Source organism: Chryseobacterium sp. Leaf405 (genome assembly GCF_001425355.1).
Taxonomy (GTDB): domain Bacteria; phylum Bacteroidota; class Bacteroidia; order Flavobacteriales; family Weeksellaceae; genus Chryseobacterium.
Genome location: NZ_LMQN01000019.1, coordinates 57,436 through 144,360 on the forward strand (window position 1 = coordinate 57,436; position 86,925 = coordinate 144,360).

The following is an 86,925-nucleotide window of genomic DNA, read 5'->3' on the forward strand; positions in this document are numbered from 1 at the left end:
TGTAGTATGATCCAGTTTCAAAAGATAAATTCCCTGTTCAAGATTTTTAATTTTGATGGAATTTCTACTATTTTTAAAAGGTTGATCGATCGTGTGCATCACCTTTCCCTGAAGATTATAGATTTCAGCTTTCTTAATATTTTGAGTTTCTCCTTTCACAAAAATTTCATTATTTGAAATAGGATTTGGTGAAATCTTCAATGTATTTTGATCTGAATTTAATTCAGAAGAAAGATTCTGTGCCTGTCTTGCAGTTCCTGAATAACATGTCCAACTTAAATTATCAATCGCAACTCTGTTGCTGGATGAAGTATTTTCTAACGTCACCGCAACATTTCCTGAAATATTAATATTGTTAATGGTTGTCGTGGTTGCATTCGTATTATAAGGAATTGTTCCGACTGTTGTACCATTCACTTTTACATTGAAAGTTCCGTTTGATCCTGTGAATTTTAATTGAGTTGTAACAGTCAATGAACCAATTCCATTGGCTGAACCGCTTGAAGTTAATGAACCGTCTCTTACCGTAATGGCTTTTGTCGAAATCGTCTGATCTGTTCTTGCATCGGTTGCCGTCCAAGAAATTCCACTATTAGTCCATGTTCTTGTTGTATAAGAAGCGGTACTTGCTGTCGGAATATTTTCAAAAGTTTCATTAACGCAACCTGTCGTAGATGGAGGAGTGGTTGTTCCGCCACCGCCCGTAGAACCTGATCCCCAAATTGAATTCACATAATTTGGATTGTCAATAAACGGATTTCTGTTCCCCTGATACGTGTAAGAAGCATTATTTCTGTTGATTTCCGCCTGAGAAACGGGATCCTGATTATGCCAAGCCAACAAAACATTCAATTCCCATGTCTGCAATCCCGGAAATGTGGAACTTCCCAACATATTTCCCGAAGAAAAAGTGGAAAGTTTGCTTTGATAGCGGGTTACAAAATAGAAAATCATCCTTGCAACATCACCTTTAAATTCATCAATTGGTTCAAAAACTGTCCCTGCATATCCTGAAGAGGTAGAATTGCCAAGTTTCGAACCGTTTTTGGAAGTAAAAGTTGCTGTTCCTACTTTCCCAAAAGGATAATTTGAACGCATTCCATTTACTTTTCCGTCGGTCGCTCTGATGAAATGAATATCGGAAACCATGGGTGAAGATTCATTAAATAAGCTTTGAGGAACGATATGTTCTCTGTTGTAGCAATTTCCTTCCACAGAATATGTTCCGCATTGGTTGGTTACCGGAGTATATTTGTAAGGATCTGCTCCGATTGGTTTTTCAGAATAAATATCTAAAATAGAACCGTCATTTTCATAATTTTTGTCGATGTCGGTGGTTTTGTAACCTGTCCAAAGTCCGCCATATCCTTTGTCCTGATGACCGTTGGTGATAATGGTGCTTAAAGCTGTTTTCAGATTGGCTCCCGACAGTCCGTTCGCCGAATTATAATATCCCGACGGAGCTTGTGCATTGGCTAAAATAGAAGCAAATGCAATAATTAATAATGGTTTTTTCATGTCAATATTTAGGTTTGGTAAGATTAATATAAATTTATGAATAAAAAATTACGGAATTGTTAATTTTCAATATTTGTTGAATTAAAGTAAAATGATATTGCTTCATAATGAAGTATTAATAGTTATAATGGATATTTTTAGTTTAAATAAGTAAATAGACTGTATTAACTTTTTATTAATTGATATATGTCATGAAAATTTAGAATACTCTCAATAATAAAATAATTTATTTTTGTGCTTATATTTATTTAGAATGATTAAAAATTTATCTTTTAAAATTGGTTTTCCTTTATTAGGAATTTTGGGTGGAGTTTCTTTGAATGCTCAATGTACTGCTGTAAGCAGTTTTTCTGAAAATTTCGATGCATATTCATGCTGCAGTATGGGAGTTGTACCCACTTGTTGGGATAGTGTTTTACTCAATGGAGCGAGCCAGATTATTTCTTCAACATCTCCAGCTTCAGGTACGAGTCAGATTTATCAAACCGGTTACGGAACGGGAAAAATTTCAATTGTGGTAATGCCTCCGATTACCAATATCAGTGCGGGAACTCACAGGTTTCGTGTAAAGATGAAAGCCAATTCTGCGGGCTACCTAGAATTTGGATATATTAAAGATAATCTTCCTGACACTTTTGTGATGCTTGAGGCAATCAACATCAATAATACCAGCTATAACGATGTTGCTTCAGAAAGAATTTTTACGGTTCCGACTTCTGTTCCAGACGGAATGAGATTAGCGATCCGTAATCCCGGGACTTCTTTTGCCGGGCATTATTGGGATGATGCAGTTTGGGAACCGATTCCGAATTTGGCGACAAATGAAATTAGTATTGCCTCGGGAGTAAATGTTTATCCAAATCCTTTTAATGATACTTTAAAAATTTCCGATATCAAAGATGTGAAATCGATTACAATTGCTGATGCCGTCGGACGGGTGATAAGAACTATTGAAAAACCATCAACCATATTAGAATTAAATGACCTTCAAAAAGGGATGTATTTTGTAAATCTACATTTCAAAGATGGAACGGTAAAGTCGTTCAAATCACTGAAAAACTAATGTTAAGCTTAATCCTAAAAAAGGCTGTTAATCACGATTAGCAGCCTTTTTTATTTAATTACTTATTGATTTTATTTCGCTTTTGTATTTAAAGCAGTGTCTGCAATTTGGTTTAATAATTTATCGCAATTTTTTTCTTCTTTTAAAGTCGCCATAAAATTCTTCAAACATTGCTTTTCTTTCAACACTTTTGCAAAGGCTGCAAGAGTTCCGTAAGTAGCGATTTCGTAGTGCTCAACTTTTTGCGACGCTGCAATAATTCCTGCATCACGCACAGCACCAACCTGAGTTTCCTCCATAATGCTTTTTCCTTCATCCAATAATCCCTGCATAGCATCACATTTTTTGGCTTCAGCTTTCACACCGATAGATTTGAAACATTCTTCAAGTCTCATTACATGCACTTTAGTTTCTTCAAGGTGGCTTGCAATTGCTTTTTTAAGATCCGGATGAGTGGCATTTTTTTCCATTTTCGGCAATGCTTTTGTCAACGCTTTTTCTGCCCAGTAAATATCTTTTAATGCATCTTCAAATAAATCCTGAAGATCTTTTGCAGCATCTTTTTTAGCCGGAATTTTCGAAGAAGATTTTGCCGGAGTTTTTTTTGCTGATGTTTTTGGAGTTGCTTTTTTTGTTGAAGGTGATTTAGTTGCCATAATATTTATATTTAGTGATTTTTATGGCTTACTATATCCAATTATAAGACCAAAAATCATGATTGATACCACAAGACCGACGATTTTTAAAAATTAATTACAAAATAAAAAAAGTCAACACAAAATTTGTATTGACTTTACTATATCTGATTTTAAAAATCTTACTTTCTCATTGGAGGGTAATTTTTCATAATTTCCGCCATGATTTCCGGGATTTGTTTTTGCTTAGCTTTAGGTCTGTCTACAGAAATTCCGCTTCCGATTCCCTGCCAAACCAATTTATTTGATTTCGCATCTACCATGTCTACAATAATTGCCCCTTCATTGTAATTACTGGTCCAAGTTCTGTTCATTCCGATTCCCCAACCGAAAGATCCGCCCCATCCCCACATTCCGCCGTAAGGATTGGTTGTGTTGATATCGGTTACTTTCTTATGATTTGCTTTTACATTAATGATCAGATCCGGATTTTCTCCTGATTGAAGACCTTTGCTTTGAAGCTGTCTTGACAATTCATTCAAAACCCTGTCTTTATCAATATCATTCAGTTTCAGATCATCAACTCTTAACTTATACGTTTTATATGATGTGAAATTTGCCGTGTCAGCATAATCAGAACGCACGTTGAAAGGACTACAAGATGTTAAACCCATAGTAGCCGCAGCTAACAAAATAAAAATATATTTTTTCATTTTATTTATTTTTTTTATCGTTTTTAATGAATGTATCGGTCTTTTTATCGTATCCGTAAGGACAATGTCTACAGCCACTTTTACAGCAATGCCCTCTTTTCAGATGGAATTTTTCTGTAAAAACCTTGTACCCCTGCTCATTGTAGTAAAAGTCTTCACCTTCTTTGATGTCAAAAAGTGCCATAAGTTAAATCGCTAAGTCAAAAAACTTTATATTTGTTATCATGATAATTATATGCCAAAAGCCCTTAAAAATATTAAAAATTAATGGCATTGCTCTTTTCCCTTTTATCTTCATTAGGAATCCCGAAGATAAGAAAAATAACATATTGATCAATCACGAAAAAATCCATTTAAGACAACAGCTGGAAATGTTGATTATTTTCTTTTATCTGTTCTATATCATTGAATATTATTATTGGCTTTTTAAGTTAAAAGACGGTTTTCAGGCTTATAAAAGAATTTCATTCGAAAGAGAGGCTTATGCAAATGAGCACGATCTTAATTATCTCCAAAAAAGAAAATTCTGGAATTTTAAAAAGTATCTATAATTTTAGGAATTAGTTTGTAAATGAAGCACTCAAATTCCCCTCTTTTGGAGGGGTGGCGAAAATTCAAAGAATTTTGACGGGGTGGTTTGTGTAGGTAAAGTATTCACAATCATCTTTGAAACCCATGAAATCTGTGGGAAAAATCTTCCAATATCATTACAGATTTTTACCTCAATTTCGTTCATTCAGAATGACAAATATCATACAATTACAAAACAAAAACAGTAATTTTGTAGAATATGATTTTGAAGTAAAATGCTATTAGAACTTCCGATACAAAAAATTCCAATTCAGGAAATTAAAATCAAAAAAAAAGTAAGGCTTTTCATTAAAAGAGAAGATCTCATTCATCCTCAGATTTCGGGAAATAAATACTGGAAGCTATTTTTTAATATTAATAATTATTTAACTGAAAATCCTGAAAAACCTTTTATCATAACTTTTGGAGGAGCTTTTTCAAATCATATTTCAGCGGTTTCGGCAGTAGGAAATTTAGCTGGAATTCCAACTCTTGGGATTATAAGAGGAGAAGAATTGAAAGATAAGTGGCGTGATAATCCTACGTTACTTTTCGCCAAAAGAAATGGGATGAATCTGAAATTTGTTACCCGTGAAGAATATCGTCACAAAGAAAAATTAACCGAATTTCTACAAAAAGAGTTTTCTGGCGCATTAATTGTTCCGGAAGGTGGAACCAATGAGGATGCGGTAAAGGGCGTAAAAATGATGCTCAATAATGAAACAAAAGATTTTGATTATCTTTGCACAGCAGTCGGAACGGGAGGAACGGTTGCCGGGATTTCAAAATATTGCGAAGACAATCAGAAAGTTATAGGTTTTAAGGCGGTTGACGATGATTCTCTTGAAAATAGAATATCTGAATTAACCTCGAAGAAAAATTTCAATCTAATTGATTCAAGTTTCGGTGGTTATGGTAAGATAAAAGATGAAAACATCCGTTTTATCAATGATTTTAAAGAAAAATATGAAATTCCGTTGGAACCGATCTATACAGGAAAAATGATGCAGAGAATTTTCGAATTAATAGACGAAAATTATTTTCCTGAGAACAGCAGAATTTTGTGCTTTCATACCGGCGGTTTGCAGGGCATTGAAGGGGCAAATTTGCTTTTAGAAAAACAGAACAGAAGTTTAATTATATAAAGTAAAATTGAAAACATGAAACACTAAGTGTTCCATCTTTCATTTTAAAACAATAAAAATTATAAGATGAAAAGACTTTTCTTACTCGTAAGCCTTTTAGTTTTATCAAAATTCTCAGCTCAGACCTGGGCAACTGAAGACCAATACATCCAAAAATTTGCAAAGTATGCGGTAGAGGAAATGGAAAAATACAAAATTCCCGCTTCTATCACACTGGCGCAGGGACTTTTGGAAACCGGAGGCGGACAAAGCCGATTGGCTCGGGAAGGCAAAAATCATTTTGGAATTAAATGTAAAGAAGATTGGACAGGGAAAACCATGAAGCATACCGATGACGCTCCTAATGAGTGCTTCCGTGTGTATGACGATCCGAGGCAGTCTTACGAAGATCACTCCATATTTTTGGCCACAAGAAAATATTATACAGGACTTTTCAATCTTGATATGAAGGACTATAAGGCTTGGGCAAACGGTTTGAAAAAAGCAGGTTATGCGACAAATCCAAGATATGCCTCCATATTAATTGGAAAAATTGAACGGTATAAATTATATGAATTTGACAATACGAATTCAAAAGAAGCTTTATATGCAGTGCTAAAATTGTATCCAAATTTGAAAGATGACAGAACTTTCATGGCGCAATTGGAACCTGAAAAATATACTAAAAAAGCAAAAGACCCTGTAACTGTTGTAGTTCCTTACAAGCAAACCACCTACGCTCAGCAACAGAAAAGAGTAGAAAGAATTAAGACAAAAGCAGAAATTCTTAATACAATTTTAATTAAAAGTCATCCAAACGATGGTTTAAAATACATCATTATTCCCGAAGATACCGACGTTCAGTATATCGCTAAGAAATTTAAAATAAGCGAAAGCAGATTGATAAAATGGAATGAGCTGGAGAGTGATGTTCTTCAAAAAAATGAGATCGTTTTCTTAGAATCTAAAAATTCTGACGGAAATACTCCAACTTACAAAGCCGAATCGGGGGAAGATATGCATGATATCGCCCAGAAATTCGGAATAAAATTAAATAAATTATATGCAAAAAACAGAATGGATGAAGGACAACAACCTTCTGCCGGACAATTGATTTATTTGATTGATAAAAAACCCAGAAACTAATTTTTGTTGATAGTTGATAGATGTTGGTTGATTGTTAAACTGACAACTATTAACTGCCAACCAACAACTACATATGAAATACCAAAGAAGTTCAGCTTTATTCGAAGAAGCTTACCAATACATTCCCGGCGGGGTAAATTCTCCGGTTCGTGCATTCAAATCGGTGGGAGGAGTTCCTGTTTTTATGAAATCTGCAAAAGGGGCTTACCTTACAGATGCCGATGACAACACCTATATCGATTACATTAATTCCTGGGGACCTGCTATTTTAGGGCACACCCATCCCGAAGTGTTGGAAGAATTAAAAATTCAGGCAGAGAAAGGTTTTTCTTTCGGAGCTCCGACAGAACTGGAAACTGAAATTGCCAAATTCATCACAGAAAATGTTCCGAATATAGACCAGATCAGAATGGTTTCTTCAGGAACCGAAGCTTGTATGAGTGCGATTAGACTGGCAAGAGGTTTTACGGGAAGAGATAAATTTATAAAGTTTGAAGGCTGTTATCACGGTCACTCAGATTCGTTTTTGATTAAAGCGGGAAGTGGTGCGGCAACGTTTGGAAATCCGAATTCTCCGGGTGTAACGGCAGGAACAGCTAAGGATACATTGTTGGCAAGATATAATGATATTGAGCAGGTTGAAGATTTATTCAGACATAATCAGGGAGAAATTGCTGCTATTATCGTCGAGCCTGTTGCAGGAAATATGGGTTGCGTTCTTCCTGAAAATGAATTCCTTCAAAAATTAAGAAAAATCTGCGATGAAAACGGAACATTGTTGATTTTTGATGAAGTAATGACAGGTTTCAGATTAGCTTTTGGAGGTGCGCAAGAATTGTATAATGTGAAAGCTGATTTGGTGACTTATGGAAAGGTAATCGGAGGCGGACTTCCGGTAGGTGCTTTTGCCGGCAGAAATGAAATTATGGATCATTTGGCACCAAAAGGAGCGGTTTATCAAGCCGGAACATTGAGCGGAAATCCTTTGGCAATGAGAGCCGGATTGAAAACTTTGCAGATTATTAAAAATGATTCTGAATTTTTTAACAGGTTGGCAAAAACAACAGAAACTTTGGATTTTGAAATTGGAAAAATTTTAAATGAAAAAGGAATTGCACATAAAATTAACAGAAAAGGTTCGATGATGTCTGTATTTTTCCATATCAACAGAGTTTCTAATTTTGACGAAGCTCAGGATGCAAATCATTCATTATTTAATAATTTCTTTCATCAAATGCTTAAAAACGGAATATATCTTCCGCCAAGTGGATATGAAACGTATTTCATCAGTGATGCAATTAAAGAAAAGGAAATTGATATGACACTGGAAGCTGTAAGAAAGTTTGATTTTTCTTAAATTCAATCAGAAAAAAAATTAAAGGATGAGGTTTTTGCTTCATCCTTTTCTATTTCGATTTAAACTGAATCTGAACGAATAAATGAAAAAGTTAATACGAATGACAATCTCAATTTTCCGGAATGAAATATATTTGACTCAACTCAAATTACTCTGAAAGATGCAAAAAATTATAAAAAAAGGAGAATGGAAATATTCCGGGAGCACTTATCTGCCAATACTTTTGGTTGAGCAGAATTGGGATCATTTTTACGAAGAAGGGTACAGTCGATTTTCATCCCAAATTAAAAGGGGAGAATTGATTTATTATCTTCATTTCGGAAAATATTGTATTAACGAATATGGAAATATTGCTTCAGACAGCAGTTCACAACCGTTTTTATCTGTAAAAGAAGCGATGGATTATGTAGAAAGAAATATAGAAAAACTGAATTGGACTTCTGAAGATATTCAATAAAAAAGCATCAGAAAATTTTCCGATGCCGTTTATTTTTTATAAAACTGAAATTTATGTTATTGCAAACCAGACCAGCCTGTCGCCCAGGTCGGAGTTAGCTTTCCGTTTCCTGCACCTGTTGCGTCTGCTTTTTCTGTAAATGTAGTATCTACAATCGGAACATTCGTACCCGCTGTGGATTTTAATGAAACTTTGGTTGTTGTATCCTCAAATAAAGCATTTGTAATTTTTTTCTTACCGTTAAAGTACGTTACAGATGAATCACTTTCAATATTAATACCAGCTGCCCACTCAGAAGTAACGATATTATCGATTGTGGCATACGTTCCTGAATACATCGTAACGGCATGAGATTCTCCACTTGTACCTCCGATAAATGTTACATTTTTAATAATAGGGTTTGATCTCGGAGAAGCGTTGGGAGAGGCAACATTGTTAATTCCTTTTATTCCTGTATTTCCTGTTCCGTCTGTTTTTCTTTTGGTATAAATATTAGATCCTGTTCCTATCCATCCGTCTGTCCAGACAAAAGCATCATCTTCATTGCCGATAGAAACTATATTGGAAACATTCACTGTTCCTCCATATAGCTGAATTCCGTCTTCTGCATTGTTTAGTAAAGCAATATTTTCAACTACGGTATCACTTCCAACCCCGAAAAGAGAAAGTCCGTTGAATTTTTTGCCGGTTGCAAAATCTGCTCCGGCATATTCTATTCTTACATACATTAAAGAACCTGAATTATCTGTGGCGGCAGTTCCGCCGTAAGTTGTATTTCCGATCTCGGAAGAACCAGTAGTTCCTGTATTAATCGGAGCTTTTCCGCAGATTACGATTCCTCCCCAGCTTCCACCCGTTGTTTGGGAAGAGGTGAACAATACCGGGGAAGCGGCTGTTCCGTTGGCGTATAATTGTCCGCCCTGTTCAACAATGATATAAGATGCCGCTGCTGCAGTTGCTACGATTCTTGTTCCGGCAGGAATAATTAATTTCCCACCGTCTTTTACTCGTATACTTCCGTTAAGAACATACACTTTGGTAGCATCAAGCGTAACTACCTGTCCGTTTGTAATATCACCTTTAAAATTATTCGGATCCTGAGCTATTCCGACAGGAACGATACGTGCAATTTCATCATCATCTTTACTACAGGAGTATATGGCTAATGATGAGCTGATAACAAGAGCCGCAAGGAATAATTTCAAGTGATTTTTTTTCATAATAATTTTATATTTTACTTTCAAATACGTCTGCTTAGAAGAGGTTTTTATTTGAAAAGACCAAATTACTGTTTTTATATTTATTTTCCCAGAACAATATTGGATATGAACTCAATTCAGTAATAAATTACCATAAACAAACGATCCTCGGAAAAATATTTCCGAGGATCGTTTTCAATTTGATATGAAGAAACTAATTACTATTTTGTAATAGCGACTTAAAGTCACTAAGTTTATTATAAATTAAAGTTTGTCCAACCTGCGTACCAAGTATCTGTAGCATCTTTAACAGCGCCTCTGTACGTTACCGGAGTAAACCAGCTTGTTAATTTTGCGTGAGTGAATACACCACCTGTTAATAAAGCTGATCCGGAAGCAGGAGAGAAGTTTGGAGTTGTTCCTGCAGGAGCCCATGCATTTGTAAATTTAGCATCAGCTGTATACGTTAGTGTAGAATTTCCGTTTGCAGCATACCAGTTTGTAAGATCTGTTAATGTAAATGCTGTAGGAGTAGATGTAGATGCTCCGAATTTTAAAGGAGTTACATTTCCTGCCAAGATATTATTCTGGAATACTAAACTTGAGTTACCGATATTGTTGTCTGTAGGAGTACCTTTTGTAGCGTCGATAAATAAACCAACCGGGAATCCTGTGAATACAGAGTTGAATACAGAGATTGCAGAATTTCTTCTGATCTGTAAAGCATTCTGGAATAATGAATTGATTGTTCCTGCGTTAGTAGCAGTACTTGAAGAGTTAATTGGCCCAATGATCGTCATATTTGAGAACGTAGCTCCTGTCTGTGGTGTTAGAGAAGAACCGTTAGCATCATTATCAGACTCAAAAGCATTAGAACCAGAAACGTCAGCAATCTGAGAATCTCTTACCCCAATACCGAACTGAACTTTTCCTGAAAAACCGTTGTCTGTATCAAAATCATCATCAAGACCTTTGTAAGAAATAAGGTGAGAGCAGTTTACCGTTCCTCCGAACCACTCAAAACTATCGTCGTTTGCGTAAGCAACTTCTACATAATCTACCGTAGTACCGTTACCAACACCTCCAAAAGTAATTCCGTTGATTTCCTTGTCTGGTAAGAATGCATATCCTGCGTATTCTACTCTTACATATTTTAAAATACCACTGTTGTCAGCAGCATTTGTTCCTCCATAAAGACCTAAACCTTCAGTGTTGTTGATACCCCCTTCAATTTCTCCGATTCCCGGCTGTCCGTTGAAAGAAGCATTCGTAGGAGCAGCTCCCAAGATTACTAAACCTGCCCAGTCACCTCTTTTAGGGCTTGGTTTTTCTGAAGTGAAGATAATAGGGTTCGCAGCAGTACCTTCTGCCATGATCTTACTTCCTCTTGTAATAATTAAAGATCCGTTTTTATCTGCCTCACCAACGATTTTGGTTCCTGGCTCGATTGTTAACGTAGCTCCGTTTGTTACATATACTAATCCTCTTAACTTATAGGTATTGTTAGCTTTAAGGGTAAGATTAGATGTGATTTTTCCTGAAAGAATAAGGTTTTCAGTCGTTCCGTTTCCTGAACCTCCGTTTTGAATGATCGTTTCCCCATCTTCTTCTATATTTCTACATGCAGTAACGGTTGTTGCTAATGTACCAAGTACTAAAGAGTATAATACAAATTTTTTCATGTTATAAAGACTTATTTTTTATTAGATATTCGTTTAATTAATTTTTAAAAGCTGTAGCCAAGTGTTAAACTGATGTTAGTTCCTGTTACTCTGTCTATAGCAAGTGCATCTGCACTGTCGTATTTTTTGTTATTGTTCAGATCATGATAGAATCTCGCATGACGGTTTAAGATGTCTGAAACGTTAAGTTTGATTTCTCCTTTATTCTGCCAGATTTTTTTAGCAACCTGAAAATCAAGAAGTGGTCTTGGAGCTTCCCAGATTGGTGGGATTTGGTCATTTCCTACATAAAGAATTCTTCTTCCGATCATGTTGAAAAGTACAGTTGAAGTCCAGCCTGTTTTTTCAGTGTCATACTGAAGACTCAGGTTTACCGTGTAAGGAGATTGCCCCTGCATTGGTCGGTCTGTCTTCGTAGCCTCGTCGGTTACCTTGTTTTTAATTAAAGCGAAGTTACCGCCCAATGTGAAGTTTTTAAGAGCACTGAAGAAATCCAGTTTTTTTCTGAATTCCAATTCAGCTCCGTAAGCATCGGCTTTATCTACATTCAAATAGTTGAAAGTGTTACTTGTACCAACACCAGACTGGTTGAAATATAATTCGATCGGATTTTTAAAGTTTTTATAGAAACCTGCGAAAGAAAGGATTTCTCCATTTCTTGGGTACCATTCCCAACGGACGTCTGCATTAGTGATTTTAGTTCTCTGGATGTTTTTATTACCCACAACTGTAGCTCCCAAATCGAAATCGTAATAGGCCAGCGGAGAAACTTCTCTAAATTCTGGTCTTACAACAGTCTGCGAACCTGCAACACGTAGATTCATGTTATTGGCTAACTTGAATGTCATGTTTAAAGCAGGTAAAAAGTCGGTAACACGTGTGTTTACAAAACGGTCGTCGCTTCTTTTTGTACTTCCTACCAATTGGTCGAAGTTTTCAACTCTTAATCCCCAAACAGCTCTGAACCATGATGTGAAGTTATTGTCCATTTGTAAATAACCTGCGTTAAGAATCGTATTGGCAATATATCTGTACTGGTTTCCGGCGATTTCGTCGAATGTAAATTTGCTTCCGTCTGTTCCGAAGTTTTCAGCATTGAAAATGGTTTCGAAAGGCTGAGAAAGTAATCCTTGATTGTAACCTTCTAACCTTACTGAGAAAGGTCTTGAGTTATATATTCTGTCTTTTACCTGGAATAAATATCCTCCTTTTAAGGTTTGTTTTTGTCCGAATAGTTCGAAATTTTTAGATACATCACCACCTGCATTATATAAATAATCGCTAAGTGTAGAGTAGAATACACTTCCTGATTTTTGTGAAAGTCCGTTTGAAATTAATGCTAAATAAGGACTTCCGTTAATATCAGGATACTGGTTGTACTGAAGACGTTGTAATAATGGAATATACTGATCCAAAATACCGAAACTTCCGTACCAGTTGAAAGTAAGACCGCCCAAAGCATCTATTTTATGAGTACCGTTTAAAGTTGAATTATAGAAAGTAGTTTCTTTAAATCCAATCTCTCTTGCGATAATGTTGGTTCCGTTGATAGGATCAAATTCAAAATCTTTTCCCGTTCTGAAAGACATATGATTTACCGTGTTATTGGTAATGATATTCTTCAGGGAAATTTTGTTGTTGCTGTTCAGCTTTAAAGTAAGGTTTAATAAACCTCCTAAAATAACATCGTTTTGATATTTTTCAGTGTCATAATTAAAGTTGGTGTCAGCCAGCTGATCGTTGATCGTGAAGAAACTGTTCTTAGTTTCAGTTCTTCTTTTATTGTTACTGTAATTTAGAACGGCAATTACTCCTAAATCTTTTCCAAAAAGTTTTGTGTTGAAACCTCCGTCTAACTGTAAGTTTACGTTTTCAGGAAATCCGATAGAATTATATCCTAAATTTTTTACATAGGGTTGACCGATTGCTGTTTTACCGGCATCATCCAAAATCGTGAAAGAGTTTTTCGCCGGCATATTTGCGGGAAGCTTTCTGTAGCCATCATCAATTCCTAAGAAATCCCATTTTCCGCCTTTCTGCATTTTAAATTCCTGTCCCATCGTGATAGAGTTTCCTCCGACACCAACTTGTAGGTTAAAGAAATTTTTATTAGGAATATCTTTAGTGTTTACCTGGATCAATCCACCTGCCCATTCACCGCTGTATTCCGGAATAAACGTTTTGTTGATAACCAATGTTTCAATAACGTTTGCAGGGAAAAGGTCGAAAGAGAACGTCTTTCTGTCCGGCTCTGTACTTGATAACTGAATACCATTCAACATTGCCTGATTGTAACGGTCTGATAAACCTCTTACAACAATGTATTTTCCGTCGAATAAACTTACTCCCGAAACTCTTTTCAGAACTTCTCCTGTATTTCTGTCCGGGCTTCTTTTAATAGCTTCAACACCGATTACCTGAGAAACTACTCCAGAATTTCTTTGCAAACCAATAGTAGATGCAATTGTTTCTTTTCTTGCGTTGGATTTTATGACAACACCTTCAATTTGTTTTTCTTTGGTAGAGGGTTTATCCAAAACAATATCAAGATGGGTACTTGCATCATTCTTTACAATTACCTCACTTATTTCTTTTCTATTGTATCCGTTGGAAGTTACCGTTATAATGTAGTTGGTTCCTGGGGGAAGATTGAAAGAGTAGTTTCCGGAAATGTCAGTCGTCACTTCCTGATCATTTACCTTTACTTTTACTCCTTCTATGGGAGTATTATCTTTCTCATCCAATATCCTACCTTCTAATACATGGCTTTGTGCAAAAGCAAAGCCTGCGGAAAACAAGGCAAGCAGCATAATGCTCTTGTGGAATTGTTTTTTCATTTTACTTTATCTTACTATATTCTTTCGGTGCAAAGGAATAAAGAATTGACGGGGTAAATGGTTTAGCGAAATTTAATTTTTTCTTAACTAAACATTAACAAAACGATATTATTGTTAACTTTATATGAACGATCCCCCTTTTGTTAAACTGTCATTAAAATATTATTAACTTTGAGCCGTAAAAATTGAAAATGAACCAAAAGAAAATCCTCTTAATAGACGATGAACTGGATATTTTAGAGATTCTGTCTTACAACTTAGAAAAAGAAGGCTACGACATTCACACCGCTACAAATGGTAACGAAGGTATTGATAAAGCCAAAGAAATTGTTCCGGATCTTATCCTTTTAGATGTCATGATGCCGGAAAAAGACGGTATCGAAACTTGTCAGGAACTTCGTAAAGTAAAAGAACTTCAAAAGACATTAATTGTTTTCCTTTCTGCAAGAAGCGAAGAGTTTTCACAATTGGCAGGTTTCCAGGCTGGTGCAAACGACTACATTGTAAAATTGATCAAACCGAAAATCCTTATCTCTAAAGTAAATGCATTATTACAGTTAACTTCTCAGGTTTCTGATAATGCTAAATTAATTGAAATCGGAGATTTGGTGATCGATAAAGACAACTTCAGAGTTTCCAAAGCGGGGCAGCAGTTTTTGCTTCCGAAAAAAGAATTCGATCTTTTGTATTTATTGGCTTCAAACACAGAAAAAGTTTTCAAAAGAGAAGAAATTCTTGAGAGAGTTTGGGGAAATGATGTAATCGTGGGAGAAAGAACCATCGACGTTCATATCAGAAGACTGAGAGAAAAATTAGGAATCAACACGATTCAGACATTAAAAGGAATTGGGTATAAACTTATCGTTTAATACTCAATTTCAATTAATTATCTTTACTTAACCATTAAAATGTTGTAAAATTGAAATTTTACAGACTTACACTCGTCGCCTCTTGTCTTCTGACATTGGTGATGTTTCTTTTAGTAATCATTTTCGATTCGCTAAAGGATCTTTATGACCAGACCCCTTTCTTCAAAATAGGATTGTTGGTCTGTCTCGTCGCTATTTTTATCATTAATTATCTAGTTCTCCAGCTACTTTTTGCCTATTACGGTAAAAAACAGATTCGTGGGCTTTCGCAGATTTTGCCGCAGGAAATTGTACATGCGAATGATGAAAATATTACCATTAAAGAATTAGGCGAAAGATTTTCAGACTTAAATCAGCAGAAAGTTACCGAACTGGATACGATGAAGGAAATGGAAAGCTACCGTAAAGAATACATCGGAAATGTTTCTCATGAACTTAAAACACCATTGTTTTCTATTCAGGGTTATGTGGAAACACTCAGAGACGGCGGGGTAGATAATCTTACCATCCGTGATAAATATCTTGAAAGAATTGATATTTCTGTAGAAAGATTAATTGCTATTGTTAAAGATCTTGATATGATCAACAGGCTTGAAGCTGGCGAGATTAATCTTACCGTTTCAAGATTCGACGTGAATGTTTTGATCAAAGAGATTTTTGATTTATTAGATCTGGAAGCGGAAAAGCACAATACAACATTACAGATTCAGACGCTTCTTCCGCAGATTTTTGTGGATGCTGATAAACAGAAAGTTTCGCAGGTTTTTATTAATTTAATTTCAAACGCCATTCACTACGCCAATCGGCAGGAAGCTAAAGTTGTGGTAAAGACTAGCGTTCTTAAAAATAAAGTCCTGATAGAAGTGATCGACAACGGAATGGGAATAAAACCCGAAAGTTTACCAAGAATTTTCGAAAGATTCTATCGTGTGGAAACCAGCAGAAGCAGAAGAGAAGGCGGATCCGGACTGGGATTGGCAATTGTAAAACACATTCTGGAAGCCCATGACGAAAACATTACCGTAGAAAGTGTATACCTTGAAGGAACCAAATTCAGTTTTATGCTCGAAAAAAGTAAATAATTTCGCAAAATGTAAGGAAAAAAAATATTTTAAAAAATCCTGAAATATTTTTTTGTCACCTCTCATTTATTTTATATTTGCAAGAGAGATTTATCATAACAAAGGCAAAAAGTAATTTAAAAACTGATGGTTTATAAAATCCGCGTAATATTAGATGCGAAAGAAGATATCTTCCGAGATGTCGAAGTTAAAGGAAAACAGACGCTATGGAACTTGCATTTAGGAATTAAAAGTGCATTCAGCTTACAGGGAGAAGAGCTTTCTACATTCAATCTGCTTGAAGAAGACGGAACGATTGTAAAAAGTGTTCCGCTGGAAGATATGAGTGATGACGGCGATGGAGAGATTATGTCGGATGTATACATCGATGAGGCTTTCGAAAATGTAGGAGATAAAGCACAGTTCCAGTACGGACTTCTTGACCTTTGGGAATTTTTCTGTGAATTGGTAGAGGTTATCGACGAAACAAAAGGAGTTAATTATCCTATCACGGTTTACAGATTTGGAAATGTTCCGTTGAAGGCGCCAAGCAAAAGCGGTAACGGAGGATCTAAAAAGAAATCGGCAATGCCTTTAATGGATGATGATTTCGGTTTTGATGATGATTTGGTGGTAAGTGGTAACTTTGAAGATGAAGATGACGACAATTTTGATGATGAGGAAGAAGAAGACTACAACGATGATGTTTTCGATGACGAAGATGACAACGATGAAAGATAATTAAAGTATAAAAATATATGCCCTGAATGAAAATTCGGGGCTTTTTTGTGTGATAACTTTATGATAGATTTTTTCTTCACTTTATTAAAAAAAATACTCGACTTGACGAATTTAATATCAAAAATTTTCAAAATGTACAATCGGTTACTCATTTAAATTTCAAACAACTTTAATCCTCAAATAATCATTCTTTTCAGCCACAATCCCTATTTTTGTTGAAAGAGAATTAATAAAAATATTAATTTTATAAGTCACCATTGGTTTGGGAATTGTTTCCTTTACCATTCAAAAATGAAAGAAAAGCATGACAGATTTACCTAAAAACTGGAAACATACTACAAATATCTACGAAGTTAACGTAAGACAATATACAAAAGAAGGAACTTTCAAAGCATTTGAAAAAGAAATGCCAAGATTGAAATCGATGGGTGTGAAAACACTTTGGTTTATGCCTATTACACCGATTGCTCAAGAAAACAAAAAAGGAAGCTTGGGAAGTCCTTATGCAGCATCAGATTATACTTCTGTCAATCACGAATTCGGAACTTTAGATGATTTCAAACATCTGGTGAACGAAGCGCACCGATTAGGATTTAAAGTTATTATTGACTGGGTAGCAAATCACACGGGTTGGGATCATATCTGGACAAAAACTCATCCCGAATTTTACCTGAAAGATCCCGATGGCAGTTTTCACCGTGCTTCAGGGATGGATGATATTATCGAACTGGATTATACAAATCAGGAAATGCGTCAGGAAATGATCGATGCCATGAAATTTTGGATCAGAGAAACTGATATCGACGGTTTCCGTTGCGATTTAGCTTCTTGGGTAGAGGTTGATTTCTGGCAGCAGGCTCGCCCTGAAGTTGAAAAAATCAAACCGCTTTTCTGGTTAGGTGAATTTGATGAATTAGAAAGTCCGGAACACGGAAAAGTTTTCGATGCAAGTTATTCTTGGAAATGGATGCATAAATCAGCCGATTATTATAAACAAAATGAACCTCTTTTGGAGTTAACAGATCTATTAAGAAAATATTCCGCAATTGGAGACGGTTCTATGAGAGCTTGGTTTACCACAAACCACGACGAAAATTCATGGAACGGGACAGAATACGAAAAATATGAAGTAATTACAAAACCAATGGCTGTATTTTCAGCAACATGGAATGGTATTCCGCTGTTGTATTCCGGACAGGAACTTCCCAATATGAAGCGTTTAGAGTTTTTTGAAAAAGATGCAATCGAATGGACAAACAATTATGAAATGGCAGGTTTTTATAAAACTTTATTAGATTTAAAATCATCAAATCCGGCTTTAAGAGGCGGAGATCCTGATTTAACAACCTATCTTTTAAATACAACTGCTAATGATAAAATTTTAGCTTACATAAGAAAGAATGGCAATGACGAAGTTCTGGTAGTTTTAAATATGTCAAAAGAAGCTGTTAATTTCTCCATCGAAGATGATCATTTATCAGGACCTTTCAAAAATGTTTTTGATAAAACGAAAAGAAATTTTGATGATGAAAAATATTTTGATTTCAATATTTCAGATTATTCAGTTTTTGAGAAATAAATTCTACATTTTTATTTTTAGATAAAATTAAAAACGCAGATTGAAACTGCGTTTTTTTATGGAGTAATTTCAGGATTATAGAAAATTTATTTAATACATTTGAAAACTTAATGTAGATTTTATACATGGAAAAATCAAAAATTTTAGAACTCATCAAAAATAAAATCACCGAAAAAATTCGAAATCTGGAAAATCTCATTGCCGAAACCAGAGCTTCAAGCAATGATATGAAAAGTTCGATGGGTGATAAATATGAAACGGGTCGTGAAATGTTACAACAGGAGATTAATAACCTTCAGCGTCAACTGAACGAAATGTTAAATCAGCAATCATACATTCAGAAAATTAATGGAGAACCCTCACTGAAGGTACAAAACGGAGCTTTGGTAAAAACCAATAAAGGACTTTTTTATATTTCTGCCTCGTTGGGGGAGATCGTTTTTGAAAATCAGAAAATCATGACAGTTTCTGCAGAATCGCCTTTGGTAAAAGCTATGGCAGGATTAAGTAAAGGACAGGATTTTTCTATAAATAATGTCAATCAGACCGTTGAAGAAATTTGGTAAATTTATTTTAAAGATCAAATTTTGTATTAAATAAATATATTTTTAAAATAATTAATATTTCATCCAAAAATTTAAGAAAACTTTATTGCTTACTTTGGAAGCAATTGCTATTTTTAATCGTAAATTAGATAAAAGTTAATGTAATAAAAATCATATTAAAATTTTATCAATATGGGAATTTTAGACAATAAAGTAGCACTTGTGACAGGCGCAGGATCAGGAATCGGATTAGCAATTGCAGAATTGTATGCGAAAGAAGGGGCAAAAGTAATTGTTTCGGACATCAATGAGGAACATGGAAATGGAGCGGTAGAAAAGATTAAATCACAGGGTGGCGAAGCATCATTCATAAAAGCAGATACGTCAAATGCAGAACAGGTGGAAGATTTAGTTAAATCGACTGTAGAAATTTACGGAAAATTGGATATCGCCTGCAATAATGCAGGAATTGGCGGCGAACAGGAATTAACGGGAAATTATACTTTAGACGGCTGGAGAAAAGTGTTGAGTATAAATTTAGACGGTGTTTTCTACGGCTGCAAATATGAGCTGGAACAAATGGAGAAAAACGGAGGAGGAGTGATTGTGAATATGGCCTCTATACACGGAACGGTTGCAGCACCGCTTTCATCGGCTTATACGTCGGCAAAACACGCTGTTGTGGGGCTTACAAAAAATATTGGTGCAGAATATGGGCAGAAAAATATCCGTTGCAACGCTGTCGGTCCGGCTTATATTGAAACACCTCTTTTAGAAGCTATCAGTGGAGATATGAAGGCAGCTTTAATCGCAAAACATCCGATGGGAAGATTGGGGAAACCCGAAGAAGTCGCAGAATTGGTATTATTCCTAAGTTCTGAAAAATCTTCATTTATGACAGGAGGCTATTATCTTGTTGATGGAGGTTATACCACAGTTTAATTAGATAATTTTCACAAATATAACATACAAAACGGGTTTTTATAGAGCCCGTTTTTTTATTTAAAAACTTTTCCCGCCAATATATTCCATCAAAGAATCTTTGTAATTCGGGGCAATGGTAATCTGCTGTTTGCCAATCACGATATGATTTCTTTCAATCGCTTCAATTTTATTTAGCGCAACAATGTATGAACGGTGAATTCTCATGAAGTTTTCAGACGGAAGTTCTTCTTCCAGTTTCTTTAAACTCATTAACGTTAAAATAGGTTTTGGCTGATCTTTTAGGAAAATTTTCACATAATCTTTCAATCCTTCAATAAAAAGAATTTCAGAAAAGTTGATTTTAATTTGTTTGTATTCAGATTTTATGAAGAAAAATTCCTGTTTTTTTTCTGTTTTTTCTAACGAAGGTTGAAGACTCTCAAAATAATTTCTGGCTTTCGTTGCGGCATTTAGAAATTCCGTATAATCGAATGGTTTCAACAAATAATCTAAAGCATTCACTTTATATCCGTCAATCGCATATTGATCAAACGCTGTTGTGAAAATGACTTTGCTTTTTTGTGGAAGCAATTTTGAAAATTCCAAGCCTGTAAGATCCGGCATTTGAATATCAAGGAAAAAAAGATCGATTTCTTTTTCGTCTTCGAGTTTCTGCATGGCTTCAATGGCACTACTGCATTTGGCTTTCAGTTCCAGAAAAGGAGTTTTCAGGACATAACTTTCAATTAAGTTTAATGCCATTGGTTCGTCATCGGCAATTAAGCAGGTTAGTTTTTTCATATCAATTGGTTATAATTTTCACTTCCGCAATATACATTTCATTGTTGAGGTGAGAATGAAATTCATGCTTTTCAGGATACAGCAAATTAAGTCTTTTTTTAAGATTTTCGACACCGATTCCTGACCCGCTTTTGTCGGCATCCGTTTTCGGAAAATTGGAATTGGAAGCCGTAAAATGAATTTCGGTTTCTATAATTTCCATTTTAAAATGAATATCAGAATGTTGAGTTGCGGAAATTCCGTGTTTAAAAGCGTTTTCAACGATTGAAATAAAAAGCAGCGGGGCAATTTTCATCTCAGGAATCGTTTTAGGAAAATTAGTATAAACCTTTGTATTATCGGTAAGTCTCAGCGACATCAATTCAATATATTTATTTAAAAATTCTACTTCTTCGGAAAGACTTATTGTTGGAACATCAGTTTTGTACAACAGATGTCGCATCAGTTTGCTCAAACTGTGAATGCTCTGTTTCGCTTTGTCGGGCGCAAAATCTATCAAAGAATAAATATTATTTAATGAATTAAAGAAAAAATGCGGTTGAAGCTGATATTTAAGGTGTTGAAGTTCAGACTGAAGTTTGATATTGTCGGCTTCAATTTTCATTTCCTCGGCTTTCTGAATTTTTTTTCCGGCGTTAATGGCAATCGAAAATGCTACCGGAATCATGTAAATCAGCGTATCCATAAAATAAAAAAGTGAAGCCGGAGGTCTTTTTCTGTCCGAAGGATTTCGACGATGAGGTTCCAGAATGTCAAAAATTTGATTTTTGAAAAATATTAATGCTAAAATCAAAGAAAGATTAACCACAAAAAACCATACTTTTTTATCGTCGTAAATATATTTTACGAGATATAAATAGTTGGCATAAAATACCACAGCAAGGAATATTAACTGCAGCCAAAAATGACGGAACAGGTCTTTCCAATCTGCATCCGAACCCACAGAAAAAGCTGCAGGAAGAAAGAATAAAACCAGCCAGATCAAAAAATGCAGGCTGATTTCAACGTTTTTATTTTTTAAATTGACCATTTTTTACAGTCTTTCATTTTAAAATTTATATTTCTTTAATCCTTCAAAAAATCTTGATTGATGAAACTTTTCAAGAAGTGAATTTAAAATTTTTTCTACCATTTCTTCTACATTTTTATTGAACAATTTTTCTAAATTCTTTTCGATTTCAAACAATTAAAATTATTTATTCATATCTCAACGCATTAATTGGATCAGATTGTGCTGCTTTTCTCGCAGGATACCATCCGAAAAATACTCCTGTTATCGTACAGACCGCAAATGAAATAACGATTGAAATCATCGTAATAGTAACGGGCCAGCCTGCAAAATATTTAATGCTGAAAGTGGCGATAATCCCGATTACAACCCCTAAAATGCCTCCGGTAATGCTTATGAGAACAGATTCTATCAAAAACTGCATCAGAATATCTCTGTCTTTTGCTCCGATTGCCACTCTCAGACCGATTTCCTTGGTTCTTTCTTTTACCGAAACATACATGATATTCATAATTCCGATTCCTCCGACAAGTAATGAAATACTTGCGATAGCAACCAGTAAAATTGTCAGCATTTCGCTGGTTGAGCTGAACATAGAGATAATTTCCTGTTGAGACGAAACGTTGAAATCATTATCCTGATCAGGTTTTACTTTGTGCTGTTTTTCCATGACGGATTTAATCTCATTTACTGCAGCTTCAGAATCTTCTTCACTTGAAGATGAAGCAACAATTGACTGAAGATAAGTCTGTGCCAAAATTCTTTTCTGAACCGCAGTGTAAGGCGCAATGATAATGTCGTCCTGATCCTGTCCGAAGGTATTTTCACCTTTTTCCTTTAATACTCCAATGACTTTGAACGGGATATTTTTAAAACGAATCATCTTCCCGATCGGATCTTCATTGGGGAAAAGATTTTCCTGAACGGTTTTTCCAATAACCGCAACTTTTCCGAAAGATTCAACATCATCATCGGTAAACATTGAGCCTTTATCAACGCCCCAATCACGGATCTTCAGATATTCCGGTGAAGTTCCGTACATGGAAGTCGGCCAGTTTTTTGAACCTGCAATACTTTGTCCGCTTCCGTTCACTAATGGTGAAATGTCTTTGATTAATTTTACCTGAGCTTTCAACGCTTGATAATCTGCTAAAGTCAAAGTTTGCATCGCGGAAGGATCCGAACGTACACCGCCTGTCATACCTGCACCGGGACGAATGGTAATGAGATTGGCTCCCATACTTGAAATATTTTTCTTGATACTTTCCTTTGAACCTTCACCAATTGCCAACATTGCAATCACGGAAGCTACCCCGATGATAATTCCGAGCATCGTAAGCATGGCTCTGGTTTTATTAAGGATAATGGCTTTCCAGGCTATTTTTAATAAGTTTGAGAAATTCATAACTTTAATTTTTGGTTTAAAAAATCTTCTGCAAATCTGCCTTCTATTATTAACACTCTAAAAACAACTTCGCTTTTCAAAAAAATCTCCTTCATGTCAGATTTGCAAAAGATAACAACATTACATCCTCTTCATTGTAGCTAATTAATATAAATTGATGGACTTATTCTGTGCCTACTTTTTCTTTAAAAACCTTTTGCAAATCTTTCAATCTAAACATTTAAAAAACCACTTCTAATCCTACTTCATGTCAGATTTGCAAAAGAAAAACAGCATTATTTCGTCTTCATTGTAATAAGCTAACTAATATAATATCCAATTTTATTCTGTTTTGGGTAACTTTTCAAGTTCTGCTTTGGCAATGAGCCTGTCGGTTACCAGTTTATCTTCTTTTATCATTCCGTCCCGAAGAATCACGGTTCGTTTACTGAATTTCGCAATGTCTTCTTCATGGGTCACAAATCCGATTGTAATTCCTTCATCATTAAGTTCCTGAAAAAGATTCATGACTTCGTAAGACGTTCTTGTATCAAGGTTTCCTGTCGCTTCATCGGCCAATAAAATAACAGGATGATTGACCAAAGCTCTCGCAATTGCAACCCTCTGTTGCTGACCTCCCGAAAGTTGGCTTGGAACGTGTCCCATTCTGCTTTCAAGACCGACTTGCTGTAAAGCTTTTACAGCTCTTTCTCTTCTTTCTTCCGACGAAATCGTTGAATTATAAAGTAAGGGCAATTCAACATTTTCCAAAGCACTTGTTCTTGCTAATAAATTATAGGATTGAAAGATGAAACCGATTTTGGTATTTCTGATTTCGGCAAGTTGGTTTTTGTTTAGATCTTTCACTAATACGCCGTCCAGTTCATACGTTCCGGAAGTTGGTTGGTCGAGACACCCCAAAGTATTTAAAAACGTAGATTTTCCTGAACCGCTGGTTCCCATAATGGTCACAAATTCTCCTTTGTTAATGATTAAATCGATTCCTTTCAAGGCATGAACAATTTCGTCACCCATTCGGAATTCACGTTTTAGGTTTTCTATTTTGATGATGGGTTTCATTGTTTCTATTGTTTTTGGTTGTTACAATTAAGTTTGAAAATACAAAACACTAAATATCAAATACTACATTAATTTAGTTCTAAAGAGGTGGACTTTATGTCGAATCTTATTTTTTATTGTTATTTCCCGGTCTTTTCGGCATAAATGGGCTGCTCCCTTCTGAACCGGATTTTGCGACAGCTTCAGTTTGTTCGTCTAATGAAGTCACGATCTGTTCATTTCCGGTTAATCCGCTTTTTACTTCTACATTAATTCCGTCGTTGATTCCGATGGTAATTTGTTTTTGAGAAATACTTCCGTCATTATTTTTAATCCAGATATATTTTTCTTTGCCTTTTCCGGTTTTCACTTCAGGAGTTTTAGCATTGATTTTATTTTTCTGATAATATTTTTGCAATGTTTCCGTATCCGGACTAAAACTTATTGCCGATGCCGGAACTGTATTTGTTCCTTTTAATTCTTTCGTGAAAATTGTAACTGTCGCCGTTAATCCGGGTTTTAATTTCTGTTCAGAATTATCAGCATCAATTAAAACCGTGTACGTCACAACATTTGATGAGGTTTTCGGACTCAAACGCATTTCTCTTACAGATCCATTGAATTCCGTTTCTGGATAAGCATCCACCGTGAAAGTCACACGTTGACCAACCTGAACATTTCCAATATCTGCTTCATCTACATTCGCCTGAACCTGCATTTTCGTAATATCTTTTGCAATCGTGAAAAGGGTAGGAGTTGTCATACTTGCCACAACGGTTTGTCCTTCCTGAACTTCTTTGCTCAAAATAATTCCGTCAATCGGAGCGTAAATATTAGCATAACTTAGATTGGTTCTCGACTGCGCTAAAGTGGTTTTCTTTTGATTCACCGCTTGTTGTGCGTTTTTCACCTGATAAGATGCCTGCTCATAATCTGCTCTGCTTATCACACCTGATTTGAACATATTATTCTGACGCTGGAAATTCTGTTGCTGATAATTAAGTTCATTCAAAGCTGAATTATACTGAGCCTGAGCATCATTTACCGATTCCTGAAGGTTGGTTTTATCGATTTCAGCTAAAAGCTGTCCCTTTTTTACCTGAGAGTTATAATCAACATAAATATTTCTGATCAATCCTGAAACCTGAGTTCCGACCTGTACTGTGTCGACAGGTTCTACGGTTCCCGTCGCCGTAACAGAAGTGGTAACATCCTGTTTGCTGAGTTTTACAGTCTGAATAGTGATCTGCGCTTCTTTATCCTTTGAGAAATACTGATACGTTAAAACGATCACAACGGCTGACACCAGAAATATAATAGAATTTCTGAAGATCTTTTTATATTTTGGATTCATAATTATATATTTTTCTGTTGCTATTAATTGGTTGTTAATATTTTATCCTGATAAAAATTCAGGAGTTGGGTGTATAAAACTGCCATATATTTTGACTGTAAGTACGTCTGTTCGTTGGTCAGATAGGTGTTTCTGCTTACTGAAAGTTCTGTTGTCGTCAATCCTCCGAATTCAAATTTTTTGTTGGACAGGTCGTAAGAAAGTTTAGCATTGTCTCTCGCTACTTTTGAAGATTTTTGCTGAGCCTGATTGGCGATTGCATTCTGCCAGGCGGTTTCAATGCTTGAATACAGTGTTTTTCCCGCGCTTATTTTATCCAATTGATTTTGCTTAATATCAATTTTAGCCAATTCGACATTCGTATTGTTCTGTTTTTTCGAGAAAATCGGAACGTTAAGCGAAAGCCCGACAGATTTATTAAAGTTATTCTTAAGCTGATTAAAATATGAAAAATCCTGAGTGCTTGTGAAACCTGTATTCAGACCTGCTGTTGCGGAAAGTGTTGGCTTGTAACCCGCTTTTGTAATCTCTAAGGCTTTGTTTAAAATTTCATTCTGAGCATCATAAATTTTAAGATCAGGAAGATTTTCTGTTGCCTGTGCAAAAACCTGCTGTTTGTCAGGAATCGTTTCTTCAATATCAGGAAGTGATGTTTTTTCAATTTCAAAATCTACATTGGGATCAAGCTCCAATAATTGTTTTAATTTTAAAACCTGTTGATTGTAAAGATTCTGACTGCTTACTACCGTATATTGGTTCTGTGCATTTTGTGTTTCTACGTCTGCGAGATCCAGTTTTGAGATCGCTCCGTTTTTATATTTAGTCTGCGTAAGTTTTAATTCCTGAGCGGAAGAATTTGCGGTGTAGTTTGCAATTTCGATTCCTTCATAATAATATAAAGACTGTAAATATGCTTCTAAAACATTCAGAACGATGTTGTTTTCCGCCTGCTTTTGATATAAAGAAGATTGATCTAAAATCATTTTATTCTGCTCAATCTGTAGGTTCAGTTTGTTTCCCTGATAAATTGCAACGTTTCCGCTTATTCCAAAACTGTTTGACAAAATATTCTGATTCACGAAACTGCTTGTAATGGGGTCAATACTTGAACCGTTAGTTAATCCCAGCGAAGAAGAACCGTAAATCGTCGGAAGTTTATTGTTTTTCTGCTGTTGATAATTCAATTGGGCAGTGGTTTTGTCGAGAGCGGTCTTTTTTACCGTAATGTTATTTGCTACCGCATAATCCAGACAATCTTGAAGCGACCACACTTTTTGAGCCGGAGCAAGGATTCCGATGAAGAGCGCTATGATTAGGTATTTTCTCATTGTCTTTCTGATTTACAGTGACAAAATTCCTTCATCCATGAAAGAAAGTCAAAACTATTAGACAAACACAGCGATTTTATAGAAGTATTGCTTTTTTCTATCGTTACAGATTTTTATTTTCCAATTGTAAAAGAACTTTTTTAATTAAAAAATCCTTTATTTTGCAAAAAATCAACGGCGGTTTTTACCAATAAAAATTTCAGAGAAATGCAAAATTACTTAGACCTTTTACAACATATTTTAGATAGCGGAACAGAAAAAACTGACAGAACGGGAACAGGAACAAAGAGTGTTTTCGGCTATCAGCTGAGGTATGATTTATCGAAAGGTTTTCCTTTAGTTACGACTAAAAAAGTGCATTTGAAATCTATTATTTATGAATTGCTCTGGTTTTTAAAAGGAGATACCAATATCAAATATTTAAAAGATAACGGAGTTTCAATCTGGGATGAATGGGCAGATGAAAACGGAGATTTAGGTCCTGTTTACGGAGCGCAATGGAGAAGTTGGAACGGTGCAGATGGAAAAGTTGTGGATCAGATTACAGAAGTAATCGATCAGATTAAAAAAAATCCGGATTCCAGAAGATTGATCGTCTCTGCCTGGAACGTTGCTGAAATCCCGAATATGGCTCTAGCACCTTGTCATGCATTATTCCAGTTTTATGTAGCTGATGGGAAACTATCGCTTCAATTGTATCAGAGAAGTGCCGATGTTTTCTTAGGAGTTCCTTTTAATATTGCAAGTTATGCTTTATTATTGATGATGGTGGCGCAGGTTTGCGATTTAGAAGTGGGAGATTATGTTCACAGTTTTGGTGATGTTCATATTTATAATAATCATTTTGAACAGGTGAATAAGCAATTATCAAGAGAAACAAGACCACTTCCTACCATGAAATTAAATCCTGAGGTTAAAGATATTTTTGGTTTCGATTTTGAAGATTTTACATTGGAAAATTACGATCCGCACCCGGGAATTAAGGCGCCTGTAGCGATTTAGAATTAAAGTAAAATATCTTATATTCATTCAGTTTGCCGTTCCGTAGGAATCTAAGCTAAGTTTTAAATATTGTTGTCGAAATTCCTACGGAATGACAAACCTTGAAAATATTAACTAAATAATATTAAAATAAACCTAAAAGTGAAGTCTAAAACTTCACTTTTTTTGTAACATCTCCTGAAATTTTTCAACTTATTGAGCAAACTTAAAAAGTATGTTTAAAAAGTTACTTTTTCTTTCAGCGCTTGGTATTTCAACTGCCGTTTTTTCTCAACAAAATGTAAAAGAAAAATTGGGAAGCTACTTTGATTCTCTGTTTGTGCATCATAAAGTGATGGGAAGTTTTGCGTTTGCAGAAAATGATCGACCGACTTTTGTGAAAGTAATCGGATTTGCAGATGTTGAAAAAAAGCAGAAAGCTAATATAAATACGCAATATAGAATTGGTTCCATTAGCAAAACGTTCACGGCAGTTTTGGTCATGAAAGCAGTTGAAGATAAAAAGATTTCTTTAGACAAAAAACTTTCAGATTTCTATCCTGAAATTCCTAATGCAGACAAAATTACCATCGAAAATTTATTGCAGCACAGAACGGGAATTCACAATCTGACGGATGAAGCCGAGTTTGCACAATATTATACTAAGCCTCAAACTGGGAATGACTTGGTTGCTATCATTAAAAAATATAAAAGTGATTTTGAGCCGGGTTCAAAGCATGAATATAGCAATTCAAATTTCATTTTATTAGGACTAATTCTTGAAAAAGTATATAAAAAATCCTATACTGAATTAATTAAGACTAAAATTGCAAAACCTTTAAAATTAATCTCAACGGGAGTCGGAGGAAAAATTGATACTTCAAAAGATCAGGCAAAATCTTATCAGTATTTCAACGGAATTTATCTTGCTGCTCCGGAAACAGATATGAGTGTCCCGATCGGAGCAGGAAATATTGTTTCAACGCCAAGAGAACTTTTGATATTCATTTTAGGATTGGAAAACGGGAAATTAATCAAAAGAGAAAACGTTGATAAAATGAAAAATTTTATTGATGATTATGGCTATGGTCTGGTGAAATTTCCGTTTGAAAAATATTCGGGATTTGGTCATAATGGAGCGATTGATGGTTTCAGATCAGAATTGGTTTATTTTCCGGAGTTGAAAACGGCAGTGAGCTTCATAACCAATCAGGAAGATATGGATTCTGACGACATTTTCGATAAAATGATGGCTGCAGCCACAGGTAAAGATTTTAAAATGCCGGATTTTAAAGGTATTGTAGTTTCCGCAGATATTTTAAAAAAATATGAAGGGAATTATAAAACCAAGGATTTCCCTTTAGATATCAAAATCTTTATAGAAAATGGAGTGTTAAAAGGTCAGGCAACGGGTCAGGACGCTTTTCCTTTGGAAGCTGTTTCTGAAAATGAATTTAAATTTGACATCGCAGGAATTAAAGTTAAATTTAATGCAGAAAACGGAACGATGGATTTTGCTCAGGGAGCTAATCAATTTACCTTTAAAAAAGAATAAATGAAATATCTAAAAATCAATACCGAAGAAACTGCTAATCTTGAAGCATTGAAAAATGCAATTCTTCAGATGAAAGGCGTAGATTCTATAGAAATCATCGACGATGAAAACACTGAAAGTGAGCTGAAAAAAGCTTTTCATAAAACAAAAGAACAGTTTAAAAAAGGAGATTACGAAACGGTAGTCAATGATATTTTCGACATTTTAACAAAAAATAATTCTAAAAAATAATAATGAAAAAAGCTATTTTATCGATTGCTCTTTTGGGTGGGATCTTCTTTTCCGCAAATGTAGCAGCACAAACCGAAACTTCAGGCAGAGAAAAGGTCTACAGAGCCACTCACACGAAAGTAACGGAACTTAAACATACTAAGCTTAAAGTAAATTTCGACTATCAGAAGGAACAGATGAACGGAGAAGAATGGCTGACTGCCGCTCCTTTTTTCTATCCTACCAACGAACTGACACTTGATGCAAAGGGAATGTTGATTCATGAAGTAGCTTTGGATATCAATGGTAAAAAATCTCCTTTAAAATACGATTACAAGGATGATGTGTTGAAAATTACTTTAGATAAAACATATCAGAAAAACCAAGATTACACGGTTTACATTAAATATACTTCCCGTCCGAACGAAGTGAAACAGGAGGGAAGTGCAGCAATTAATGATGCAAAAGGATTGTATTTTATTAATGCTCAGGGAAAAGATCCTGACAAGCCGACGCAGATCTGGACGCAGGGAGAAACAGAATCTTCTTCTGCATGGTTTCCTACCATCGATAAATCTAACCAGAAAACCACTCAGGAAATCTACATGACTGTTCCTGATAAATATGTCACTCTTTCTAACGGATTGTTGAAAGATTCTCAGAAAGAAGCCAATGGATTAAGAACAGATCATTGGGTAATGGATAAGAGACATTCTACCTATCTTTTCTTTATGGGAATTGGTGAGTATGCGATTGTGAAAGACAAATGGAGAAATATTGCGGTAGATTATTACATCGAAAAAGAGTACGAACCGTACGCAAAGCAGATCTATGGAAACACTCCGGAAATGATTGAGTTTTTCTCTAAAAAGCTGGGTTACGATTATCCGTGGGCAAAATATGCACAGATTTCTGGAAGAGATTATGTGAGTGGTGCAATGGAAAATACAACAGCAACACTCCACGGAAGCGATATTTTGCAAAAACCGGGACAGTTAATCGACGAAAATACATGGGAAGATACCATTGCTCACGAACTATTCCACCAGTGGTTTGGCGATTTGGTGACTGCGGAAAGCTGGAGTAATCTTACGGTAAATGAATCTTTTGCGAACTATTCAGAATATCTTTGGAACGAATATAAGTATGGAAAAGATCAGGCAGATTATCATCAAATGAAGGATGTGAATAATTACATTCATAATCCTGGAGATTTTAAGAAGGATTTGGTACGATTCGATTACGATTCCAGAGAAGATGTTTTCGATCTGGTAACCTATCAGAAAGGAGGCGGAATTCTTCATATGTTGAGAAATTATTTAGGTGATGATGCTTTCTTTGCCGGAATGAATGATTATCTGAAAACAAACGAATATCAGAATGGAGAGGCGCATCAGTTAAGATTATCATTCGAAAAAGTTTCAGGAAAAGATCTTAATTGGTTCTTCAATCAATGGTATTTCGGAAGCGGACACCCGAAAATCAAATATTCTTATACTTTCGAACCTGTTAAAAAACAAGTTGCCGTAGTTATTGAGCAAATTCAGGAGCAACCGTTTGAGTTTCCTTTGGCAATCGATGTTTACGATAATGGAAAACCGAAAAGATATAATGTCTGGGTAAATGCAGAAGGGAAAAGTACTTTCAATTTTGATGTTTCTAAGAATGCAGACTTAGTAAATATCAACGCAGATGGTATTTTAGTGGCAGATATTACCGATACAAAAACGCCTGAGCAATATTTAATGCAGTTTACAGTTTCTAAGGAATTCAAAAGCAGATACAATGCATTAAACGGAATTAAAGATCAGGTTGGCAAAAATCCGGCCGCAACAAAATTATTGGCAACAGCGTTGAAAGATCCTTATTTCAGAACTAAAATAAAAGCGTTGCAGTTGATGGATTTATCAAATCCAGAACAATTCAAAGCGTTGGGTTCTGATGTTGAAAAACTTGCTTCAAATGATCCTAAGACATTGGTTCAGGCAGCAGCCATTTCAGCATTAGCGAAAACGAAGGATGAAAAATATATGCCGATCTTCGAAAAAGGAGTGAATGCAGTTTCAAATTCCGTGAAAGGAAATTCGATCAGTGCGATTGTTACGGTAGATCCTGCGAGAGGAAATGCTTTAGCAGAGAAAGTAGATCTGGAAGGTGCTTCGGAGACTTTATTAGGACAAATGTTACCAATTGTTGTAAAAAACAAAGTGACTTCTCAGATGTCGAATATTGCTCCGCTTGTGGCATTTTATCCTTTTATTAAATTCCAGAATCCTGAATTGGGGAAATCTGCGGAAGAAGGTTATAACTGGATTATGTCTTCAGATAATCTGAAAGCGACAGAAAGTGTTACAAAAATTATAAATCAGGCTAAAGGACAGATGGGAAATAATCCACAGGTTAAAATGATGATAACCCAGATGTTGAAAGATGGTCTTGCCAAGAAAATGGAACTTCTGAAACAGAATCCTCAAAGTGCGGCAAGCATCAACAAACAAATTGATGTAATGAATAAAGCCATTGAAGATTTTAAATAATTTTCGGATAAGATTCACTAATATTTTATGATAACCGCTATTTTAATAGCGGTTATTTTTATTGCTTAAACGATTTTTGTTATTATTAATTCAAAATATTTTAATTTAATATGATTATTTTGTTTTATATTGTTAAATTTGTTGTCTAATTAATATTTTTAAATTTATATATATGAAAACAACTTTATTTTCTATGAATGTAGGAAATCGCTATTTTTTACCGGCTTTATTGGCTTTTTTATCAATAAGTTCCAGAGCCCAAGTCTCTACATTTCCTTGGACGGAAACTTTTGAAGATAGTTCGCCGACGAGATCAAGCTGGACGCAGATTTACGAAACCAATACCATGAGCTGGACTTTTGCATCTTCGGCAACATTAGGAAGTAATGGGGTCACGGCTTTTGCAGGAACAAAATTTGCCAATTTTCCTGCTAATTCTTCTACTGCAGATAAAACAAAACTTGTAAGTCCGCCATTAAATACAGCAGGAATTAGTGATCCCAGATTGAATTTTTATGTCATCAATCCGCAGCAGGGAGCCAATGCCAATTGGATTAGAATTTATTATCGTCTTTCACCTACAGATTCCTGGAATATGATGATGGGTTTTCAGCCGCCCTTTAGTTCTTGGTACTTATTCGGTAATATTGGGATACCTACAAACGTTTACCAGATCGCTATTGAATGTGAAAATGCACAGGGATATTCTACTTTAATAGATAATTTTAGCATTAGCAGTGGTGTTCTTGCAGTTAAAGATGTTATGAATCCTTTAAAATCATCGATCAGATATTATCCAAATCCTGTAAAGAATACATTGAATTATACAGGTAGGGAAAAGATTAATGAAATTACTATTTACGATGAAACAGGAAGAAAAATTAAGACTGAAAAGGCAAATTCAACAGACGGAAATATCGATATCTCTAATTTGAACAACGGAATGTATATCATTTCAGGAAAAACCGACGGCGGAACTGAGACTTTTAAAATAATTAAAAACTAAAAACGCAAAATAATAAGCAAAAAATTTTATTTAATTAATAATTTACACCAAGGCATCTTTTTATGAGGTGCCTTTTGTTATTGATTTTAATTTAAACATTTCTTAAAATTTGGAAAGAATCATGTATGATTAAACGTTTACATTTTCTAAATTCGTATTAAAATTAAAGTAATATGACTTTTGGAATTGAGGCAGCAAGCTTTTACGCACCGTCTTTATATTTAGAAATTAAAGAGTTAGCAGAAAAAAGAGGAATAGAACCCGCAAAATTGGAAAAAGGTTTGGGGTTGCATAAAATGGGATTTCCCGATGTACATGAAGATGCAGCAACTTTTGCAGCAGAGGCGTTGTTGAAACTCATCAAAGATTATAATCTTAATCCAAAAGAAATATCAAGAATTTATCTGGGAACGGAAAGTGCCTTAGATGCAGCAAAACCAACCGCTTCTTATGCCATGCAGATGGTTGAAAAAGTCTTGGAAAATGAATTTGGCGAGAGATGTTTTAAAAACTGTGACGTTGTGGATCTTACATTTGCTTGTATCGGAGCCGTTGATGCTCTTCATAATTCATTGGATTTTGTGAGGGTAAATCCTGACAAAAAAGCGGTTGTCATTGCCAGCGATTATGCAAAATATGAGTTGGCATCTTCCGGTGAATATACGCAAGGCGGTGGTGCCGTTGCTGTTTTGGTATCTTCAAAATCTGAATTAATTGAAATTGAAAATAATTGGGGAGTCGCTACAGAAAGTGTTTTTGATTTTTTCAAGCCGAGACGTCATTTCAACAAGGAAGATTTAAAAAATGTACCAGAAAATTTTCCTGAAAAAATTGAAGTTTTTACGGATGAACCTGTTTTCGACGGACAATATTCCAATCAATGTTATCAGGATAGAATCAAAGAAGCATATAATCATTACAAAGAAATTACAGGGAAAGATAAGCCTTATGAAAGTTGGAAATATTTGATTTTCCATCTTCCGTATGCTTTTCATGGGAAAAGGGTTTTCACAGAAATTTACAGTTTGGAAAACTGTTTGTCTTACGAAATTCCTGAAGAGCAAAAAGCAGTGGCAAAATCTGAGGATTACATTCAGTTTATCAATGATAAAATTGAAAAATCTCAACGAGCTTCTTCGGAAATTGGAAATATGTATACAGCTTCGATTTTTATGGCTTTACTTTCTGCGCTGCAAACTTCTTTCAATGAAAATGAAGAATTAGCAGGACAGGAAATCGGATTTTTAGGATACGGAAGCGGTTCAAAATCAAAAGTTTTCGCTGGAAAAGTCTCAGAAAACTGGAAAACAGTTGTCACAAAATGGGATTTATTTGAAGAATTAAAAAACAGAACAGCAATTGATTTTGAAACTTATGAAAAACTCCACAGAAAACAATTGGAAAATTCTGTTAATTCTGATTATAAAGGATTTGGTTTGAAATCGGTCGAATTAGAAAATCCAGTTTTGAAGGGAGCAAGATATTATGATTATCAAGATTAAAATTATAAATTATAGCATCTCATTTTTGGGATGCTTTGTTTTTAAATTAAAGAATTATGCGAAATTTAGTTTTTCTGATTACCATTTTTAGCTTTTTGTCTTGTTCAAAGAAAAATAATGATTATTCGATTATGAATACTTTTTTTGATGAGCATAAAATAAGATTAAAGAATCTTTCATCAGAGCCATTTTATCTAAGAGAAGGACTCAAATATTGGGAAGAAAAAGAGTTTAAAGATTTGAATTTTGAAATTGTAAAAAATGAAAAATATACAATTGATACTTCTTTGGTAAAAAATAAATTTATTGATTCAAAAGTTTATTGCACATCAAGAATATCAAAACCCTTATTTTCAAAGGATAGGAAAAGACTGCTTTTGGCCGTGGAAGAAGATTGCAAATCTGATAAAAGTGTAACGATATATCTACTTAAAGAAATTGCCGGCAAATACATTTATGAAACTGACATTAGTTCAATAAGAACTTCTGTTGATTAGAATTAAATATTAAACATAATTTCGTTCTGATAAATTTTTGGTGTCACTCCAACCAATTGTTTAAAAACTCTCGTAAAATAATTAGTATCAGAAAAACCGGTCTGGAAAGCAGTTTCTTTAATGCTGTTCTGACTTGCCAGAAGTTCTTTAGCTCTGCGGATTCTTTCCCGTAAAATAAAATCATTGGGGGAAGTTCCCAGTTCATCTTTAAACATTTTAAAGAAATTGGATTTGCTTACATACGTCAGTTTGGCAATGCTGTCGATTGATAATTTCTGATGAAGATTTTTCTTGATATAATCTACTGCAAAACCTATCCTCGACCTACTTTTAGCAATGTTTTTTTCTACCATACTTCTTGCCTGGGTCTGCATTAGTCTGATTAATAGTTCTTTCAACGCAAAATCTGCCATAATATCTTTCTGCGAATTATCATCCATGGCAATTCTCATGATATTGTTGGTTGCTGATGCTAAAGATTTATTGTTAAAAATAAAATATTCATCCAATTCGATATTCCATTGGGAAGATTCATCCACTTTGGGAAAATGATAATTCAAATGATTTAAGGAGTTTTCGATAAATTCGGGGTTCAGGCTTAAAGAAATACATTGCGATGGGGTTTCATCGGCTTCAGGAAAATTAATAACCATTGTCTCGCCAGGCGAAACCAATACACTTTCTCCCGGGAAATAATCGAAATAACCTGTCTTATTATCAATTTTCATGTGTTTTTTCCCACGAAGCATAGCGGTAAATGCAATGGTTTCAAAATGCAGTTTTACGTCAAAAGCAGCTTTATGAGTCTCATATATGCTGAATTCACAATTATTTAGATTGAACTTTGTTTCATTCTCAACTAAGTGATTTAGCTGATTTTCTCCCTTTAATTCAGGTGTATTCAATAAAGTCTTGTGATTATTCATTTCCAAATATTTTGTTTTTGCGTGCTACTCAAATATAGAAAATTATCAACGGATAGAAATGTTAACAAAAATATAAAATTCGTGGTATGCACAATTTTGATATTTTTTTGTACGATTTTGCTATGCGAATGTCACAGGTAAATGTAATTTGGTTGTAGATAAAAATTAAAATTATATCAATATGAGCACTACAACACAACAACAATCAGAGACATTATTACAATGGCCTGAAATTAAAAACAGATATGATAATTATATTGACGGAAAATTTACAGCACCCGTAAACGGGAAATATTTTGACGTCGTTTCTCCAATTGATGGGAAAAACTTCACACAAGCGGCTCATTCGTCTAAAGAAGATTTGGAACTGGCAGTTAATGCGGCTGAAAAAGCATTCCAGACATGGAAAGACACTTCTTCTACGGAAAGAAGTATTATTTTAAATAAAATTGCCGACAGAATCGAGCAGAATTTAGAATATATCGCAACTGTTGAAACGATCGACAACGGTAAAGCGGTAAGAGAAACATTGGCAGCAGATATTCCTTTGGCAGTAGATCATTTCAGATATTTTGCTTCGGTTATTCGGGCTGAAGAAGGTTCTCACAACGAGCTTGATAAAGATACGGTTTCATTAATCGTTCACGAACCGCTTGGCGTAATTGCACAAATCATTCCGTGGAATTTCCCGATCTTAATGGCAGTATGGAAATTAGCCCCGGCTTTGGCAGCAGGAAACTGTGTTGTCTTAAAACCGGCAGAAAGTACCCCGATTTCTATCATGGTTTTAATGGAATTGATTGGTGACCTTCTGCCGCCGGGAGTTGTAAATATCGTCAACGGTTTCGGTGCAGAATTGGGAAGAGCTTTAGTGACGAATCCAAAAGTGAACAAAGCTGCATTTACAGGTTCTACGGCAACAGGTCGTCTGGTGATGCAGTATGCAACGGAAAATATCATTCCTGTAACATTGGAACTAGGTGGAAAATCGCCGAATGTTTTCTTCAGTTCGGTGATGGATGCAGACGATGCATTTTTAGATAAAGCAATTGAAGGAGCTGTTCTTTTTGCTTTAAATCAAGGGGAAATCTGTACCTGCCCGTCAAGATTATTGATTCAGGAAGATATTGCAGATGCTTTCATCGCAAAGGTAATTGAAAGAGTAAAAGCAATTAAAGTCGGAAATCCGTTGGATAAAACGGTGATGATGGGTGCGCAGGCTTCTCAGATTCAAAAAGATAAAATCCTTTCTTACATCAAATTAGGAAAAGAGGAAGGAGCAGAAGTGCTTGTTGGAGGTGATGTCAATAATGTTGGTGAGGGCTTGGAAAACGGATATTATATACAGCCAACAATTTTTAAAGGAAACAACAGAATGAGAATTTTTCAGGAAGAAATTTTCGGACCGGTTTTGGCATTTACAACTTTTAAAGATGAAGAAGAAGGTATTAAAATTGCCAACGATACCATTTACGGACTTGGAGCCGGAGTTTGGACCAGAGATGCGCACCAGTTGTACAATGTTCCACGTCAGATTCAGGCAGGCAGAGTTTGGGTAAACCAATATCATTCTTATCCTGCGGGGGCTCCGTTTGGAGGATACAAACAATCGGGAATCGGTAGAGAAAATCACAAAATGATGTTGGATCACTATCGACAAACTAAAAATATGTTGATTTCTTATAACAAAAACAAATTAGGTTTCTTTTAATCTTTAAATATTAGGGCGTGCCCGTTTGCCTCAGCTTACGCCGAGGTAAAACGGTCAGGCTATCCAGGGCTCTACTTCGTTTCGGTGCTTCGCACCGGCTCGTTTCTCGCCGCCCTTCCTATCCTTCACGCAAAATACAGCGTGTCAATTGTATGTTGGAAAAAAAAGAATTGAAAAGCAGAATTAAATCATATACTGCTTGTGCAGATTAAACAATGTTGAGTTTTTATAGTCCGGCAGAGAATTATTTGTCGGACTTTTTTAACTTTAATAAACGAAGTTATTGTGATGAAGCAACTTCATTAAAAATAAACATCCAGTTTGTCATTCCCTAAGGACCAAGCAAGGATTGTTAAAATAATTTAATAAGTGAATCTGGATTCCTATGGAATGAAAATGTTCTGTTAAAATCTTTATTAAAAGAAATCAAAATGGAAACAAAAATATCGAGAGTATCAGTTACGGAAAAAGCTTTAGAAGTAATCTGGGAGCTCGAAAAAAAATATGGTGAACTCATGTTTTACCAAGCCGGAGGCTGTTGTGAGGGAACGCAGCCACAATGTTTTGAAAAAGGCGGGTTTTACCCAAGGATGAACGATGCCATGATCGGAACCATTAACGAACATGAATTCTGGATCGATCGCGATTTATTCGAATACTGGAAATATTCACACTTTACGTTAGATGTTACAGACGGCTTCGGACCGGGTGGGTTTTCTCTGGAAACGCCTTTAGGAAAAACATTTAAAGTTCATTACAAACTTTTTACAAAAGAAGAATATGAAAATTTAGAACCTGTAAAACGTAGCGAATAATTTATTTAAAGTTTTTAAATTGATTATTCTTTTGAGCAATAAAATTTAACTCCCTTTCAAAATCGTACTTATCTCTTTTAATACTTCTTTTCAGTCCGAAATATTGAACCATTGTTAAGATTGCCGGAAGAGCAATGACAAAATAATTAGTACTTTCCTGCATGATTTGGATAGTAATAAATAGGCTAATAACAGGTATAAATACGAGAGCGAGAAAATGAGAAATAAGTGGCGTAAATTCTATTATAATTGATGTTTTATTATTTTCTTCTGAAATATTTCCTTTGATAATAGAATGCAGAATGTTAAAATCGAAAAAATGACGTCTTCTTTTAATGGTAAAATCATCCTTATTTATAATTCCAAGATATTCAAATCTTGTAGGAATTCCGTTATCGGGAATTAGTGAAATGAAAGTCGTATTTGTTTTATAGGTAATTTTCTTCAGACTTTCTTCAAATTCAGATTTACTCATATCAATATCAAAATTGAGACTATCATAAAGTCCGATATTTTTATAAAAAGAATTCATATAAATTTCAATAAAATTTAAAATAATCTGAGAAAATTAGTGCAATTAGTTTTAAGAAAAAATCAAACTTTCACAAACCGGCTCACAAACATCGAAGCGACCAATTGTCCTACAGCATTTAAAACTGTTGCTAAAGGATCAACCAATGTTCCGATAATCATTACCGCCGGAATCGCTTCCTGTGGTAATTGGTAAACCGAAATCATCAGCATTTCTCCGATATATCCACCGTTGGGAATTCCGCCAGCCACGATGCTCACAAAAACGGTGATTCCTAAGGCCAACAATAAATTCATCGGATCAAAAAAATTTCTTCCGATAATTAAAAATGCTACATAAATTTTAATAATTGAAGACATCGACGAACCGTTTTTATGCAGCGTTGTCCCAATCGGAACGACAATATTAGAAATCTGGCTTGGAATTCCAATTTTCGATGCAGCCTGTAAATTGGCAGGCATTGTTGCAAAACTGCTGCATGTACTTAAAGCGGTTAAAGTTGGATAAATAGCATTCGTCCAGAAACTTTTGACTCCATTTTGTCCTTTCGCCATAAAAGCATATAACGAAAAAAACACGAAGAAATACACGATTCCTGCAATATAGTACAGTCCTAAAGGTTTAGCATAAAATCCAAAAAGCTGAGGTCCCAACGTTGCAACCTGATACGCAAAGTATGCTCCCAAACCAATGGGTGCGACTTTCATGATTAATAAAAGCAATTCTTTCATCACTTCATATCCTGAAGCAATAAATGATCTGAAAGCCTGTCCTTTTTCTCCTGCCTTTCTCGCCGAAAAGCCGGTCATAAAAGAAAAAATTAACAAAGCCAGCATATTTTGTCTTGAAAAAAGCTGAGTAAATTCTCCTACCGTAAAGAAACCAACGATTCTGTTTCCCCAACTGTCATTATTGGCAGCTTCTTCTACCATTTCCTTACTTCCTGAAACGCTAGAAACCGGAAATAAATACACCGCACAAATCGTAAAAACAGCAGCGGTTAAGATGAAAAATAGAAAAGTAAAAGCCATCGTTACCATGATTTTTCCAAACTTTGATTGCTGTTCTAATGATGCAATGGAGTTGGAAACGGCAAAAAATACCAAAGGCACGACACTCACAAAGAGTAAATTCAGGAAAATGTCTCCTAAAGGTTTTAGATAATCAACAATATCCGGGGCAACAATTCCGATGATGCTTCCAACCGTGATTCCTAAAAGTAAAAGTAAAATTCCTGAATAGTTTTTCAACACTTCTTTCATGCGTGCTTTTTACTCAAAGATAACTTAATTTTTAACATTCCGTTATATATTAATCAGTCATAAAATTCTTAAATTTGAGTAAACATCGATTCTATGGCTTATATAGATTACTATAAAATTTTAGGCGTAGACAAAAACGCAACACAGGACGACATCAAAAAAGCATATCGGAAATTGGCGAGAAAGTCGCATCCCGATCTTAATCCGGACGATAAAGAAGCTGAGAAGAGATTTAAGGAGCTGAACGAAGCCAATGAAGTTCTCAGTAATGTGGAAAACCGTGCAAAGTATGACAAATACGGTGAAAACTGGAAACATGGTGAAGAATACGAAAAAGCTCAGCAACAGCAACGACAATATCAAAGTCAGAGTGGAAATTTCGGAGGCGGATTTTCCGGTGCTGATTTTGGAGAAGGTGAAGATTTTTCAGATTTTTTCCAAAGTATGTTCGGCGGAGCGGGAGGAGGTTTTGGCAGAAGTTCAAGAGGAAGCGCTTCCGGGAAGTTTAAAGGACAGGATGTTCATGCAGAATTGAATTTAAGTTTAAAAGAAGCAGCAACAACGCATCAGCAGACTTTTGACATCAATGGTAAAAAAGTCAGAATTACAATTCCTGCAGGAGTGTATGATGGGCAGCAGATTAAGTTAAAAGGTCACGGATATCCGGGAGTCAACAATGGACCGAACGGAGATTTGTATGTCACTTTTAATATTTCTTCCGATCTGAATTTTGAGAGAATCGGGGATGATTTGAAAACAAAAGTGACGATCGATCTGTACACTGCAGTTTTGGGAGGAGATGTAAAAGTGAATACATTGGATGGAAATGTTAATCTGAAAGTAAAACCCGAAACACAAAACGGAACGACTGTACGATTGAGAGGAAAAGGTTTTCCGGTCTACAAAAAAGAAGGCGAATTTGGAGATCTGTTTGTGACTTACGACGTAAAATTACCAACCAATCTTACGGAAAATCAGAAAGAACTTTTTGAACAACTTAAAAATTCCTAAGTCATGAGTGAAAGAATATCGCGAGAAGAACTCGTAAAAATATACAAAATTGAAGTTACTTTTTTTGATGAATTGGTGAATTCAGGATTATTAAATATTCAAACTGAAAATGAAATCCGTTATTTGATGTACGAAGATTTACCTAATTTTGAAAGATTTACAAACTGGCATTACGACTTGGAGATCAATCTTCCCGGCTTAGAAGTTATTCATGAAATGTTACAAAAAATGAATGATTTGCGCCAAAAAAACCGTGAACTGATGAATAAGCTCTCAGCAATCAATGATACATATGAAGAGGGATAATGTATTATAGTTAATAGCGAATTTATTCAGGATAGAATGAAAAAACTATCTTTGCGGACAGAAATTAATAATTATGAGTGAAGAAAAGGTTATTGTTTTACAACCTAAAAGAAAGGATTTCGAGGAAATATATTTCAGTGGAAAACAGGGAAGTTTGTTTTTTTCATCAACAACCAAAGGGAAAATGATCACAACAATTGTTGTTGGATTAATTTTACTGATTATGTTTTTCTTTAAAGATGATTTCACAAAAGAAAAATCCGGAATTTTATATTTTGTCAGTTTCCTGTTTTTGCTGTGTGCCGTTTTTCTTTCTGTGAGCATTAATAAAGTTTCGAGATGGAAAAAGCAGGTTAATCATTATTTGAATAAGCTAGAAAACTGTAAAATCTATGAAATAAGATTTGATGATAATTTTTTCACTGTAAATATCGACAACGAAAAAGAAACCAGCGAATGGAAAGATTTTAACTATTATGACAGTAATAACGAATTTATTTCTGTTGAAGGAAAATACAGTTATATGCTTCCGAGAAAATCAATGAGCGAGAAAGATTACAGCTATTTAAAACAGGTTTTAAAGAAAAATATCACAGAATAACATAAAAAACTCAGAGCAAACACTCTGAGTTTTATTTTTTATCATGAAAAATTGATTAATCTAACCAACCCATTTCTTTCATCCACTCGTCGTTGTAGATTTTCCCAACGTATCTTGAACCGTGATCGTGTAGCAAAACCACAATCACATCGTCTTTCGTGAACTGATCTTTCATCTGAACCAAAGCTGCCATCGCACTTCCCGCAGAATATCCACAGAAAATTCCTTCTTCTTTAGCTAATTTTCTTGCGTAAATGGCACCGTCTTTATCCGTAACTTTTTCAAAATGATCGATGACAGACATATCATAGTTTTCAGGAAGAATATCTTCACCAATTCCTTCTGTGATATACGTGTAAGCATTTTCTAACTTGATTTCTCCCGTTTCGTGAATCTCCTTTAAGATAGATCCATACGTATCAACACCAATAATTTTGATATTTGGATTTTTTTCCTTGAAAAAAATTCCACAACCTGTAATGGTTCCTCCGGTTCCGGCTCCAACTAAAAAATTTGTTAGTTTTCCTTCCGTTTGCTCCCAGATTTCAGGAGCAGTTGACTCGTAATGAGCTGCTCTGTTCGATAAATTATCATATTGATTCACATACCAACCGTTTTCCGTTTCCTTAGCCAGTCTTTTTGAAACTGAATAATAAGAACGCGGATCTGTAGGTTTAACGTCTGTCGGACAAACGATTACCTCAGCCCCTACGGCACGAAGAATATCACATTTTTCTTTTGACTGTTTAGAGTTGGTTACAAAAATACATTTGTATCCTTTGATGATCGCTGCAAGAGCCAGTCCCATCCCTGTATTTCCTGAAGTACCTTCGATAATGGTCCCTCCGGGTTTTAATCTTCCATCTTTTTCTGCGTCTTCAATCATTTTCAGAGCCATTCTGTCCTTCACAGAATTCCCAGGATTGAAAGTTTCCACCTTTGCCAAAACCAATGCCGGAAAATCTTCGCCCAAAACTTTATTTAGTTTTACTAATGGCGTATTTCCGATTGTTTCAAGGATGTTGTTTGCGTATTTCATAAATGTTTTTTAAAAAAAGCATTGCAAAGATACATCTTTAAAATCATTGTCAGAATTAAGATTCAGGTAAAGAATTGATACTTAAAGTATAAACAATGAACAGGAAAAGAGAATTTGTAAAAGAAGAAATAGTCATTCGTAATTTACATTTCAGAGTTCATAAAATTGTATTCGATATTTTTTAGGAGCTATTTCCCGCTCTCCGCACTCGCTATTTTTAGGTTTAGGCTGCGGCGGCTTCGCCGCAGCCTAAACTTAAAAATGAGCTCAAACAATTGCTGCGATCGGGGCTAGGACTTTAGACCGTAAAATAAAATTACAATGAATTTCTAAAGATTCACGAGCGAAGCAAATTCACCCTTAATAATTCGCTAATTATACTTAATCGCCTTTACCGGAGAAATCTTACTGATCAGATAACTAGGAATAATCAAAGCCAATCCGGAAATAAATAAAATTCCTACAGAAATTGAGATGATAGCAATCGGGTTCAGATCTACAGGAACGGTGCTTACGTAGTAATTTTCAGGATTCAATTTGATAACACCAAAGAATTTCTGAATTAAAATCAATCCAAGACCAATCGCATTTCCATACAAAAGTCCGGGAATCATAATAATCAAAGTATAATTGATAAAAGTCGCTCTAATTTGAGAATTACTCGCTCCCAGCGTTTTTAATAAACCGATAGAATTTGTTCTTTCAATAATCAAAATCAAAAGAACCATGATAATGTTAATTACCACAACAATTAGCATGATGATGATGATCAAAGCAATATTGGTATCAAAAATACTGATCCAATCGGTAATCTGTGGGAATTTTTCGGTTGCTTTTTCGGCATAATTTTTATAACCGATCAGTTTTTCAATAGTAGGGAAGTCTTTATCGATGTCGTTTACATTTTCAAGGAAAATATCGATTCCGCCCACTTCATCAGGTTTCATATCCTGAATTTTTCTGACGTGGTTAATATCTCCGATCACAAACTGATCATCAATCATTTTAATATCAGTTTTATAAATTCCGACCACTTCAAATTTTCTATAAATAGGTTTTTGATCTGCTTTCGAAAAAACTGTAACAATACTGTCTTTTACCTTTAAATGAAGATCATTTGCAATTTTTTTTGAAATGGTAACGCCATTATAATATCCTTTTTCAACAATTTGAGGAGCTCTTCCCGCAATCAGAAATTTTTTAAATCGTAAGCTGTCAAAATCTGCTCCGACTCCTTTGAATATAATTCCGGCAAAATTATGCTCATTACGCATGATTCCTGTTACGGCAGCATATTTCTGAACGGTTTCAACATCAGGAAGCTCCTTTATTTTAGGAATATTTAAGCCCTGATTATCAAGAACAGAAGTGTTATAAGATGAATTAGATCTCGTTGATCTCACAGTAATATGTCCGCTGAAATCTGCCAGTCGTTCTTTAATCGCCTTCTTTGAACCGAAACCTGTGGCAACGGTAATGAGAGAAACGATAATCCCCAATGCCACAGAAAGTCTGCCGATGAAGATGATAACCCTCGAAAGGTTATTTTTGTTATCTTTGGAAAACGCTATTTTTCTGGAGAAATATAAAGGAAACTTCAAACTTATGAATTTAGATTTCAAAATTAAAAATTTACTTCTTATTTGCCTAATTTTTTTAGGAGTATTCAATCAATATTATTCTCAGACTCAATATAAAGCTGATTTTAAAACCGGGGCCGATCAACCGGAGCTGTATTTATCTTTATTAAAAGGAAAAACAATCGGAGTTGTTACGAATCAGACTGGGTTGATGAGTAACAGAACTCATGTTGTAGATTTTCTGGTAAAAAACGGAATTAAGATAAAATCAATTTTCGCTCCTGAACACGGTTTTCGTGGTGAAGCCGATGCTGGTGAAAAAGTAAAAAACGGAGTAGATATAAAAACCGGAATTCCGATTGTTTCTTTATACGGAAATAACAAAAAGCCCAAGCCGGAACAGTTGAAAGGAATTGATATTGTTGTTTTTGATATTCAGGATGTTGGAGTCAGATTTTATACATATATCTCAACGTTAACCTATTTAATGGAAGCCGGAGCCGAAAATAATGTTGAGGTAATGGTTTTAGACCGACCAAACCCGCATGACGGCTATACAGACGGACCTGTTTTAAAGAAAAAATTTACAAGCTTTGTCGGAATGCATGAAGTTCCTGTGGTTTATGGTTTAACAATTGGAGAATATGGCAAAATGGTCAACGGCGAAAAATGGCTCAAAAATGGAGTTCAGGCAAAATATACTGTAATTCCAATGAAAAATTATCATAAAAAGCAGCGATATGCAATTTTAGATAAACCTTCGCCGAATTTGCCAAATGATAAATCAATTAATTTATATCCAAGTTTGTGTTTTTTTGAAGGAACACAGGTTTCTGTGGGAAGAGGAACCGATTTGCCTTTCCAGATTTACGGATCGCCGTGGACGAAAAATTTACCGTATCAATTTACACCCAAACCGACTTCGGGAGCAAAAGATCCTTTTTTGAACGGAAAATTGTGTTATGGTGAGAATCTTTCCGATTACTCGAAAGATTTAAGAGAATTGAATTTGGAATGGGTAATCAATGCTTATAAAAATTATAAAAACCCTGATTTGAATTTCTTTCTTCAGAATGCTAAAGGAAATCTTTGGTTTGATACATTATCAGGAACCGATGAGTTGAGAAAGCAGATCGTTGCTGGAAAATCAATTTCTGAAATTAAATCATCCTGGAAATCAGATTTAGATAAATTTGAAAATATCAGAAAAAAGTATATTGTTTATGAAAACTGATATGGAAGTGAATTGTCAATAGTTAACTTAGCTTCGCTTGTGAATTTTAAAAATTGACTGTATAACTAAATTGACGATTAACAATTCAACCTATAAATTAATCAAAATTTTGCGGCGGATTTTTATCATTCTTACCTTTATTCAAAATGAATAATCCAATTGACAAGCCTATAACTCCGGCTCCGGCGGTCATTAAAGCTCGTTCTAATTTATCTGCCTGATCATTTCCAATATAATTCATTAAAAAAAGAATAGCAAAAGTAATAACGCAAATGATGATGTGATTTCTTCCGAATAGCTTCATAATATTATTTTAATTTATAAGAAATCATTACACCTCCTCTGTACGGCATAATTTCGCCGCTTTTATTATAGCTTGAAGATGTTTTATCGTAACGTTCTCCCGTCGTACGGTCATATCCTTTATAAAAATCCTGAGAACTTCCGATGCTAGCATAGATATCAATATTCCACTTGTCTGAAACCTGAAACTGATATCCTCCCGTTACACCAAATATAACAGAATATCCTTTCTGATAAAGATTTGAATTAACATAGCTGATTCCGGTACTTTCATTGATGGAAATATCATCATTCCAATAATTCCACTTTTGGGCAATAAAACGGGAACCTGCAATATTAGCTCCGACATACCAATGTTTAAAAGCTTCATTGAAATAATATCTTCCTTCTACCGAAATAGAATAATACTGCAACTCATGTCCTCCAAAAGATTTCCACGGAGAAATAAGTGCATCTGTCTGAACTGTAATTTTTTTACTTAATTGATGTTCCAGCCCTACATTTACCACTCCGATTGGGATTAACAACGCATTTCCTTTTATATAAACACTTGTTTCTTTATTCTCTTGCTGTTCCTGAGCATTTAGATTTCCTAACAAAAATAAAGTAAGAAATCCGGTAATATATTTAATTTTCAACATTTGCTATTTGATTTGTTTTAATAACTCATCTGCCAAAGTAGAATCTTTTTGAGCCTGAGCTGCTATATTTTTAGACATTTCGGCGTAGGTTTTTGCCATGTCTTTGTTTCCAGTTAAGAAATAAAGTTTTGCTAAAATAAAAGTATTCTCCGATGTTTCGCCTCTCATCACAGATTTTTCTGCCCATTCCGCTGCCTTTTTTAGTGAAGAAGGAGTTTTGATATTCTCGGAAAAAATCCAGGCTGATTTTAATAATTCGTTAGGTTCAAAAGCTTCAGAATTTCTGTAATAAGCCAAAGCTGCTTTTTCGTATTCAGGGAAATTGGCGTTTTGTTCGTAGTAACTTAATTTGGTTTGATTCAATTTCACCTCTGCGTCATGCTTTCCCACCAACGGTTCAGCATTTGTCATGAAATATTCATCGTTGATTTTTTTGTTTTGCTGATCGATAGACTGCTCTACAATTTTCCCTAATTTTATTTGATTATCAAATTCCTTGTAAGTCTCTTCCGGTAAAAATTTAATAATTTCTGATTTTCTTTCTGCGAAAACTTTGTAATTTTTATCTTCAGTAGATTTTAGAAAAAACAATAAAAACCCGACATCTTCTTTTGTAAATTCTCCTGTTTTCTTCTTATTTTCAAAATATCTTTCAGAAGCTTGTTTGGCAAATGCAAAATCTGATGAAGAGTTCAATTTCATGATATTAATCAAAAACTCAGGATCTTTTTCACCTTTTGCAAAACGTTCTTTTAAAGAACCTTTTTTATTATTGGAAGAATTAACATCCTGCGCCATGGTAACAAACATTCCTCCTTCCATATAGCCGAAATTCTGAGAAACGAGTTCGCCGTCTCCGTTTAAGAAAAGATAAGTAGGGTAGGAACGAACACCAAATTTTGTGGCTATTTCTTTTCCTTCACCTTTTTCCATATCGAATCTTGAATTGATGAAATTGTCATTAAAATAATCTCCGACAGTTTTTTGAGTAAATGTATTTCTTTCCATCATTTTGCAGGGACCGCACCATGAGGTATAGGCATCAATGAAAAGCAATTTGTTTTCTTTCTTCGCTTTAGCTACAAGATCTTTAAAAGGCAGATCCTGGAACTGAATGGCTTCCTGTGCAAAAGCAACAGCGGCAGAAAATAGAAATAAACCAGAGATAATCTTCTTCATTTTTCAAATAAAATTAAAAAAGCGAATATACTTATTTTCAACGTAAAATAGAGTGTGATTATTTTGGTATTAACTAGGATTTAACAGTAAATGTTAAGTAAGAATTATAAAAAAACAAAAAAGTCACCTCAATTGAGATGACTTTAAGTGGTTTCTCCAGGAATCGAACCAGGGACACATGGATTTTCAATCCATTGCTCTACCAACTGAGCTAAGAAACCATTTGGTTTGTACTTCGTTTTGAAGTGGTGCAAAAGTAATAATAATTATTAGATCCTGCAATTTTATTTTAAAACAATTTTGAAGAAAAAACCACCATTTTACTGGTGGTTTTTTGTGGTTTCTCCAGGAATCGAACCAGGGACACATGGATTTTCAATCCATTGCTCTACCAACTGAGCTAAGAAACCATTCTTATTACTTCGTTGTTTTAAAGTGATGCAAAAGTAGTAAGTTTTGATATATGAAGCAAGTATTAATAGTACTTTTTTAAACAAAACTTAAAACCTACTGATTTTCAGCTTGATTATTTTCCTGCTCCTTTCTTATCTGGTCGCTCATTTCCTCTAATACAGGTTTAATCGTACTTTCGGGAAGGTCACTAATTCTGATATACATCAGCCCGTCGATTGCATCATTGAAATTAGGATCAACATTAAAGGCAATCACTTTTGCATTTTGCTTGATGTATTTTTTAATTAAAACAGGTAATCTTAGTTCAGGTTCAAGATCGTCAATGATTTTATCTAATTTATTTAAATCAGATTCCATTTCATCAAAAAACAGATTTTTATCTCTGTCACGAAGTTTAACCTTATATTCATTTCTTGGTGTAATGTATTGAGCAACAGCGGAATCGTAATAATTTGAACGCATAAACTCAATCATCAATGATTTCGAAAACTCCGAAAATTTATTGGAAATACTTACACCACCCATCAAAAATTTATGATCAGGATTTCTTAAACAGACGTGTACAATTCCTCTCCATAAAAGAAATAGTGGAAGTGGTTTCTGCTGATATTCCTGACAAATGTAAGCGCGCCCCATTTCAATCACTTTTTTAAAGAAAGGATGGATATCCTGTTCAAATTCAAATAAAGAACTTGTGTAGAAGCCTTTAATTCCTGATTTTTTCATGACTTCTTTACCTAAAGCCATTCTGTAAGCTCCAACCAGTTTTTCTTCGGCATTATCCCAAAGGAACAAGTGGTGGTAATGTTTATCATATTCATCTAAATCGAAAGGAAGATTGCTTCCTTCGCCAACCGCCCGGAATGTTAATTCTCTCTGGCGACCGATCTCCCTCATAATAGAAGGAATTTCTTCATAAGATGTAAAGTAAACTTCATAATTTCCATTACTGAAAAACATTTTGTCGGTGCCCTTCAGTTTACTGATATCTTTAAGAATGTCTTCTTTTGGAGTTTCGTCGATGATATTCTGAACAATATTTTCTTCTTTTAATAAAGGAAATTTTACCGATAAATTCTTAAGATTAATGCTCTGGGCAAGTGACTTCCTCTTCTCGTAGTAAGATTTCATCATATACACCTTACGTTTCAGAAATTCGCCTAATTCTTCGATAGTTTCCATCTCGTCCATTGCTTTTACGGCAATCTGACGTCCAATTCTGATTCTGATAGGTTTTTCCCTGTCATTCATCATCTCTGCAGGAAGCATGATGGTTTGTAAATTCGGATGGATTTTTGCAACCTGATAAAACATTCTGCTGTTCTTCGCATGGAAATACATAGGAACCACCGGCACTTTTGCCATTCTTATAAGCTTCAATGCCGGTTTTTCCCATTCTCTATCTAAAATTTCACCGTAAGGATTGTTCTTATTAGAAACTTCTCCTGCCGGGAAAATACCTACGCAACCTCCGTTTTGCAAATGCTTTAATGTTTCGCGCATTCCTGAAGAGCTGCTGTGGACTTGTTTTCTATTTTCAAAAGGGTTTACAGAAATTACGTACGGTTCCATCGGTTTGATTTTTTCCAGAAGGAAATTACCCATTACCTTGAAATCCGGACGAACTTCCGATAAGATTTTGCACATTAAAATCCCATCAATCGCACCAAGTGGATGATTGGAAACCAAAATAAATGGTCCCGTTTTTGGAATTTTTGCCAAATCTTCTTCAAAAGCTACGTAGCTTAGGTTTCGTTCTCTCACAAATGAGTCGAAAAAATCTTTACCTTCCTTATCTTTCAGTTTATCGTACAGTCTGTTTACCTGGTTTATTTTAGCAACGCTCATCACAGCAGATGCTACAGGATTCTTTAAAAATCCTATTTTACTTAAGCCGGAAGCTTGAATCAGATCGTTTTTCGAAATTAAACTCATGTGTGTTTAGTCGCAATTAGTTTTTAATTTGTTACCATTTGAAGCGTATTCTTAGAAATTTGTTCCAATAATACACTTTTTTCCTGGTAAAATTTATCAATGTTCTCCATCTTCGCATTTCTTACTGTAAATAAAGATACATTTTTTACTACTTCTGTTTTAAAAACTTTTTGTAGTTCTTCATTAAGCTCATCAATTGTACTGAATTTATCCTCCAGACATAAAGCTAAAGAAATTGCGGAATTCTGCATCAGAGAAACTTTAATTTTGTTTTTTGATAAAAATCCGAAAACTAAACTCATATGATCTTCAGCAATGAAAGAAAAGTCTCTTGTTGAGATTTTCAGCAATGTTTGATTTTCCTTTAAAATATAAGATTCTTCACTTTGATTTTTGTCTGAAGCACCCACTTTTGTTCCTGCTTTGGTAGGATCTACGAAAGATTTTACATAAAAAGGAATATTTTTCTGTTGAAGTGGCTGCAGGGTTTTCGGGTGAATGATACTTGCTCCGTAATACGCCATCTCAATCGCTTCTTCGTAAGAAATATTGGAAAGAAGAGTAACATCTTTGAATTTTCTCGGGTCTCCTGTCATTACGCCTGGAACATCTTTCCAGATCGTCATAGCATCTGCATTTAAGCAATATGCAAAAATTGCAGCAGAATAATCTGAACCTTCTCTTCCCAGTGTTACCGTAAAATTATTATCATCGGAACCGATGAAACCTTGAGTGACATAGCAGATTTCTTTATTTAAATTAGAAATAAATTCTTCAGTTTTTGTCCAGTCTACATTACCTTCTCTGTAAGAATTATCTGTTTTCACATAATCTCTTGCATCCAGCCATTGATTGGTAAATTGAATTTCATTTAAATATTCACTTACAATTTTAGTAGAAATCATTTCCCCACAACTTACAACCTGATCGTAAACAAAACTGTAATTAGGTGATTTGTTTCTTCTTAAAAAAGAGTCAATATCATCGAAAAATAAATTAATCTCAGCAAAAACAGCATGATTTTCAGGAAATAAACCTTCCGAAATTTCAATGTGTTTTCGTTTTATCTTCTCAATCTCAGTTTGATAGTTATCTTTCTTGAAATAAAGCTCTACCACTTTTTCCAATTCATTAGTCGTTTTGCCCATTGCCGAAATTACCAGCAGGCATTTCGTAAATCCTTGGCTTTCCAGAACCATAGACACATTTTTTACACTTTCAGCATCTTTTACTGATGCTCCACCAAACTTGAAAATCTTCATTAATTTGTTAATAATAAAATTGTTAGATAAAAATTTATGAGAGTTTTTTACGGGTGTCAAAATTATAAATTTACAACGAGATATGAAATAGGGTAATTACGGGTTGGGCTTAAGATTTTATTAAAATTAAAAATAAGTACGAAATTTTAAGATTGATGCAAAATTTTGGGGAATATTTTATGATAAGATAATCAACTGCGATTAGAAATAAATTTTGTATTTTGTTGATTAACAGTTCGTAAAGTCTTTTATTAATAAAGCTTTTATATTGTAATAAATTTTACGAAATTTGGGGAAAACATAATAAGTAAATATGTCAGATCAACCATTACAGACTTTAGGAGAATTTCTTATTGATAAACAGGAAGATTTTCAGTACTCTACAGGTGAATTTTCTCGTCTTTTAAGCGCAATAAGATTAGCTTCGAAAGTAGTAAACAGGGAAGTAAACAAAGCAGGAATTGTAGACATCACAGGTGCTGCCGGAAACCAAAATGTTCAGGGGGAAGAACAGCAAAAACTTGATGTAATTGCCAATGAGATTTTTATTACAGCCTTATCACAGAGAGAAGTTGTCTGCGGGATTGCTTCAGAAGAAAATGATGATTTTATTGATATTAAATGTGGTGAAAACGGTCATTTAAGTAAATATGTTGTCTTAATTGATCCTCTTGACGGTTCCTCAAATATCGACGTAAACGTTTCTGTGGGAACTATTTTCTCAATTTACAGAAGAGTTACCGAGCCCGGAACTCCGGTTCAGTTAGAAGATTTCTTGCAAAAAGGGATTAACCAAATTGCAGCGGGATATGTTATTTACGGTTCATCTACAATGATTGTCTATACGACAGGGAACGGTGTAAACGGATTTACATTAGATCCGTCTTTGGGAACGTATTATCTTTCTCACCCAAATATGCAGTTTCCGAAAACGGGTAAAATTTACTCTATCAATGAAGGAAACTATATTAAATTCCCTCAAGGTGTAAAAAATTATCTTAAATATTGCCAGATGGAAGAAGGTGACAGACCATACACTTCAAGATATATTGGGTCGTTAGTTGCTGATTTTCATAGAAATATGCTGAAAGGAGGAATTTATATTTATCCATCATACGGGCAGGCTCCAAACGGAAAATTGAGATTGTTGTACGAATGTAATCCGATGGCATTTTTAGCTGAACAGGCTGGTGGAAAAGCCACAGATGGTTTCAGAAGAATTTTGGAAGTTGAACCTACAGAACTTCACCAAAGAATTCCATTTTTCTGCGGAAGCGTAGATATGGTCGAAAAAGCAGAAGAATTTATGCGAATTGACAGCGTAAAATAAATGAAAGCAAAATATTCCAGATATTTATTACAATTCAAGCGCCCGAGTGGAACATCTCGCGGCGTTTTGCATGAAAAAGAAACTTTTTTCCTTGAAATTTCAGAAAATGGAAAAAAAGGAATAGGAGAGTGTGCGGTTTTCAGAGGATTAAGCTTTGATGACAGACCTGATTATGAAGAAAAGCTGCAATGGCTGTGTGAAAATATTCAAAAAGATTATGAATTTTTAAAACAAGCATTGAAAGAATTTCCATCGATTTGGTTTGGATACGAGCAGGCTGTTTTAAATTTAAAGAATGGCGGAAATCTTTATTTCCCAAGTGAATTTACAGACGGTAAAAGTCCAATTGTGATTAACGGATTAATTTGGATGGGTGATGTTAATTATATGGAAGAACAAATTCAGGATAAACTTGAAAATGGTTTTCACTGTATTAAACTAAAAATCGGTGTCGATTGGAAAGCCGAACATGAAGTACTTGAAAAATTAAGGCAAAAGTTTTCCAAAGAAACTTTGGAACTTCGGGTTGATGCTAACGGAGGTTTTACCAAAGAAGAATCAAAAATTGTTTTGCAGCAATTGGCAGATTTGCATATTCATTCCATCGAGCAGCCATTAAAAGCCGGAAATTGGAATGATATGGCAGAATTATGCGCCGAAACTCCAACTCCGATTGCTCTGGATGAGGAATTAATAGGAATTATTGATTTTAAACAAAAGAAAAAATTGCTGGAAACAATAAATCCCCAATATATTATTTTAAAACCCGCATTGGTTGGCGGTTTTATGGGCTGTGATGAATGGATTTCTCTTTCCGAAGAACAAAATATCGGCTGGTGGATTACTTCTGCGTTGGAAAGCAATATCGGGCTTAATGCCATTGCACAATACACTTTTATCAAAAAAAATCCGATGCCGCAAGGTTTGGGCACCGGATCATTATTTGTCAATAATTTCGAATCAAATCTAGATTTGAAAGGCGAATTATTGTATTTTAAAGCATATTAAGATGTAGGGCACGTTGGGTTAGACTCATGTTCAGAATCCCAGACTCTGCAACATCTTGCAAGCGGATTCCAATTGTTACATCCTAATGGTACAGCTCCTCCTTTGATTGTTTTTAACTCGCTGTTTTTAAGTTTTTTCAGATTTTTCATAACGAATATTTTAATTTGATTGTAATGTAAATATCAAATTCTTTTTCGTTATACACAATATATTTAACTTAAATTAACACACTTTTCAGGGAATTATTTAATAAGCAGATAACTCCCAAAGTTAAAAAAAACTTTGAAGATTACTGTATACATCATTAAGGAGAAGTAGTAGTTGTTCTATTTGTTAAATGGTAAACTTATTTTTAAATCACATCCTCCACAAATATTGCCTTCTTAAGATACTTTAATAGACTTGAAAATTTTTTTTTAACTGTTTTCATTACTGTTTATTTTAGTATTTAAATGATTTAATTTTCATTTGCAACCTTCATGCCATCCTTTTAAAGTACATGAAAAAAATCTGTTTATAAAAAATTTACATAGGATTCTAGTTTTCATAAACCCCAGAAATTTCCTAAATTTGCAAATTGTCGGATAATGCGACAATCTAAAGCGAATTTTAATGGAAGAAGAAAAAAAATCACTCAATTTTATTGAGCAAATTATCGAAGATGATTTGGCAAACGGACTGAAAAACGATCAGATCCGTTTCCGTTTTCCGCCTGAACCAAACGGTTATCTGCATGTAGGTCATACAAAAGCGATCTGCATCAACTTCGGTTTGGGTGAAAAATACAATGCTCCCGTAAACCTTCGTTTCGACGATACGAATCCTGAAAAAGAAGAACAGGAATTCGTAGATTCTATTATGAAAGACGTTGAATGGTTAGGTTTTAAGTGGGATAAAGTGTTGTACGCATCCGATTACTTCCAGCAGCTTTACGATTGGGCAGTGCAGTTGATTAAAGAAGGAAAAGCTTACGTTGATGAGCAACCGTCTGAATTAATTACCGAGCAAAGAAAAAATCCTGCAGAACCGGGAGTTGAATCTCCATTCAGAAACCGTCCTGTTGAAGAGTCTTTAGATTTATTCGAAAGGATGAAAAATGGTGAATTTGAGGAAGGAGCAATGTCTCTTCGTGCAAAAATCGACATGATTTCGCCCAATATGAATATGCGTGATCCTGTAATGTATAGAATCTTAAAAAGACCGCACCACAGAACGGGAACGACCTGGAAAATTTATCCAATGTACGACTGGGCACATGGTGAATCTGATTATTTAGAGCAAGTTTCGCATTCATTGTGTTCTTTGGAATTTGAAAATCACAGACCACTTTACAATTGGTATTTGGAGCAGGTTTATGATGAATCTAAAGTAGCACCAAAGCAGAGAGAATTTGCAAGGATGAATGTTTCTTATATGATTACTTCCAAAAGAAAACTACAAAGGCTAATCGCCGAAAATGTAGTAAATGGTTGGGATGATCCGAGAATGCCTACGATTTCCGGAATGAGAAGAAAAGGTTTTACTGCTAATGCTATCAGGAATTTTATTGATAAAGTAGGCGTTGCGAAAAGAGAAAATTTAATTGAAATTCAATTATTAGACTTCTGCGTTCGTGAAGATTTGAATAAAGTGGCAAAACGTGTAATGGCGATCGTAGACCCTATCAAATTAGTTATTGAAAACTATCCTGAAGGACAGGAAGAATGGCTAACCACGGAAAATAATAACGAACAAGAAGATGCGGGAACAAGAGAAATTCCGTTTTCGAGAGAATTATATATTGAGCGTGAAGATTTCAAGGAAGAAGCTGGTAACAAATTCTTTAGATTGAGATTAGGAGGTGAAGTGCGTTTAAAATCTGCTTATATCATTAAAGGTGAAAGAGTAGAGAAGGACGAGAATGGAGAAATTACAACAATCTACGCATCATATGACGAAAAATCTAAGTCAGGAAGCGGAACTGAAGAAAGTTTAAGAAAAGTAAAAGGTACCATTCACTGGGTTTCTGCAAAACATGCCATTCCTGTGGAAGTGAGAAATTACGAGAAATTATTCACGGTAGAACAGCCTGATGCTGAGAAAGATGTAGATTTCTTGAATTTCATTAATCCTGAATCAGTCAATGTCATTCAAGGATTTGGTGAGCCTAGCTTAAAAGATGTGGCAGTTGGAGAACCTCTTCAATTCCAGAGAATTGGCTATTTCACGAAAGATCAGGATTCTACGGATACAAACTTTGTATTCAACAGAACGGTAACATTAAAAGACTCCTATAAGCCGGAGTAAAAATTTATTTATATCAATAAATGAAACAGGGCTTAATTTTTTAAGTCCTGTTTTTTTTCGTCAATTCGAGTGTTTTTCGAACTGAAATGGAGAAAAATACACCGAGAATTGGTAATATAAAACTAATTGGGATAAAATTCAACAACTTCTCGATATGGTTTTCAAACCTCTCTAAGTGACGATATTAATTATTAAATAGTAAAAATTGTGAAACTTATACATTCATATACCAACTCATTCAAAGGACTTTCGAAAGAAAGTTGGATGCTTGCGTTGGTAATGCTCATCAATCGAGCTGGATCGATGGTACTTCCGTTTTTGGGAGTTTACATGACCGATCATTTGAAATTCAGCATAGAAAATACAGGAATTGTTCTCAGCTTTTTTGGAATCGGTTCCGTGATTGGTTCTTGGCTGGGAGGATTTATTACAGACAAAATTGGGGAATACAAAGTACAATATCTCAGTTTATTATTGAGTGTTCCATTATTTTGTTTAATTCCACTTTTTAAAACTGAAGTGGGTGTTGCGGCTATTATTTTACTGCAAAGTATTGTCAGTGATGCATTTCGTCCTGCCAATTCTGTGGCAATTACCAAATATGCAAAACCTGAAAAAATTACGAGAGCATTTTCATTAAACCGAATGGCTGTCAATTTAGGATTTTCCATTGGTCCTGCGTTAGGTGGGATTTTATCGGCAATCTCTTACGAATTTCTATTTTTTAGTAATGCGTTGGCAGCTTTATCAGCAGGAATTTTATACATTATATTTTTCAGAAAGCGTAATAAATTATCAAAGCTAAAAGCAAGAAAGGTTAAAGAAGTTATTGAAATTAAAAAAGAAAATTCACCTTATAAAGATGGTAAATTCCTGATTTACTGTTTCCTTTGTATGTTATTTTCAATCTGTTTCTTTCAGTTATTCAGTACGTTGACTATTTTCTATAAAGACACGGCACATTTAAGCCAACAGAATATCGGTTACATTTTGGGATACAGCGGATTTTTGGTGGTTCTGCTCGAAATGGGATTAGTTCAAGTTGCCGAAAAGTATTTTAGTTTAGCACGGACGATGTTTTTAGGGACATTAATTTGCGGACTTTCGTATGCCATGCTTGGTTTCGATTACAGTATTTTAACCCTGATTATTTCGATGAGCCTGCTTTGTGTCGGGGAAATTTGGGCTTTACCGTTTATGTCAACAATTACAGCCCTGCGATCAGGAACAAACAATAAAGGAGCTTATATGGGATTGAATGGGATTTCTTTTTCCATTGCATTCATCGTAACGCCGTATGTAGGAACTTTAATTGCTGATAAATTAGGATTCACCATTTTATGGATCGGAACCGGAGTTGTGGCTGCAATTATTGCCATCGCATTTTACTTTATCGTTCCTTGGATGGTGAAAGATAAAAAGTCTGAAGAACTAGAAATTAATTAATTTTTTTATATGAAAGTTATGAGATGTCTCATAACTTTCTTTTTTTATTGCTTAGAAATAATATCCCTGACAATCATTTCTGCATGAATTCTTGAGTTTTCTATAAACCAAAGATGCGTATCTTTTCCACCACAAACCACTCCTGCTAAATAGAGATTTTTAACATTGGTTTCCATTGTTTCCGGATGATAGAGGGGGTTAAGACAATCGCCCTGTAAATCAATTCCTGAATTCTTTAGAAAATCAAAATCGGGAAGATAGCCTGTCATAGCGAGAACAAAATCATTTTCAATTTCATTAACTTCCCCATTTTCATCTTTAAAAATGATGGAATTTTTTTTAATTTCAATGATTTCAGAATTAAAATGGGCTGTAATGCTTCCTTCTTCAATTCTGTTTTCGATATCAGGTTTTACCCAATATTTTACATTTTTTGAAATTTCGGAATGTCGGATAATCATAGTCACTTCGGCTCCTTTTCTATAAGTTTCTAAAGCTGCATCCACCGACGAATTACTGGAACCTACAACAACAATTTTCTGTTTTGCGTAAGGATAAGGCTCAGTATAATAATGTTTTACTTTTTCTAAATTTTCTCCCGGAGTATTCATTAAATTCGGAATGTCATAGAACCCCGTTGAAATAATTACGTTTTTGGCGAAATATTTTCCCTTTGAAGTTTCAATTTCAAAAATATTTTTTTCTTTGGAAATTTTTTCAACTTTTTCATATACATTAATGTTGATATTTCTCTGTCTTGTAATTCCCTGATAATATTCCAATGCTTCCTGTCTTCCAGGTTTTGGAGCGGTTGAAATAAAAGGAATTCCCGCAATTTCTAATTTTTCGGCAGTAGAAAAAAATCTCATATACAAAGGATAATGGTAGATCGAATTAACAATCGTTCCCTTTTCAATAATTAAATAAGAAAGATTATTTTCCTGAGCTTCCAGTGCACAATTCAGCCCGATTGGTCCGCCTCCGATAATTAAAACATCCAAAATTTCCATTGAACAAATTTACTTAAAAACCTTTAGAAAAATGTTGAACGAAGCAAAAGAACTTGTCTATCATCAGCATTTTTTGTGGCATCGGTTTTGGTTGTTTCTATCTATTTTAATACCTGAATATGAAAAAAATAATTATTTTATTCCTTGGTTTAACGATCATCGCCTGTAAGAAAAATCCCGACACATTTGTCAATAATAAAACAGATTCAACACAAAATATAAAATCGGACAGCTTAAGTACTGATCAGAATAGTACTGATAAAGAAAATACTTTAAAGCAAATTAATGAAGAAGTTGTACAGAGTTTAAAAGATAAAAATTACAGTAAGTTCTCAAATTTTATTCATCCTGAAAAAGGGGTAAGATTTTCGATGTACGCTTTTATAAATCCCAAAGAAGACAAAACATTTTCCAAAGCAGATTTTGTAAAATATCAACCCACCAAAACAATTTTTACTTGGGGAGCGATGGATGGTTCCGGTGATTTATATAAAGAAACAATCAATAATTATCTTACAAAATGGGTCTACCCAAAAGATTTTTCAAAAGCGCAGGTTTCTGTCAATGAATTTCAGGGAAAAGGAAATTCACTTAACAATTTGAAGAAAACTTATCCCAAAGCAGATTTCACAGAAAACTTCATCAACGGTTCAGGAGCCAATGCAGAGATGGATTGGAAGTGTCTCCGTTTGGTATTTGAAGAATTTCATGGAAAATATTACTTGATTGGAGTGATTAATGATCAATGGACAATCTGATCCAGTGTTTCAACTAATTTTTTTGTCAGATTTTTTCTCGAAAATTGCTCAATATTTTGAATATTTTCAGAAAGGTCTCCATTTTTCCACAATTCAAATTTTTCTAAAATAAAACTTTTAATCGTTTGATAATCATTATAGCTAAAATGTTTTCCGGCTTTTGTTTCATCAAGAATTTTAGCAACATCAGCTTGATCAGGACCAAATGAGATGATTTGTTTTCCGGTTGATAAATATTCGAAAATTTTTCCCGGAATAATGCCCTTTGAAGATTCTTTCGGAAAATTGGTTATCAGTAAAATATCAGAATTTTGCATTTCATCAATCGCCTTGTCATGAGAAAGATAGCCCAAATTCAAAATCGTATTTTTTAAGCTTGAATTTTCAATTTCGGTCAAAATTTTATCATCTATTCTTCCGGCGAATTTCAGATTAAAATTTTCAGCAAAATCTGAATTAGTTTTAACTAAATTATCTAATGCTTTCCAAAGGTTTTCAGGATTTCTCAATTGCTCCAGAACACCGATGTAGCTCAATGTAAATTTACGCTCGAGGGTTTGATAATCTGAATTTTTTTGATTTTGAGAAGCATCAGTTTCATCAAATCCATTGGTAATACAAACTGCATTTGCTCCGTTTATACGGAAGTTTACAGCGTCTGTATAACTTGTGGCTAAGGTAATGTCTGCATTTTCAAAGACATTACTCTCCAATTGACGGTGTTTTCGGTCTGAATTTTTAGTAAGTTTTAAATGTTTGTAGTAAGAAATTTCAGTCCACGGATCACGAAAATCTGCAATCCATTTTACATTGGGAAGTTTCTTTTTTAAATTTAAACCGATCAAATGCAGAGAATGCGGCGGACCTGAAGTTACGACCACATCGATTTTATTTTCTTTTAAATAGTGTTCAAGAAATTTCACAGAAGGTTTTACCCACAAAACTCGGGCATCAGGAATGAAGAAATTTCCTCGTACCCAAATCGAAAGTTTAGATTTCCAACTCTGATTTTTTCCGACATCAAACTGCCCGGCTTTGAATTTTTTATTGCTTTTGTTGAGTTTTTCTGCTAACTGATAAGGCTCCCAGATTTTGGTTTTTATGATTTCTAAATTTTCAGGAACATCTTTTATTAAGCTTTCATCCAACAAAGGATAACTTGGATTTTCAGGAGTAAAAATGATAGGTTTCCATCCGAATTCAGGTAAATATTTTGCAAATTTCAGCCACCTTTGAACACCAGGACCTCCCGCAGGAGGCCAGTAATAGGTGATGATTAATATTTTTTTTTGTTCCATTAGTAATGTAAACTATGCATTTTTATCTTTCCGTAGGAATCTAAGTTAAGTTTTTAAAATGATTTTAGCTGTTATTTATTTTGATATTGAATTCGTCACTTCGAGTAGATTTTGAAAAAAATCGTATTGAGAAGTCTGTATTTGAAGATAAATATATTCTCGATACATTTTTTCTCCACTTTGTTACGAAAAAACACTCGAATTGACGAATTCAATATAAAATTTTCAAAATATAAAACGGATTATTTTAATAATAATTTAGATTTTAAACGACAATTAAGTTTAAACTTTTTCTATTACGATATCTTTCTTCTTATTTTTAGTCATCCAGAAAATTCCGAAACCGCTTAATAATATAAATAATGCGAATGAAATAAGGGAGATCCATTTACCGGTTTCAATGACTTGTGGTTCAAAAACCATTCTTACATTATGATTTCCGGCAGGTACATGAACGGCACGAAGCAAATAATCAGCTTTTATATGTGGTACTTCTTTTCCATCAATAAAAAACTTCCAGCCGTGAGGGTAATAGATCTCAGAAAATACTGCCAATTGAGGGGTTTTAGACTGAGATTTAAACTCTAATTCGTTAGGCTGATATTTCGTTAAATTAATAAATGCAGTTGAGTCTGCTTGAACAGGTTTTCCGTCAAAATAGTTTTTATCAGAAGTCGCAACAACAGCCGTTTTTTTGCTGTTGATTACTCCGATTAATTTAATTTCCTGATTAGGAGAATCTACAAATTTTAAGTCACTCACGAACCAGGCATTTCCGTTTGCTCTTGGGTTCGGAATTGCTTGAGGTTGCTCCGGACCACCTAAAACAAGATATTTTGCATTTAAAAGATTCAGAATATTAGGAACTTTTACGGAATCCATTACCTGAAAATATTCATTAATAACATCGTCATATCTTCTCAATTTCACCGCATGATAACCACCGATGGAAGATTTGAAATAAGAAGTATTGGTCTCGCTGAATGTTCCTAAAATATTGTTGAAAATTCTATAATGAGTTTTATCTTTTTCAGCGATTGTTTCAAGAGTCTTATTTACATGAACACTTGATAAAATAGATGCCAGATTAGGATTTTCTTCAACTTTTTCTTCTAAAAGAGCTGAACTTTCTGTCTGAAACGGATTTTCTGCAATGGTTTTATCGACATAGTTTTCATCGTTCAGATATCTTTTATTTACTGACCAAAGATCAAAAATACTTACAACTCCAATAATAACCAAAGCGATATTCTGATTTAATTTCTGTTTTAAAACCATGAATAAAGCTGCTGCTGCAATGGCAACATATAAAAATGCTTTAATGGCATCAATTTTAAACATTTTAAATCTTTCATCCACCAGATAATCTAATAAGAAAGGAGGAAGATATAGTTTTTCGTTTTCTGTATAGAAACCTAGTAAAGATTTTCCTGCAACCAAAAGAATTAAAATACATCCTAATGTTCCACCGCCTACATATAGAAGAATTTTCTTTTTGTACTCTTCCGTTAAAGTTGAATCTGTAAAGAATCTGTACAACCCGATAATCGCAATTAAAGGGAATAATAATTCTACGACAACCAAGATAGAAGATGGAGCTCTGAATTTGTTATAAAAAGGAACAAAATCGATAAAGAAATCGGAGAAAAACATAAAATTGCTTCCCCAAGCTAAAAAAACTGTCAAAATAGAAGCTCCTAAAATCCAGTAACGATATTTTTTCCATGCAAAAAAGAATCCTAAAACGGCTAAGAAACAAACAATGGCTCCCTGATAAGCGGGTCCCGAAGTTCCCGGTTGGTCGCCCCAATAGGTTAGACTTCCAAATCCTTTTGAAATCCTGTCATATTCAGCTTGAGAACTTACATTCTGCTGAACCAATTCCTGAATTTTCGCCATCATTTCTTTTCCTTCCGGCTCCTGACTTCCGCCACCCATTAATCTTGGAATGAAAAGGTTTAGTGTTTCCAGTTTTCCGTAACTCCACATCAGCATACTTTCTTTATCCATTCCTGAATTTCCTTCAGTATGACTATCATTGGTTAAGATCTGTTTCCCACGAACGGTTTCTTTTATATACTCAGAATTCGCCATGATTCTTTGGGAATTCATTCCAACTCCGATTAAACAGGCAGCAGCAATAATTCCCGAAGAAATAAGGAAATGCTTCATTGGTGTTTTTTTCTGAATAGTACGAATCAATTCAGATAAGAATAAAAATCCTAATGCGAGGAAAAGATAATACGTCATCTGTGGGTGGTTCGCTGCGATCTGAAGCCCCATAAATAAGGTAGTGACAATAAATCCCCAGATGTAACTTTTTCTAATATAAACCAATAAAATTCCGGCTAATAGTGGCGCAAAATATTCAATGGTATTTATTTTTCCGTTGTGTCCTGCGGCAATAGCAATATAAAAATAGGTGGAAAGCCCGAAAAAAGTGGCTCCTAAAAGTGCATATTTCCAGTTTCTGACAACCACCATTCCCAAAAGGAAAAATCCGGCAAATAGTAGAAATAAATAATTGACAGGTCTTGGTAAAAAGTTCAGATTGCTGTCAATTTTTTTAATAATATCCCCTTTAAACTGACTTCCCATCTGATACGTCGGCATTCCTCCAAACATGGAATCGCTCCAATACGTTTCTTTATCGGTATCGGCTCTGTAATCAAGAAGTTCCTTTGCACCGCCACGATATTGCACAATGTCGTGCTGGAAAAGCTGTTTGCCTGTAAAAACAGGGGTGGAGTATAAAAATGCTAAAACTATAAATACAACTAACGAAATTGCAATATAAATTAAGTTTTTATTTTTAGCCATGTTGATGGTTATTATCTTTTGTTTTTAGGAATGATTACCTTTTGTCTTTACTTTCTTTTACTTCCTCGTAGTCCACCGTCTCTGCGTCCCACTTGATGTTTGGGTTATTCTTATTTGAGTTTTGTATGTCTGGCTTGTTATTATTTTGATTGTTGTTATTAAATCTGTAGCTGTAGAATGTCTTAAAGAAAATTCTCTTCAGAATATTCCACACAAAAAAAATAATAATAGCGGTGAGTACGAGCTCAAGAATATACTTCATAATAGATTGTATTTAAGATTTTGGGCTTTACAGTTAAGAGTTTTTCAATGATTAATTAAAAATCTTTCAACTTTCAAGCCCTAAAGCTTTTTAATTATTTTCCGGTAGGATTTACCATTACAGAAGAATTTGAAACACTTGTCATAGACTGCGATTCTTTTCCGTTTGAAATCGTTTCAATTTGTGTAGTTTTCACAGAAATATTCTGATTGGTGATCCAACCGGTATTCTGGTCAAACTTAATGGTTCCGTTTTGTGACAATTCGCTGCTCAAGCTGTGTGTAACTTCTCCCTGATTTTGTTTTTCAGTTTTCTTTGGAATTCCTCCGGTTACAGAAATTTCAGCAATACCATTTCCTACACTTCTCAAAATATAGTTAGATGTTACTTTAATTTTTCCCTGTGCATCGGCATTTTCGCTGTTTGTCCATTTCTCTCCGATTTTCGCTCCTTTTTTAGGAATAATCGTCAGATTTTTCATGAACTGATCTTTTAAGACTTTTTCATTAAAAGATTCTTTAAGACTTGCTACTACGCTTTCTTTCTGATTTTTATCTTTTATAATAGAACCCACAGAATTCGCAACTTTCGTGTAAACAGCATCAAAGCCTGTAATTGAAATTACATTTCCTCTGGTGTCCATTTTCATTGCTAATTTATTTCCTGTCAATGCTCTGTTGATATTCCAGATCATTTTCAGATCCTCTTCTTTAGGAATTGGCAATTTGGTATCTACCACAATCGTTTTTCCCTGTGAAGTCTGAGAATTTCTTTTGGCAATAAGATTTAAAGTAATATCATAAATATCTCCTTTAAGATCATTTACAGTGAAAGACATTTCGTCCGTAGACTCACTTGTTCCGTTCATGGTTTGACCTTTAGGATCAGTCATTGTTTTCGTATCTCTCTGATACGTTGTCAAAGGATAAGTTTTTCCTTTTTCTAATTTAAAAGATTGTTTGAAAATCCCTGCAGAATCTTTTATTGCCGGGTTTTCTTCCACCTTAGCCACAGAATCAGCCGGAACTTCTACAGTGATTGTTTTTCCTGTTTTAGGATCGAATTTTGTGATTTTTGCTGTTTCTTTTTTATTACAAGAAACGATGGCTATAGTTGAAATTAGTGCTAATGCAGCTATGTTTTTCATTTTTAAGATTTTAAGTGTTGATGGAATTAATTTCCTTTAGTAAATTTCTGTCTTACCGCTTCATATAAAATCGCTCCGCAGGCTACAGAAACATTCAGAGATTGAGTTTTTCCTTCGATCGGAAGCTTGATTTTTTCGTCGGCGTGATGAAGAACTTCTTTAGAAATTCCTGTTTCTTCATTACCCATTACAATGGCGCAAGGTTCTGTGAAATTGACATCATAAATTAATTTTTGAGCCTTCTCACTTGCTGCAAATACAGAAATTCCGCTTTGTTGAAGATAATCTACAACGTGAGCCAGGTTCGGTTCTTTACAGATTTTGATATTATAAAGTGCTCCTGCTGAAGTTTTAATAGCATCAGAATTAATGGGTGCACCACCTTTTTCAGGAATAATAACGGCATCAACTCCTACACATTCTGCCGTTCTACAGATTGCTCCGAAATTTCTCACATCTGTCAAACGATCCAAAATCAATAAAAACGGAGTTTTCCCTTCTTCAAATAATTGAGGAACAATATCTTCCACTCTGTGAAAAGGAACATCCGAAATAAAAGCTACAACACCCTGGTGGTTTTTTCTTGTAAAACGGTTCAGTTTTTCAACCGGAACGTAATTGGGACGAATTTTATTTTTAGCTAAAACGGCTTTTAATTCCGCATAAATTTCTCCCTGTAATGCATTCTGTACGAAAATTTTGTCAATCGTTTTTCCTGCTTCAATTGCTTCTATTACAGGACGCAGCCCGAAAATAAAGTCGTCTTTTTTATCTGTCATTTTATTATTTTAAATATTGAATAGGTATTCACTCTTATATCAATTTGGTGAAAAATCACATTCCACCATTAGATTTCGTAGTAAAGTTGACTATTTAACTATCTTCCTTTTTCTCCTAAAATTGCTCTTTTTTGAGACAAAATGTATCCATAATGCAAGCCCTCATGCATATTGTTGAAAATTATGGCATCCTGAATGCTTTTCAAATCCATCCCGAAACTTGTAGTATAAGGCGTGTAGTCTGAAAAGAAATCGCTGTCATAATCTTTCATCAGAATTTTTGAAGTTTCAGTTAATAAAAATTCTAAATCTTCCACTTCTGATTTCTGAACATTCAAGTTCGGTAAAGTTCCTTTTTTATAGGTTTCAATCCAATAATTATCAATTCTGAAAGGATTTCCGCTTAGGTAATAATGCAAAAGCTGCTGAGTAGCAACTGTATGGGCAATATTCCAGTAAAGATTATTGTTAAAACCATCCGGGATCAACAAAAGATCTTCGTGAGAAGTGTTCTGTAGTATATCTAAAAGGTTCTTTCTGACTTGTCTGTGAGCTTGAAAATGATAATTCATTTTGCAAAAATTTTAATCACCAAAAATAGTTTAATAAACTGAAAATGACAATTTTTAAAGGTTAGATTAAAGCAAAATTTATATATTTTTATGAAAAAACAGATTAATGTTATTGAGTTTTAAGGTTTCATCTATTGTGAACCTCGCATTGATGCTGGAATATTTAACAAACTTTAACTCAAATATGGCATTAATTGTGTTGATTAATGCAAGTATTTATTGGAAATTTACCCATTATTTTAAATTAAGCTATGTCAGAGATAAATCAAGCTGAAGATATTCGTCAATTGACGGAAAAAGTGAAAGAAGCAAATTACTTTTTTTCTCTTCTGAGACAGGAAATCAACAAGGTTATTATTGGGCAGGAATATATGATAGACCGCCTTTTGGTAGGTCTTTTAGGTAATGGACACGTTCTTCTGGAAGGAGTGCCGGGATTGGCTAAAACCTTGGCAATAAAAACTCTGGCAGAAGCTGTTCATGGTGAATTTTCGAGAATTCAGTTTACACCGGATTTACTTCCTGCGGATGTTGTAGGAACTATGATTTTCAATATTAAAGACAACGATTTTTCGATAAAAAGAGGTCCTGTTTTTGCCAATTTCGTGTTGGCAGATGAGATCAACCGTGCGCCTGCAAAAGTGCAGTCTGCTTTGTTGGAAGTTATGCAGGAAAAACAGGTGACAATCGGTGATGAAACCATGAAGTTACCAAAACCGTTTTTGGTGTTGGCAACGCAGAATCCAATCGACCAGGAAGGTACTTATCTTTTACCGGAGGCGCAAAGTGACCGTTTTATGCTGAAATGTACGATCGATTATCCAAAATTTGAGGACGAAAGAACAGTGATGAGAATGGTTTCAACTTCACATCAGCCAACTGTAAAACCTGTAATCTCTCTTGAGCATATTGTTGAAGCAAAAGAAATAATCAATCAGATTTATCTTGACGAAAAAATCGAAAAATATATTCTGGATATGGTTTTTGCAACCCGTTTCCCGGAAAATTACGGTCTTGCTGAATTAAAAAATTACATCAGTTTCGGAGCTTCTCCAAGAGCATCAATCAACTTGGCAATTGCTTCCAGAGCATATGCATTTTTGAAAGGACGAGCGTTTGTGATTCCTGAAGATGTGAAAGAATTGGCGAAAGATGTATTAAGACACAGAATTGGATTAACTTTTGAGGCAGAAGCGGAAGAAATTACATCTGAAGAAATTGTCAACAGAATTTTAGCGAAAATTCAGGCTCCGTAATGGGTGAAGTAATTATCAGAAAAGCAGTTGAGCAAGATTGTGCTCCGATGTTGGAGTTAATCAAAGAATTGGCTGATTATGAAAAGGCGCTGCATGAAGTTACATTAACGTTGGAACAATTTGTTGAAGACGGGTTTGGAAAGTCACCGGTTTGGGGAGCTTTTGTAGCAGAATTCGATGGAGAAATTGTAGGAATTTCACTGTATTACGACAGATATTCAACGTGGAAAGGGAGAAGATTATATCTGGAAGATTTAGTAGTGACGGAAAAATTGCGAGGTAAACAAATCGGAAAGGATTTGTTTGAAGCAACCATAGAGTACGGGAAATCAAATGAATATAGCGGAATGGTTTTTCAGGTGTTGAATTGGAATGAACCTGCCATTAATTTCTACAAAAAGTACAGTTCGAAATTTGACAATGAATGGTATAATGTTTCGATTGAATTTAAATAATGTAAAGATAGAAATGTGTAAGTTTTAGAAATGTAAAATCGTAAACTCACACATTTAAACACATAATATGCAGATAAAAGATATTGTAAAAAAAGTCAAGCAGATAGAAATCCGAACTCGAAAGAAGACGGAAGCTTCTCTGATGGGACAATATCACAGTGCTTTTAAAGGTCAGGGAATGACTTTTTCGGAAGTGCGTCCGTATCAGTTTGGCGATGAAATCCGTAGAATCGATTGGAATAAAACAGCCCGTTTCCGTGAACCCTTCGTAAAAGTGATGGAGGAGGAGCGAGAGTTGACTATGATGATTTTAGTTGATATTTCCGCTTCTATGGATTATGGAACTAAAGCTCAGTTAAAAAGAGAATATGTTGCAGAAATTGCAGCAAGTTTAGGCTTTTCTGCAGCAGGAAATAATGATAAAGTGGGGTTAATTTTATTTGCCGATAAAGTGTATAAAGTAATTCCTCCACAAAAAGGTAGAAAACATATTCTTTCGATTATCAGTAATATTCTAACGGCAGATTATATTCCTGCAGTTTCAAAATTGGATAAGGCAATGGAATATATGATGGGGATTTTCAAAAGAAAATCGTTGGTTTTTCTTCTTTCAGATTTTGAAGATGAATATGATTCTAAAATGTTGAGAGTGGTTTCAAAAAAGCATCAGTTGTTAGGTATGAGAATTTTTGATGAAAAAGACAATGAAATTCCTGATGTAGGATATACCTTATTATACGATGCGGAAACAGGACAGCAAGTTTGGGCAAATACATCCAGCGCAAGATGGAGATATACTTTTGCCGAAGCTCAAAAACAAAAATTAAGAACTTTAGAAGAAGATTTTGCCAATAGTTCTGCAAGTTTTCTGAATGTAAGTACGGGTTCAGATTATTCGAAATTATTGTATAATTATTTTCAGAAGAAATAACATCAATTGAAATGGGCTTTAGCACATTTTAAAATTAAAGATAAACATTCGGCTTTAGCCAAAATTTATAATTTAAATTGAAAAAACTATTATTTATATTTTGTTTTATCATCTGTGCAAATGCTTTTTCGCAGATACTTTCTTCCAGCATTGAGAAGAAAACTATTGCTTTGGGAGAAGTCAATCACATTGTGATAACCATTAATAATCTTAAAAACGAAAAGGTTTCTGCAGCTCCGGAAAATGAATTGTTGCCGTTTCATTTTGAAGAGGTGAAAGACAGTATTTCGCAAACGCAGGATATTTATTACCGAAGAATTGAATTTGCTGTTTTTGATGAAGGAAAATTTACTATTCCTGAGCTTGAATTTAAAGTGAATGGTAAAGTTTTAAAAACAATTCCTTATGAGATTGATGTGATCAATACGGCTCAGAAAGCAGATCAGATTAATGATATCATGAATAATAAGGAGGTAAAGCTTGAAGTAAAAGATTACTGGGAGCTTTATAAATTCTATATTTTGGCAGCAATTGCTCTTATTTGTCTGATTATTGCGGTTGTGATGTTTATTAAATATGGCAGAAAGTCGAAAAATTCTCCGGTTGTTGCAACCAATCAGACTTTGAAAGAATTAGATTCCCTGCAAAAGAAAAAATATGTGGAAAATGGAAATTATCGTTCATTTTATGTTGAATTGATTGATATTTCACGAAAATTTATCGCAAAACAATACCGTTTACCAGCAGATGTTTTGTTGACGGATGATTTGATTGATTTAATGAAGAAAAATAATACGATTTCTCAGGAAAATGAAAAAGTTGTGGAAGATGTATTTTTAAGAGGTGACCTTGTGAAATTTGCTAAAACTTTTCCTGACCAACAGGCGATGGAGAAAGATTTGGCAGACATCAGAGATTTTGTGAAAAGATCATCAAAAGATTTGGAATTTGAAAACCTGAGAAAAGATGTTTAATTTTGAGTTTTACAGTCCATGGTTTTTGGCACTTTTCTTTTTGTTTATTCCGCTTTTATTCAGAGATGTAAGTAAGAAGAAAAAGAAAGGAATAAAAGTTCCGACGGTCAAAAATATGGGCGATAGTGGCGGAATTCATATCGTTATGTTCTTCCTGAAAGTCTCAAAATACATCATGCTTTCTGCGTTGATTATTGCCATGGCAAGACCGAGAACTTTCACAATTTCTCAGGATAGAGACGATACAAAAGGGATTGATATCATGCTATCTGTTGATGTTTCTCTAAGTATGTTGGCGAAAGATTTAACACCTGATCGTCTGACGGCTTTAAAAGATATTGCCATTAAATTCGTTAATAAAAGACCCAATGACAGGATTGGTTTGGTTGCATATTCCGGCGAAGCATTTACAAAAGTTCCTGTAACTTCAGATCATCAGGTCGTTATTGATGAACTACAAAACTTAAATCCATTAGAGCTTCAGCCCGGAACGGCAATGGGCGAAGGACTTTCGGTTGCAGTAAATCACTTGAAAAACAGCAAAGCAAAAAGTAAAATCATCATCTTAATGACAGATGGTGTTAATACAATTGAAAATGCTATGCCGCCCGCAATTGCAACAGAATTGGCTAAAAATAACGGAATTAAAGTGTATTCTATTGGAATCGGTACAAACGGATATGCGTTGATGCCAACACAAACAGATATTTTCGGTGATCTTGTTTTCACGGAGACAGAAGTTAAAATTGATGAACCTGTTTTAAAGGAGGTTGCTCAAATGACTGGAGGTAAATATTTCAGAGCGACATCCAATAGCAGCTTAGAGGAAGTATATGATGAAATTAACCAATTGGAGAAATCTGATGTAAAAGTTTCTAAATTGTTCAATTATCAGGAATATTTTAAGATTTTCCTTTGGATTGCATTGGGAATGCTGTTTTTAGATGCGTTAATGAGATGGGTTTTATATAAAATTTTAAGCTAATGAGTTGGTATTTAGGAAATTATTGGTATTTATTACTGCTGTTGCTTTTACCGCTGTTAGCTTTCTTTTTGATCCGCTTTTTGAGATGGAAAAAAAAGAAAAGAGAAATTTTTGCAGACAGCAGATTTCATGATAATTTATTTGAAAAAAAATCTGGTTTTACGAAATTTTTTCCTGCTTTATATTTATTGGCAACATTATTTTTAATTTTTTCCATTATTGATTTACTGAGCGGTTCAGAAGAAATCAAAACTAATCAGAAACTGAATAATGTGATTTTCATGCTCGATGTTTCCAATTCGATGAATGCGGAGGATATTAATCCGAGTCGTTTGACAGAAGCCAAAAATCTCATGATTCAAACGATGCAGAAAATGAAAAGTGATAAAGTAGGAATTGTAATTTTTGCAGGACAGGCAACATCAATTATGCCTTTGACGACAGATTACAGTTCAGCTGAAACCTACATCAACGGAATTGAAACAAACTCAATGCAGATTCAGGGAACAGATTTTTTAAACGGAATGAAAATCGCTGTTGAGAAATTTAAAAATGTGAGCAAAGGTGCAAGAAAGGTAGTTTTGTTGAGTGATGGGGAAGATAATGAAGGTAACGATAGTGAGGCTGTAAAATTAGCGAACAGAGAAGGTATAACGGTGACTTCAGTGGGAATAGGTTCAGATGAAGGAGCGCCTGTTCCGGAATATACTTTCGGACAGTTAATGGGATATAAAACAGATGTAAACGGGCAGACGGTTATCTCAAAAAGACAGACAGAAGCACTGAAAAAAATGGCTCAGTCTACAGGAGGAGAATATATAGACGGAAATAATATCAATGAAGCTCCGGATAGAATTAATGATGCTTTAAGTAAAAAATCCGGATCATCGGAGACGTTGGTTAAATCACAGAATGCCAATCATTATTATCAATATTTTCTGGGTGTTTCGATATTTTTCTTTTTCATCATTTTTATTTTTAATCCAAAAAGAGATTTTAATGTATAATTTTCAGATTCTTAGTTTTAGAAGAAGATCATTACTTTAACCCAACTTTAACAAATAAAACCCTGTTTATTAACATATAAAGGAATAATTTTGTACAAGATGAATACTAAAATCTTTTTTTTATCGTTTATATTTGCTTTCATGTTTTCGGATTTTCTGTTTGGGCAGAAAAACTACAGAACGCTGGTATATGAGGGTAACGAAAAGTTTAATGGTAAAGATTATGATGGAGCGTCTTCTAAGTATATGGAAGCTATTAAAATCAATCAGAAAGATTTTACGGCACACTACAATTTAGGGAATGCTTTGTATAAGAATAAAAAATATGAAGAGGCAAAGGCTGAGTTTGAAAAAGCACAGAAACTTTCTCAGACAGTTCCGGATAAAGCGGCAGCTCTTCATAATTTAGGAAACACTTATATGCAGATGAATCAGGCAGAGAAGGCTGCAGATTATTATAAGCAATCCTTGAAACAAAATCCTTACAGCGAGGCAACAAGAAAAAACTTTGAAATTGCCAAACTGAAAGAAAAGGAAAACCAACAGAAGAAAAACCAGCAGAATAAATCAGGTAAAGGCGGAGGCGGTAAAGATAAACAGCAAAATGATGATCAAAAGGGAGATTCTAAACAGGATCAGGGACAAGGTAAACAAAACCAGGGAAAGAGTCCGCAAGGAAACGATCCTGAACAAAGTCCCAACAATGAAGGTAAAATCCCAAAAGACCTTGAAAATCAAATACTCGATAAAGTAAGCGAAAAAGAAAAAGAAACTGCCAAAAGAATTTTAAATAAAAATTCTTATTCGATGCCTGAGAGCAACGAGAAAGATTGGTGATGAAACACAGATTGACCTACATATTGTTCCTTTTGGTATCCGTAATTTCTTACGGACAGGTGAATCTTACTTTAGAGACCGACAAAGATGATTATAAAGGTAAAGAGATCGTAAATCTCACTGTTGTTCTGGAATTAAATGGGAGCGATCTCGTTCAGCAGACGGGCTTTCAGCTTCCTGATTTATCTAAATTCAATATAATTGGCAGTGGATCTGTCACCAATACATTTGTAGATCCCGAAACCAACACGGTTGTTATTCAAAAAGTATCGAGAATTGCGCTTGAACCTAAGCAGAAAGGAAAAATAAAGATAGGTTCTGTTTTAGTAACGGTTAGCAATAAAATTTATAAAACAGAGCCTTTCAATATTAATATAAAAGATATTGAGAAAAAACCTATTGCTGCCGCCACTGCTTCGAAAGATGTTTATTTAAATATGGAAATTGAAGATCGTGATGTATATCAGGATCAGCCTACCATCGCTGTTTTGAAGGTATATTCTAAGAATATGGATAACTTAAGAAGAGTAAAAAATATTCATCTTCCTGAGCAGGATAATTTAAATGTGTATCCTGTAAGTTTTTCGAAATCGGAAATTGATCCTGCAGATAACGGGAATATGTCGTCGCAGATTCTTGCGGTATTTATGGTTTTTCCAAATGAAGCGGGATATGTTGAGGTTCCGGGAGTTTCGGCTTCTGTGAATTCTTATTCTCATAAAAATAAAATCGTCTCCAATAAAGTAAAAATCAACGTTAAAAAGCTTCCTGAGGGTTCTCCTGAATATTTTAGAAATGCAGTTGGGAATTTTAAAGTAAGTGTTGCAAATACTTCAAAGGAAAAAGCTGAAGTCAAAAAACCGATTAACGTTTTAGTGAAAGTTAGTGGTGACGGTAATCTTAAAAATATGGAGTTGCCTAAAATTGCTGCATCTCCTGATTATGAAGTGTTTCCTCCGAAAATTACTTCAAAAGTTACTGTTGGAACGGGAGGAATGAAAGGCGAAATGCTGGCAAATTATATTATTATTCCTAAAAAGGCGGGTGAAATTACTATTAAAACAGAACAGTTTGCATTTTTTGATCCTTCAAGTAAAGAATATGTAGATCTTGGGCAGGAAAAATTAGTTGTGAATGCATTTTCACATGAGCAGATTCTGGAAGCCCGTACTACTGTTGAAAAAGTAAATGAATATACGAATACATTTTTAGAAACTGTTAATACACCGGTGTTAAAAACAACTTCATTCAAAGTAAAAGAAAAAAGTAAATTTCACTGGAATGTACTTCTAATCAATATTGCGATTTTATTAGGATTATTTATAGCATTCATTTTATTTAAGACTTGGCAAAAAAAACGTGGTTTGGTTAAAGAAAATACACCACCGAAACCTTTAGGATCTGTGGCAGAAACTGAAACTGAAATCAGAGAAAACCTTAAAACTGATATTAACGATTATTTCAGCTATCTTGAAAATCTGAAAGATAATGGTGATTATCAAACATTTTTCCAAACATTAGATGAACTGGATTCTGAAATAAGAAATCAATATTCTCAAAGCTCAGCAGAAGATTTCAAGAAACTTTTAGAAAATTCTAAAGGAAGTTTTATTGCTAAAGAGTATGAGAAAACGATTCAAACAATACAGATGGAAAAGTACGCTCCTGTAAAATCTTCAGAAGGTATTGATGAACTTTTAAAGACTGTTGTTAAATTGTATTCACAAATTAGCAAATAATCAATTTATTTTCATATTTTTGCGAAATTATTAAAAATTGAAAAAATGGAAGTTTTTGATCATTTTTCTATTAAAGAGATTGTTACCTGTTTTATGGTACTTTTCGCAGTTATTGATATAATCGGCTCGATTCCTATTATTGTAAGTTTAAAACAAAAATTTGGAGAGATTGAAGCAAAAAGAGCTTCTTTAACTGCAGGTGGAATTATGTTGGTCTTTCTTTTTGTAGGAAATAAAATTCTAAAATTTATTGGAGTTGATGTAAATTCTTTCGCTATTGCTGGAGCATTTGTGATTTTTATTATCGCTTTGGAAATGATTTTAGGGATTGAGATCAATAAAAATTCGGAGGCAAAATCAGCATCCATCGTTCCTATTGCTTTTCCGCTAGTTGCAGGAGCAGGAACATTAACAACGACCTTGTCGCTGAAAGCTGAATTCCATGATATTAATATTATTTTTGGAATCATTCTCAATACAATTTTCGTATATTTGGTGCTGAAATCTGCGACATGGCTGGAGAAGAAAATGGGAGATGCTACATTGTCTATTTTACAGAAAGTTTTCGGAATTATCCTGTTGGCGATTTCAATTAAATTATTCACCGCAAATTTTGCCCAATTAGTGCAGAATTATATTAATTTTTAAGAGTTATGCAGAAGTTTTATAAAGTATTTTTAGTACTGTTTATCGTTTTCATCGCAATTAATCTTTATGCGCTTGATTGGAGATCTGATATTTTATCTGAGGATAATCTAAAGTTTGTATTTTCAATTGCTTCAGCCGTAATCGGCCTTATTATTTTATTCGTTATGGATACCTGGAGCAGAATCGGAGTGAAGAAATAAGTTTAAAATTACACTATTTTTATATAAAACCTCTTTCGGAATGAAAGAGGTTTTTTTTAATTTATGCACACGCAATTCCACATTCAAGTGAGCAGAGTAATACGCCTGTTTCTGTAGGTTTACTATAGCATCCATTTGTACGATGACAATTTGTTACGCATTGAGTTGTTGTTATAGGATCAACAGAAGCAGCCAATCTTCCCGTTGGACCGGACAGAAGTTTTTTAAGATTCTTAACGGTTGAATCAGAAAGTTGTTGACGACCCTCGTCTGAATAATAGGTTGCTATTGGCTTTTCGTTTTTATCCAATATTACTTTAAAATAAAAGCCTTGACCTAGTGAATTTTCTTTATAAATTACATAAAATGACTCACCTGTATTTTCGGAAATTTTAGTAAGTATATTAAACGTTTTATTCTTTGGTTCTTCATTTTTTCTAAAAGATTTAAAATACTGTTTGTCGTCTCTGTCTGTGTACTGGTTGTTAGCCTTACTTGTAGCAAAGGCAAATAATAAAAGTGCGAATGCTAATAAAAAGTTATTTTTCATATTATTTGTTTTTTAAAGTTCAATTCTGTTTTCTTTTTTATATTCTTCAATCATTTTTTTCTGTGTTTCATTGAGCAGTTTTCTTACGTCAACGATATTACCGTTCGCATCTTTTTTTTCATAGATTTGAGTATTATTCATCAATTCAAACATTCTTTTCATTGGTTCTTCAATATGACTTTTTCTCATCTTTACAAATTTTGATTTTGAGGTTTCGATATACTTTCTTTTTGAAATACGATCATCAATCGTAATTTTCTTTTCTTTTGAAATACCAACCGCTAAAAAGTGGTGATCTTTTTTTTCATCATATATCTCAAGAATTAAACCTGGCAATCCAAAAAATTTATACGGTCCATCCTGAATAGGAATTTCTGGTGTAAAATACGCTTCATAATTTCTTCCTGCATACTCTGTAGTTGCCAAATACGCCTTGAATCCTAATATTTCTTTGCTCTCTTTGCTTATTTTCCATATGAATTTTGGTTCTTCAATATATTTGTATTCATGTTCATCAAATTCATCAGAATAATAAATAACTTCTTTAGATGAGAGCTTTTTTCGAATATAACAGCCGAGTAAATCAGCGGGTAATGCTTTAAAATTAATCTTTTTACCAAGCTTCTCGTCTGATGTCATAATAGAATCAGCTAAATAGGGTGCCTCACTAAAAAATGTAGAATAATTTTCTTCAATATTCAAAAAAGTATTTTGTGAAACTATTCTTGTGCTGTCTTTCATAACATGCTTAGAATAATCATATTGTATGACAAATGATTGTGCTATTGTAGGACTTGAAAAGCAAATGAAAATTATAAAAAGTATAATAGTATTTTTCATTTCTATGCGCCTGCACATTCTAATACACAATCTAAAGCACAAAGCGCAGTTCCTGTTTGTGTAGGTTGGTCATAACATTGCCAAGTTTTTGTGCAGTTAGAAACGCAATTTCCCACAGTAAGCACTGGACCTATTGCGCTTCGTTGCAAAGAATTTGAATTTGTGATAATTTCTAAGAGATTTGACTTTATTTTTTCTCTATTATTTACTATTAAGTTTTTAAACTCGCTACCGTTATCCAAAACTTCAATAGAAAAAGAGGTGACTTTACCTAAGAATCCCTCTCCGACAGAAATTTTCAAATCATAGATTTTATCATTATATTTTTTATGAATAATAACTGTATGGGTTTTAACCTCTTTCAAATCATTTTTGTAAATAAGAACATTATTATTGGAATAATGAAAGCTGAAAATTAATAACGTTAGAAATAAAAATAATTTTTTCATAATTGTTTAATTTTTAAATGTTTTTTAATTAATTTTTTACAAGTTTATGTTTTCGCGAGAACATATTACAAAACTAAAAAACAAATCCCTAAGTATACTCATCAAAATTGATAAAAGATTATTCAATTTTGAACAATTTTCATCCACTTTTGAAAGTTTTTTATTTTGTACATTTAAGAAACTTTAGATACCTTTGTTTAAATACAAAATTGCATGAAAATAGGTCAAAAACTGAAAGGAATGAGAATTGAAAAAGGATTTTCCACTATAGAAATTGCTGAAAAATTAGATATTTCAGAATCTACTTATAGAAGATATGAAGCTGACAAAAGTTTTCCAGATGTGTTTATTTTGGATAAAATTGCAAAAATATACGATAAAACTTTAAATGATATATTGCCAGAAGGACTGACCGTCATAAACAATAATAATGGAGAGTATTCTAATAATGCAGGTTATATAGTAAATCAATATCTTTCAGAAAAACTTATCGAGCAGTATGAAGAAAGATTGAAAGAAAAAGATGAACAAATTGCTTTACTAAAAAGCCTTTTAGATAAAAAATAGTATCAATTATTTAATATAAAACCTCTTTCAGACTGAAGGAGGTTTTTTTTGTCAATAAAGATGAAATTTCTAAGAGATTACCAGATTTTTCAAAACTGCTTCTGATTTCAATTCCGTTTCAATCCATTCTTTTTCAGGGTTGCTTTGGGCTGTAATTCCTCCTCCTACAAATAAATGTACTGAATCTTTGTAAAGTTTAGAACAACGAAGATTCACAAAGTACTGAACAGTTTCTTCAGTTTCAATTTTAATATAACCTGCGTACAATTCACGAGGAAATTTTTCAATTTTTTCAATTTTTTCCTTACAAAACTCTTTCGGAATTCCACAAACTGCCGGAGTAGGATGTAATTCCTGAATAATTTTATCTAAATTTTCTGCTTTTATATGGGCTTTAAAATCTGTTCTAAGGTGTTTTATATTTCCCGAAATATGATCATACGTTTCCGATTCTTCTAGATTTTCAGAATAATTATGCAAAATATTTCTGATATAATTAGAGACAGGTTTTTGTTCTTCAATTTCTTTTTCCGACCAATTTTCTGAAACAGGAAGTGTTCCGGCCAGACTCATCGTTTCAAATTCATAAGTCTTTTTATTGAATTTCCCTAAAACTTCTGAGAAGGCACCCATCCATGAATTCTCACCATCATTAAAGATATATCTGAAAGCATTAGGATAAGATCGGCAAAGATTTTTAAAGCTTTTATTTAAATCAATTTCATTAAAATCTGTGAAAATTTTTCTTCTTGAATAGACCATTTTGGGAAGTTGATTTTCATTGATAACTGAAATGACTTTATTCAGATTTTGTAAGTATTCTTCCTTCGTTTCTACTAAAAATTGATTTTTATCTTCTGTTAAAGATTTGCTTGAAATTATTGTTTTATCAAATATTTCCGGATTTATTTCGACAATATTTCCATTAAAATCAATTTGACTTAAACCATCAAAAGAATAAAAATTAATATGATTTTCAGTTGAATTTTTGTCTGTTGAATATAATTTTTCGTCGAATGGAAGTTTGAAATAAATCATTGAATATTTTTTTTTAAAATCAAAGTTTAGAAATAATATATGAAATTCCTACATTGATTTTCCTTTCTGCAAAGGTATTATTAGTCTTAAAAATGTCAAAATCGAAATCACTGTTTTTTAATGAAAAATTCTTTATCTTGTACTGTTGATATTCCATCGAAATAAGGAAACGTTTTAAAATTCTGTATTGAACACCCATAGAAAATCCAAAATTGGTGTTATTGCTTTTGAAATCATCCAATTTATTCAAAACCCCATTATCAGGAACTAGAAATTGCATCTTGTAAGAATTTCTATTAATTAAAAATCCTGCGAACGGACGAATATTTTTCCACTCATAAAATAATTTTAGCTGCAATACGTATTCGAAATTTTTATTATTAAATCGCTGAAAAAGTAGTGGTTGGGCATCTTTGGAAAAATAAAATCCGTCAAGATAGGTTTCTTCTTTATTGGCATCCAAATCAAATGTCGAGTTCCAACGATAAATATTTGCCGAAAGCATCAATGAAAGTTGAGGTTTAATAATACTTTTTGAAATCCACATCCCAATATTTTCACCGAGTTGAGATTTATTTGCTATATCTTTTGCCAAAGAGCTATTTTTTAAACCGATTCCTGCTTCAATTCCGTATTCAAAAATTCTTCTCTTTGTTATTTCTTTGCCAGGTTCGGAGAGAAAAGATTTATTTTTAATTTCAATCTCATTGATTTTGGGTTGAGAAATTGTAATATCTTTTAAACTGAGCTTTATAGGTTTTTCCAAATAAACAGTATCGTAAACAATTACTTTTTCATACACGTAAACGGTATCAACTTTTTTTCTCTTTTGTGCAAAAGAAAGATGTACTAAAATAATGGAAAAAAGAAGAATTATTTTTCTTAAAAACATGGTTGTTTATTTTATCTTTCTATGAATACAGTATCTCTTTTAATGATTTTTTTCACAATGATAACCTTTTCGGGAACGTCATTGATGGAGTCCTTAAGAATAATTTTCCGTGTATTTTTTCTTGTTTTTATGCTTTTTTCTTCTTCTATATTTGGTTTTTGAGAAATCATTTTTGCATTATTATTTGTTTGATCTGAATGGAAATCAGAAGAAATATTTTGTAAGTCTGAATCTGATGTTTCTTTATTTTCATGAGTCTGATTTCCTGATATTCTATCTTCATTATTTTCAATTGATTCCGTAGAAATTTTTGAGGGATTTATTGTTGAAAAAGAGTTTTTAGGGTTTACTAAAAAAACAGATAGTACAATAATGATTAAAAAAGTAATGCCAACAATTGCATTTTTTTTCCAGACTGGATTTGAGGTAGAAAAAGATGGATTACCAACCTTAATATCTGATGGGATTTCTAAATTTTTGCTTGGAGTAATGCTGAAATCTGAAAACTTACTTTGGAAAGTCTGTGCCCAAAGTAATCCGCCAAACCCGAAAATAACAAGAAGCTGTGCTGCTTTCTTTTTGGGTGTGTTTTGGTTGATAATATTGCTTAATAAATAATTCTGAATCGCTTTTTTGGCTCTCAAAAGATGAGATTTGGAAGTATTCACCGTTATTCCCAGTAAATTTGAAATTTCGGCGTGTGAATGATTTTCAATAAAATACAAATTGAAAACAGATTTATGATGGGGAGGAAGGCTGTCTATAGACGACAACAATTCTTCATTCGTAAAATCGTAAATGAAGACATTTTTTTCTTCGAAAGTTTGATGTTCCATTTCTGAAAAAGTATCTGGAATTTCGGATGATTCTGTAGTAACAAAAATATCTTTGCTATTGCTTCGAATATGCTGTAAGGCATTATTCACAACAATTTTCTTGAGCCATGCAAAAAGTGCTTTTTCATCATTCAGCTGATGATTTTTCTGTATTGCCGTTATGAAACTGTCCTGAACAATATCCTCTGCTGTATAAATATCCTGTATATATCTACGGCAAATCCCCAAGAGTTTTGGGGAGTAATTGCTGTAGACTTTTTGCCAGTCTATTTTATTAGTGTTTTGCATCATGTTTTAAATTCAAAGACTGGATTTAAAGTAAGTCTATTTGTCTTTTCTGTTTTTGATTTTACCATGATCCTGCAATAAAGCAGAAAGAGAGCAAATTTAATGAAAAGGATAAACGAAATAATTTTTTTAAGTTTTTGTTGTTTTTATATATATAAGATGAAAAGATTCAAAAAGGTTGCAGTTAATTTGAAAATTAATGCTGTGTCACATAAATTGAATTAAATGCATTCCCAAATAAGTTAGTAGTATTAGTAATACTTTGGGTTTCTATATTATTAATATATACTTTGCTTGCAAATGAAGAGGTGGGTTGTTGCTTAATTATATAAATATTATTATCAAGTACAAACATATCCTGAATTGTAGAATAGTTCGGATCTAAAGGAACAGTTGTCTGAATATTGTTTTTATAGTAATAATTATTCAAATAAGGAGATCCTATTACATATAAATCGCTGGAATTTGCTTCACTTACAATTTTACCATAAGCAAGATTAGGGCTGACATTACTATCTACAAGAACCTCTGTATTAGTAGATAATTGTCTGTAGTAATAATTCTGATTTTTAATATAAAGAAAATTAATACCGTTTGTATTTTCACTGAAATTTGCAACCCAGCTGATGTCCGGAACTGAATGGAATGTGGAATTTACATAATATCCGGATTGGAAACTTGCACCATCATATATAATTGCAGAAATATAAGGCTGATGATTGAAAATATTAAGTTTTGAAGTTGTATAAATAATGTCGCCGTAGGTATTAAGAACAGTCTTTACACCGTTTTTCCAAATACAAAAAGCGTATCTTTGATTAGCTATTGGAGAAGAGGTGTCATAATATCCAATAAAATAATTGTCATTATTATCGATAGCCATATCAAGTATTTGGTACTGTGCAAATGAAGGTATTCCTAAATATTGCCCGAGATCTTCTCTTACATTGTTTTTCCAGTGATAATAGCTTCCGTTGAAATTATTACGATTTTTTCCCAAAACGTGAACATCATTATTTTCAACAATGATCTTGTTAGCGGTAGTACTGTCGGGAGAAAAAAGATTTGTCTTCACATTATTTTTCCAGTAACAGGCTTTGTAATTTTCCATCCCGGCAACATATACGTCATAAGAATTTGTTTTCTTTTCCAGAGCTTCCATGTCATCCGTTTTACAGGAAATCACAAACGTCAATAAAAATAAGAAAGGTAAAATAAGAGTTTTCATTGTTATTATTTTCTTATAAGATGTAAAAAAAGAAAAAGGTTGCAGTCATAAAATAAAAAAAAGCTCAATTTTTTTGAGCTTTGTATTTTTGGTGAAAATTAAAATCTTATCGATTAATAATATTATTGGTCATTGTGGTATGATTGATCAACTGACCTTTTTCATCACGGATCTCAATTTCAGAAACATGCATTGTTTTTCCTTTTCTGATAAATCTTGCAACTGCGGTTACGATACCGTCTTTTTTGCTTCGTAAATGATTAGAGTTAATGTTAGTTCCTACACCAAAATACTTTTCGCCATCAATAAAAATATTGGACAGGCTAGAACCCATTGTTTCTGCTAAGACACAGCTTGCACCGCCGTGCATAATTCCGAAAGGCTGGTGGATTTTTGGTGAAACAGACATTGTTGCGGTTAAGGTTTCATTTTCGAGATCGATGTCTGTGAATTTTATATCAAGAGTTTTCGCAAATGTTTCTTCACCCCAATTGTTGATGAATTCTAATATCTGTTCTTTGGTTTTATCTTTTGTATACATAATTATATAAGTGATGAGGGATAGGTAATAAGTAATCTGAGTTATTTTTAATTTTTAACTTCTGAATCTGTTCCCATAATATTCGGGTTCCAGTTGGCAGGAATTTTAGGAGTAATATCATTTTTAATATAATAATCCTGAATTTCTTCCATGATTTCTGAAAAAGGAACTGAAGCAATTCTTTCGTAAGGAATAGTATATCCTAAATAAACGATATTTCTTTTGAAGTCTCCTGCTGCCAAAACGATAGGAACTTTTGCCGCCAACGCCATGTGATAGAATCCTTTTCTCCATTTCGGAACCCAGGCTCTTGTACCTTCCGGGGTGATTACCAAACTGAAATCGTCTTTTTCAAATTGTTTTGCCACAAAATTTACAAGATCATTTTTCTGACTTCTATCAATTCCTATTCCGCCCAAACCTCTCACGACGCTTCCGTACCAGGCTTTAGTATGAGCATCTTTAATGATGATTTTTAACGGTTTTTGTAATGACCAATAGGCAAGATTTCCCAGAATATATTCCATATTGTGAGTATGGGGTGCCACAACCAGAATACATCTGTTCAGGGTGTTTACATCGCCTTGTAAGACGACCTTCCAACCCAGTAATTTCAATAATAATTTGCCAATCAGTTTTCTCATAAAATTTGAATTAAAAACAAAAAAGTATAACCAAAGTGGTTATACTCTACAAATATATTGAAATATTATCGCTCTTAAAATAAACTGCTGATTAAATCAACAATCTTCATTACAATTTCTAATGCTAACTGTACCATAATTGTTTATTATTTATTGAGTGTTTGGTTATAATTTTTAGTTACACAAATATAAAGTTTTTTATTGATATGCAAGCTAAATATTTACGTTTTTTTTGATTCTCTGAGAGAAGAAGAGTGTGAATTTCAAACGGTTGGGTTATCCATTCACACCTTCAGCCACTCTCTGAAGTTAATTATTTAGTTTGTATAGAAATTGAGTTTTTATCTTCATCAACTTTAATGTCCAGTTTGCCGCCTTTCATTTTTTTGATGTTGTTTTTCATCGAATCAATTACTTTGTCTGCCTGATTGCTCGGTACTTTTTTACCGTTTACAATAATGCTGTCGCTGTCTTCATCGTCTGAATTATATTCAATGGTAGAACCGTTTACCGTGATTTTGTTTTTCTCAATTTTAATGTTTCCGTACTCATCTCTTTCCTGATCATTATCATCGACACCGTCTGCATTAAGATCTCCGTTAAAACTAATCTGATCTTGTTTCGCAGGAATTACAACTGTTTTAGTTGGAACTACCAATTCATAATTAACATTATAATTTCTGAAACGCTGATCGTAAGGATATTTTACGAAATTCGGAAGAATAATTCTGTTGTTTACAATTTCTACCGGAACATTCATATTCAATGGAAGATTATATCCTTTTGCTTCTTTTTTAATGATTAGATAAGGCGTTTTAACATTGGCTTTTCTCGTTACTTCTACATAAGGTCTGTCTTCTTTGTATACAGAAACTTTATCTGAGTAAAGATCATTGTCGTATGCTGTATAGTTTTGAGGAATGCTCACCTGTTTCATATCAACATAAATGCTGTCTGACTGTGTGTTGATCGCAACTTCTTCCGTATCTTCTTTGTGACCTTTCAGGAACGCTTCTCTTTTAGCCATACTCACTCCAAAATAAGAACCCAATCCAATTAAAATCAAGAATAAAGCTCCGATTACCCAACCAATATTTCTCAATTTAGTTTTTGGAGAGAAAATTTTAATACTCAGCAAACTGAAGATAATAGCCGGAATTAATGATCCTATAATCATGATTGCCGTTAAGATTTTATCTAAACCATTATCATCAAAGTAAAATTTAATTTCATTAGCTCCTGCAAAATCAGAATCCATTCCGAAAAGTCCGAACAATACGAATATTCCTACAATACTTCCAACTGCCATCATAACGAAAATTCCGCCGATGATATACTTAAAAACATTCCACACTCCGCTTCCTGCGTTGTTGATGTAAGGTTTGTTCTCAGTGTAAATTTCTCCGACTCTCTGAGTAGATTCGTTGGCAAACTGTACCAATTTATTAGACTCACTTTTAAGATTGTCGAAGTTCATAGGCTTTCCCTTCATTTTCAGGAAATCTGCTGCTGTTTCTGCTTTTGGTAAAACAATCCATAAGATAGCATACAGCAAGATAATTACCCATGCACTTCCTGCTGCAGGAATCATTATCAAGAAAAGAATTACCCAGATGGCTCTCATTGCTGTAATATCCATTCCTATGTAATGGGCTAAACCTGCGCAAACACCTGCAACTTTTTGTCTTTCAGGATCACGGAACAATTGTTTCTTGTCTGTATAATCAGTTCCTGAAAAAGTAGACTTTTTAGTGTTTTTTTCAGAATAATACGCTTCTTCCTGTTCTTCGATTTTTTCCGGAGATCCGATCTGTGCGATCACTTTTTCTACATCAGTATCGTTGATCACTTCACGTTTTGCCATGGTATCTCTGAAGATTTCTACCATTCTGATTTCTATGTCGTGCATTACCTCATCAGCTTCCGAAGCATCCAATGAGCTTCTCAGTGCATTCAGATAATCGCTGAGCTTTATATATGCGTGTTCTTCTATTGTAAAAGAAAAACCTGCGAGTCCTATTGAGAGTGTCTTGTTCATAGCTTTGTTTTTTAATTTTTTTGAGTAATTTGGTTGACTGAATCTGTCAGTTCTTTCCAGGTATTTTGCAGTTCGGATAAAAAAGTTTTGCCTTTTTCTGTGATCTGGTAATATTTTCTGGGAGGTCCTCCGGTAGATTCTTCCCATCTGTAAGAAAGGAATTCCCCGTTTTTTAATCTTGTTAAAAGAGGGTAGAGTGTTCCTTCTACTACATCCAGTTTCCCTTTTTTCAGTTCATCTATTAAATCGGAAACATACATTTCACGATGGTTGATGAGACTTAAAATACAGAATTCCAGAATTCCTTTTCGCATTTGCGCTTTGGTATTTTCGGTATTCATCTTTAATAAGTTTTGTTAATTAGTTATATAATTCTCGAATTTCGGAACCTAGCTAGATGTACCTATTTCGATTTTACATTACAAAGATATGTAATTAAAATGGTAATATGCAATACAAAGTAGTGAAATTATTTTATTTGTATGTTTAAAGTATTGATTATCAATTAAATAAATTTTATTTAAAATGTAAAACCATTTTTATTTTAATTAAAAACAGGATAAAAATTTTAAAATTTCTTACTTTTATATCGGATTTGGTAGGGTAATTTTCATGAAATTTCTTATGATTCATGAAATATTCGATGCTACATCTGTTAAATATTAAGAATAGCAATGAAGATACAGAACGAGATTAATTTTATTTTGGCAGTTGATGCCTTAAAAAATGTACAAAGAAGAAACTATAATGCAGATGATTCCAGACGAGAAAACACAGCGGAACATTCGTGGCAGATTATTATTTTAGCCCAGATTCTTTTCCCATATGCTAAAAACAGAGCAGATATTGATTTGTTAAGAGTGATCAGAATGCTTTCGATTCATGATTTAGTTGAAATTGAAGCCGGTGATACTTTTTTATTTGATGAAGCGGCAATGGTTGGAAAATTTGAAAGAGAAAAAATTTCTGCACAAAAAATATTCGGAATTTTAGATGAACCTTTACGCTCCGAGTTCTTTAATCTTTGGCTTGAATTTGAAGAAGAAGAGACTCCTGACGCAATTTTTGCCTGTGCTATCGACCGAATTATGCCTTTTATTCTCAATTCCCATACCTCAGGAAAAAGTTGGACGGAAGCCGGCGTTACAGAAAAACAAATCAGAAATATGCTTGAGAATGCTATTGTAAGAGCTTCGGATGAAATGGGAGAGGCTTTTCAAATGTTGTTGATTAAGAATCTCGAAACTGAAAAGGTTTTGAAATAATTTTTGA

84 protein-coding genes and 2 tRNA genes (1 of these 86 only partly in view) are annotated in these 86,925 nt (G+C 34.0%); 42 read left to right on the forward strand and 44 right to left on the reverse strand.

Going from position 1 to position 86,925, the window contains the following annotated elements:
• Positions 1-1,518: the 5' portion of an endonuclease gene (locus tag ASG22_RS18990; protein WP_055988037.1), read on the reverse strand. 21 nt of this gene lie to the left of the window's left edge; the window shows 1,518 of its 1,539 coding nt (coding positions 1-1,518); its start codon is at positions 1,516-1,518; the stop codon falls past the left edge of the window.
• 253 nt (positions 1,519-1,771) lie between these two features.
• Here ASG22_RS18990 and ASG22_RS18995 point away from each other — a divergent pair, with 253 nt between their 5' ends.
• Positions 1,772-2,581, forward strand: coding sequence for a T9SS type A sorting domain-containing protein (locus ASG22_RS18995; protein WP_055988039.1), 810 nt, complete (start codon positions 1,772-1,774; stop codon positions 2,579-2,581).
• A 71-nt stretch (positions 2,582-2,652) separates the two neighbouring features.
• Here the strand turns inward: ASG22_RS18995 and ASG22_RS19000 are convergent, their stop codons facing one another.
• The 3 genes from ASG22_RS19000 to ASG22_RS19010 all read right to left on the reverse strand — a co-directional run bounded on the left by ASG22_RS19000 (position 2,653) and on the right by ASG22_RS19010 (position 4,113).
• On the reverse strand, positions 2,653-3,237 hold the full coding sequence (locus ASG22_RS19000; RefSeq protein ID WP_055988041.1) for a ferritin-like domain-containing protein: 585 nt from the start codon (positions 3,235-3,237) through the stop codon (positions 2,653-2,655).
• A gap of 161 nt (positions 3,238-3,398) precedes the next feature.
• Positions 3,399-3,929 (reverse strand): DUF4136 domain-containing protein, encoded by a 531-nt coding sequence (locus tag ASG22_RS19005; RefSeq protein WP_055988044.1) that lies wholly within the window; start codon positions 3,927-3,929, stop codon positions 3,399-3,401.
• Between the two features lies 1 nt (position 3,930).
• Positions 3,931-4,113: a DUF5522 domain-containing protein gene (locus ASG22_RS19010; RefSeq protein WP_029294953.1), complete on the reverse strand. Its 183-nt coding sequence runs from the start codon at positions 4,111-4,113 to the stop codon at positions 3,931-3,933.
• A 40-nt stretch (positions 4,114-4,153) separates the two neighbouring features.
• On the opposite strand from ASG22_RS19010, the gene ASG22_RS19015 reads away from it, so the two are divergent.
• The 5 genes from ASG22_RS19015 (at position 4,154) to ASG22_RS19035 (ending at position 8,583) form a co-directional block, all read left to right on the forward strand.
• Entirely contained in the window at positions 4,154-4,480 is a 327-nt protein-coding gene (locus ASG22_RS19015; protein ID WP_055988045.1) for a hypothetical protein, read from the forward strand.
• A gap of 255 nt (positions 4,481-4,735) precedes the next feature.
• The gene (locus ASG22_RS19020; protein ID WP_055988047.1) at positions 4,736-5,644 is read left to right on the forward strand and encodes a 1-aminocyclopropane-1-carboxylate deaminase/D-cysteine desulfhydrase; all 909 of its coding nucleotides are present in this window, start codon (positions 4,736-4,738) and stop codon (positions 5,642-5,644) included.
• 66 nt (positions 5,645-5,710) lie between these two features.
• Complete coding sequence (locus ASG22_RS19025; RefSeq protein WP_055988049.1) at positions 5,711-6,769, forward strand: glucosaminidase domain-containing protein; 1,059 nt, start codon at positions 5,711-5,713, stop codon at positions 6,767-6,769.
• A gap of 73 nt (positions 6,770-6,842) precedes the next feature.
• A complete protein-coding gene (gene hemL, locus ASG22_RS19030; protein ID WP_055988050.1) occupies positions 6,843-8,126 on the forward strand; it encodes a glutamate-1-semialdehyde 2,1-aminomutase in 1,284 nt (427 codons plus the stop codon).
• A gap of 160 nt (positions 8,127-8,286) precedes the next feature.
• Positions 8,287-8,583 (forward strand): hypothetical protein, encoded by a 297-nt coding sequence (locus tag ASG22_RS19035; RefSeq protein ID WP_055988052.1) that lies wholly within the window; start codon positions 8,287-8,289, stop codon positions 8,581-8,583.
• A gap of 56 nt (positions 8,584-8,639) precedes the next feature.
• Here ASG22_RS19035 and ASG22_RS19040 read toward each other — a convergent pair whose 3' ends face one another.
• The 3 genes from ASG22_RS19040 to ASG22_RS19050 all read right to left on the reverse strand — a co-directional run bounded on the left by ASG22_RS19040 (position 8,640) and on the right by ASG22_RS19050 (position 14,301).
• Positions 8,640-9,803: a hypothetical protein gene (locus ASG22_RS19040; RefSeq protein ID WP_055988054.1), complete on the reverse strand. Its 1,164-nt coding sequence runs from the start codon at positions 9,801-9,803 to the stop codon at positions 8,640-8,642.
• A 236-nt stretch (positions 9,804-10,039) separates the two neighbouring features.
• Positions 10,040-11,464 carry a hypothetical protein gene (locus tag ASG22_RS19045; RefSeq protein WP_055988056.1) on the reverse strand — a complete coding sequence of 475 codons (1,425 nt, stop codon included), beginning with the start codon at positions 11,462-11,464 and terminating at the stop codon, positions 10,040-10,042.
• A 44-nt stretch (positions 11,465-11,508) separates the two neighbouring features.
• Positions 11,509-14,301, reverse strand: a complete 2,793-nt coding sequence (locus ASG22_RS19050) for a TonB-dependent receptor domain-containing protein (protein ID WP_055988058.1) — start codon at positions 14,299-14,301, stop codon at positions 11,509-11,511.
• A 191-nt stretch (positions 14,302-14,492) separates the two neighbouring features.
• Here ASG22_RS19050 and ASG22_RS19055 point away from each other — a divergent pair, with 191 nt between their 5' ends.
• From ASG22_RS19055 to ASG22_RS19085, 6 genes are all read left to right on the forward strand, one after another.
• Positions 14,493-15,170, forward strand: coding sequence for a response regulator transcription factor (locus ASG22_RS19055; RefSeq protein WP_055988059.1), 678 nt, complete (start codon positions 14,493-14,495; stop codon positions 15,168-15,170).
• A 50-nt stretch (positions 15,171-15,220) separates the two neighbouring features.
• Positions 15,221-16,252 (forward strand): sensor histidine kinase, encoded by a 1,032-nt coding sequence (locus ASG22_RS19060; RefSeq protein ID WP_055988061.1) that lies wholly within the window; start codon positions 15,221-15,223, stop codon positions 16,250-16,252.
• A gap of 126 nt (positions 16,253-16,378) precedes the next feature.
• Positions 16,379-16,972 carry an IS1096 element passenger TnpR family protein gene (locus ASG22_RS19065; RefSeq protein ID WP_055988062.1) on the forward strand — a complete coding sequence of 198 codons (594 nt, stop codon included), beginning with the start codon at positions 16,379-16,381 and terminating at the stop codon, positions 16,970-16,972.
• Positions 16,973-17,276: 304 nt separating this feature from the next.
• A complete protein-coding gene (locus tag ASG22_RS19070) occupies positions 17,277-18,551 on the forward strand; it encodes an alpha-amylase family glycosyl hydrolase (RefSeq protein ID WP_055988064.1) in 1,275 nt (424 codons plus the stop codon).
• A gap of 125 nt (positions 18,552-18,676) precedes the next feature.
• Positions 18,677-19,117, forward strand: coding sequence for a hypothetical protein (locus ASG22_RS19080; RefSeq protein WP_055988067.1), 441 nt, complete (start codon positions 18,677-18,679; stop codon positions 19,115-19,117).
• A gap of 171 nt (positions 19,118-19,288) precedes the next feature.
• On the forward strand, positions 19,289-20,038 hold the full coding sequence (locus ASG22_RS19085; protein WP_055988072.1) for an SDR family NAD(P)-dependent oxidoreductase: 750 nt from the start codon (positions 19,289-19,291) through the stop codon (positions 20,036-20,038).
• A 60-nt stretch (positions 20,039-20,098) separates the two neighbouring features.
• Here ASG22_RS19085 and ASG22_RS19090 read toward each other — a convergent pair whose 3' ends face one another.
• The 6 genes from ASG22_RS19090 to ASG22_RS19115 form a co-directional block, all read right to left on the reverse strand.
• Complete coding sequence (locus ASG22_RS19090) at positions 20,099-20,821, reverse strand: LytR/AlgR family response regulator transcription factor (RefSeq protein ID WP_055988074.1); 723 nt, start codon at positions 20,819-20,821, stop codon at positions 20,099-20,101.
• 1 nt (position 20,822) lies between these two features.
• Positions 20,823-21,851 (reverse strand): sensor histidine kinase, encoded by a 1,029-nt coding sequence (locus ASG22_RS19095; RefSeq protein WP_055988076.1) that lies wholly within the window; start codon positions 21,849-21,851, stop codon positions 20,823-20,825.
• Between the two features lie 166 nt (positions 21,852-22,017).
• Positions 22,018-23,235, reverse strand: a complete 1,218-nt coding sequence (locus ASG22_RS19100) for an ABC transporter permease (RefSeq protein ID WP_055988078.1) — start codon at positions 23,233-23,235, stop codon at positions 22,018-22,020.
• A 321-nt stretch (positions 23,236-23,556) separates the two neighbouring features.
• Positions 23,557-24,294, reverse strand: coding sequence for an ABC transporter ATP-binding protein (locus tag ASG22_RS19105; protein ID WP_055988080.1), 738 nt, complete (start codon positions 24,292-24,294; stop codon positions 23,557-23,559).
• 106 nt (positions 24,295-24,400) lie between these two features.
• Positions 24,401-25,627, reverse strand: coding sequence for an efflux RND transporter periplasmic adaptor subunit (locus tag ASG22_RS19110; protein WP_055988082.1), 1,227 nt, complete (start codon positions 25,625-25,627; stop codon positions 24,401-24,403).
• 23 nt (positions 25,628-25,650) lie between these two features.
• A complete protein-coding gene (locus ASG22_RS19115) occupies positions 25,651-26,955 on the reverse strand; it encodes a TolC family protein (protein WP_117590810.1) in 1,305 nt (434 codons plus the stop codon).
• A 207-nt stretch (positions 26,956-27,162) separates the two neighbouring features.
• Here ASG22_RS19115 and ASG22_RS19120 point away from each other — a divergent pair, with 207 nt between their 5' ends.
• The 7 genes from ASG22_RS19120 to ASG22_RS19150 all read left to right on the forward strand — a co-directional run bounded on the left by ASG22_RS19120 (position 27,163) and on the right by ASG22_RS19150 (position 35,243).
• Positions 27,163-27,957 carry a thymidylate synthase gene (locus ASG22_RS19120; protein WP_055988087.1) on the forward strand — a complete coding sequence of 265 codons (795 nt, stop codon included), beginning with the start codon at positions 27,163-27,165 and terminating at the stop codon, positions 27,955-27,957.
• 214 nt (positions 27,958-28,171) lie between these two features.
• Positions 28,172-29,491, forward strand: a complete 1,320-nt coding sequence (locus tag ASG22_RS19125; protein ID WP_055988088.1) for a serine hydrolase domain-containing protein — start codon at positions 28,172-28,174, stop codon at positions 29,489-29,491.
• On the forward strand, positions 29,492-29,722 hold the full coding sequence (locus ASG22_RS19130; protein ID WP_055988090.1) for a hypothetical protein: 231 nt from the start codon (positions 29,492-29,494) through the stop codon (positions 29,720-29,722).
• A 2-nt stretch (positions 29,723-29,724) separates the two neighbouring features.
• Entirely contained in the window at positions 29,725-32,238 is a 2,514-nt protein-coding gene (locus tag ASG22_RS19135; protein ID WP_055988092.1) for a M1 family metallopeptidase, read from the forward strand.
• 172 nt (positions 32,239-32,410) lie between these two features.
• The gene (locus tag ASG22_RS19140) at positions 32,411-33,244 is read left to right on the forward strand and encodes a T9SS type A sorting domain-containing protein (RefSeq protein ID WP_055988094.1); all 834 of its coding nucleotides are present in this window, start codon (positions 32,411-32,413) and stop codon (positions 33,242-33,244) included.
• A gap of 173 nt (positions 33,245-33,417) precedes the next feature.
• Complete coding sequence (locus ASG22_RS19145; RefSeq protein ID WP_055988096.1) at positions 33,418-34,746, forward strand: hydroxymethylglutaryl-CoA synthase family protein; 1,329 nt, start codon at positions 33,418-33,420, stop codon at positions 34,744-34,746.
• 131 nt (positions 34,747-34,877) lie between these two features.
• Positions 34,878-35,243: a hypothetical protein gene (locus ASG22_RS19150; protein ID WP_131726218.1), complete on the forward strand. Its 366-nt coding sequence runs from the start codon at positions 34,878-34,880 to the stop codon at positions 35,241-35,243.
• 2 nt (positions 35,244-35,245) lie between these two features.
• Here ASG22_RS19150 and ASG22_RS19155 read toward each other — a convergent pair whose 3' ends face one another.
• Positions 35,246-36,169 (reverse strand): helix-turn-helix domain-containing protein, encoded by a 924-nt coding sequence (locus ASG22_RS19155; RefSeq protein WP_055988099.1) that lies wholly within the window; start codon positions 36,167-36,169, stop codon positions 35,246-35,248.
• Between the two features lie 181 nt (positions 36,170-36,350).
• Here ASG22_RS19155 and ASG22_RS19160 point away from each other — a divergent pair, with 181 nt between their 5' ends.
• Positions 36,351-37,880 carry an aldehyde dehydrogenase family protein gene (locus tag ASG22_RS19160; RefSeq protein ID WP_055988101.1) on the forward strand — a complete coding sequence of 510 codons (1,530 nt, stop codon included), beginning with the start codon at positions 36,351-36,353 and terminating at the stop codon, positions 37,878-37,880.
• A gap of 431 nt (positions 37,881-38,311) precedes the next feature.
• Positions 38,312-38,695, forward strand: a complete 384-nt coding sequence (locus ASG22_RS19165; RefSeq protein WP_055988103.1) for a DUF779 domain-containing protein — start codon at positions 38,312-38,314, stop codon at positions 38,693-38,695.
• Between the two features lies 1 nt (position 38,696).
• On the opposite strand, the gene ASG22_RS19170 is transcribed toward ASG22_RS19165, so the two are convergent.
• Positions 38,697-39,227 carry a hypothetical protein gene (locus ASG22_RS19170; RefSeq protein WP_055988105.1) on the reverse strand — a complete coding sequence of 177 codons (531 nt, stop codon included), beginning with the start codon at positions 39,225-39,227 and terminating at the stop codon, positions 38,697-38,699.
• 62 nt (positions 39,228-39,289) lie between these two features.
• Positions 39,290-40,489: a dicarboxylate/amino acid:cation symporter gene (locus tag ASG22_RS19175; RefSeq protein WP_055988107.1), complete on the reverse strand. Its 1,200-nt coding sequence runs from the start codon at positions 40,487-40,489 to the stop codon at positions 39,290-39,292.
• 93 nt (positions 40,490-40,582) lie between these two features.
• Between ASG22_RS19175 and ASG22_RS19180 the strand changes: the two genes are divergently transcribed.
• From ASG22_RS19180 to ASG22_RS19190, 3 genes are all read left to right on the forward strand, one after another.
• Complete coding sequence (locus tag ASG22_RS19180) at positions 40,583-41,500, forward strand: DnaJ C-terminal domain-containing protein (RefSeq protein ID WP_055988109.1); 918 nt, start codon at positions 40,583-40,585, stop codon at positions 41,498-41,500.
• 3 nt (positions 41,501-41,503) lie between these two features.
• On the forward strand, positions 41,504-41,806 hold the full coding sequence (locus ASG22_RS19185) for a chaperone modulator CbpM (RefSeq protein WP_055988111.1): 303 nt from the start codon (positions 41,504-41,506) through the stop codon (positions 41,804-41,806).
• A 73-nt stretch (positions 41,807-41,879) separates the two neighbouring features.
• Positions 41,880-42,407 carry a hypothetical protein gene (locus ASG22_RS19190; protein ID WP_055988113.1) on the forward strand — a complete coding sequence of 176 codons (528 nt, stop codon included), beginning with the start codon at positions 41,880-41,882 and terminating at the stop codon, positions 42,405-42,407.
• A 55-nt stretch (positions 42,408-42,462) separates the two neighbouring features.
• Here ASG22_RS19190 and ASG22_RS19195 read toward each other — a convergent pair whose 3' ends face one another.
• Both ASG22_RS19195 and ASG22_RS19200 read right to left on the reverse strand, forming a co-directional pair.
• Positions 42,463-43,446, reverse strand: coding sequence for a PLP-dependent cysteine synthase family protein (locus ASG22_RS19195; RefSeq protein WP_055988115.1), 984 nt, complete (start codon positions 43,444-43,446; stop codon positions 42,463-42,465).
• A gap of 371 nt (positions 43,447-43,817) precedes the next feature.
• Positions 43,818-45,047 (reverse strand): ABC transporter permease, encoded by a 1,230-nt coding sequence (locus ASG22_RS19200; RefSeq protein ID WP_055988117.1) that lies wholly within the window; start codon positions 45,045-45,047, stop codon positions 43,818-43,820.
• A 4-nt stretch (positions 45,048-45,051) separates the two neighbouring features.
• Between ASG22_RS19200 and ASG22_RS19205 the strand changes: the two genes are divergently transcribed.
• Positions 45,052-46,260: an exo-beta-N-acetylmuramidase NamZ domain-containing protein gene (locus ASG22_RS19205; protein WP_055988198.1), complete on the forward strand. Its 1,209-nt coding sequence runs from the start codon at positions 45,052-45,054 to the stop codon at positions 46,258-46,260.
• Positions 46,261-46,357: 97 nt separating this feature from the next.
• Here ASG22_RS19205 and ASG22_RS19210 read toward each other — a convergent pair whose 3' ends face one another.
• The 7 genes from ASG22_RS19210 to ASG22_RS19240 form a co-directional block, all read right to left on the reverse strand.
• Positions 46,358-46,564, reverse strand: coding sequence for a hypothetical protein (locus ASG22_RS19210; protein WP_055988119.1), 207 nt, complete (start codon positions 46,562-46,564; stop codon positions 46,358-46,360).
• A gap of 4 nt (positions 46,565-46,568) precedes the next feature.
• Positions 46,569-47,204 (reverse strand): DUF3575 domain-containing protein, encoded by a 636-nt coding sequence (locus tag ASG22_RS19215; protein WP_055988121.1) that lies wholly within the window; start codon positions 47,202-47,204, stop codon positions 46,569-46,571.
• Positions 47,205-47,207: 3 nt separating this feature from the next.
• Positions 47,208-48,383 (reverse strand): thioredoxin family protein, encoded by a 1,176-nt coding sequence (locus ASG22_RS19220; protein ID WP_055988123.1) that lies wholly within the window; start codon positions 48,381-48,383, stop codon positions 47,208-47,210.
• Positions 48,384-48,531: 148 nt separating this feature from the next.
• Positions 48,532-48,604, reverse strand: a tRNA-Phe gene (locus tag ASG22_RS19225).
• Between the two features lie 116 nt (positions 48,605-48,720).
• Positions 48,721-48,793, reverse strand: a tRNA-Phe gene (locus ASG22_RS19230).
• 97 nt (positions 48,794-48,890) lie between these two features.
• The gene (locus ASG22_RS19235; RefSeq protein WP_055988125.1) at positions 48,891-50,732 is read right to left on the reverse strand and encodes a lysophospholipid acyltransferase family protein; all 1,842 of its coding nucleotides are present in this window, start codon (positions 50,730-50,732) and stop codon (positions 48,891-48,893) included.
• Positions 50,733-50,755: 23 nt separating this feature from the next.
• A complete protein-coding gene (locus tag ASG22_RS19240) occupies positions 50,756-51,994 on the reverse strand; it encodes an aspartate kinase (protein ID WP_055988127.1) in 1,239 nt (412 codons plus the stop codon).
• Between the two features lie 313 nt (positions 51,995-52,307).
• Here ASG22_RS19240 and fbp point away from each other — a divergent pair, with 313 nt between their 5' ends.
• Both fbp and ASG22_RS19250 read left to right on the forward strand, forming a co-directional pair.
• On the forward strand, positions 52,308-53,324 hold the full coding sequence (gene fbp, locus ASG22_RS19245; RefSeq protein WP_055988129.1) for a class 1 fructose-bisphosphatase: 1,017 nt from the start codon (positions 52,308-52,310) through the stop codon (positions 53,322-53,324).
• Positions 53,325-54,332, forward strand: a complete 1,008-nt coding sequence (locus ASG22_RS19250; RefSeq protein ID WP_055988131.1) for an o-succinylbenzoate synthase — start codon at positions 53,325-53,327, stop codon at positions 54,330-54,332.
• Here the strand turns inward: ASG22_RS19250 and ASG22_RS21060 are convergent.
• On the reverse strand, positions 54,329-54,481 hold the full coding sequence (locus tag ASG22_RS21060; RefSeq protein WP_157844734.1) for a bacteriocin-like protein: 153 nt from the start codon (positions 54,479-54,481) through the stop codon (positions 54,329-54,331). The two genes, ASG22_RS19250 and ASG22_RS21060, sit on opposite strands and share 4 nt — an antisense overlap.
• Before the next feature lie 463 nt (positions 54,482-54,944).
• Here ASG22_RS21060 and ASG22_RS19255 point away from each other — a divergent pair, with 463 nt between their 5' ends.
• Positions 54,945-56,618, forward strand: a complete 1,674-nt coding sequence (locus tag ASG22_RS19255; RefSeq protein WP_055988133.1) for a glutamine--tRNA ligase/YqeY domain fusion protein — start codon at positions 54,945-54,947, stop codon at positions 56,616-56,618.
• Positions 56,619-56,882: 264 nt separating this feature from the next.
• Positions 56,883-58,064, forward strand: a complete 1,182-nt coding sequence (locus tag ASG22_RS19260) for an MFS transporter (RefSeq protein WP_082505055.1) — start codon at positions 56,883-56,885, stop codon at positions 58,062-58,064.
• A 44-nt stretch (positions 58,065-58,108) separates the two neighbouring features.
• Here ASG22_RS19260 and ASG22_RS19265 read toward each other — a convergent pair whose 3' ends face one another.
• On the reverse strand, positions 58,109-59,074 hold the full coding sequence (locus ASG22_RS19265) for a YpdA family putative bacillithiol disulfide reductase (protein WP_055988137.1): 966 nt from the start codon (positions 59,072-59,074) through the stop codon (positions 58,109-58,111).
• A gap of 119 nt (positions 59,075-59,193) precedes the next feature.
• Here ASG22_RS19265 and ASG22_RS19270 point away from each other — a divergent pair, with 119 nt between their 5' ends.
• Positions 59,194-59,832 (forward strand): hypothetical protein, encoded by a 639-nt coding sequence (locus tag ASG22_RS19270; protein WP_055988139.1) that lies wholly within the window; start codon positions 59,194-59,196, stop codon positions 59,830-59,832.
• On the opposite strand, the gene ASG22_RS19275 is transcribed toward ASG22_RS19270, so the two are convergent.
• The 6 genes from ASG22_RS19275 to ASG22_RS19295 all read right to left on the reverse strand — a co-directional run bounded on the left by ASG22_RS19275 (position 59,817) and on the right by ASG22_RS19295 (position 66,710).
• Complete coding sequence (locus tag ASG22_RS19275; protein WP_055988141.1) at positions 59,817-61,130, reverse strand: glycosyl transferase family 1; 1,314 nt, start codon at positions 61,128-61,130, stop codon at positions 59,817-59,819. The two genes, ASG22_RS19270 and ASG22_RS19275, sit on opposite strands and share 16 nt — an antisense overlap.
• A 282-nt stretch (positions 61,131-61,412) precedes the next feature.
• Positions 61,413-63,950 (reverse strand): YfhO family protein, encoded by a 2,538-nt coding sequence (locus ASG22_RS19280; RefSeq protein ID WP_185113824.1) that lies wholly within the window; start codon positions 63,948-63,950, stop codon positions 61,413-61,415.
• Positions 63,951-63,984: 34 nt separating this feature from the next.
• Positions 63,985-64,212, reverse strand: coding sequence for a hypothetical protein (locus tag ASG22_RS20800; RefSeq protein ID WP_082505056.1), 228 nt, complete (start codon positions 64,210-64,212; stop codon positions 63,985-63,987).
• Between the two features lie 94 nt (positions 64,213-64,306).
• Positions 64,307-65,359, reverse strand: coding sequence for a DUF6263 family protein (locus tag ASG22_RS19285; RefSeq protein ID WP_055988146.1), 1,053 nt, complete (start codon positions 65,357-65,359; stop codon positions 64,307-64,309).
• A 26-nt stretch (positions 65,360-65,385) separates the two neighbouring features.
• Positions 65,386-66,138: a 23S rRNA (guanosine(2251)-2'-O)-methyltransferase RlmB gene (gene rlmB / locus ASG22_RS19290; RefSeq protein ID WP_055988148.1), complete on the reverse strand. Its 753-nt coding sequence runs from the start codon at positions 66,136-66,138 to the stop codon at positions 65,386-65,388.
• Positions 66,139-66,236: 98 nt separating this feature from the next.
• Positions 66,237-66,710 carry a DinB family protein gene (locus ASG22_RS19295; protein ID WP_055988150.1) on the reverse strand — a complete coding sequence of 158 codons (474 nt, stop codon included), beginning with the start codon at positions 66,708-66,710 and terminating at the stop codon, positions 66,237-66,239.
• Between the two features lie 251 nt (positions 66,711-66,961).
• Between ASG22_RS19295 and ASG22_RS19300 the strand changes: the two genes are divergently transcribed.
• The 10 genes from ASG22_RS19300 (at position 66,962) to ASG22_RS19345 (ending at position 75,742) form a co-directional block, all read left to right on the forward strand.
• The gene (locus ASG22_RS19300) at positions 66,962-67,966 is read left to right on the forward strand and encodes an AAA family ATPase (RefSeq protein ID WP_055988152.1); all 1,005 of its coding nucleotides are present in this window, start codon (positions 66,962-66,964) and stop codon (positions 67,964-67,966) included.
• Positions 67,966-68,421, forward strand: a complete 456-nt coding sequence (locus tag ASG22_RS19305) for a GNAT family N-acetyltransferase (RefSeq protein WP_055988153.1) — start codon at positions 67,966-67,968, stop codon at positions 68,419-68,421. The genes ASG22_RS19300 and ASG22_RS19305 overlap by 1 nt, the downstream gene beginning before the upstream one ends.
• Positions 68,422-68,488: 67 nt before the next feature.
• On the forward strand, positions 68,489-69,352 hold the full coding sequence (locus ASG22_RS19310; protein WP_055988156.1) for a DUF58 domain-containing protein: 864 nt from the start codon (positions 68,489-68,491) through the stop codon (positions 69,350-69,352).
• Between the two features lie 77 nt (positions 69,353-69,429).
• Positions 69,430-70,326, forward strand: a complete 897-nt coding sequence (locus tag ASG22_RS19315) for a BatD family protein (RefSeq protein WP_055988158.1) — start codon at positions 69,430-69,432, stop codon at positions 70,324-70,326.
• Positions 70,319-71,311, forward strand: a complete 993-nt coding sequence (locus ASG22_RS19320; RefSeq protein WP_055988159.1) for a VWA domain-containing protein — start codon at positions 70,319-70,321, stop codon at positions 71,309-71,311. Before ASG22_RS19315 ends, ASG22_RS19320 begins: the two co-directional genes overlap by 8 nt.
• Complete coding sequence (locus tag ASG22_RS19325; protein ID WP_055988161.1) at positions 71,311-72,318, forward strand: vWA domain-containing protein; 1,008 nt, start codon at positions 71,311-71,313, stop codon at positions 72,316-72,318. The genes ASG22_RS19320 and ASG22_RS19325 overlap by 1 nt, the downstream gene beginning before the upstream one ends.
• A gap of 99 nt (positions 72,319-72,417) precedes the next feature.
• Entirely contained in the window at positions 72,418-73,155 is a 738-nt protein-coding gene (locus tag ASG22_RS19330) for a tetratricopeptide repeat protein (RefSeq protein WP_055988163.1), read from the forward strand.
• Complete coding sequence (locus ASG22_RS19335; RefSeq protein ID WP_055988165.1) at positions 73,155-74,894, forward strand: BatD family protein; 1,740 nt, start codon at positions 73,155-73,157, stop codon at positions 74,892-74,894. Before ASG22_RS19330 ends, ASG22_RS19335 begins: the two co-directional genes overlap by 1 nt.
• 45 nt (positions 74,895-74,939) lie before the next feature.
• The gene (locus ASG22_RS19340) at positions 74,940-75,542 is read left to right on the forward strand and encodes a MarC family protein (protein ID WP_055988167.1); all 603 of its coding nucleotides are present in this window, start codon (positions 74,940-74,942) and stop codon (positions 75,540-75,542) included.
• Positions 75,543-75,547: 5 nt separating this feature from the next.
• Positions 75,548-75,742, forward strand: a complete 195-nt coding sequence (locus ASG22_RS19345) for a hypothetical protein (protein ID WP_055988168.1) — start codon at positions 75,548-75,550, stop codon at positions 75,740-75,742.
• Between the two features lie 61 nt (positions 75,743-75,803).
• Here the strand turns inward: ASG22_RS19345 and ASG22_RS19350 are convergent, their stop codons facing one another.
• Genes ASG22_RS19350 through ASG22_RS19360 form a run of 3 tightly spaced genes read right to left on the reverse strand, consistent with a single transcriptional unit; the run spans position 75,804 to position 77,581 of the window.
• A complete protein-coding gene (locus ASG22_RS19350) occupies positions 75,804-76,292 on the reverse strand; it encodes a hypothetical protein (protein ID WP_055988171.1) in 489 nt (162 codons plus the stop codon).
• Between the two features lie 12 nt (positions 76,293-76,304).
• Positions 76,305-77,150 carry a GLPGLI family protein gene (locus tag ASG22_RS19355; protein WP_082505057.1) on the reverse strand — a complete coding sequence of 282 codons (846 nt, stop codon included), beginning with the start codon at positions 77,148-77,150 and terminating at the stop codon, positions 76,305-76,307.
• Positions 77,135-77,581, reverse strand: coding sequence for a hypothetical protein (locus ASG22_RS19360; RefSeq protein ID WP_055988175.1), 447 nt, complete (start codon positions 77,579-77,581; stop codon positions 77,135-77,137). The genes ASG22_RS19355 and ASG22_RS19360 overlap by 16 nt, the downstream gene beginning before the upstream one ends.
• A 213-nt stretch (positions 77,582-77,794) precedes the next feature.
• Between ASG22_RS19360 and ASG22_RS19365 the strand changes: the two genes are divergently transcribed.
• Positions 77,795-78,148 (forward strand): helix-turn-helix domain-containing protein, encoded by a 354-nt coding sequence (locus ASG22_RS19365; protein ID WP_055988176.1) that lies wholly within the window; start codon positions 77,795-77,797, stop codon positions 78,146-78,148.
• Positions 78,149-78,217: 69 nt separating this feature from the next.
• On the opposite strand, the gene ASG22_RS19370 is transcribed toward ASG22_RS19365, so the two are convergent.
• The 8 genes from ASG22_RS19370 to ASG22_RS19405 form a co-directional block, all read right to left on the reverse strand.
• The gene (locus tag ASG22_RS19370; RefSeq protein WP_055988178.1) at positions 78,218-79,186 is read right to left on the reverse strand and encodes a chorismate-binding protein; all 969 of its coding nucleotides are present in this window, start codon (positions 79,184-79,186) and stop codon (positions 78,218-78,220) included.
• 19 nt (positions 79,187-79,205) lie between these two features.
• Positions 79,206-80,078 (reverse strand): outer membrane beta-barrel protein, encoded by an 873-nt coding sequence (locus ASG22_RS19375; RefSeq protein ID WP_055988181.1) that lies wholly within the window; start codon positions 80,076-80,078, stop codon positions 79,206-79,208.
• Positions 80,079-80,089: 11 nt separating this feature from the next.
• The gene (locus ASG22_RS19380; protein WP_082505058.1) at positions 80,090-81,205 is read right to left on the reverse strand and encodes an RNA polymerase sigma factor; all 1,116 of its coding nucleotides are present in this window, start codon (positions 81,203-81,205) and stop codon (positions 80,090-80,092) included.
• 193 nt (positions 81,206-81,398) lie between these two features.
• Positions 81,399-82,430, reverse strand: coding sequence for a hypothetical protein (locus tag ASG22_RS19385; protein ID WP_055988185.1), 1,032 nt, complete (start codon positions 82,428-82,430; stop codon positions 81,399-81,401).
• Between the two features lie 106 nt (positions 82,431-82,536).
• The gene (locus ASG22_RS19390) at positions 82,537-82,971 is read right to left on the reverse strand and encodes a PaaI family thioesterase (protein WP_055988188.1); all 435 of its coding nucleotides are present in this window, start codon (positions 82,969-82,971) and stop codon (positions 82,537-82,539) included.
• 47 nt (positions 82,972-83,018) lie between these two features.
• Complete coding sequence (locus ASG22_RS19395) at positions 83,019-83,615, reverse strand: 1-acyl-sn-glycerol-3-phosphate acyltransferase (RefSeq protein WP_055988189.1); 597 nt, start codon at positions 83,613-83,615, stop codon at positions 83,019-83,021.
• Between the two features lie 313 nt (positions 83,616-83,928).
• Entirely contained in the window at positions 83,929-85,653 is a 1,725-nt protein-coding gene (locus ASG22_RS19400; protein ID WP_055988191.1) for a PspC domain-containing protein, read from the reverse strand.
• Positions 85,654-85,664: 11 nt separating this feature from the next.
• Positions 85,665-85,994 (reverse strand): PadR family transcriptional regulator, encoded by a 330-nt coding sequence (locus ASG22_RS19405; protein WP_055988192.1) that lies wholly within the window; start codon positions 85,992-85,994, stop codon positions 85,665-85,667.
• Positions 85,995-86,327: 333 nt separating this feature from the next.
• Between ASG22_RS19405 and ASG22_RS19410 the strand changes: the two genes are divergently transcribed.
• Positions 86,328-86,918 (forward strand): HD domain-containing protein, encoded by a 591-nt coding sequence (locus ASG22_RS19410; RefSeq protein WP_055988194.1) that lies wholly within the window; start codon positions 86,328-86,330, stop codon positions 86,916-86,918.
• The last annotated feature ends 7 nt before the right edge of the window (positions 86,919-86,925 follow it).

What these genes read in the sequence shown, in the direction of transcription:
- ASG22_RS18995 (WP_055988039.1), top strand. Translation starts at nt 1,772, where the DNA reads ATGATTAAAAATTTATCTTTTAAAATTGGTTTTCCTTTATTAGGAATT.
- ASG22_RS19000 (WP_055988041.1), bottom strand. Translation starts at nt 3,237, where the DNA reads ATGGCAACTAAATCACCTTCAACAAAAAAAGCAACTCCAAAAACATCA.
- ASG22_RS19005 (WP_055988044.1), bottom strand. Translation starts at nt 3,929, where the DNA reads ATGAAAAAATATATTTTTATTTTGTTAGCTGCGGCTACTATGGGTTTA.
- ASG22_RS19010 (WP_029294953.1), bottom strand. Translation starts at nt 4,113, where the DNA reads ATGGCACTTTTTGACATCAAAGAAGGTGAAGACTTTTACTACAATGAG.
- ASG22_RS19015 (WP_055988045.1), top strand. Translation starts at nt 4,154, where the DNA reads ATGATAATTATATGCCAAAAGCCCTTAAAAATATTAAAAATTAATGGC.
- ASG22_RS19020 (WP_055988047.1), top strand. Translation starts at nt 4,736, where the DNA reads ATGCTATTAGAACTTCCGATACAAAAAATTCCAATTCAGGAAATTAAA.
- ASG22_RS19025 (WP_055988049.1), top strand. Translation starts at nt 5,711, where the DNA reads ATGAAAAGACTTTTCTTACTCGTAAGCCTTTTAGTTTTATCAAAATTC.
- hemL (WP_055988050.1), top strand. Translation starts at nt 6,843, where the DNA reads ATGAAATACCAAAGAAGTTCAGCTTTATTCGAAGAAGCTTACCAATAC.
- ASG22_RS19035 (WP_055988052.1), top strand. Translation starts at nt 8,287, where the DNA reads ATGCAAAAAATTATAAAAAAAGGAGAATGGAAATATTCCGGGAGCACT.
- ASG22_RS19040 (WP_055988054.1), bottom strand. Translation starts at nt 9,803, where the DNA reads ATGAAAAAAAATCACTTGAAATTATTCCTTGCGGCTCTTGTTATCAGC.
- ASG22_RS19045 (WP_055988056.1), bottom strand. Translation starts at nt 11,464, where the DNA reads ATGAAAAAATTTGTATTATACTCTTTAGTACTTGGTACATTAGCAACA.
- ASG22_RS19050 (WP_055988058.1), bottom strand. Translation starts at nt 14,301, where the DNA reads ATGAAAAAACAATTCCACAAGAGCATTATGCTGCTTGCCTTGTTTTCC.
- ASG22_RS19055 (WP_055988059.1), top strand. Translation starts at nt 14,493, where the DNA reads ATGAACCAAAAGAAAATCCTCTTAATAGACGATGAACTGGATATTTTA.
- ASG22_RS19065 (WP_055988062.1), top strand. Translation starts at nt 16,379, where the DNA reads ATGGTTTATAAAATCCGCGTAATATTAGATGCGAAAGAAGATATCTTC.
- ASG22_RS19070 (WP_055988064.1), top strand. Translation starts at nt 17,277, where the DNA reads ATGACAGATTTACCTAAAAACTGGAAACATACTACAAATATCTACGAA.
- ASG22_RS19080 (WP_055988067.1), top strand. Translation starts at nt 18,677, where the DNA reads ATGGAAAAATCAAAAATTTTAGAACTCATCAAAAATAAAATCACCGAA.
- ASG22_RS19085 (WP_055988072.1), top strand. Translation starts at nt 19,289, where the DNA reads ATGGGAATTTTAGACAATAAAGTAGCACTTGTGACAGGCGCAGGATCA.
- ASG22_RS19090 (WP_055988074.1), bottom strand. Translation starts at nt 20,821, where the DNA reads ATGAAAAAACTAACCTGCTTAATTGCCGATGACGAACCAATGGCATTA.
- ASG22_RS19095 (WP_055988076.1), bottom strand. Translation starts at nt 21,851, where the DNA reads ATGGTCAATTTAAAAAATAAAAACGTTGAAATCAGCCTGCATTTTTTG.
- ASG22_RS19100 (WP_055988078.1), bottom strand. Translation starts at nt 23,235, where the DNA reads ATGAATTTCTCAAACTTATTAAAAATAGCCTGGAAAGCCATTATCCTT.
- ASG22_RS19105 (WP_055988080.1), bottom strand. Translation starts at nt 24,294, where the DNA reads ATGAAACCCATCATCAAAATAGAAAACCTAAAACGTGAATTCCGAATG.
- ASG22_RS19110 (WP_055988082.1), bottom strand. Translation starts at nt 25,627, where the DNA reads ATGAATCCAAAATATAAAAAGATCTTCAGAAATTCTATTATATTTCTG.
- ASG22_RS19115 (WP_117590810.1), bottom strand. Translation starts at nt 26,955, where the DNA reads ATGAGAAAATACCTAATCATAGCGCTCTTCATCGGAATCCTTGCTCCG.
- ASG22_RS19120 (WP_055988087.1), top strand. Translation starts at nt 27,163, where the DNA reads ATGCAAAATTACTTAGACCTTTTACAACATATTTTAGATAGCGGAACA.
- ASG22_RS19125 (WP_055988088.1), top strand. Translation starts at nt 28,172, where the DNA reads ATGTTTAAAAAGTTACTTTTTCTTTCAGCGCTTGGTATTTCAACTGCC.
- ASG22_RS19130 (WP_055988090.1), top strand. Translation starts at nt 29,492, where the DNA reads ATGAAATATCTAAAAATCAATACCGAAGAAACTGCTAATCTTGAAGCA.
- ASG22_RS19135 (WP_055988092.1), top strand. Translation starts at nt 29,725, where the DNA reads ATGAAAAAAGCTATTTTATCGATTGCTCTTTTGGGTGGGATCTTCTTT.
- ASG22_RS19140 (WP_055988094.1), top strand. Translation starts at nt 32,411, where the DNA reads ATGAAAACAACTTTATTTTCTATGAATGTAGGAAATCGCTATTTTTTA.
- ASG22_RS19145 (WP_055988096.1), top strand. Translation starts at nt 33,418, where the DNA reads ATGACTTTTGGAATTGAGGCAGCAAGCTTTTACGCACCGTCTTTATAT.
- ASG22_RS19150 (WP_131726218.1), top strand. Translation starts at nt 34,878, where the DNA reads ATGAATACTTTTTTTGATGAGCATAAAATAAGATTAAAGAATCTTTCA.
- ASG22_RS19155 (WP_055988099.1), bottom strand. Translation starts at nt 36,169, where the DNA reads ATGAATAATCACAAGACTTTATTGAATACACCTGAATTAAAGGGAGAA.
- ASG22_RS19160 (WP_055988101.1), top strand. Translation starts at nt 36,351, where the DNA reads ATGAGCACTACAACACAACAACAATCAGAGACATTATTACAATGGCCT.
- ASG22_RS19165 (WP_055988103.1), top strand. Translation starts at nt 38,312, where the DNA reads ATGGAAACAAAAATATCGAGAGTATCAGTTACGGAAAAAGCTTTAGAA.
- ASG22_RS19170 (WP_055988105.1), bottom strand. Translation starts at nt 39,227, where the DNA reads ATGAATTCTTTTTATAAAAATATCGGACTTTATGATAGTCTCAATTTT.
- ASG22_RS19175 (WP_055988107.1), bottom strand. Translation starts at nt 40,489, where the DNA reads ATGAAAGAAGTGTTGAAAAACTATTCAGGAATTTTACTTTTACTTTTA.
- ASG22_RS19180 (WP_055988109.1), top strand. Translation starts at nt 40,583, where the DNA reads ATGGCTTATATAGATTACTATAAAATTTTAGGCGTAGACAAAAACGCA.
- ASG22_RS19185 (WP_055988111.1), top strand. Translation starts at nt 41,504, where the DNA reads ATGAGTGAAAGAATATCGCGAGAAGAACTCGTAAAAATATACAAAATT.
- ASG22_RS19190 (WP_055988113.1), top strand. Translation starts at nt 41,880, where the DNA reads ATGAGTGAAGAAAAGGTTATTGTTTTACAACCTAAAAGAAAGGATTTC.
- ASG22_RS19195 (WP_055988115.1), bottom strand. Translation starts at nt 43,446, where the DNA reads ATGAAATACGCAAACAACATCCTTGAAACAATCGGAAATACGCCATTA.
- ASG22_RS19205 (WP_055988198.1), top strand. Translation starts at nt 45,052, where the DNA reads ATGAATTTAGATTTCAAAATTAAAAATTTACTTCTTATTTGCCTAATT.
- ASG22_RS19210 (WP_055988119.1), bottom strand. Translation starts at nt 46,564, where the DNA reads ATGAAGCTATTCGGAAGAAATCACATCATCATTTGCGTTATTACTTTT.
- ASG22_RS19215 (WP_055988121.1), bottom strand. Translation starts at nt 47,204, where the DNA reads ATGTTGAAAATTAAATATATTACCGGATTTCTTACTTTATTTTTGTTA.
- ASG22_RS19220 (WP_055988123.1), bottom strand. Translation starts at nt 48,383, where the DNA reads ATGAAGAAGATTATCTCTGGTTTATTTCTATTTTCTGCCGCTGTTGCT.
- ASG22_RS19235 (WP_055988125.1), bottom strand. Translation starts at nt 50,732, where the DNA reads ATGAGTTTAATTTCGAAAAACGATCTGATTCAAGCTTCCGGCTTAAGT.
- ASG22_RS19240 (WP_055988127.1), bottom strand. Translation starts at nt 51,994, where the DNA reads ATGAAGATTTTCAAGTTTGGTGGAGCATCAGTAAAAGATGCTGAAAGT.
- fbp (WP_055988129.1), top strand. Translation starts at nt 52,308, where the DNA reads ATGTCAGATCAACCATTACAGACTTTAGGAGAATTTCTTATTGATAAA.
- ASG22_RS19250 (WP_055988131.1), top strand. Translation starts at nt 53,325, where the DNA reads ATGAAAGCAAAATATTCCAGATATTTATTACAATTCAAGCGCCCGAGT.
- ASG22_RS21060 (WP_157844734.1), bottom strand. Translation starts at nt 54,481, where the DNA reads ATGAAAAATCTGAAAAAACTTAAAAACAGCGAGTTAAAAACAATCAAA.
- ASG22_RS19255 (WP_055988133.1), top strand. Translation starts at nt 54,945, where the DNA reads ATGGAAGAAGAAAAAAAATCACTCAATTTTATTGAGCAAATTATCGAA.
- ASG22_RS19260 (WP_082505055.1), top strand. Translation starts at nt 56,883, where the DNA reads ATGCTTGCGTTGGTAATGCTCATCAATCGAGCTGGATCGATGGTACTT.
- ASG22_RS19265 (WP_055988137.1), bottom strand. Translation starts at nt 59,074, where the DNA reads ATGGAAATTTTGGATGTTTTAATTATCGGAGGCGGACCAATCGGGCTG.
- ASG22_RS19270 (WP_055988139.1), top strand. Translation starts at nt 59,194, where the DNA reads ATGAAAAAAATAATTATTTTATTCCTTGGTTTAACGATCATCGCCTGT.
- ASG22_RS19275 (WP_055988141.1), bottom strand. Translation starts at nt 61,130, where the DNA reads ATGGAACAAAAAAAAATATTAATCATCACCTATTACTGGCCTCCTGCG.
- ASG22_RS19280 (WP_185113824.1), bottom strand. Translation starts at nt 63,950, where the DNA reads ATGGCTAAAAATAAAAACTTAATTTATATTGCAATTTCGTTAGTTGTA.
- ASG22_RS20800 (WP_082505056.1), bottom strand. Translation starts at nt 64,212, where the DNA reads ATGAAGTATATTCTTGAGCTCGTACTCACCGCTATTATTATTTTTTTT.
- ASG22_RS19285 (WP_055988146.1), bottom strand. Translation starts at nt 65,359, where the DNA reads ATGAAAAACATAGCTGCATTAGCACTAATTTCAACTATAGCCATCGTT.
- rlmB (WP_055988148.1), bottom strand. Translation starts at nt 66,138, where the DNA reads ATGACAGATAAAAAAGACGACTTTATTTTCGGGCTGCGTCCTGTAATA.
- ASG22_RS19295 (WP_055988150.1), bottom strand. Translation starts at nt 66,710, where the DNA reads ATGAATTATCATTTTCAAGCTCACAGACAAGTCAGAAAGAACCTTTTA.
- ASG22_RS19300 (WP_055988152.1), top strand. Translation starts at nt 66,962, where the DNA reads ATGTCAGAGATAAATCAAGCTGAAGATATTCGTCAATTGACGGAAAAA.
- ASG22_RS19305 (WP_055988153.1), top strand. Translation starts at nt 67,966, where the DNA reads ATGGGTGAAGTAATTATCAGAAAAGCAGTTGAGCAAGATTGTGCTCCG.
- ASG22_RS19310 (WP_055988156.1), top strand. Translation starts at nt 68,489, where the DNA reads ATGCAGATAAAAGATATTGTAAAAAAAGTCAAGCAGATAGAAATCCGA.
- ASG22_RS19320 (WP_055988159.1), top strand. Translation starts at nt 70,319, where the DNA reads ATGTTTAATTTTGAGTTTTACAGTCCATGGTTTTTGGCACTTTTCTTT.
- ASG22_RS19325 (WP_055988161.1), top strand. Translation starts at nt 71,311, where the DNA reads ATGAGTTGGTATTTAGGAAATTATTGGTATTTATTACTGCTGTTGCTT.
- ASG22_RS19330 (WP_055988163.1), top strand. Translation starts at nt 72,418, where the DNA reads ATGAATACTAAAATCTTTTTTTTATCGTTTATATTTGCTTTCATGTTT.
- ASG22_RS19335 (WP_055988165.1), top strand. Translation starts at nt 73,155, where the DNA reads ATGAAACACAGATTGACCTACATATTGTTCCTTTTGGTATCCGTAATT.
- ASG22_RS19340 (WP_055988167.1), top strand. Translation starts at nt 74,940, where the DNA reads ATGGAAGTTTTTGATCATTTTTCTATTAAAGAGATTGTTACCTGTTTT.
- ASG22_RS19345 (WP_055988168.1), top strand. Translation starts at nt 75,548, where the DNA reads ATGCAGAAGTTTTATAAAGTATTTTTAGTACTGTTTATCGTTTTCATC.
- ASG22_RS19350 (WP_055988171.1), bottom strand. Translation starts at nt 76,292, where the DNA reads ATGAAAAATAACTTTTTATTAGCATTCGCACTTTTATTATTTGCCTTT.
- ASG22_RS19355 (WP_082505057.1), bottom strand. Translation starts at nt 77,150, where the DNA reads ATGTGCAGGCGCATAGAAATGAAAAATACTATTATACTTTTTATAATT.
- ASG22_RS19360 (WP_055988175.1), bottom strand. Translation starts at nt 77,581, where the DNA reads ATGAAAAAATTATTTTTATTTCTAACGTTATTAATTTTCAGCTTTCAT.
- ASG22_RS19365 (WP_055988176.1), top strand. Translation starts at nt 77,795, where the DNA reads ATGAAAATAGGTCAAAAACTGAAAGGAATGAGAATTGAAAAAGGATTT.
- ASG22_RS19370 (WP_055988178.1), bottom strand. Translation starts at nt 79,186, where the DNA reads ATGATTTATTTCAAACTTCCATTCGACGAAAAATTATATTCAACAGAC.
- ASG22_RS19375 (WP_055988181.1), bottom strand. Translation starts at nt 80,078, where the DNA reads ATGTTTTTAAGAAAAATAATTCTTCTTTTTTCCATTATTTTAGTACAT.
- ASG22_RS19380 (WP_082505058.1), bottom strand. Translation starts at nt 81,205, where the DNA reads ATGATGCAAAACACTAATAAAATAGACTGGCAAAAAGTCTACAGCAAT.
- ASG22_RS19385 (WP_055988185.1), bottom strand. Translation starts at nt 82,430, where the DNA reads ATGAAAACTCTTATTTTACCTTTCTTATTTTTATTGACGTTTGTGATT.
- ASG22_RS19390 (WP_055988188.1), bottom strand. Translation starts at nt 82,971, where the DNA reads ATGTATACAAAAGATAAAACCAAAGAACAGATATTAGAATTCATCAAC.
- ASG22_RS19395 (WP_055988189.1), bottom strand. Translation starts at nt 83,615, where the DNA reads ATGAGAAAACTGATTGGCAAATTATTATTGAAATTACTGGGTTGGAAG.
- ASG22_RS19400 (WP_055988191.1), bottom strand. Translation starts at nt 85,653, where the DNA reads ATGAACAAGACACTCTCAATAGGACTCGCAGGTTTTTCTTTTACAATA.
- ASG22_RS19405 (WP_055988192.1), bottom strand. Translation starts at nt 85,994, where the DNA reads ATGAATACCGAAAATACCAAAGCGCAAATGCGAAAAGGAATTCTGGAA.
- ASG22_RS19410 (WP_055988194.1), top strand. Translation starts at nt 86,328, where the DNA reads ATGAAGATACAGAACGAGATTAATTTTATTTTGGCAGTTGATGCCTTA.